Source organism: Serratia sp. NA_112.1, from assembly GCF_052691715.1.
The window spans coordinates 519,045-633,645 of record NZ_JBQZFO010000002.1 but is presented as its reverse complement, the minus strand read 5'-3'; the positions used below and the strand labels follow the sequence as shown (position 1 = coordinate 633,645).

General features: G+C 53.5%; 108 protein-coding genes, 2 tRNA genes, 2 other RNA genes and 4 pseudogenes (1 of these 116 running past the window's edge). 58 read left to right on the top strand and 58 right to left on the bottom strand.

Annotated elements, in window-relative coordinates; genetic code table 11:
• The first annotated feature begins 289 nt into the window (after window positions 1-289).
• Window positions 290-697, top strand: coding sequence for a histone-like nucleoid-structuring protein H-NS (gene hns / locus ACUTQ5_RS07380; RefSeq protein ID WP_006321188.1), 408 nt, complete (start codon window positions 290-292; stop codon window positions 695-697).
• Between the two features lie 217 nt (window positions 698-914).
• Here the strand turns inward: hns and ACUTQ5_RS07375 are convergent, their stop codons facing one another.
• The 5 genes from ACUTQ5_RS07375 to rssA form a co-directional block, all read right to left on the bottom strand.
• A complete protein-coding gene (locus ACUTQ5_RS07375) occupies window positions 915-1,925 on the bottom strand; it encodes an NAD-dependent epimerase (protein ID WP_445650702.1) in 1,011 nt (336 codons plus the stop codon).
• Window positions 1,926-1,934: 9 nt separating this feature from the next.
• The gene (locus ACUTQ5_RS07370; RefSeq protein ID WP_445650701.1) at window positions 1,935-3,278 is read right to left on the bottom strand and encodes a UDP-glucose dehydrogenase family protein; all 1,344 of its coding nucleotides are present in this window, start codon (window positions 3,276-3,278) and stop codon (window positions 1,935-1,937) included.
• Window positions 3,279-3,321: 43 nt separating this feature from the next.
• Entirely contained in the window at window positions 3,322-4,239 is a 918-nt protein-coding gene (galU, locus tag ACUTQ5_RS07365) for a UTP--glucose-1-phosphate uridylyltransferase GalU (RefSeq protein ID WP_445650700.1), read from the bottom strand.
• Between the two features lie 199 nt (window positions 4,240-4,438).
• Complete coding sequence (gene rssB, locus ACUTQ5_RS07360; RefSeq protein ID WP_445650699.1) at window positions 4,439-5,452, bottom strand: two-component system response regulator RssB; 1,014 nt, start codon at window positions 5,450-5,452, stop codon at window positions 4,439-4,441.
• Between the two features lie 105 nt (window positions 5,453-5,557).
• The gene (gene rssA, locus ACUTQ5_RS07355; protein WP_445650698.1) at window positions 5,558-6,463 is read right to left on the bottom strand and encodes a patatin-like phospholipase RssA; all 906 of its coding nucleotides are present in this window, start codon (window positions 6,461-6,463) and stop codon (window positions 5,558-5,560) included.
• A gap of 140 nt (window positions 6,464-6,603) precedes the next feature.
• On the opposite strand from rssA, the gene ACUTQ5_RS07350 reads away from it, so the two are divergent.
• The 9 genes from ACUTQ5_RS07350 to ACUTQ5_RS07310 all read left to right on the top strand — a co-directional run bounded on the left by ACUTQ5_RS07350 (window position 6,604) and on the right by ACUTQ5_RS07310 (window position 10,899).
• Window positions 6,604-7,068: a YchJ family protein gene (locus ACUTQ5_RS07350; protein WP_445650697.1), complete on the top strand. Its 465-nt coding sequence runs from the start codon at window positions 6,604-6,606 to the stop codon at window positions 7,066-7,068.
• 126 nt (window positions 7,069-7,194) lie between these two features.
• A complete protein-coding gene (gene purU, locus ACUTQ5_RS07345) occupies window positions 7,195-8,043 on the top strand; it encodes a formyltetrahydrofolate deformylase (RefSeq protein ID WP_012145438.1) in 849 nt (282 codons plus the stop codon).
• A gap of 158 nt (window positions 8,044-8,201) precedes the next feature.
• Window positions 8,202-8,286 (top strand) — tRNA-Tyr (locus ACUTQ5_RS07340).
• A gap of 41 nt (window positions 8,287-8,327) precedes the next feature.
• Window positions 8,328-8,454, top strand: a non-coding RNA gene (locus tag ACUTQ5_RS07335) — RtT sRNA.
• A gap of 96 nt (window positions 8,455-8,550) precedes the next feature.
• Window positions 8,551-8,635, top strand: a tRNA-Tyr gene (locus ACUTQ5_RS07330).
• Window positions 8,636-8,679: 44 nt separating this feature from the next.
• Window positions 8,680-8,806: non-coding RNA, RtT sRNA (locus ACUTQ5_RS07325), on the top strand.
• Window positions 8,807-8,969: 163 nt separating this feature from the next.
• Window positions 8,970-9,542, top strand: coding sequence for an LOG family protein (locus ACUTQ5_RS07320; protein ID WP_445650696.1), 573 nt, complete (start codon window positions 8,970-8,972; stop codon window positions 9,540-9,542).
• A 103-nt stretch (window positions 9,543-9,645) separates the two neighbouring features.
• Window positions 9,646-10,452 carry an exodeoxyribonuclease III gene (gene xthA / locus ACUTQ5_RS07315; RefSeq protein ID WP_445650695.1) on the top strand — a complete coding sequence of 269 codons (807 nt, stop codon included), beginning with the start codon at window positions 9,646-9,648 and terminating at the stop codon, window positions 10,450-10,452.
• A gap of 45 nt (window positions 10,453-10,497) precedes the next feature.
• On the top strand, window positions 10,498-10,899 hold the full coding sequence (locus ACUTQ5_RS07310; protein ID WP_445650694.1) for a pyrimidine (deoxy)nucleoside triphosphate diphosphatase: 402 nt from the start codon (window positions 10,498-10,500) through the stop codon (window positions 10,897-10,899).
• Window positions 10,900-10,908: 9 nt separating this feature from the next.
• On the opposite strand, the gene ACUTQ5_RS07305 is transcribed toward ACUTQ5_RS07310, so the two are convergent.
• The 5 genes from ACUTQ5_RS07305 to ACUTQ5_RS07285 all read right to left on the bottom strand — a co-directional run bounded on the left by ACUTQ5_RS07305 (window position 10,909) and on the right by ACUTQ5_RS07285 (window position 15,994).
• Complete coding sequence (locus ACUTQ5_RS07305; protein ID WP_445650693.1) at window positions 10,909-11,202, bottom strand: DUF1496 domain-containing protein; 294 nt, start codon at window positions 11,200-11,202, stop codon at window positions 10,909-10,911.
• Entirely contained in the window at window positions 11,199-13,124 is a 1,926-nt protein-coding gene (locus ACUTQ5_RS07300) for a DNA topoisomerase III (protein WP_445650692.1), read from the bottom strand. The genes ACUTQ5_RS07305 and ACUTQ5_RS07300 overlap by 4 nt, the downstream gene beginning before the upstream one ends.
• Entirely contained in the window at window positions 13,124-14,242 is a 1,119-nt protein-coding gene (mnmH, locus tag ACUTQ5_RS07295; RefSeq protein WP_445650691.1) for a tRNA 2-selenouridine(34) synthase MnmH, read from the bottom strand. Before mnmH ends, ACUTQ5_RS07300 begins: the two co-directional genes overlap by 1 nt.
• Complete coding sequence (selD, locus tag ACUTQ5_RS07290; RefSeq protein ID WP_445650690.1) at window positions 14,242-15,285, bottom strand: selenide, water dikinase SelD; 1,044 nt, start codon at window positions 15,283-15,285, stop codon at window positions 14,242-14,244. The genes mnmH and selD overlap by 1 nt, the downstream gene beginning before the upstream one ends.
• A 157-nt stretch (window positions 15,286-15,442) precedes the next feature.
• The gene (locus ACUTQ5_RS07285) at window positions 15,443-15,994 is read right to left on the bottom strand and encodes an NAD(P)H nitroreductase (RefSeq protein ID WP_445650689.1); all 552 of its coding nucleotides are present in this window, start codon (window positions 15,992-15,994) and stop codon (window positions 15,443-15,445) included.
• Window positions 15,995-16,154: 160 nt separating this feature from the next.
• Between ACUTQ5_RS07285 and sppA the strand changes: the two genes are divergently transcribed.
• The 4 genes from sppA (at window position 16,155) to ACUTQ5_RS07265 (ending at window position 21,286) form a co-directional block, all read left to right on the top strand.
• A complete protein-coding gene (sppA, locus tag ACUTQ5_RS07280; RefSeq protein ID WP_445650688.1) occupies window positions 16,155-18,011 on the top strand; it encodes a signal peptide peptidase SppA in 1,857 nt (618 codons plus the stop codon).
• Window positions 18,012-18,104: 93 nt separating this feature from the next.
• Window positions 18,105-19,121, top strand: a complete 1,017-nt coding sequence (gene ansA, locus ACUTQ5_RS07275) for an asparaginase (protein ID WP_445650687.1) — start codon at window positions 18,105-18,107, stop codon at window positions 19,119-19,121.
• A gap of 21 nt (window positions 19,122-19,142) precedes the next feature.
• A complete protein-coding gene (pncA, locus tag ACUTQ5_RS07270) occupies window positions 19,143-19,775 on the top strand; it encodes a bifunctional nicotinamidase/pyrazinamidase (RefSeq protein WP_445650686.1) in 633 nt (210 codons plus the stop codon).
• Between the two features lie 230 nt (window positions 19,776-20,005).
• Entirely contained in the window at window positions 20,006-21,286 is a 1,281-nt protein-coding gene (locus tag ACUTQ5_RS07265) for a glycoside hydrolase family 18 protein (RefSeq protein WP_445650685.1), read from the top strand.
• 37 nt (window positions 21,287-21,323) lie between these two features.
• On the opposite strand, the gene ACUTQ5_RS07260 is transcribed toward ACUTQ5_RS07265, so the two are convergent.
• Window positions 21,324-21,596 (bottom strand): YeaC family protein, encoded by a 273-nt coding sequence (locus ACUTQ5_RS07260; protein WP_012145451.1) that lies wholly within the window; start codon window positions 21,594-21,596, stop codon window positions 21,324-21,326.
• Window positions 21,597-21,660: 64 nt separating this feature from the next.
• Window positions 21,661-22,074 carry a peptide-methionine (R)-S-oxide reductase MsrB gene (gene msrB, locus ACUTQ5_RS07255; protein WP_445650684.1) on the bottom strand — a complete coding sequence of 138 codons (414 nt, stop codon included), beginning with the start codon at window positions 22,072-22,074 and terminating at the stop codon, window positions 21,661-21,663.
• 348 nt (window positions 22,075-22,422) lie between these two features.
• On the opposite strand from msrB, the gene gapA reads away from it, so the two are divergent.
• Window positions 22,423-23,418, top strand: coding sequence for a glyceraldehyde-3-phosphate dehydrogenase (gene gapA / locus ACUTQ5_RS07250; protein WP_012145453.1), 996 nt, complete (start codon window positions 22,423-22,425; stop codon window positions 23,416-23,418).
• Between the two features lie 80 nt (window positions 23,419-23,498).
• Window positions 23,499-24,374 carry a D-hexose-6-phosphate mutarotase gene (locus ACUTQ5_RS07245; protein ID WP_445650683.1) on the top strand — a complete coding sequence of 292 codons (876 nt, stop codon included), beginning with the start codon at window positions 23,499-23,501 and terminating at the stop codon, window positions 24,372-24,374.
• Between the two features lie 275 nt (window positions 24,375-24,649).
• Here the strand turns inward: ACUTQ5_RS07245 and ACUTQ5_RS07240 are convergent, their stop codons facing one another.
• Window positions 24,650-25,414 (bottom strand): MipA/OmpV family protein, encoded by a 765-nt coding sequence (locus ACUTQ5_RS07240; RefSeq protein WP_445650682.1) that lies wholly within the window; start codon window positions 25,412-25,414, stop codon window positions 24,650-24,652.
• Window positions 25,415-25,843: 429 nt separating this feature from the next.
• Here ACUTQ5_RS07240 and yeaG point away from each other — a divergent pair, with 429 nt between their 5' ends.
• From yeaG to ACUTQ5_RS07225, 3 genes are all read left to right on the top strand, one after another.
• Window positions 25,844-27,778, top strand: coding sequence for a protein kinase YeaG (yeaG, locus tag ACUTQ5_RS07235; RefSeq protein WP_012145456.1), 1,935 nt, complete (start codon window positions 25,844-25,846; stop codon window positions 27,776-27,778).
• Window positions 27,779-27,842: 64 nt separating this feature from the next.
• Window positions 27,843-29,111 (top strand): YeaH/YhbH family protein, encoded by a 1,269-nt coding sequence (locus tag ACUTQ5_RS07230; protein ID WP_261093650.1) that lies wholly within the window; start codon window positions 27,843-27,845, stop codon window positions 29,109-29,111.
• A gap of 832 nt (window positions 29,112-29,943) precedes the next feature.
• Window positions 29,944-30,516: a type 1 glutamine amidotransferase family protein gene (locus ACUTQ5_RS07225; RefSeq protein ID WP_445650681.1), complete on the top strand. Its 573-nt coding sequence runs from the start codon at window positions 29,944-29,946 to the stop codon at window positions 30,514-30,516.
• 12 nt (window positions 30,517-30,528) lie between these two features.
• Here ACUTQ5_RS07225 and ACUTQ5_RS07220 read toward each other — a convergent pair.
• Window positions 30,529-30,689 (bottom strand): annotated as a pseudogene (locus tag ACUTQ5_RS07220) (anti-sigma factor domain-containing protein); the annotation flags it as partial.
• A 790-nt stretch (window positions 30,690-31,479) separates the two neighbouring features.
• On the bottom strand, window positions 31,480-31,638 hold the full coding sequence (locus ACUTQ5_RS07215; protein WP_006322621.1) for a YqaE/Pmp3 family membrane protein: 159 nt from the start codon (window positions 31,636-31,638) through the stop codon (window positions 31,480-31,482).
• A gap of 222 nt (window positions 31,639-31,860) precedes the next feature.
• Between ACUTQ5_RS07215 and ACUTQ5_RS07210 the strand changes: the two genes are divergently transcribed.
• Window positions 31,861-32,037, top strand: a complete 177-nt coding sequence (locus tag ACUTQ5_RS07210) for a GhoT/OrtT family toxin (protein ID WP_012145459.1) — start codon at window positions 31,861-31,863, stop codon at window positions 32,035-32,037.
• Between the two features lie 52 nt (window positions 32,038-32,089).
• Here the strand turns inward: ACUTQ5_RS07210 and ACUTQ5_RS07205 are convergent.
• Together ACUTQ5_RS07205 and ACUTQ5_RS07200 are read right to left on the bottom strand one after the other, a co-directional pair.
• Window positions 32,090-34,207: pseudogene (locus tag ACUTQ5_RS07205) on the bottom strand (TonB-dependent siderophore receptor).
• Window positions 34,208-34,514: 307 nt separating this feature from the next.
• Window positions 34,515-34,808 (bottom strand): hypothetical protein, encoded by a 294-nt coding sequence (locus tag ACUTQ5_RS07200; RefSeq protein ID WP_445650680.1) that lies wholly within the window; start codon window positions 34,806-34,808, stop codon window positions 34,515-34,517.
• Window positions 34,809-34,979: 171 nt separating this feature from the next.
• On the opposite strand from ACUTQ5_RS07200, the gene ACUTQ5_RS07195 reads away from it, so the two are divergent.
• The 7 genes from ACUTQ5_RS07195 to ACUTQ5_RS07165 all read left to right on the top strand — a co-directional run bounded on the left by ACUTQ5_RS07195 (window position 34,980) and on the right by ACUTQ5_RS07165 (window position 42,550).
• Entirely contained in the window at window positions 34,980-35,462 is a 483-nt protein-coding gene (locus ACUTQ5_RS07195) for a hypothetical protein (RefSeq protein ID WP_445650679.1), read from the top strand.
• Window positions 35,463-35,773: 311 nt separating this feature from the next.
• Window positions 35,774-36,583 carry an ATP-binding cassette domain-containing protein gene (locus ACUTQ5_RS07190; RefSeq protein ID WP_445650678.1) on the top strand — a complete coding sequence of 270 codons (810 nt, stop codon included), beginning with the start codon at window positions 35,774-35,776 and terminating at the stop codon, window positions 36,581-36,583.
• Window positions 36,584-36,596: 13 nt separating this feature from the next.
• Window positions 36,597-37,379 (top strand): ABC transporter ATP-binding protein, encoded by a 783-nt coding sequence (locus tag ACUTQ5_RS07185; protein WP_445650677.1) that lies wholly within the window; start codon window positions 36,597-36,599, stop codon window positions 37,377-37,379.
• An 18-nt stretch (window positions 37,380-37,397) separates the two neighbouring features.
• Window positions 37,398-38,906, top strand: coding sequence for an ABC transporter substrate-binding protein (locus tag ACUTQ5_RS07180; protein WP_445650676.1), 1,509 nt, complete (start codon window positions 37,398-37,400; stop codon window positions 38,904-38,906).
• Window positions 38,906-40,624 carry an ABC transporter permease subunit gene (locus tag ACUTQ5_RS07175; protein WP_445650675.1) on the top strand — a complete coding sequence of 573 codons (1,719 nt, stop codon included), beginning with the start codon at window positions 38,906-38,908 and terminating at the stop codon, window positions 40,622-40,624. The genes ACUTQ5_RS07180 and ACUTQ5_RS07175 overlap by 1 nt, the downstream gene beginning before the upstream one ends.
• 62 nt (window positions 40,625-40,686) lie before the next feature.
• Window positions 40,687-41,247, top strand: coding sequence for a 3'-5' exonuclease (locus tag ACUTQ5_RS07170; protein ID WP_445650674.1), 561 nt, complete (start codon window positions 40,687-40,689; stop codon window positions 41,245-41,247).
• A gap of 109 nt (window positions 41,248-41,356) precedes the next feature.
• A complete protein-coding gene (locus tag ACUTQ5_RS07165) occupies window positions 41,357-42,550 on the top strand; it encodes a multidrug effflux MFS transporter (protein WP_445650673.1) in 1,194 nt (397 codons plus the stop codon).
• Window positions 42,551-42,553: 3 nt separating this feature from the next.
• Here the strand turns inward: ACUTQ5_RS07165 and dadX are convergent, their stop codons facing one another.
• Window positions 42,554-43,627, bottom strand: coding sequence for a catabolic alanine racemase DadX (gene dadX / locus ACUTQ5_RS07160; protein WP_445650672.1), 1,074 nt, complete (start codon window positions 43,625-43,627; stop codon window positions 42,554-42,556).
• A 72-nt stretch (window positions 43,628-43,699) separates the two neighbouring features.
• A complete protein-coding gene (locus ACUTQ5_RS07155) occupies window positions 43,700-45,004 on the bottom strand; it encodes a D-amino acid dehydrogenase (protein WP_445650671.1) in 1,305 nt (434 codons plus the stop codon).
• 528 nt (window positions 45,005-45,532) lie between these two features.
• On the opposite strand from ACUTQ5_RS07155, the gene ACUTQ5_RS07150 reads away from it, so the two are divergent.
• Window positions 45,533-47,068, top strand: a complete 1,536-nt coding sequence (locus ACUTQ5_RS07150; protein WP_153860174.1) for a SpoVR family protein — start codon at window positions 45,533-45,535, stop codon at window positions 47,066-47,068.
• 224 nt (window positions 47,069-47,292) lie between these two features.
• On the opposite strand, the gene fadR is transcribed toward ACUTQ5_RS07150, so the two are convergent.
• Window positions 47,293-48,012, bottom strand: a complete 720-nt coding sequence (fadR, locus tag ACUTQ5_RS07145) for a fatty acid metabolism transcriptional regulator FadR (RefSeq protein ID WP_012145472.1) — start codon at window positions 48,010-48,012, stop codon at window positions 47,293-47,295.
• A 242-nt stretch (window positions 48,013-48,254) separates the two neighbouring features.
• Between fadR and nhaB the strand changes: the two genes are divergently transcribed.
• Both nhaB and dsbB read left to right on the top strand, forming a co-directional pair.
• Window positions 48,255-49,826 carry a sodium/proton antiporter NhaB gene (gene nhaB / locus ACUTQ5_RS07140; protein WP_445650670.1) on the top strand — a complete coding sequence of 524 codons (1,572 nt, stop codon included), beginning with the start codon at window positions 48,255-48,257 and terminating at the stop codon, window positions 49,824-49,826.
• A gap of 124 nt (window positions 49,827-49,950) precedes the next feature.
• Complete coding sequence (dsbB, locus tag ACUTQ5_RS07135) at window positions 49,951-50,481, top strand: disulfide bond formation protein DsbB (RefSeq protein ID WP_445650669.1); 531 nt, start codon at window positions 49,951-49,953, stop codon at window positions 50,479-50,481.
• Between the two features lie 600 nt (window positions 50,482-51,081).
• On the opposite strand, the gene ACUTQ5_RS07130 is transcribed toward dsbB, so the two are convergent.
• The gene (locus tag ACUTQ5_RS07130; protein WP_445650668.1) at window positions 51,082-51,474 is read right to left on the bottom strand and encodes a hypothetical protein; all 393 of its coding nucleotides are present in this window, start codon (window positions 51,472-51,474) and stop codon (window positions 51,082-51,084) included.
• Between the two features lie 27 nt (window positions 51,475-51,501).
• A complete protein-coding gene (locus tag ACUTQ5_RS07125) occupies window positions 51,502-51,948 on the bottom strand; it encodes a YcgN family cysteine cluster protein (protein ID WP_261092079.1) in 447 nt (148 codons plus the stop codon).
• A gap of 410 nt (window positions 51,949-52,358) precedes the next feature.
• Here ACUTQ5_RS07125 and ACUTQ5_RS07120 point away from each other — a divergent pair, with 410 nt between their 5' ends.
• On the top strand, window positions 52,359-52,607 hold the full coding sequence (locus ACUTQ5_RS07120; RefSeq protein WP_445650667.1) for a glycine zipper domain-containing protein: 249 nt from the start codon (window positions 52,359-52,361) through the stop codon (window positions 52,605-52,607).
• 235 nt (window positions 52,608-52,842) lie between these two features.
• Here ACUTQ5_RS07120 and ACUTQ5_RS07115 read toward each other — a convergent pair whose 3' ends face one another.
• The 3 genes from ACUTQ5_RS07115 to ACUTQ5_RS07105 form a co-directional block, all read right to left on the bottom strand.
• Window positions 52,843-53,499: a fumarylacetoacetate hydrolase family protein gene (locus ACUTQ5_RS07115; protein ID WP_445650666.1), complete on the bottom strand. Its 657-nt coding sequence runs from the start codon at window positions 53,497-53,499 to the stop codon at window positions 52,843-52,845.
• An 83-nt stretch (window positions 53,500-53,582) separates the two neighbouring features.
• Entirely contained in the window at window positions 53,583-54,560 is a 978-nt protein-coding gene (locus tag ACUTQ5_RS07110; protein ID WP_445650745.1) for a lytic murein transglycosylase, read from the bottom strand.
• 132 nt (window positions 54,561-54,692) lie between these two features.
• A complete protein-coding gene (locus ACUTQ5_RS07105) occupies window positions 54,693-54,965 on the bottom strand; it encodes a YcgL domain-containing protein (protein ID WP_012145479.1) in 273 nt (90 codons plus the stop codon).
• 136 nt (window positions 54,966-55,101) lie between these two features.
• Here ACUTQ5_RS07105 and minC point away from each other — a divergent pair, with 136 nt between their 5' ends.
• The 3 genes from minC to minE are packed head-to-tail and all read left to right on the top strand — an operon-like array spanning window position 55,102 to window position 56,914.
• A complete protein-coding gene (minC, locus tag ACUTQ5_RS07100; protein ID WP_445650665.1) occupies window positions 55,102-55,803 on the top strand; it encodes a septum site-determining protein MinC in 702 nt (233 codons plus the stop codon).
• A gap of 25 nt (window positions 55,804-55,828) precedes the next feature.
• On the top strand, window positions 55,829-56,641 hold the full coding sequence (minD, locus tag ACUTQ5_RS07095) for a septum site-determining protein MinD (RefSeq protein ID WP_135316866.1): 813 nt from the start codon (window positions 55,829-55,831) through the stop codon (window positions 56,639-56,641).
• A gap of 3 nt (window positions 56,642-56,644) precedes the next feature.
• The gene (gene minE, locus ACUTQ5_RS07090; protein ID WP_012145482.1) at window positions 56,645-56,914 is read left to right on the top strand and encodes a cell division topological specificity factor MinE; all 270 of its coding nucleotides are present in this window, start codon (window positions 56,645-56,647) and stop codon (window positions 56,912-56,914) included.
• A gap of 237 nt (window positions 56,915-57,151) precedes the next feature.
• Here the strand turns inward: minE and rnd are convergent, their stop codons facing one another.
• From rnd to ACUTQ5_RS07065, 5 genes are all read right to left on the bottom strand, one after another.
• Window positions 57,152-58,273: a ribonuclease D gene (rnd, locus tag ACUTQ5_RS07085; protein ID WP_445650664.1), complete on the bottom strand. Its 1,122-nt coding sequence runs from the start codon at window positions 58,271-58,273 to the stop codon at window positions 57,152-57,154.
• An 89-nt stretch (window positions 58,274-58,362) separates the two neighbouring features.
• Window positions 58,363-60,051, bottom strand: coding sequence for a long-chain-fatty-acid--CoA ligase FadD (gene fadD / locus ACUTQ5_RS07080; RefSeq protein ID WP_445650663.1), 1,689 nt, complete (start codon window positions 60,049-60,051; stop codon window positions 58,363-58,365).
• A gap of 205 nt (window positions 60,052-60,256) precedes the next feature.
• A complete protein-coding gene (locus ACUTQ5_RS07075) occupies window positions 60,257-60,847 on the bottom strand; it encodes a Slp family lipoprotein (protein ID WP_445650662.1) in 591 nt (196 codons plus the stop codon).
• A gap of 100 nt (window positions 60,848-60,947) precedes the next feature.
• Window positions 60,948-61,649, bottom strand: coding sequence for a tRNA (adenosine(37)-N6)-threonylcarbamoyltransferase complex dimerization subunit type 1 TsaB (gene tsaB / locus ACUTQ5_RS07070; protein ID WP_445650661.1), 702 nt, complete (start codon window positions 61,647-61,649; stop codon window positions 60,948-60,950).
• Between the two features lie 80 nt (window positions 61,650-61,729).
• The gene (locus tag ACUTQ5_RS07065) at window positions 61,730-63,634 is read right to left on the bottom strand and encodes an ATP-dependent DNA helicase (protein WP_445650660.1); all 1,905 of its coding nucleotides are present in this window, start codon (window positions 63,632-63,634) and stop codon (window positions 61,730-61,732) included.
• A gap of 133 nt (window positions 63,635-63,767) precedes the next feature.
• Between ACUTQ5_RS07065 and ACUTQ5_RS07060 the strand changes: the two genes are divergently transcribed.
• Entirely contained in the window at window positions 63,768-64,112 is a 345-nt protein-coding gene (locus tag ACUTQ5_RS07060) for a RidA family protein (protein WP_445650659.1), read from the top strand.
• Window positions 64,113-64,169: 57 nt separating this feature from the next.
• Here the strand turns inward: ACUTQ5_RS07060 and mdtI are convergent, their stop codons facing one another.
• From mdtI to zwf, 4 genes are all read right to left on the bottom strand, one after another.
• On the bottom strand, window positions 64,170-64,499 hold the full coding sequence (mdtI, locus tag ACUTQ5_RS07055; protein WP_020827249.1) for a multidrug/spermidine efflux SMR transporter subunit MdtI: 330 nt from the start codon (window positions 64,497-64,499) through the stop codon (window positions 64,170-64,172).
• Window positions 64,486-64,854: a multidrug/spermidine efflux SMR transporter subunit MdtJ gene (gene mdtJ, locus ACUTQ5_RS07050; RefSeq protein WP_445650658.1), complete on the bottom strand. Its 369-nt coding sequence runs from the start codon at window positions 64,852-64,854 to the stop codon at window positions 64,486-64,488. The genes mdtI and mdtJ overlap by 14 nt, the downstream gene beginning before the upstream one ends.
• A gap of 563 nt (window positions 64,855-65,417) precedes the next feature.
• Window positions 65,418-66,059: a bifunctional 4-hydroxy-2-oxoglutarate aldolase/2-dehydro-3-deoxy-phosphogluconate aldolase gene (locus ACUTQ5_RS07045; RefSeq protein WP_445650657.1), complete on the bottom strand. Its 642-nt coding sequence runs from the start codon at window positions 66,057-66,059 to the stop codon at window positions 65,418-65,420.
• 151 nt (window positions 66,060-66,210) lie between these two features.
• The gene (gene zwf / locus ACUTQ5_RS07040) at window positions 66,211-67,686 is read right to left on the bottom strand and encodes a glucose-6-phosphate dehydrogenase (protein ID WP_445650656.1); all 1,476 of its coding nucleotides are present in this window, start codon (window positions 67,684-67,686) and stop codon (window positions 66,211-66,213) included.
• Window positions 67,687-68,039: 353 nt separating this feature from the next.
• Here zwf and ACUTQ5_RS07035 point away from each other — a divergent pair, with 353 nt between their 5' ends.
• The 3 genes from ACUTQ5_RS07035 to ACUTQ5_RS07025 all read left to right on the top strand — a co-directional run bounded on the left by ACUTQ5_RS07035 (window position 68,040) and on the right by ACUTQ5_RS07025 (window position 71,533).
• Window positions 68,040-68,912: a MurR/RpiR family transcriptional regulator gene (locus tag ACUTQ5_RS07035; protein WP_445650655.1), complete on the top strand. Its 873-nt coding sequence runs from the start codon at window positions 68,040-68,042 to the stop codon at window positions 68,910-68,912.
• A 187-nt stretch (window positions 68,913-69,099) separates the two neighbouring features.
• Window positions 69,100-70,542 (top strand): pyruvate kinase, encoded by a 1,443-nt coding sequence (gene pyk, locus ACUTQ5_RS07030; RefSeq protein ID WP_012145494.1) that lies wholly within the window; start codon window positions 69,100-69,102, stop codon window positions 70,540-70,542.
• A 106-nt stretch (window positions 70,543-70,648) separates the two neighbouring features.
• Window positions 70,649-71,533 carry a leucine-rich repeat domain-containing protein gene (locus ACUTQ5_RS07025; RefSeq protein ID WP_445650654.1) on the top strand — a complete coding sequence of 295 codons (885 nt, stop codon included), beginning with the start codon at window positions 70,649-70,651 and terminating at the stop codon, window positions 71,531-71,533.
• 61 nt (window positions 71,534-71,594) lie between these two features.
• Here the strand turns inward: ACUTQ5_RS07025 and lpxM are convergent, their stop codons facing one another.
• From lpxM to znuA, 3 genes are all read right to left on the bottom strand, one after another.
• Window positions 71,595-72,563, bottom strand: a complete 969-nt coding sequence (lpxM, locus tag ACUTQ5_RS07020; protein ID WP_445650653.1) for a lauroyl-Kdo(2)-lipid IV(A) myristoyltransferase — start codon at window positions 72,561-72,563, stop codon at window positions 71,595-71,597.
• 145 nt (window positions 72,564-72,708) lie between these two features.
• Window positions 72,709-74,031: a murein DD-endopeptidase MepM gene (gene mepM / locus ACUTQ5_RS07015; RefSeq protein WP_445650652.1), complete on the bottom strand. Its 1,323-nt coding sequence runs from the start codon at window positions 74,029-74,031 to the stop codon at window positions 72,709-72,711.
• A gap of 21 nt (window positions 74,032-74,052) precedes the next feature.
• A complete protein-coding gene (gene znuA / locus ACUTQ5_RS07010) occupies window positions 74,053-75,021 on the bottom strand; it encodes a zinc ABC transporter substrate-binding protein ZnuA (protein WP_445650651.1) in 969 nt (322 codons plus the stop codon).
• Window positions 75,022-75,098: 77 nt separating this feature from the next.
• On the opposite strand from znuA, the gene znuC reads away from it, so the two are divergent.
• Window positions 75,099-75,857, top strand: coding sequence for a zinc ABC transporter ATP-binding protein ZnuC (znuC, locus tag ACUTQ5_RS07005; protein WP_445650650.1), 759 nt, complete (start codon window positions 75,099-75,101; stop codon window positions 75,855-75,857).
• The gene (znuB, locus tag ACUTQ5_RS07000) at window positions 75,854-76,639 is read left to right on the top strand and encodes a zinc ABC transporter permease subunit ZnuB (protein WP_445650649.1); all 786 of its coding nucleotides are present in this window, start codon (window positions 75,854-75,856) and stop codon (window positions 76,637-76,639) included. Before znuC ends, znuB begins: the two co-directional genes overlap by 4 nt.
• A gap of 71 nt (window positions 76,640-76,710) precedes the next feature.
• Here the strand turns inward: znuB and ruvB are convergent, their stop codons facing one another.
• From ruvB to ACUTQ5_RS06965, 7 genes are all read right to left on the bottom strand, one after another.
• Entirely contained in the window at window positions 76,711-77,715 is a 1,005-nt protein-coding gene (ruvB, locus tag ACUTQ5_RS06995; RefSeq protein WP_445650648.1) for a Holliday junction branch migration DNA helicase RuvB, read from the bottom strand.
• Between the two features lie 20 nt (window positions 77,716-77,735).
• Window positions 77,736-78,350, bottom strand: a complete 615-nt coding sequence (gene ruvA, locus ACUTQ5_RS06990; RefSeq protein WP_445650647.1) for a Holliday junction branch migration protein RuvA — start codon at window positions 78,348-78,350, stop codon at window positions 77,736-77,738.
• 112 nt (window positions 78,351-78,462) lie between these two features.
• Entirely contained in the window at window positions 78,463-78,984 is a 522-nt protein-coding gene (ruvC, locus tag ACUTQ5_RS06985) for a crossover junction endodeoxyribonuclease RuvC (RefSeq protein WP_004945529.1), read from the bottom strand.
• A 73-nt stretch (window positions 78,985-79,057) separates the two neighbouring features.
• On the bottom strand, window positions 79,058-79,801 hold the full coding sequence (locus ACUTQ5_RS06980; protein ID WP_044551837.1) for a YebC/PmpR family DNA-binding transcriptional regulator: 744 nt from the start codon (window positions 79,799-79,801) through the stop codon (window positions 79,058-79,060).
• Between the two features lie 19 nt (window positions 79,802-79,820).
• The gene (gene nudB / locus ACUTQ5_RS06975; protein WP_020827265.1) at window positions 79,821-80,267 is read right to left on the bottom strand and encodes a dihydroneopterin triphosphate diphosphatase; all 447 of its coding nucleotides are present in this window, start codon (window positions 80,265-80,267) and stop codon (window positions 79,821-79,823) included.
• Window positions 80,267-82,057: an aspartate--tRNA ligase gene (gene aspS / locus ACUTQ5_RS06970; RefSeq protein ID WP_445650646.1), complete on the bottom strand. Its 1,791-nt coding sequence runs from the start codon at window positions 82,055-82,057 to the stop codon at window positions 80,267-80,269. The genes nudB and aspS overlap by 1 nt, the downstream gene beginning before the upstream one ends.
• 83 nt (window positions 82,058-82,140) lie before the next feature.
• Window positions 82,141-82,332 (bottom strand): FmdB family zinc ribbon protein, encoded by a 192-nt coding sequence (locus ACUTQ5_RS06965; RefSeq protein ID WP_012145506.1) that lies wholly within the window; start codon window positions 82,330-82,332, stop codon window positions 82,141-82,143.
• A 241-nt stretch (window positions 82,333-82,573) separates the two neighbouring features.
• Between ACUTQ5_RS06965 and ACUTQ5_RS06960 the strand changes: the two are divergent.
• From ACUTQ5_RS06960 to cmoB, 5 genes and pseudogenes are all read left to right on the top strand, one after another.
• A pseudogene (locus ACUTQ5_RS06960) lies at window positions 82,574-82,886 on the top strand (isochorismatase family protein).
• 74 nt (window positions 82,887-82,960) lie between these two features.
• Window positions 82,961-83,776: a DUF72 domain-containing protein gene (locus tag ACUTQ5_RS06955; RefSeq protein WP_445650645.1), complete on the top strand. Its 816-nt coding sequence runs from the start codon at window positions 82,961-82,963 to the stop codon at window positions 83,774-83,776.
• 102 nt (window positions 83,777-83,878) lie between these two features.
• A complete protein-coding gene (locus ACUTQ5_RS06950; protein WP_135316887.1) occupies window positions 83,879-84,274 on the top strand; it encodes an MAPEG family protein in 396 nt (131 codons plus the stop codon).
• A 102-nt stretch (window positions 84,275-84,376) separates the two neighbouring features.
• Window positions 84,377-85,120: a carboxy-S-adenosyl-L-methionine synthase CmoA gene (gene cmoA / locus ACUTQ5_RS06945; protein ID WP_445650644.1), complete on the top strand. Its 744-nt coding sequence runs from the start codon at window positions 84,377-84,379 to the stop codon at window positions 85,118-85,120.
• A complete protein-coding gene (cmoB, locus tag ACUTQ5_RS06940; protein WP_445650643.1) occupies window positions 85,117-86,088 on the top strand; it encodes a tRNA 5-methoxyuridine(34)/uridine 5-oxyacetic acid(34) synthase CmoB in 972 nt (323 codons plus the stop codon). The genes cmoA and cmoB overlap by 4 nt, the downstream gene beginning before the upstream one ends.
• A gap of 59 nt (window positions 86,089-86,147) precedes the next feature.
• Here cmoB and ACUTQ5_RS06935 read toward each other — a convergent pair whose 3' ends face one another.
• Both ACUTQ5_RS06935 and cutC read right to left on the bottom strand, forming a co-directional pair.
• The gene (locus tag ACUTQ5_RS06935; RefSeq protein WP_445650642.1) at window positions 86,148-86,270 is read right to left on the bottom strand and encodes a hypothetical protein; all 123 of its coding nucleotides are present in this window, start codon (window positions 86,268-86,270) and stop codon (window positions 86,148-86,150) included.
• Between the two features lie 175 nt (window positions 86,271-86,445).
• A complete protein-coding gene (gene cutC, locus ACUTQ5_RS06930; protein WP_445650641.1) occupies window positions 86,446-87,204 on the bottom strand; it encodes a copper homeostasis protein CutC in 759 nt (252 codons plus the stop codon).
• Between the two features lie 101 nt (window positions 87,205-87,305).
• Here cutC and ACUTQ5_RS06925 point away from each other — a divergent pair, with 101 nt between their 5' ends.
• Complete coding sequence (locus ACUTQ5_RS06925) at window positions 87,306-88,457, top strand: MalY/PatB family protein (protein WP_445650640.1); 1,152 nt, start codon at window positions 87,306-87,308, stop codon at window positions 88,455-88,457.
• On the opposite strand, the gene ACUTQ5_RS06920 is transcribed toward ACUTQ5_RS06925, so the two are convergent.
• Window positions 88,454-89,017 (bottom strand): VOC family protein, encoded by a 564-nt coding sequence (locus ACUTQ5_RS06920; RefSeq protein WP_261413644.1) that lies wholly within the window; start codon window positions 89,015-89,017, stop codon window positions 88,454-88,456. The genes ACUTQ5_RS06925 and ACUTQ5_RS06920 overlap by 4 nt on opposite strands.
• A 901-nt stretch (window positions 89,018-89,918) precedes the next feature.
• Between ACUTQ5_RS06920 and argS the strand changes: the two genes are divergently transcribed.
• Window positions 89,919-91,649 (top strand): arginine--tRNA ligase, encoded by a 1,731-nt coding sequence (gene argS, locus ACUTQ5_RS06915; RefSeq protein WP_445650639.1) that lies wholly within the window; start codon window positions 89,919-89,921, stop codon window positions 91,647-91,649.
• A gap of 239 nt (window positions 91,650-91,888) precedes the next feature.
• Here the strand turns inward: argS and murJ are convergent, their stop codons facing one another.
• The 4 genes from murJ to rimJ all read right to left on the bottom strand — a co-directional run bounded on the left by murJ (window position 91,889) and on the right by rimJ (window position 95,699).
• Window positions 91,889-93,424, bottom strand: a complete 1,536-nt coding sequence (gene murJ / locus ACUTQ5_RS06910; RefSeq protein ID WP_445650638.1) for a murein biosynthesis integral membrane protein MurJ — start codon at window positions 93,422-93,424, stop codon at window positions 91,889-91,891.
• A 122-nt stretch (window positions 93,425-93,546) separates the two neighbouring features.
• Window positions 93,547-94,467, bottom strand: coding sequence for a Gfo/Idh/MocA family protein (locus ACUTQ5_RS06905; RefSeq protein WP_445650637.1), 921 nt, complete (start codon window positions 94,465-94,467; stop codon window positions 93,547-93,549).
• On the bottom strand, window positions 94,464-95,105 hold the full coding sequence (locus ACUTQ5_RS06900) for a YceH family protein (protein ID WP_445650636.1): 642 nt from the start codon (window positions 95,103-95,105) through the stop codon (window positions 94,464-94,466). The genes ACUTQ5_RS06905 and ACUTQ5_RS06900 overlap by 4 nt, the downstream gene beginning before the upstream one ends.
• A 9-nt stretch (window positions 95,106-95,114) precedes the next feature.
• Window positions 95,115-95,699 carry a ribosomal protein S5-alanine N-acetyltransferase gene (gene rimJ, locus ACUTQ5_RS06895; RefSeq protein WP_174353424.1) on the bottom strand — a complete coding sequence of 195 codons (585 nt, stop codon included), beginning with the start codon at window positions 95,697-95,699 and terminating at the stop codon, window positions 95,115-95,117.
• Between the two features lie 344 nt (window positions 95,700-96,043).
• Here rimJ and mdtH point away from each other — a divergent pair, with 344 nt between their 5' ends.
• The 5 genes from mdtH to ACUTQ5_RS06870 all read left to right on the top strand — a co-directional run bounded on the left by mdtH (window position 96,044) and on the right by ACUTQ5_RS06870 (window position 100,732).
• Window positions 96,044-97,249, top strand: a complete 1,206-nt coding sequence (mdtH, locus tag ACUTQ5_RS06890) for a multidrug efflux MFS transporter MdtH (RefSeq protein WP_445650635.1) — start codon at window positions 96,044-96,046, stop codon at window positions 97,247-97,249.
• 86 nt (window positions 97,250-97,335) lie between these two features.
• Window positions 97,336-97,584, top strand: coding sequence for a hypothetical protein (locus tag ACUTQ5_RS06885; protein WP_445650634.1), 249 nt, complete (start codon window positions 97,336-97,338; stop codon window positions 97,582-97,584).
• A 129-nt stretch (window positions 97,585-97,713) separates the two neighbouring features.
• Window positions 97,714-98,361, top strand: coding sequence for a glutaredoxin 2 (grxB, locus tag ACUTQ5_RS06880; protein WP_445650633.1), 648 nt, complete (start codon window positions 97,714-97,716; stop codon window positions 98,359-98,361).
• A gap of 28 nt (window positions 98,362-98,389) precedes the next feature.
• Window positions 98,390-100,030: an ABC1 kinase family protein gene (locus ACUTQ5_RS06875; RefSeq protein WP_445650632.1), complete on the top strand. Its 1,641-nt coding sequence runs from the start codon at window positions 98,390-98,392 to the stop codon at window positions 100,028-100,030.
• Between the two features lie 138 nt (window positions 100,031-100,168).
• Window positions 100,169-100,732, top strand: coding sequence for a lipoprotein (locus ACUTQ5_RS06870; RefSeq protein WP_445650631.1), 564 nt, complete (start codon window positions 100,169-100,171; stop codon window positions 100,730-100,732).
• A 94-nt stretch (window positions 100,733-100,826) separates the two neighbouring features.
• Here ACUTQ5_RS06870 and yebF read toward each other — a convergent pair whose 3' ends face one another.
• The 4 genes from yebF to dbpA form a co-directional block, all read right to left on the bottom strand.
• Window positions 100,827-101,186, bottom strand: a complete 360-nt coding sequence (gene yebF, locus ACUTQ5_RS06865) for a protein YebF (RefSeq protein WP_445650630.1) — start codon at window positions 101,184-101,186, stop codon at window positions 100,827-100,829.
• A gap of 70 nt (window positions 101,187-101,256) precedes the next feature.
• The gene (gene yqfB, locus ACUTQ5_RS06860; protein ID WP_445650629.1) at window positions 101,257-101,565 is read right to left on the bottom strand and encodes a N(4)-acetylcytidine aminohydrolase; all 309 of its coding nucleotides are present in this window, start codon (window positions 101,563-101,565) and stop codon (window positions 101,257-101,259) included.
• A gap of 39 nt (window positions 101,566-101,604) precedes the next feature.
• Complete coding sequence (locus tag ACUTQ5_RS06855; RefSeq protein ID WP_445650628.1) at window positions 101,605-101,928, bottom strand: YebG family protein; 324 nt, start codon at window positions 101,926-101,928, stop codon at window positions 101,605-101,607.
• An 88-nt stretch (window positions 101,929-102,016) separates the two neighbouring features.
• Window positions 102,017-103,399: an ATP-dependent RNA helicase DbpA gene (gene dbpA / locus ACUTQ5_RS06850; protein WP_445650627.1), complete on the bottom strand. Its 1,383-nt coding sequence runs from the start codon at window positions 103,397-103,399 to the stop codon at window positions 102,017-102,019.
• Window positions 103,400-103,640: 241 nt separating this feature from the next.
• Here dbpA and purT point away from each other — a divergent pair, with 241 nt between their 5' ends.
• Window positions 103,641-104,819 (top strand): formate-dependent phosphoribosylglycinamide formyltransferase, encoded by a 1,179-nt coding sequence (purT, locus tag ACUTQ5_RS06845; protein WP_445650626.1) that lies wholly within the window; start codon window positions 103,641-103,643, stop codon window positions 104,817-104,819.
• 33 nt (window positions 104,820-104,852) lie between these two features.
• Here purT and ACUTQ5_RS06840 read toward each other — a convergent pair whose 3' ends face one another.
• Both ACUTQ5_RS06840 and ACUTQ5_RS06835 read right to left on the bottom strand, forming a co-directional pair.
• Window positions 104,853-105,098, bottom strand: a complete 246-nt coding sequence (locus ACUTQ5_RS06840; RefSeq protein ID WP_445650625.1) for a YoaH family protein — start codon at window positions 105,096-105,098, stop codon at window positions 104,853-104,855.
• A 63-nt stretch (window positions 105,099-105,161) separates the two neighbouring features.
• Window positions 105,162-105,835, bottom strand: a pseudogene (locus ACUTQ5_RS06835) (glycosyltransferase); the annotation flags it as partial.
• A gap of 486 nt (window positions 105,836-106,321) precedes the next feature.
• Here ACUTQ5_RS06835 and pabB point away from each other — a divergent pair.
• The 4 genes from pabB (at window position 106,322) to ACUTQ5_RS06815 (ending at window position 111,963) form a co-directional block, all read left to right on the top strand.
• Entirely contained in the window at window positions 106,322-107,695 is a 1,374-nt protein-coding gene (pabB, locus tag ACUTQ5_RS06830) for an aminodeoxychorismate synthase component 1 (RefSeq protein WP_445650624.1), read from the top strand.
• On the top strand, window positions 107,692-108,270 hold the full coding sequence (locus ACUTQ5_RS06825) for a CoA pyrophosphatase (protein ID WP_445650623.1): 579 nt from the start codon (window positions 107,692-107,694) through the stop codon (window positions 108,268-108,270). Before pabB ends, ACUTQ5_RS06825 begins: the two co-directional genes overlap by 4 nt.
• Window positions 108,271-108,713: 443 nt before the next feature.
• The gene (gene sdaA / locus ACUTQ5_RS06820; protein ID WP_445650622.1) at window positions 108,714-110,078 is read left to right on the top strand and encodes an L-serine ammonia-lyase; all 1,365 of its coding nucleotides are present in this window, start codon (window positions 108,714-108,716) and stop codon (window positions 110,076-110,078) included.
• A 268-nt stretch (window positions 110,079-110,346) separates the two neighbouring features.
• On the top strand, window positions 110,347-111,963 hold the full coding sequence (locus ACUTQ5_RS06815) for an EAL domain-containing protein (RefSeq protein ID WP_445650621.1): 1,617 nt from the start codon (window positions 110,347-110,349) through the stop codon (window positions 111,961-111,963).
• 17 nt (window positions 111,964-111,980) lie between these two features.
• Here ACUTQ5_RS06815 and ACUTQ5_RS06810 read toward each other — a convergent pair whose 3' ends face one another.
• Window positions 111,981-113,525 carry a TerC family protein gene (locus tag ACUTQ5_RS06810; RefSeq protein ID WP_445650620.1) on the bottom strand — a complete coding sequence of 515 codons (1,545 nt, stop codon included), beginning with the start codon at window positions 113,523-113,525 and terminating at the stop codon, window positions 111,981-111,983.
• 576 nt (window positions 113,526-114,101) lie between these two features.
• Between ACUTQ5_RS06810 and manX the strand changes: the two genes are divergently transcribed.
• Window positions 114,102-114,601, top strand: the 5' portion of a protein-coding gene (manX, locus tag ACUTQ5_RS06805; protein WP_445650619.1) for a PTS mannose transporter subunit IIAB. 472 nt of this gene lie beyond the right edge of the window; 500 of the gene's 972 nt are visible here — the first part of the coding sequence; it begins with the start codon at window positions 114,102-114,104; its stop codon lies beyond the right edge, outside the window.

Genomic DNA, 114,601 nt, shown 5'->3' with positions numbered 1-114,601 from the left:
TCGCGTGCTTTAACCCACATAATTCGACGTAATATTGATATAAAACACAATTATAACTTAACCATGAAAGCCATTTCGGCATAGCAAACATACCGTCACTGTTGAAAATTTGACTTAAAAATGACGGTTGTAATACTTATCTCCCCTGCCTATATTAGCCAGAGTGTTCTGGTTTTGTGTTTTAAAAGGTAAATTTGAGCCTTCCTTTTCAATTTGGCTATTGCAGAAAAGAAAAGAGCACTCTATTATTACCCCGACGCCCCCACCAATATAATTTGAGACTAGGACAATGAGCGAAGCATTAAAGATTTTGAACAACATCCGTACTCTACGCGCACAGGCAAGAGAATGCAGCCTGGAAACGCTGGAAGAAATGCTTGAAAAACTGGAAGTTGTTGTGAACGAACGTCGCGAAGAAGACAGCCAGGCTCAAGCAGAAGTTGAAGAACGCACCCGTAAACTGCAGCAATATCGTGAAATGCTGATTGCTGACGGTATTGATCCTAATGAACTGCTGCAAACTATGGCTGCAACTAAAGCCGCCGGTAAAGCTAAACGTGCAGCACGTCCGGCTAAATACCAATATAAAGACGAAAACGGCGAACTGAAAACCTGGACTGGCCAGGGCCGTACCCCAGCAGTGATTAAGAAAGCTATCGAAGAGCAAGGTAAATCTCTGGACGATTTCCTGCTGTAATAGCATTCCGCTGCAAGTTAAAAAGGCTCCCTTGGGAGCCTTTTTGTTACGCTTATTTTAAGAAGTAGTAGAACCCAAGTCAGGCTATGCGTAATTATCCTATGTAGGTAACCTTCTACCTCATTGGTCTTGCCTCTCGGCTATCTGACCTTTTCTGACTTTAGCAAAGCATAAAAAAAGGGGCCGTGGCCCCTTATAGCATTTACGTAAAGCTCAATTACTGAACTTTATAAAAAGACTTATACCATTCAACAAAGCGTTTTACACCTTCTTCCACGCCGGTTTCAGGCTTGAAGCCAATCACGCGATAAAGCTCCGCAGTATCGGAACTAGTATCCAACACGTCGCCAGGTTGCATCGGCAACATATTCTTATGCGCCTCAATCCCCAGAGCCTGCTCCAATGCGCTGATGTATTCCATCAACTTCACCGGATTGCTGTTGCCGATATTATAGACATGGTACGGCGCAGAGCTACTTGCCGGAGACCCCTGTTCCACCGTCCAGGCTGCATTCGGTTGCGGAATAACCGCCTGCAACCGCACAATAGCCTCTGCGATATCGTCAATGTAAGTAAAGTCACGGTGCATCTCCCCGTGGTTATATACATCGATGTTCTCACCTGCCAATATGGCCTTGGTAAATTTAAACAGCGCCATATCCGGACGCCCCCACGGGCCATAAACGGTAAAGAAACGCAGACCGGTGGTAGGCAGACCATATAAATGGGAGTAACTGTGCGACATCAGCTCATTGGCTTTCTTGGTTGCCGCATACAAAGATATCGGGTGATCAACAGAATCTTCGGTCGCAAAGGGTAACTTACGATTTAGACCATATACCGAACTGGAAGATGCATATAATAAATGCTCGACTTTATTATGTCGGCACCCTTCCAGCACATTCAAATGCCCGATAAGATTCGAGTCTGCATACGCCAGCGGGTTGTCCAATGAATAACGCACCCCGGCTTGCGCACCAAGATGAACCACCCGTTGAAACTTATGCTCGGCAAACAGCTGCGCCATGCCCTCACGGTCGGCCAAATCCAGCTTGATAAACCGGAAAGCAGGTTTATCCGCCAGCAGCTCAAGGCGCGCCATTTTCAGGCTCACATCGTAATAATCATTCAGGTTGTCGATACCGATAACCTGATGCCCAGCGGCCAACAGACGCTCAGCGGTGTAGTAACCAATAAACCCTGCCGCGCCTGTAACCAGGAATTTCATATTTATCCCTTAAATAACCGGCTGAATGGACGCACCGCGGCCAATAGCATAATAGGTAAAGCCACGACTTTCCAAACGTTCAGGATCAAACAGGTTACGACCATCAAAGATCACCGGTTGCTTTAACGAACCTTTAATCACGTCGAAATCTGGTGCGCGGAAGTTCTGCCATTCGGTACAGATAACCAGTGCGTCAGCACCCTGCAGCGCAGCTTCCTTGGTACCTACCAGCTTCAGATCGTCACGCTGACCGTAGATGCGCTGAACTTCGTTCATGGCTTCAGGGTCGTACGCCTGAACGGTAGCGCCCGCTTCCCACAGTTGCTCCATCAGCACCCGGCTGGAAGCCTCACGCATGTCGTCGGTATTCGGCTTGAATGCCAGCCCCCAAAGCGCAAAGGTTTTACCTTTCAGACCTTCACCAAAGTGATGTTTGATGAACTTGGTCAGCTTAAATTTTTGCTGATAGTTAACCTGCTCTACGGCTTGTAACAGTTTTGGCTGGTAGCCGATATGTTCAGCGGTGCGGATCAAAGCCTGAACGTCTTTCGGGAAACAGGAGCCACCATAACCACAGCCTGGGTAGATAAAGTGATAGCCAATACGGGAATCAGAACCGATCCCCTGACGCACTTTCTCAATGTCTGCACCCAGCATTTCGGCCAGATTAGACATTTCATTCATAAAGCTGATTTTGGTCGCCAGCATACAGTTGGCAGCATATTTGGTCAGTTCAGCACTACGAATATCCATCATGATCATGCGATCGTGGTTGCGGTTGAACGGCTCATACAGCTCGCGAATAGGTTCAACCACATCTTTGTTATCGGTACCGATAACAATGCGCTCAGGACGCATGCAGTCTGCTACTGCCGCGCCTTCCTTCAGGAATTCGGGGTTGGAAACCACATCGAAAGGAATCTGGCTGCCGCGTTTGCGCAGCGTTTCTTCCATAACCTGACGAACTTTATCTGCGGTGCCGACCGGCACAGTAGATTTATCGATCACTACTTTATGATCGGTCATATGTTCTGCGATGGTACGAGCTACGGCCGTCACATACTTCAGGTCGGCAGAGCCGTCTTCATCCGGTGGCGTCCCCACGGCGATGAACTGAATGGTGCCATGTTCAACGCCGGCTTTAGCATCGGTGGTGAACTGCAGGCGACCTGCTTCATAGTTTTGCTGTACCAACGGCGTCAGGCCTGGCTCAAAAATAGGGATATTTCCTTTCTTCAGGTTTTCGACTTTACGCTCGTCTATATCAATACACATAACGTCGTGGCCGACTTCAGCCAACACCGCAGCCTGCACCAGGCCAACATAGCCAATACCAAAAACTGTTACTTTCATGGGAAAATCCTAGTTTTTCAATTTAAGACGAAAGATGAATAAATTATTTCTTATCAACGGTCAGTAACTGTTTCAACCACTGAGTGAACTCTTGGCCCAGCCCGGCATGGCGCATGCCATATTCGACAAATGCCTGCATATAACCCAGCTTGTTGCCGCAATCATGGCTGATCCCTTTCAGGTGATACGCCTCTACCGTCTCTTGCTGCATCAGCATTTCAATGCTGTCGGTCAGTTGGATTTCACCACCCGCGCCCGGAGGGGTTTTCGAAAGCAGCGGCCAGATATCGGCAGAGAGTACATAGCGGCCAACAATGGCCAGGTTGGAAGGGGCTTCATCCGGCGAAGGTTTCTCGACTACGCTGACCATCGGGGCGCTTTCGCCCGGCTGCAGTTCATAACCTTTGCAATCGGCCACGCCATAGTTGCCAACATCTTTATGCGGCACAGGTTCAACCATAATCTGGCTGATACCCGTTTGTTCAAAACGCTGCAGCATTTCGTGCAAATTGTCTTTTTTCAGATCGGAGCTGTACTCATCGAGGATCACGTCCGGCAAAATCACCGCCACCGGTTCGTCCCCCACCAGTGGATAGGCACACATAATCGCGTGCCCCAGCCCTTTAGCCACCCCCTGACGCACCTGCATCACGGTAACGCCCTTGGGACAGATAGACTGCACTTCATCGAGCAACTGACGCTTAACGCGTTTTTCCAGCATCGCTTCCAGTTCAAAACTGGTATCGAAATGGTTTTCGATCGAATTCTTGGAGGAATGGGTAACCAACACAATTTCGTTAATCCCTGCCGCAATACACTCATTGACAACGTATTGGATCAAGGGTTTGTCAACCAACGGCAGCATTTCTTTAGGAATGGCTTTTGTCGCCGGTAACATCCGTGTTCCCAAGCCTGCAACCGGGATCACAGCCTTTCTGACTTTACGATTTACAGCAGGCATTATTTCCTCTCTTAATAGCGCTCAGTTTATGAGCTTCATCCGCCATACAAAAACCCTCGGAGTATACCAGCTTATGACTGACTGGCATTAACCGCGGCACAAATAGAAAAACTTTAGGACAATTACCCAATTGACTAACTGAGGTAAAAATAAGCATCTCAAATATATAAATTTCAAATACTATTTTGACCCAAGAGAATTATTCAGCACTGAGCATCAAGCGTAGCCTACCACCCGAGCCCCAAACCTGGCACTGCCAGGCAGCACAGTGCTGGCTGATTTGATTCATGTAGGTCGCCCCTAGCGTTCCCAGTGGCACACCGTTGCTCAGTTGAATTTGATTATCACCGGTATTTACATTGGCATGCAGGCCGGCGGAGACCAGGATCAGGTTTTTATATTCGGTGTGATAATAACCGACCAGCAGCGGAAATTGCCCTTCCAGCTTGCCTTGACGTAATAATTGATTAACCTGCTTTAACAATGCGGTCATTTGCGGTAGCCGATGACGCTGATTAGCTAAATGGTCTTGCAACAATCCATTAAATAATGCACGCAGCAGCAGGGCCGCCATTACGCCATTATCTCCTGCGCGGGTTACATCCAGACAATAGAACGCCAGGTCTTTATCCGACAGTGCCGCAATATCCAGCACCAATCCCGGGTTCTCGCTAGTGGTTAATTGCCGATAATTAATCCGGCAATTAGCCACGGTCTGCTGAACAGGGGGTTGTAACTGTTTGAGCAACTTCACCGCTTCGGAAGGATTTTTACTCAGCGCATCCCAGTCCTGGAACAGTTCCACCTCCTCAATGGCCGGAGAAGTGAACATATTGGGGTACAGACAGCCCAGCACCGCTTCACGTAAACGATTAAGGTCGGTCACCGGTTTTAGCAACACGTCCTGAACGCCTAACCGCAACATCTTGGCGATATCCGCCATTTTATCGGTAGCCGATATCACCAACACCGGAGTTTGCACACCTTGCAGCCGCAGATGTTCGACAAACTCAATCCCATCCATTTCCGGCATCGCTAGATCGCACAGGATTAAATCGGGATGCACATCATCCACCAGACTCAACGCCTGCAAACCATTAGGGGCCTCACTGGTTTCCGCCCCCAACGATTTCAAATAGCCAACAAGCACGGAACGAAAAACCAGTTCGTCCTCAACGACCAAAATGCGCTTGTGAGTCAATGGTAATGCCATCAGCCGAGCCTCTTCCCTTTTCATAGTGTAATAGTGGCTCAAAAAGACCTTTTATGCCTGTCGGAAATTGCTCCCATCGCAGGTTATACAGTCAAGAACCGTAAATTATTTGTTTTTTATCAAGGGCAACAGTTTATCCAGCTGTTTTTCAACTGCCAGCCTGCCGGCTTCAATCGCCTCTTCGGCGCGATGGAAATCCAACGTTGAAATCTGCGGACAATAGGGTTGTATCAGCACATCCGGCGGATCGCCTGCCATGCGGTTGCGTTTCAATCGATTTTCCAGTACCTGAATAGAGGTTCCCATAATTTCCATCGCCGTTGGCGTGAAATTAGGTTTTCTGGTGGTCATTTTGCTGATGCGTTCCCTTAATCGTCCTCGCCAGTTACGGGCAGGGAGATCTTTTGCCGCCTCCATATCAGGACTGCGTACCGAGAACAAATCCTGTTGCATCAGATGGGCATCGTGTTGCAAGTCAACGGCAATAACAATGTCGGCCCCCAACGCCCGTGTCAATGAGATAGGTACCGGATTCACCACGGCGCCGTCCACCAGCCAATAACCGTCAAACCACACCGGCGCCAACAGGCCGGGCATGCTGCACGACGCTCGCACCGCCTGATGAATGTCACCTTCGGTCAGCCACAGTTCCCGTCCGGTACTCAGATTGGTCGCCACGGCACCAAACTTCAATGAACACTCGGCGATGTCATCAATTTTCAACAACTGCCCTACTGCATTAAATACCCGCTCACCACGCAGCAGCCCACCGCGTTGCCAGGACAAATCCATCAAACGGATCACATCCCAATAACTGAATGAACGCACCCAGGTTTCCATGGCTGGCAGACGATGGCTGGCAAAAGCAGCCCCCACCAATGCGCCAACCGAACAACCGGCTACTATCTCGACTTCAACACCCAACCTCTTTAGTGCATTGATTACGCCAATATGTGCCCAGCCTTTAGCCGCCCCTGCCCCCAATGCCAATCCAACCTTGATTTTCCGCATAATTACCGCCTTTTCGGTGAATTGTTTCGATCCTGTCGTCAGCGTAGATTGTCAGGGTCGAATGATGTTAGGTAACATATGCGCTAAATCACTTTCGGCATCGGCCCGTTCATTTCGTTCCGGCCATTTTAGGAGTCACCTTGCCCGAATTATGCCCCTGCGGTAGCGGACTGGAGTATAGCGCATGCTGCGAACCCTACGTTAACGGCACTCAAACGCCGGCCACACCCGGACAATTAATGCGTTCACGCTTTAGCGCTTACGTAAAACACAATGTGGACTATCTGATTGCTACCTGGCATCCCGACTGTCATGCATCGGAATGGCGTAACGCGATCGTCGACAGTTTCAAGCATACCGAATGGCTGGGTCTGACGGTGGTTGAAGAAAAACAGGGCCATGAGGCCGGGGAAGGTTTTGTCGAGTTCATTGCCCGATTCGTCGACGGCAACACCGGTCAGCACCAGGCGATGCACGAGCGTTCACGCTTCCTTCAGCTTGACCAACGCTGGTATTATATTGACGGAACCAAACCCCAACCCGGCAGAAATGCAATTTGTCCCTGCGGCTCAGGGAAAAAATATAAAAAATGCTGCGGACGCTAGCCGAGGCTCAAAGTAACCAAAAGACTTCAAGCGGCTCACTATCGAGTCGCCGCTTGAAGATATAGATGATAAAAACTCTCGCCTGCAAAGACAGGACGTTCAGTATCAGACAGGATCCTCACTCCCATGCCACACCAAAATGTACAAAGAAAAGTTTTGCGCACCATTTGTCCTGATGCCAAAGGACTGATCGCCAAGATCACCAATATTTGTTACAAGCATGAACTCAACATTGTTCAGAACAATGAATTCGTTGATCACCGCACCGGCCGCTTCTTTATGCGTACCGAACTGGAAGGCATTTTTAACGATACTACCTTGCTGGCGGATCTCGACAGTGCACTGCCGGTGGGTTCCGTTCGCGAACTGCATAACTCTGGCCGTCGTCGTATTGTGGTGTTGGTGACCAAAGAAGCGCATTGCCTTGGCGACTTGCTGATGAAAAGCGCCTACGGCGGTCTTGATGTGGAGATTGCGGCAGTTATCGGTAACCACGATACGCTGCAAACGCTGGTAGAGCGTTTTGATATCCCGTTCCATCTGGTCAGCCATGAAGGCCTGACACGCGATCAACACGATCAGAAAATGATGGCCCAGATCGATCAGTATCAGCCGGATTACGTAGTGCTGGCCAAATACATGCGCGTGCTGACACCAGCATTCGTACAGCACTATCCAAACCAGGTGATCAATATCCACCACTCGTTCCTGCCGGCCTTTATCGGTGCACGCCCTTACCACCAGGCTTACGAACGTGGGGTGAAAATCATCGGCGCTACTGCCCATTACGTTAACGATAATCTGGACGAAGGCCCAATCATCATGCAGGACGTGATTCATGTTGATCACACCTATTCGGCTGAAGATATGATGCGTGCCGGGAGAGACGTCGAGAAAAATGCACTTAGCCGGGCGCTGTATCATGTGTTGGCACAACGGGTATTTGTCTACGGCAACCGGACGGTTATCCTGTAATTGCTCAATAAAGCGGTGCCTTTCGTTCAGGGATGCGCCGCCACGAGTAAAAAATCGGCAAACGATTCATTTTCTGCATTTCAATGCTTTACACGCTCGTTTCATTTGATATGATGCGCCCCGCTTACCGAGACAGACGTTTCGCAAGCAAGGCCAGTGGTGGGGTTCCCGAGCGGCCAAAGGGAGCAGACTGTAAATCTGCCGTCACAGACTTCGAAGGTTCGAATCCTTCCCCCACCACCATCTTCTCTCTGTTGATGAAAGCACAGCGAAAGCTGAAACTACATAAAACACTGAGGGGGAGGATGAGAAGCTTCGCCAAGGTTCGAGTCTCACGCAGTGAGACAACGCGCTTTAGCGCGGCCCGCAGGGTGAGGAGCGAAGTGACGAATAATCCTTCCCCCACCACCATCTTCTCTCTGCAACGAGTGAAGACGCAGTAAAGGAACCGGCCAGGTTTCTTCCGGATAAAACCGGAACTACAATTTGTAAAACCATGAATACCATGGTGGGGTTCCCGAGCGGCCAAAGGGAGCAGACTGTAAATCTGCCGTCACAGACTTCGAAGGTTCGAATCCTTCCCCCACCACCATCCTTGTATACCCCCCAGAATCAAAACAAACCTGACAGCATCAACATCACTCCTTACCGGGAGGGATGAGAAGCTTCGACAAGGTTCGAGTCTCACGCAGTGAGACAACGCGCTTCAGCGCGGCCCGCAGGGGGAGTCGCACAGCGACGAATAATCCTTCCCCCACCACCATCCTTGCATACTCCCGAGAATCAAAACAAACCTGACAGCATTCCATCACTCTCTCAGTTCATCATTTATCAATTGTCTTAACCATTCAGCGCATCCTCAACTTGAACTCCGGTCAACTATTCGCTATACCACTGACTTCTTTAATGCAGTAAGGAAGAAGTGCATGCGTAACAATATCTGCGTTTTTTGTGGTGCCAGCGAAGGCGTTAACCCTGCTTATGCCGAGAACGCGCGGCAATTGGGGCAAACGCTTGCTACTCAGGGCCGACGCCTCATCTATGGTGGCGGCAAAAAAGGGTTGATGGGCATCGTGGCTGATGCCGTGCTTGCCGCAGGTGGTGAGGCCGTGGGCATTATTCCCGAGCGGTTGGTAGAAGCAGAAACCGCACATCGTGGCCTGACTGAACTGGAAGTGGTTCCGGACATGCACACCCGTAAGGCGCGCATGGCGGCTCTGGCAGATGGTTTTATTGCGCTGCCCGGCGGCATAGGTACCCTTGAGGAACTGTTTGAAATCTGGACCTGGGGTCAGATCGGTTATCACAGTAAACCGGTTGGCTTGCTGGACGTGAACGGGTTCTATCGCCCGCTAAACAGCTTCCTGCTGCACGTCGCCGATCAGGGCTTTATGCGCCATGACTATCTGGGCACCATGCACATCAGTGAGTCTGCGCAAACCTTACTGCAACAATTTGACGACTATCAGCCCAAGACTTACGACCGCTGGGCAAAATAATTCAGCTTGCCGCCGGCGGCCTGATGCCGCTGGCCTGCGTTACATTTCTGGTCAAACTCTGCTACTATCTCAACTCATTTTTCTTGTAAAAACGGCACCGCTCATGAAGTTTGTCTCTTTTAATATCAATGGACTGCGTGCGCGTCCGCACCAACTGGCCGCGATCATCGAACAGCACCAGCCCGACGTGATCGGCCTGCAGGAAACGAAAGTTCACGATGACATGTTCCCGCTGGAAGAAGTCAGCCAGCATGGCTATCACGTGTTCTATCATGGTCAAAAAGGTCACTATGGCGTGGCGCTGCTAACCAAAGAAAAGCCGCTTGCCGTGCGCCGTGGTTTCCCTACCGATGATGAAGACGCACAGCGCCGCATCATTATGGCCGATCTGGCGACGCCACGAGGCACTTTGACGGTGATCAATGGCTACTTCCCGCAAGGGGAAAGCCGTGACCATCCGATCAAATTCCCCGCCAAGACACGCTTCTACCAGGATTTGCAAAACTACCTGGAGCAGCAAATGTCGGTGGACTCACCGGTACTGGTGATGGGTGACGTGAATATCAGTCCAACCGATTACGATATCGGCATCGGCGAGGAAAGCCGTAAACGCTGGCTACGTACCGGTAAGTGCTCCTTCCTGCCGGAGGAGCGCGAATGGATGGATCGCCTGATGAACTGGGGCCTGGTCGATACCTACCGCCAGGCTAACCCGGAACGTAACGATCAATTCTCATGGTTCGACTACCGTTCACGTGGTTTCGATGAAAACCGGGGTCTGCGTATCGATCTGCTATTGGCCAGCACGCCATTGGCCGCACGCTGCACCGCCACCGGCATCGATTATCAGATCCGCGGGATGGAAAAACCGTCGGATCACGCGCCAGTTTGGGCGGAATTCTCGCTGTAATTGCCCCAACCCCGGCCATTGCCGGGGTTTCGCTATGTGGTTCCTATGAAAATTATCGATGTCGTCGCCGCCATCATTGAAAGAAATGGCCAGATTCTTTTGGCACAGCGTAATGCTGACAGCGATCAGGCCGGACTGTGGGAGTTTCCCGGTGGCAAGGTTGAAGCAGGTGAGAGCCAGCCACAGGCACTGGCGCGTGAACTGGACGAAGAGTTGGGAATCGTGGCCAGGGTTGGCCGCTATGTCGCCAGCAACCAGTGGCAGCAAAGTGAGCGCGTCATCCGACTCCATGCCTGGCAGGTTGAAACCTTTAGCGGCGAATTACAAAACCGCTGCCATTCTGATTTTATCTGGTTGGCACCGGAGCAGGCATTTGACTACCCCCTGGCTCCGGCGGATGTACCACTATTAACCGCCTATATTAGCGCACTGCGGGCGCAAGGCTGAGTTACAGCGTCACTTCTTCAGACGCACCCAGACTAACGGATTAGTCCCCACCACATTGGGGTCGCGTACGCACTGCAACGCTTCCCCTTCCACCTTGAGTACCGCCCCTTCAGAATAGTTTTGATCCTGATAGATGCAACAACGACTGCAAGATTGTGCTATCGGTTGAGCCGCAGCGTTTTTTGCCGCACCCCAGATCTCCGGCGACACCGGCACCACCACATCGACATCGCCACGGTTGGCCATCGCCGTAGTGCAAAACAGCAGTGCGCTACCGGCCAGCAACAGTAAGCCGTGATTCATTCGCTCTTCTCCCGCGCCTTACCGGCGCTTTTCTTGCGTTTTTTCGTCCCGGCGGAAGGTGAAGGCGGCAACCCGCGAAATGCCATACTCGCCCGGCTCTGCTTGGCCTGATAGATCAGTTCCTGCAGAGTACCTACCAGAGGTTGCATAAAGTCCTGATAACGGCAGGATTTCTCACTGATTTGCGTCAGCGTGGCTTCCCAGTTGGCGGTCATATCAGGACGGGCAGCAATATCCGGCAGCGAATGGATCAACGCCCGGCCGGTTTCACTGGAGTGAATATAACGCCCTTTCTTATACAAAAATGCCCGCTTGAACAGCAACTCAATGATACCCGCGCGCGTGGCCTCGGTCCCTAAACCATCGGTCGCCCGCAGGATTTTCTTTAACGCTTTATCCTGAACAAAACGCGCAATCCCGGTCATGGCGGAAAGCAGGCTGGCATCAGTAAACGGACGTGGCGGTTGGGTCTGGCGTTCTACCACCTCACCACGTTCACAAAGTAGCTCGTCATCCTTCGCCACTACCGGCAACGGAGCGCCTTCGTTTTCTTCATCGCGCTCTTTACTGCCAAGCAGCGTTCGCCATCCTGCCTCAGCAAGAAAACGTGCCTTGGCGATAAACTTGCCGCCGGCGATATCCAGCTCAATCACGCATTTGCGGAACATGGCATCTGGGCAGAACTGCATCAGGTACTGCCGTGCAACCAAGCCATAAACGTTCAGTTCATCCTGGCTGAGGCTGACCTTACTGGCACGGGCAGTAGGAATAATGGCGTGGTGGGCATCCACCTTCTTGTCGTCCCAGCACCGGTTACGACGATCGCTGTCGATCACCGACTGCGGATACAGATCCGGCTGATGAACACTGATGGCGTTCAACACCGAATGCCGCCCGGCAAAATGCTCTTCCGGCAGGTAGCGGCAGTCGGAACGCGGATAGGTAATCAATTTATGGGTTTCGTACAGCCGCTGGCACACCTCCAGCACCTGCTGCGCACTCAGGTTAAAGCGCTTGGAAGCCTCAATCTGTAAGGTCGACAATGAAAACGGCAAGGGGGCGGTATCTGATTCCCGTTTATCATTATAAGAGGTGACCAGCGCCGGCTGACCCTCGATGCGCTTGAGCACGTGTTCTGCCAGCGATCGGTGCAGCAAGCGCCCTTCTTCGTCCTGATAAGGCTCGCAGGAGTCACTCGGTTGCCACAGGGCGACAAAACGCTCGTCTTTGGGCGTCACTATGTGCGCTTTGACTTCGAAGAAGTCCTTCGAGACAAAATTTTCAATATCTTCGTCACGCCTGACTACCAACCCCAACACCGGCGTTTGCACCCGGCCCACCGACAACACACCATCATAACCGGCATTACGCCCCAGAATGGTGTAGGCGCGGGTCATGTTGATACCATACAGCCAGTCTGCGCGGGAACGCGCCAGGGCGGAGACACAAAGTGGGATAAAGTCGCGGTTGTCACGCAGCCTTTCGATAGCGCGCTCCACCGCCTGCGGGTTGAGATCGTTGATCAGGCAACGGCGGACGCTATGACGTTTTTCCGGCGATAAGGCCAAATAGTCCAGCACCTCGTCCACCAGCAATTGGCCTTCCCTGTCCGGGTCACCGGCATGCACCACTTCATCGGCCTCATGCAACAGCTTTTTAATGGCATTAAGCTGTTTGCTGACAGAAGGCCGTGGCTGCAACTGCCACTTTTCAGGGATGATCGGCAAATCCGCCAGCGACCAGCGCGCATAACGACTGTCGTAGGCATCCGGCTGCGCCTGTTCTAACAAGTGGCCCACACACCAGGTCACCACATCATTGTTACCGCAGGCGATAAACCCGTCGCCGCGGCGATGCGGCTTGGGAAGTACGTCGGCAATGGCGCGAGCCAAACTCGGTTTCTCGGCAATAAACAGTCGCATTATTCACCGTTATTCTGGCTGTACGTCATCAGGAATTCTCTTACTTCAGCATAATTCCCGCGGAACACAATCCGCTGGGATTTCTTTTCCAATTGATAGTGATACATCGGATCGTAGTAGTGCTGCAACAACGGCACCAGCCACTGCTGATGCTCGTCACTATTTCCACTGGCCTGCTGATACTGCAGTGCCCGTTCCAGGTGCTGCGTCAGCAGTTGGAAACGCTCCAGCCCCAGGCGGCGGCGAATGGCAAACAGACCGTGATGCAGATATTCATCGTACTTTTGCCAGCCAAGCTGCGCACCGTAGGCGTGTTCAAACTCAATACGCATCCGATCGATATATTCGTGCTGCAGCCGTGCCAGACGCACCTCAAAAGGATCGTCTATCACCGCCACCGGTGCCTGCTGCATTCGGTTGAAGATCGGTAATGGCAGATTGTTGCTGCCGATAATGCGCCCTTCATCTTCCAGCACCCAGCGGCGGCAGCCACCATGCTGTTTTTTCAGCAATAACACAGCCAGACGATTCTCAAAATCAATCTGGCCGCTTTGACTCACCAACGTTCGGCCAAAAGATGACCCGCGGTGGTGCGCCGCACCTTCCAGATCAACGCCGTCGGCCAGCTCATTGACCAGCAGAGTTTTACCGCTGCCGGTATTGCCGCCAATCAGCACCATCGGCAGTTCGGCGCTCTGCTCCAGCGTGATGAGCAGAAAATTGCGCAGGGCCTTGTAACCGCCGGTGATGCGCGGATAGGCGACGCCGGCCTCACGCAGCCACTGTTGCACCAGTTGCGAACGCAAACCGCCGCGGAAACAGTAAATATAGCCTTCCGGCCATTGGGCACATTGCGCCAGCCAGGCCGCCGTGCGTTGCTCACGCAATCGGCCATTGACCAGACTATGCCCGAGCGCAATCGCTGCTTGCTGCCCTTGCTGTTTGTAACAGGTGCCAACCGCCTGCCGCTCATCGTCGTTCATTAACGGCAGATTGATGGCATTGGCGAAAGCCCCCTGCTGAAACTCAACCGGTGCACGCACGTCAATCAGCGGGATATCCTGCAAAAAAATACGGCGATAGTCCTGGCTGTCTTCCCGTTCCCTGGTAGCTAACACTAGACAACCTCGATCAACGGCTTGCCCGGCACGACCGCATGCAGTTCACCGATAGCCTGGAGTTGAATGCCGTGGCGCTCGGCAATCGCCTGCACCTGCTGCTCCGCTTCAGGCAGTACTGCCAGTAGCAAGCCGCCGGAGGTCTGCGGATCGCACAGCAATTGGCGCTGCAGGTCGGTCATTTCACCAACCAGATGGCCGTAACTCTCAAAGTTGCGCCCGGTACCGCCGGGTACGCAGCCTTCGGCAATATAACGCTCGATGTCAGGCAGTTTAGGGACCTGATCAAACCATAGCGTCGCCTGCAGCCCTGAACCCTGGCAAACTTCGCTCAGATGGCCCAGCAGACCGAAGCCGGTGACATCGGTCATCGCCGTCACACCTTCGACTTCGGCAAAATCCGTGCCCGGTTTATTCAGTTGGCACATCACTTCGGTCGCCAGGCCTTCATGCTCTGGCAACAATTTGCTTTTCTTCTCGGCGGTGGTCAGCACGCCAATGCCCAACGGCTTGGTCAGGTACAATTTGGCACCGGCCTGTGCCGCGCTGTTTTTCTTTACCCGTTCGGTATTGACGATGCCAGTCACTGCCAGGCCAAAAATAGGTTCCGGCGCATCAATAGAATGGCCCCCCGCCAGGGCGATACCCGCCTGCTGGCAAGCATAACGCCCACCGTCGATCACCTGCTGCGCCACTTCCGCCGGCAGCGTGGCAATCGGCCAGCCCAGAATGGCAATCGCCATGATTGGTTTCCCCCCCATGGCATACACGTCGCTGATGGCGTTGGTGGCGGCGATGCGACCGAAATCGAACGGGTTATCGACGATCGGCATAAAGAAGTCGGTGGTACTGATAATGCCCACGCCGTTGCCGATATCATACACCGCCGCATCGTCACGGGTTTCATTACCGACCAGCAAGCGCGGATCGACAAATTTCTCCCGCTCGCTGTGCAGAATAGTTTCGAGAACTTTCGGTGAGATTTTACAACCGCAGCCGGCGCCATGGCTGTACTGGGTTAAACGGATCGCTGGCGATGTCATATACCACTCCCTTCGGTTAACGGCATTCAAGATATCATAGGGTAGCGCTTGCCGACGGGATTGGTAAGAGCGGGCTGCCGATAACCGAACAGCCTGCTCATAAACAACACAGAATGGTGGGATTTAGCACATTTTTGCCGCAATCCCGCCGGTGGGATCAGAAATAGCTGACGAAAGGCGTGCTGTCTGGGGCGATCACTTTGGTAGAAGCTTTTAACTGTGGGGTACCCAAATACAGGAAACCGACAATTTCGTCCTGCTCGCGACAGCCAAAGGCTTCACGAACCAGTGGGTGCTCGGTCCAAGCGCCGGTGCGCCAAATACCGTTGAAGCCCTGCGCCAGTGCAGCCATCTGCATCGCCTGAACCGCACAACCGGCAGAAACCACCTGTTCCCAGCGCGGAACCTTGGTTTCTTCGGTGCAATGGGCTACCACGGTGATAATCAGCGGGGCGCGGAATGGCGCTTTTGTCGCCTTTTCTAACGCGGCTTCATCCATTTCGTCCTGCTTTGCAGCAGCTTGTAACAATTGGCTAAAACGCTCCAGACCCTGGTTTTCGATCATCACAAAACGCCATGGCTGCAAGGCACCATGATCGGGCGCTCGCAGGCCCGCGCTGATGATATTCTGACGCGCCTCACCCGTCGGCGCAGGGGCCACGAGGCGTGACGCAGAGCGGCGATTCAGTAAAAGTTCCAGTGCATCCATCGTAAACTCCTGATAACAATTTTCATTCAAATCACGGTAACATAGCTAAACGGCGAGTGACAGCCTCGGCATTAGCCTCTGTGACCCACTATTTAAAGCTGACATTTCTTTGGCCGCTCATTAGGATAGCGGAACATTCTCGACTCTTGCTGGAGAGCACATGCGCACATTGTGGCAAATCATTGCCGGCGTTTTCAGGTGGACATGGCGTCTGCTGAACTTTATCAGGGAACTGATCCTCAATTTGTTCCTGGTGTTGTTGATCCTGGTTGGGGTTGGCATCTATCTTTCATTCCAGAGTGCTACCACCCCTGCCGTCCCTACCCGCGGTGCGTTGCTGGTTGACCTGAGCGGCGTGGTGGTTGACCAACCGTCGATGAACAACAAGGTTCGCCAATGGGGTCGTGAACTGTTGGGCGCTTCCAGCAACCGCCTGCAGGAAAACTCCCTGTTTGACTTGGTTGACAGCATCCGCAAAGCCAAAGACGACAAAAACATTACCGGCATGGTATTGCAGTTGAATGACTTTGCCGGTGCCGATCAGCCTTCGCTGCAGTACATCGGCAAGGCGCTGCGTGAATTCCGTGACAGTGGCAAACCGATCTTTGCCATTGGCGACAGCTATAACCAGACACAATATTATCTGGCCAGCTACGCCAACAAGGTTTACCTGTCACCTCAGGGTGCGGTCGACCTGCACGGTTTCGCCACCAACAACCTTTACTACAAATCTTTGTTGGAAAAACTCAAGGTCACCACCAACATCTTCCGCGTCGGTACCTATAAATCCGCCGTGGAACCCTTGATCCGTGACGATATGTCACCGGCCGCCCGTGAGGCAGACAGCCGCTGGATTGGCGGATTGTGGCAGAACTATCTGGATACCATAGCGGCTAACCGCCAGATCACGGCGCAACAGCTGTTCCCAGGGGCCGCAGGCGTGCTGAGCGGTATGCAGGCTGCTGGGGGGGATACGGCGAAGTATGCGCTGGATAACAAACTGGTCGATGAACTAGCGTCGCGCACCGTTATCGAAAACCAACTGATCAAGACTTTCGGTTGGGACAAACAGGCCAATGATTTCAACGCTACCAGTATCTACGACTACCAGCCGAAGCCGACGACGGATCAAGGCGGTAAAATCGCCGTGATCTTCGCTAACGGCGCGATCATGGACGGCCCGCAAACACCAGGCACCGTTGGCGGCGATACCACTGCCGCAGAACTGCGTCAGGCGCGACTGGATCCGGCTATCAAGGCGGTGATTTTCCGGGTCAACAGCCCAGGGGGCAGCGTCAGTGCCTCGGAAGTGATCCGCTCCGAGTTGGCCGCGGTACGTGCCGCCGGCAAACCTGTGGTGGTTTCCATGGGTAGCATGGCGGCCTCAGGCGGCTATTGGGTCTCTACACCGGCGGATTACATCATCGCCAGCCCAAGCACCCTCACCGGTTCCATTGGCATCTTCGGGGTGATTAACACCTACGAGCAGACGCTGGACAGCATCGGCGTACATACCGACGGTGTGGCAACCTCGCCGCTGGCGGATCTGGCGGTCACCAAGGCACTGCCACCTGAGTTCTCGCAGATGATGCAGTTGAACATCGAGAAAGGTTATCAAAACTTTATCGACCTGGTCGCCAAGTCGCGCAAAATGACACCGCAGCAGGTTGATCAGATTGCTCAGGGTCACGTATGGCTGGGCAGCGACGCCAAGACCAATGGTCTGGTCGATCAGTTGGGTGACTTCGACGACGCGGTGAAGAAAGCCGCCGAACTGGCGCAATTGAAACAGTGGCAGCTTAACTGGTTTGTCGATACGCCAAGCCTGACCGACATGGTGCTCAGCCAATTTGGCGTTTCCATTCACGCCATGCTGCCAGCAGCCATCCAGTCGATGCTGCCTGCACCCTTGGCATCAGTGGCCATGGCGGTCAAAGAGCAGCCAGGTTTGTTCAATAACCTGAACGACCCGCAAAACCGCTATGCCATCTGTTTGACCTGCGGAGAAGTCCGCTAACAAATTAATCCTCAGCCCGGCACCCGTCGGGCTTTTTTTCTGCGTTTATCCCCCTATAATTCAGCCCATCTTATTTCTGTTAAAACAATCACTATGAAAAAGAAATCGATTTACGTCGCCTACACTGGCGGGACCATCGGTATGCAGCGTTCTGAGCACGGCTATATTCCAGTCTCTGGCCACCTGCAACGACAACTGGCCCTGATGCCGGAATTCCACCGGCCGGAAATGCCGGACTTCACCATTCATGAATATGCGCCGCTGATCGACTCCTCTGACATGACGCCGGAAGACTGGCAGCATATCGCCGACGATATCAAACTGAACTATGACCGCTATGACGGCTTCGTGATCCTGCACGGTACCGACACCATGGCGTTCACCGCCTCGGCGCTTTCGTTCATGCTGGAAAACCTGGCCAAGCCGGTGATTGTTACCGGTTCTCAGATCCCACTGGCGGAACTGCGCTCCGATGGCCAGACCAACCTGCTGAACGCGCTATATCTGGCGGCCAACCATCCAGTGAATGAAGTCAGCCTGTTCTTCAATAACAAACTGTTCCGCGGCAACCGTACCACCAAGGCGCATGCTGACGGTTTCGACGCCTTTGCTTCACCCAATCTGCCGCCGTTGCTGGAGGCCGGTATTCATATTCGCCGCCAGAACGGCATCGACAGCCCGGTTTGCACTGGCGAACTCAAGGTGCATGACATTACGCCGCAACCGATCGGTGTGGTGACCATTTACCCAGGTATCTCCGGCGCGGTAGTGCGCAATTTCCTGCTGCAGCCGGTGAAAGCCTTGATCCTGCGCTCTTACGGCGTAGGCAACGCACCGCAAAAAGCAGAGCTGGTGGATGAATTGCGCGATGCCTCTGAACGCGGCATTGTGGTGGTAAACCTTACGCAGTGCATCTCCGGGCGTGTCAATATGGAAGGCTACGCCACCGGTAATGCGCTGGCCCATGCCGGCGTCATCAGTGGGTTTGATATGACGGTCGAGGCCGCATTGACCAAGCTGCATTACCTGCTGAGCCAACCTCTGACGCCAGAACAAATCCGCAGCCAGATGCAACAGGATCTGCGCGGCGAGTTAAGCATTAACGGTTAACCCATACACCACGGAGTCGCAATGAAAACAGCCCTGTTGCTTATCGATTTGCAAAACGACTTTTGCCCCGGCGGCGCATTGGCGGTGACCGAAGGTGATGCCGTTATTAGCGTTGCCAATCAGGCCATAGCGGCCTGCAACGCACGCGGTGAACCGGTGGTCGCCAGCCAGGACTGGCACCCCGCCAATCACCGCAGCTTTGCGGTAAACGCCAACGCGCCGGTGGGCACCCTGGGTGAGCTGGAAGGGTTGCCGCAGGTTTGGTGGCCGGTGCACTGCGTACAGGAAAGCCAGGGCGCTGAGTTTCATCGGCAATTGCACCAACGGGAGATTATCGCAGTGTTCCGTAAAGGGCAAAATACGGCTATCGACAGCTACAGCGCCTTCTTCGACAACGGTCACCGCTCGCACACTGAGTTAGACAGCTGGCTGAAAGCGCAGAACATTAGCCATCTGGCGATTATGGGGTTAGCAACCGACTACTGCGTAAAATTCAGCGTTCTGGATGCGCTGGAGCTTGGCTACAAAACTACGGTGATTACCGACGGCTGCCGCGGGGTTAATTTGCAGCCTGGCGACAGTCAGGAAGCCCTTCGGGTAATGCAACAGGCCGGGGCACAATTAGTTACCCTGTCACAGTTCATCGACCGCTGATGCCATTGGGCGCTTTTTGCGCCCTTTCCTTCCTCTGGCCCAAATCTCGACATCGCTCACATTCCAACCATTCTCCTGTGATTACATCTTGTTCGCGTGCGGTACTTTTGCTGTTATGACCGCTGATGCATTGGCATCAGTAAGTTATACGCATCCGGGGCCCATTGAGCCCGGCTTTATGTTACCGCCTCAGGCGGTTTCGGTCGGCTTTGCCGACCAAAGGAGATGACATGGTATTAACACGTAAACTGCTGCCTTTACTGGTAGCGGTGCAGCTTGGTATGGCTGGTGCCGGCATGGCTCATGCCGCCTCTTACCTTTCCGTCGGTTATTTCAACGGCGGCGGTGATGTTACCGCCGGTCCTGGCGGCGATATCAACAAGCTCGACGTCACACAAATTACCCACCTCAATTATTCTTTCGGTCTTATCTACAACGACGAGAAACAGGAAACCAACCCGGCGTTAAAAGATCCGTCCCGCCTGCACCAAATTTATCTGTCACCCAAGGTGAAGGCAGATTTGCAACTGTTGCCGATACTGCGTAAACAGAACCCGGAGCTGAGAGTATTGCTGTCCGTCGGTGGTTGGGGCGCGCGCGGGTTCTCCGGCGCGGCCGCCACAGCGGAAAGCCGGGCGGTGTTTATCCGCTCGGTGCAGCAGGTCATCAAGCAATATCATTTGGACGGCATCGATCTCGACTGGGAATACCCGGTTAATGGTGCCTGGGGGCTGGTTGAAAGCCAACCGGCGGATCGTGCCAACTTCACGCTGTTGCTGGCGGAACTGCATAAAGCGCTGGATAAAGGCAAGTTGCTGACCATCGCCGTCGGGGCCAACGTGAAAAGCCCGCAGGAATGGGTTGATGTTAAAGGCATTGCGCCCTATCTCGACTACATCAACCTGATGACTTACGACATGGCGTACGGCACCCAATACTTCAACTCCAATCTGTATGACTCCAAACAGTGGCCAACCGTCGCCGCTGCCGATCGTTACAGCGCCAATTTTGTGGTGGATAACTATCTGGCCGCCGGGTTAAAGCCGGCTCAGTTGAACCTGGGGATTGGTTTCTATGGCCGGGTGCCAAAACGGGCGACCGAGCCGGGCATCGATTGGGACAAAGCGGACGCGGCCAAAAACCCGGTCTCCCAGCCCTACTTCACCGCACGCGAAACGGCCGTGTTCAAGGCTATGGGGTTGGATCTGACCAAGGACAGCTATTTCAAATACAACGATATCGTCAGCAAGCTGCTAAACGATCCACAACAGCGTTTCACCGCCCATTGGGACAATGACGCCCAGGTGCCCTACCTGACTATGAAATCCGCCGAGGGCAAACCGCTGTTCGCTATTTCCTACGAAAATCCGCGTTCGGTTGAACTCAAGGCTGACTACATCAAAAGCAAGGGATTGGGCGGTGCGATGTTCTGGGAATATGGCGCTGACGACAATAACCGCCTGGCGCATCAACTGGCGGAATCACTGGGGATTAACGGCGCGAAACGGTAATTCAACGGGCGATGCGAGCATCGCCCAGCTGTCAAATTTACTGTGGCTTTAACTTGACCAGCGGTTCAGCAATGAACTGCTGTTTCAGCTCCTGCTTACTCTTCATCACTATCTGCCCGTCAGTGCCAATACTCATGTGCTGCGGGTCAGCGTTGTGTAATGACTGCCACAGCATCACCGCTTGCAGACTGTTTTCTTTCTGCTCCGGCGTCAGCGCCACACCGTCCGGCCACTTGCCCAACTCAACGGCCAGTACCAGTCGCTGATAGATTTCCGGCGTCATGGCGGCAATCAGATCTTTTACGTCCATCAGAGCATCTCCTCACTCGTGGAAGAATAATTAGCTGAATCGATTTTTCTCACTGAATAATCCGTCAGCCGGCCGTTTTTTCGCCATTCTCACCGTCGGTAAAGCTCAGCGACGCGGAGTTAACGCAAAAACGCTCGCCGGTAGGCTGTGGCCCATCGGGGAAGACATGCCCCAGGTGGGCGTCGCAATGCCCACAGCGGATCTCAACGCGATGCATATTATGCGTATTATCATCAAGATAACGAATAGCATCGTCGGAAACCGGCTGATAGAAACTTGGCCAGCCGCAACCGGAGTCATACTTGCTGTCGGAGTAAAACAGCGGATGGTTGCAGCACAGGCAATGGTACACGCCCTCACGTTTGTTGTGCAGCAATTTGCCGGAATACGGCGCTTCGGTACCACGTTCCTGAGTCACATAACGTTGGATTTCATTCAGTTCCGTGGCCGGATGCTCAGGGGGTGTCTTTTTAGCCATTTGTGCGTTTCTCTGAATGTGGATAATGTCAACGAAAACAATGAGTAATAATAACAAAAAATTAACAACACTGCAGCGCTTTTTGGCCTAAACTGTAGCCCATAAAGGTCACGCCACGATGATATGTGATGCCGATCACATATCTTGCACGGGCTGACTTTATACTTAGCGGTTTGACCCCATATAACGGATGAGGCCGAACGCAAACGGAATGTGCAATAAGCACTCAAACCCGGCTTCCAGGTTTGATTTGCAGCAAGAATTGACACGATTCCGCTTGACGCTTGGTAAGGTTTTTGTAATTTTACAGGCAACCTTTTATTCACTAACAAATAGCTGGTGGAATATATGACTATCAAAGTAGGTATCAACGGTTTTGGCCGTATCGGTCGCATTGTTTTTCGTGCTGCTCAAGAACGTTCTGACATCGAAATCGTTGCAATCAACGACCTGTTAGACGCAGAGTACATGGCTTACATGCTGAAATATGACTCTACTCACGGCCGCTTCAACGGCACTGTAGAAGTTAAAGACGGCCACCTGGTTGTTAACGGTAAAACCATCCGTTGTACCTCAGAAAGAGATCCGGCTAACCTGAAGTGGAACGAAGTCAACGTTGACGTCGTTGCTGAAGCAACTGGCTTGTTCCTGACTGACGAAACTGCACGTAAACACATTGCTGCAGGCGCTAAGAAAGTTGTTCTGACTGGCCCATCCAAAGACGACACCCCAATGTTCGTTATGGGTGTTAACCACAAATCTTACGCTGGTCAGGAAATCGTTTCTAACGCTTCTTGTACTACCAACTGCTTGGCACCACTGGCTAAAGTTATCAACGACAAGTTCGGTATCGTTGAAGCTCTGATGACCACTGTGCATGCAACTACCGCAACTCAGAAAACTGTTGATGGCCCGTCTCACAAAGACTGGCGCGGCGGCCGCGGCGCATCCCAGAACATCATCCCTTCTTCTACCGGTGCTGCGAAAGCAGTAGGTAAAGTTATCCCAGAACTGAACGGCAAACTGACCGGTATGGCGTTCCGCGTTCCAACTCCGAACGTGTCTGTGGTTGACCTGACTGCTCGCTTGGCAAAACCAGCTTCTTACAAAGAAATCTGTGCTGCTATCAAAGCGGCTTCTGAAGGCGAGCTGAAAGGCGTTCTGGGCTACACCGAAGACGAAGTAGTTTCTACCGATTTCAACGGCGAAACTCTGACTTCCGTATTCGATGCCAAAGCCGGTATCGCTCTGAGCGACACCTTCGTGAAACTGGTTTCTTGGTACGACAACGAAACTGGCTATTCCAACAAGGTTCTGGATCTGATCGCTCACATCTCCAAATAATGGATTGATGTTAAGCTGATGATGAGGGTGACATTTTTGTCGCCCTTTTTTTGTTTCTACGGCGTACAAAAGGCAACCCGATGAACGAAAAGATTTTCACCCTACCCGTTACCGAACAAATTTCCCCTTTTATCAGTCAGCGCAAGCTCGACGAACTGCCTGTCGTAGTGGTTTCCCATCCGAAAGTACGCGCAGCTATCTCACTTCAAGGTGCGCATCTGTTGGCCTGGCAACCTAGCGGTGAAAAACCGGTTATTTGGCTGAGCAACAATACACCGTTTAAAAAAGGCAATGCCATCCGTGGCGGCGTGCCTGTCTGCTGGCCCTGGTTTGGCCCAGTGGCAAAACCTTCTCACGGTTTCGCACGCAATCAGCCGTGGACTCTGACGGCGCATGATGAAGACGACAACGGCGTTATTCTGACCTTCACGCTGAAAGACAACGAGCAGACCCGCAGCCTGTGGCCACATGCCTTCACGCTGATCGCCCGTTTCAAACTGGGTGAGGAATGTGAAATCGAGCTGGAATCCCACGGTGACTATCAAGCGACCGCAGCCCTGCACACTTACTTCCAGATTGGTGATATTGCGCAGGTCAAGGTAGCGGGTCTCGGCGAACCTTACATTGATAAAGTGGCCGCCGGCGCACAGGCTCGTCAGGTGGGTGACGTGACCTTCGTCGGTCAGACCGACCGGGTTTATACCCAACCGGACGCCTTCAGCCTGATCAAGGATGCATCATTAAAGCGCACCATTGAGGTTCATCACCATCATATGAGTGACGTTATTGCCTGGAACCCCGGCGTGGAGCTTTCTTGCAGCATGGCGGATATGCCGAATGACGGTTATAAAACCATGGTTTGTGTGGAAACCGGTCGCGTAAGTAAGCCCCTGGTGGCAGCCGGTGAACAGCCGGCTCGACTGGCCGTGTCCTTCCGTATTCGTAACAACGCCTGATCCCGTTAAGGGCGGCAAACATCGCCGCCCAGTAACTGCGCACTACAGATGTGCAAAAGGGGCGCTAGCGCCCCTTCAGACTGATGACAAACCTCATTCCTGCCCAGAGCGAGTAGAGGCCGATAAATAAAAATCAGGAAAATCAATTCATTGATTTTCGGCTGCTCACCACAAAGCAGGAAAAACCACGCTTTTTCCTGCTTTGTCAGCAACATAAAGGGGCGCTAGCGCCCCTTTATGATACATACATTGCCCGATACTGGTGCAACCCTCGATTAGAAGGTGTATTTCACACCCGTCATCAACACCCCGGTGTAAGATTTATCCACCATTGGGCTGTCTTTTACTTCGCTGGACAGGCTGATATAACGCCCGAGGAAGAATGCGTCCCAGTCTTTGTTAATCTTATAGTTGGCACTCAGCTCAACATAAGGTGCCCAGCTATCGCTCGGCGTGTAGCTGTCCAGGCCGCTGCGGCGGGACTCGTTTTCGCTGATGCCATAGTAGTATTTGTTCTGGTTCTTGCTGCTCCACGTCACACCCGCACCAGGTACCAGGGTGATATCGCCCAGATCAAATTTGTACAGATAGGCGAAATCACCCACCATACCGTTGCTGTAGTCTAACGTATCACCGGTAAAGGTGGTACGCAGAATGCCCCACTCAGCAAAATGCGAATAGGCCAGACCGGCCATCAGCGTACCGCGACGCTTGTTCAACTGCTTCATACGGTCGTCGTCGCTGTCACCCGGACGATAGCCCAGCGGTGAAAAGTAGCCCATCAGACTCAGTTGGTTTTGCTGATCTTTCCACAGGTAATAACCAGCGGTCAACGTACGGAAGTAGAAGTCGTCACCTTCATAGTTAATGACGGGTACCGGATACACGCGCTCCTGATAGCCACGATACGGATCCGGGCTAACCAGCGCGGAAGCACCGAGTGACCAAGTTCCTGCCTGAGCACTTTGCGCACAAACCATTGCGGAAGCGATAATTGCTAGCGTTTTGAGTTTAAAAATCTTCACTGGTTCTTTTTCCATAAATAACAGAGTTAATTGCGTGCTTAGTTTATGTGAGAATTTCGTGACGCGCTGAATCTTTACAATAGAAAACGGCCAAGATCGAATAACTTAGAACCTAAATATGAATTAATCATGGCAGAACCATGACGTTTTTTGCCGCAGGCCGCGCCAGACAAGGCATTTGGTTATCCCTGTAATAACTGAGTCATTGATATGACTTAAAAAAAGCTTTTTACCACACAGGAAATTTTCTGGTATGCAAACTAAGCTTAAATCAGAAGATGAGTAAATCCTGAGCCAGTGGCAATACAGCGCAACTCGCGATAATAAGCGCACCAAGTTGGCATACGAGTTGCTGTACTCAGGGATAACGTCTTCTTTCGGGAGCCAAAACACTATCACCAGCTCCCTTTAACCTGTGCTAATAACGAAAGGACGGGCATCGCCATGAACATATTTGACCACTATCGCCAGCGCTACGAAGCTGCCAAGGACGAAGAGTTCACACTGCAGGACTTTCTTACCATTTGCCGGCAAGATCGCAGTGCATATGCCAATGCGGCCGAACGTCTGCTGATGGCTATCGGTGAACCAGTAATGGTCGACACTGCGCTTGAGTCACGCATGTCTCGCCTGTTCTCCAACCGCGTGATCGCACGCTATCCGGCATTCGAAGAGTTCTACGGCATGGAGGAAGCTATCGAGCAGATAGTCTCTTACCTGAAACATGCCGCGCAGGGCCTCGAAGAGAAGAAACAAATCCTTTACCTGTTGGGCCCGGTGGGCGGCGGGAAATCATCGCTGGCGGAACGCCTGAAAGCGCTGATGCAGCTGGTGCCGATTTACACCCTGAGCGCCAACGGTGAACGCAGCCCGGTTAACGACCACCCGCTGTGCCTGTTCAACCCGCAGGAAGATGCCAATATTCTGGAAAAAGAATATAACATCCCGAATCGCTACCTCGGTACTATCATGTCGCCGTGGGCGGCCAAACGCCTGCATGAGTTTGGCGGCGATATCACCAAATTCAAAGTAGTCAAAGTACGCCCTTCTATTCTGGAACAGATTGCCATCGCCAAAACCGAACCGGGCGATGAGAACAACCAGGATATCTCTGCGCTGGTCGGTAAGGTCGATATCCGCAAGCTGGAGAATCACGCGCAAAACGATCCGGACGCCTATGGTTATTCCGGTGCGCTGTGCCGCGCCAACCAGGGGATAATGGAGTTCGTAGAGATGTTTAAAGCGCCAATCAAGGTGCTGCACCCTCTGCTGACCGCCACCCAGGAAGGTAACTACAACGGGACAGAGGGGATTTCCGCTCTGCCGTTCAGCGGCATTATCCTGGCTCACTCCAACGAATCAGAATGGGTGACTTTCCGTAACAACAAAAACAACGAGGCTTTCCTCGACCGTGTTTACATTGTCAAAGTGCCTTACTGCCTGCGGGTTTCGGAAGAGATAAAAATCTACGACAAGCTGCTGGATCACAGTGAGCTGACCCATGCGCCATGCGCCCCTGGTACTCTGGAAACGCTGGCCCGCTTTACCGTGCTCTCTCGCATGAAAGAGCCGGAAAACTCGAGCATTTACTCGAAAATGCGCGTTTATGACGGTGAAAGCCTGAAGGACACCGATCCCAAAGCCAAGTCGTATCAGGAATACCGTGACTATGCCGGGGTCGATGAAGGCATGAACGGCCTGTCTACCCGTTTCGCGTTTAAAATTCTCTCAAGGGTGTTCAACTTCGATCACGCAGAGGTCGCCGCTAACCCGGTACACCTGTTCTACGTGCTGGAACAGCAGATCGAACGTGAGCAGTTCCCTCAGGATCAATCAGAGAAATATCTGGAACACCTGAAAGGCTACCTGATCCCGAAATACGCCGAGTTTATCGGCAAAGAGATCCAGACGGCTTATCTGGAATCTTACTCAGAATACGGGCAGAACATTTTTGACCGCTACGTGACCTATGCAGATTTCTGGATCCAGGATCAAGAGTACCGTGATCCAGACACCGGCCAACTGTTCGATCGCGAATCTCTGAACGCCGAACTGGAAAAAATCGAGAAGCCGGCCGGCATCAGCAACCCGAAAGATTTCCGCAACGAAATAGTCAACTTCGTGCTGCGCGCGCGGGCTAATAACAGTGGCCGCAACCCTAACTGGACCAGCTATGAGAAGCTGCGTACCGTGATCGAGAAGAAAATGTTCTCGAACACCGAAGAGTTGCTGCCGGTCATTTCGTTTAACGCTAAAACCTCAACGGACGAGCAGAAGAAACACGACGACTTCGTCGATCGCATGATGGAAAAAGGCTACACCCGCAAACAAGTTCGCTTGCTGTGTGAATGGTATCTGCGGGTCAGAAAGTCTTCATAACGTCTAATGAGAATTAGCGTCATGGAGATGGCGTAGAAAGTTGGCAGCGTCGTTTGGGGGAAGTATGGCTTATTTTATTGACCGACGGCTGAACGGTAAAAACAAGAGCATGGTGAACCGCCAGCGCTTCTTGCGTCGTTACAAGTCGCAAATCAAACAGTCGATTGCCGAAGCCATCAACAAGCGTTCGGTCACCGACGTAGACAGCGGGGAGTCAGTCTCGATCCCTACTGGCGATATCAACGAACCGATGTTCCATCAGGGTCGCGGTGGCACACGCCACCGCGTTCATCCCGGTAATGACCACTTTGTCCAGAATGACCGCGTTGAACGCCCACAGGGCGGCGGCGGCGGTGGTGGCGGCCAGGGTAACGCCAGCCAGGACGGCGAAGGCGAGGACGAATTCGTTTTCCAGATCTCCAAGGACGAATATCTCGACCTGCTGTTTGAGGATCTGGCGCTGCCAAACCTGAAAAAGAATCAGTACAAGCAGCTCACCGAGTACAAGACCCATAGAGCCGGTTACACTGCCAACGGCGTGCCGGCTAACATCAGCGTAGTACGTTCGCTGCAAAATTCACTGGCGAGACGAACCGCCATGACCGCCGGTAAACGGCGCGCCTTGCATGAGTTGGAAGACGAACTCACCCAGATGGAAAACACCGAACCGGTGCAACTGCTGGAAGAGGAACGGCTGCGGAAGGAAATTGCCGAGCTGCGCAAAAAAATCGAAAGCGTGCCTTTTATCGACACCTTCGACTTACGTTACAAGAACTATGAGCGTCGGCCCGAACCCTCCAGCCAGGCGGTGATGTTCTGCCTGATGGACGTTTCCGGCTCGATGGATCAGGCCACCAAAGACATGGCCAAACGTTTCTATATTCTGCTCTATCTGTTCCTAAGCAGAACCTATAAAAACGTCGACGTGGTGTACATCCGTCACCATACCCAGGCGAAGGAAGTGGATGAACAGGAGTTCTTCTACTCGCAGGAAACTGGCGGCACCATAGTTTCCAGCGCGCTGAAACTGATGAATGAAGTGGTTGAAGAGCGTTACGACCCGGCACAATGGAATATCTACGCCGCACAGGCGTCGGATGGCGACAACTGGGCCGATGACTCACCGCTGTGTCACGAACTGCTGGCGAAGAAGCTGCTGCCGATGGTGCGTTACTATAGCTACATTGAAATCACCCGCCGTGCCCATCAAACACTGTGGCGTGAGTATGAAGATCTGCAGGCGAAATTCGAAAATTTTGCCATGCAACATATCCGCGAGCCGGACGATATCTATCCGGTGTTCCGCGAGCTTTTTCACAAGCAGACAGCATAAATAACATCTTTACCCACGGCCGGTTAATCAGACTAATCGGCCGTTTTCTTTTATAAAGATGATCAAAACTGCCACTGGAAAGTTTTAACTCAGATTTACCTAACGCCGCTCTCAATTAAATCCCCCTCCAGCCTTCCCTGCCGCTCAGATAAAGCCGTAAGTTACTGTTCGTTTAATGGTTTTTTTCTCCTTAAGAGAACCTGAGGGGCAACAACTAAGGTAATTCCTAATTACGCTTCCCTAACGCAATGCTTATTGCGCGAATTAGGAAAATTCCTATTTAATGGGATGCCGAATTGCCATATCAGGTGAGTGCTATGGAATTACTTCCCGTTGCAATCATCGTCGTTTTGATCGCAGTTGTCGTATTTTCCTTTGTCACGTATTTGCGGCAAAAAAGGGGAACTACTTTCAACACCAAGCGGAAACGACGCTAGGACGCCTCTCCACAAGGAAGTGGCTCAATAATCGCTATCAGGCTATGCCCCTTTCCATTGAGTTAACCATTTAACAAACAATTTCAGTTTCTTATGAGGATATTCTGATACCTGCGCTATTGCAGTTTTTCGTCTTGTCGTCGAAATTCAGGTGCGCTACTGTCGTGGTCTGGAAACACACAACACCGCATAATCAGAACAACATCCAGTTTGTCGCTATCATCCCTTAATCCCGCCGCTGTGCGGGATTTTTTTGATATCAACCGTGCTATTGAACACAATGATTGGTCGCAAACTCTACTGACAGAAATTGGCAGTGCTCACCCTTAAACTGGGTATTCCTGCGGGAGAAAATCTCCACGCCCATGACCAAATGCACAAGGAAATACGCGCCAATGACACGAGTTATCACCATTCTTACCGAGAATTTCTCCGACTGGGAAACCGCACTGATCAACTCCACCGGCCGTGGTTATTATGACTTCGACGCCCGTTTTGCCTCACCCAAGGGGCTTCAGGTTACCTCTTCCAGCGGCATGCTGGTGACTCCGCAGTTGTCAATTGAGTCCATCCAACTGGATAAAATCGACCTGCTGATCGTTTGTGGCGGCACCGCATGGCAAACAGAACAAGCACCCAATATCATCGAGCTGGTTGCACAGGCATATGAGAAAAACATCGTTGTCGCCGGTATTTGCGATGGAACCCGCGTATTGGCACAAGCGGGTGTACTAGATAACCTCCGCCATACTTCCAATTCGCCGGAAAACCTGTCGCAACTTAATTATCGTGGGGCTGCGTACTATCAGGATGTGCCTTACGCCGTGGCCGATCGGCGCGTGATCACCGCCCCCGGTAGCGCTCCAGTCAGCTTTATGGCCGAGATTTTATCGACTCTGGGGATTAGTGACGATAATCTCAAAACCTATCTGGCGATGCATGCGGCCGAACATCGTAAGTCGGTTTAACGCTATAGGCCATTACAACGAGGCTAACAGCCCACTGTACAGTACCGGTCCCGTCGGTTGTCCGGTTGGCGAGCCGCCAGCCGGTTCCAGGCTAATAGCGATGGTCCCCCCCTGGACAACTGGATCTGCTCCAGTGGCAATCTGGTAGCCTGCTGGGTCGCAATCAGCCCCAACTTAGCTTTCAACCGCTCCGACATATATCGTTGATTTTCCGGTGCAATCATTCGGTCATTGCTGGAAATTTGATACCAGGAAGGTTTGTGTTTCCAGGCCGGTTCTTTATCTCATTGCCGAAGGTGCTGGCCAGCGATGTCAGCGGCATCTCTACGGCATGAATCGAGTGATATCCTTTATGCGACAATTCGGTAATGACTTTGCCCAGTGGGCGGCACCACCCCAAAATCCATGAACCAGGACTACTGTAGGTTTTGCATTCATCACAAATTCCCTCTTTAACCACGCGGAGCCGTTACGCCAGACCCGATAGTCAACATAGCCATGCTTCCAGCGCCATCCGCACCAAGCCAAAACGCCTTATATGCTCCGTTGCATATAGTTCACATCAACAGCTTTCAGCAATAGCTACGAATATAACCCTCCGCCATATCCCTTCTGACGTTCCATTCGGCCCAGCTGCTCTGCCAGATTTCCGTGTACATAAGTCTACGAATCAGTAACACCACCACATTAAAACTAGGATTTTTACCTATTACGATCTAAAATCCAACGTAAAAACAAAGAGAAGTAATTTCGACGAAATCAAAAGGGAATTATTCAGTGAAGGAAATGATCTCCATTCTTTGTATCGCAGGCCTGCTGGCGATGCTTTTTTCATGGTTGTTTGTCTACGGCCTCAATATTCATTAGCCTCTTCAAAGATAAAAACCCCGGCATGTGCCCATACCAGGGTTGATAGCGTTAGGTTGAACATACCGCTTCCCTGGGCGATATGCCCGTAAACCATTACTGTTTGGTCTGGATCCAGAATGCGTGGATCAGACCGGGGAAGTAGCCGAGCAGAGTCAGGATAATGTTGAGGATAAACGCCCCGCCGATCCCTTTATCCAGCAGTACACCCAAAGGGGGCAAGATGATGGTAAATACGATTCTCCAAAAGCTCATAATAACGCCTAATTTTGCTTTATAAGACACCAATATATTACATATCCTTAACATTTTCAAATCATGCTCGCTCCAGTCAATCTGATAAAACCGGTAAATTGGTATATATCTACAAATACTGTGGTTATATACCGTTAATAAAAGAAAGAATTAATAAGCGTTGATTATGTGAGGTTGAGCCCTTAAAATTTAAGGCTTAAAAATACAACTGGGATTGGTTTCATGTCGTCGCTGTGGGTAGCAACACAATACTTTTATTTAATTGGCCTGTTAGTTTCTATGATTTTTACCTATCTGGTCAGCCGGGACACCATTAAAATTCGTTTTATCAGTGCATTAACCATTGGCCTGACCTGGCCATTGAGCCTACCGGTAGTGTTGATGTTCTCCTTATTCTAACGCTTGAGAAACCGCCCCGCCAAAAACCAACGGGGCAGTCATGAACCTTCCCTTAAAAATCGTACCCTACTATCGCCACCACGGAGCGTTCTGCCCCCCAATAGCAATAACCGGTGCCATAACAAGCCGCGACATATTTTCGGTCGGTCAGGTTACTTACATTTAACTGCACATAAGCCCCTTTCAACGATGGATTAACCCGATCCAGATTCATTCGCATCGAAGTATCCACCAGCGTCACCGCAGGAATACGTAGCGTATTTTCGTTATCCGCCCACTGCTTGCCGATATAACGCACCCCAGCCCCCAGATCCACGCCGTAGGAGGTAGCGTATTTGCCCCACAGGGAAGCGATTTTCTCCGGCGCCAGATACGGCGTATTGCCGTTGTTGCCGTCAATTGCATCTTTAAACTTCACCTTGTTATAGGTGTAACCCGCTATCAGATCGAGATGTTCGGTTAACTTGCTGCGAGCCTCCAGTTCAATCCCCTGAGAATGTACTTTTCCGGCAGGCAGATAATAACTTTGCTGCACCACGCGGTTGGCAACGTCATTCTGCGTCAGGTCATACAGTGCCATGCTGTAGATTGATGAACTGCCCGGCGGCTGATATTTCAGGCCCACCTCGTACTGCTCGCTGGTGCTCGGCTTCAGCAAATGGCCGTTTTGATCGGACAGCGTTTCCGGCGTCACCGCCGTGCTATAACTGGCGTAAGGTGAGAAACCGCTGTCAAAGCGGTACAGCAACGAGGCGCGGCCGCTAAAGTTGTCGTCTCGACGTTCATCACTGGTGCCGGTGTTGAGTCCCGCATTTTTGGCCTCCATACGGTCAAAACGGCCAGACAGATTCAGATACCAGTTCTGCAGGCTGATTTCATCCTGCAGATAAACGCCCATCTGTTCATAGTGGCGTCGGGAATCGGTATGCGTCAGGTTGGTCAACCCCGCGCCACCCGACATGCCGGTATAAGGGTTCAATTGAGAGGCGCCGGCAGACTCATCCCACAGGTTATTACGAAAACGCTGGTAATCCAGGCCCAGCATCACTCGGTGATCCAGCGGCCCGGTAGCAAAATCGGCTTCCAGTTGGTTGTCGACGGCGAATGCGTCCAGTGAGGTTGCCGAGCCACTGTAATAGCGGTTCAGTAACTGGTGATCCTGATCCCAACCAATCTGATAAACCTGCTACAGTTCAACGTTAGAATGGGTATAGCTGGCATTCTGGCGGAATGACCAAACGTCGTTAAAACTGTGTGAGAAGGCGTAGCTGTAAATCTGCTCCCAACGTTTGAAGACGTTACGGCTGCTCTCACCATCAAAAAATCCACGCCCCAGTTTGTCACCCGAGCGGGAATAGAGACTGCCATCTGCCGGTACAGCACTGTGATAACCGCCGGAGGGATCCTTTTGCAGGTAAGCTTTCAGTAACAGTGAGGTATTTTCATCTGGTTGCCACAGCAATGACGGCGAAATTGCATAGCGTTCTTCGCGCTGATGGTCATACATGGTATCGCTGCTGCGCGTCATTCCGGTCAGCCGATAAGCCCACTGCTCCGACAAAGGACCGGTCACATCGAAAGCCGCGCCCTTGGTGCTGTTATTACCCGCAGAAAGATTAACCTTTCCCTGTGTAGCAAACTGCGGACGCTTGGAGGTCAAGGCCACCAGCCCGCCCGGAATGCTCTGCCCATACATCACGGAAGAAGGCCCCTTGATGACGTCAATACGCTCCAGGAACCAGGGATCAACCTGCAAGGCATTATAGCTGCCACCGTCACTTAACAGGCGCAAACCGTCGAGAAAAGTGTTATTGACATCCCCACCGTGGAAACCGCGCAATGCAATGGTGTCATAGCGTGTCGCGCCGCCGGCGAAGTTGGTGAAAACGCCCGGAGTATATTTCAGTGCATCATTAATCGTTTGGGTACTCTGGTCGCTCATTTGTTGGCGTGTCACCACGGAAACAGACTGCGCCGTCAGGATCAGCGGCTGGTCGGTTTTGGTCGCCCCTTGGCTGGTGGTCGCCTGGTAACCCTGAGTCGCAGACTCGGCGGTATCCGCAGGTCTGGCGCTAACCACCAGGGTATCTTCGGCAAGCGAGGTCAACGGCAGGAACATCGCGAGCGCACACAAAACACGCGACCGTTTGACAGGAAAAATCATCTGCATATTGGTAATCCCCGGAAAGTATCATTAAGTCAGCCCCGACCCGCCCCCCATCAGCAGCGCTGGCTGACAAAAGCGCAAAAGTTCTATCGGTGTGCTGTATGTAAAGAAAGGAAATATTAATGATAATTATTATCTTTATCGATAAGGGATTACAAGCATGAGGATACTTTTTCAGCAGGCGAACTAACTGGCCGTAGGCAGAAACCCTGGGCTGATTGCGGAAACTTCGGGTGTTGGTCATCAAACTAATGCCAGCATTTGGCTGGCATACCAACTGGAAGCAATTTGATCTACCTGGTGCCCGTGCTCAACAAGTTCTTCTGACTAACCGGGCATAGAGACGCCGAGCCAACAGCAAAATAAGCACCAGCAGGATATTCGCTATAACCCATAAGGTTAATATGTATATAAAGGTTTGATAGAGGGGGATACCGCGATCGGCGGAAAACGGATTAAAATGCCAGAAACGAATAATGCTAAAGGGGTTGAGGTTTAACCAATCAAAGAAGAAAGCGACCAGCGCCGGTGGCAGGAAAAAATAGAGTCCCAGAGTGATAATCAGCAGATACATTGCGGAGTTATCGCTTTTATAATCTTTCATATCAATGAATTACTATTATTAACCACATAAAAACACCTTGCATGTTGCCGTGTTCAACAAACCTGGCGAATGCGGCTTAGTTCCAGGTCAGGGGTAAAATAAAGTCTGTTTGGCGTTTAAATTTCATTTAGTTTTTAGGTGGTATAACGCTAGCCAGCTCTGGAGGCTCCAATGATAACGGATTATTGCCCAACCCCGCCAACCCCCAAAAAACTCAAAATCATCTATGGCTGGTATATCTATACTATCTATGCCCAGTTGGTGTTTAATATTTATCTGGCGGTCTATAACGGTTGCGTCAGGCGCCCAATTGAAGCGCCGCTGATCTCCGTGTGCCACAGCATTTTCATCGCATTTCTACTTTATCAGGTGCTGAAAAAACGCCCCCATTTCGCCTGGGTGATGCTGGCCTATTATATTCTAATGCGGCTGTACTACGCCAATGTGCTGCACATCGAATTCAATGCATGGAGCCGTGGGTTGGTATTCATTTTTCTGACGCTGCTGCTGGCCGGTACTGTTGCGGTGGGTCAGCTTGCGACACCGCCACTGCGCCAGGATTGGCTGGCACGCCTTGGGTGGCGGCAGTGGGCAACGCTGGCGGCATTATCAGGGCTGTTGACGCCACTTATCACCGCTGATTATTTGAGCTGACAGCCGATTACTTTGGAATATACGGCTCCGAAATATCGACCAGGTGGCACACCTTGGTGTAGTTATTGGATTTCTCACATATTTTATCCGTGACGAAAACACCAAGGTAACTCAACACCAGCAGATAACCCGCCATACACAAAATAAAAATAAGCGTTCTCACCGATAAGACCAACCTGACAACAAAACCCTCAGCATCATACCTTGCTTACCCCGCTTTAGACTATTTCAAAGTATTTCCAAAATCCGCTGGTTATTTCGAGTCCACAAGTGTTACGTTATCACATAACAAAATCCCAAAAGATGCCTCAATGGATAACCAAACCTCGCCGTTACTCACCGTAGAACACCTGACGCTGTCGCTTGACGGAGACGTCAAAATTCACGATTTGAATTTTACGCTGTATGCCGGCGAACGTCTGTGTCTGTTGGGTGCATCGGGTTCAGGTAAATCACTCACTGCCGCCGCCATTTTGGGAACGCTGCCGACTGACGCGACAGTCAATGGCTCAATTAGGCTGCAAGGACAAGAACTCGCTGGCCGGCGTTTGCAACGGCACAAACGCCCTGCACTGGCGGCCATCTTTCAGGATCCCTTTACTAGCCTCAATCCCCTGACCCGCGTGGGCGAGCAGTTAATCCTGGCACTACGCGGTCAGAACAACATGAAAAAACAACCGGCACAGCGCTGCGCTGCCGAGTTGCTGGCGGCATTAGGCTTGCCACCAGAGATCATCATGTCACGCTATCCGGGCCAACTGTCTGGCGGACAATGCCAGCGAGTCTGCGCAGCGCTGGCATTGGTGGGTGAGAAAAGCCTGCTAATCGCCGATGAGCCCACCACTGCGTTGGACATGGTCAGCCAACATCAACTGCTCGCTATCCTGAAAGGTTACACCGAACGTCCTCACGCACCGGCATTGCTGTTTATTACTCACGATCTCACCGTTGCCGCCAACCTGTGTCAGCGTGCCATCGTCATGGTGGATGGCAAAATAGTCGAGCAGGGATCGTTCGCACAATTATTGAATCACCCTGCTCACCCCTATACCCGGCAGTTGGTTGCCACAGCGCAGCGTCCAACCTTCAAACAGACATCGCCGTTGAGTCTGGCAGGTTAACGGAGTGAATGGCATGTCAATCAGTGAAACGCTGCCCTTCATCAGCCTGCAGCAAGTCTGCCTCCGATATTCATCACCATCTGACGGACTGAAACCTACCGACCTGAATCTGTACCCTGGGGAGCGCGTCGGGCTGGTAGGTTGCTCCGGCGCGGGGAAATCGACGCTACTCAGGCTGTTGCTGGCATTGGATACAGCAGATGCCGGTCATATCCTGTGCCAGGGCAACGCCGTCCGCCCAACCCCCATGAGCCAGTTGCGCTGGTATCGACGTTTGGTGCAATACGTACCACAAGATGCCCATGCTTCACTTAACCCGCGCCACACCGTGGCCGAGTTGATTATTGCTCCTCTGCGTCAACTGGCACCCTGGCAGGATTTGAGCATTGCCGCTGAACGGGCATTGCGGCAGGTCGAATTGGATGAGCATCTGCTACACGCCCGCCCCGGCCAGCTCTCCGGTGGGCAGGCACAACGGGTGGCGTTGGCGCGTGCTATAGCGTTACAACCCCGTTTTTTAATCGCCGATGAACCGGTCAGCGGTCTGGATCTGCCGCTGCGTCAGCAGATCATCGGCCTGCTCGACAAGCTTACTGGTCAACAAAATATGGGCATGTTGCTTGTCTCTCATGATATTTCACTGGTCGCCGCCCTATGCCAACGAACGTTGGTGATGGCCTGCGGCGCCATCGTGGAAGATCGCCCAACCGATGAACTACTGCGCAGCCCGAGGCATACCGCCACCTGCAAACTGCTGGCTGCAATTCCATCGTTACCCGCCCTTTATCAGCCCTGACATTCTGAGGACCTTTTCATGTTGAATCTGCGCTTTATTGGCCCCACCGGCTGCCTGCTCGCCAGCAGTTTGCTGCTTGGCGGCTGTTTTGATCCTGCCGAACCGAAAGCCAGTGCCGGCGAAGAACGGCGCATCCGGCTGGCCATGCTGCAACCGCCTCGTTCTGGGCTCACGCCGCTCAGCGATGACGCGTTTAAACTTTCGCGCTGGAGCAATACCGAAACGCTGGTGCTGCTGAATGCCAATGGTGATGCCGAACCGGCCTTGGCCACCGAATGGCAGCAAATAGATCAACACCGCTGGCGCTTTGTGTTGCGGCCGGGTGTTAGCTTCCACGACGGCAGTGTGATGACGGCACAGAGCGTCGTGCGCTCACTTTCGGCGGCAATCAACGCCGCGCCAAAACCGCGTATCCTGGACGGCATTGAATTATCAGTCAGCACAGAAGGCGATCGCGCCGTGATTATCTCCACCGTGGTCCCCGACCCTTTACTTCCGCAACGGCTGTCCAGCCCACAACTGGCTATCCTTGCCGAACGGGCTTACGGTGCTAACGGCGTGGTTAATCCTTTGCTGGCCGGGACCGGCGCTTTTGTACTGACGGAAATCAACGGGACCAGCAGCGCACGATTAAAGCGTTTTGAAGGTTATTGGGGCCAAAAAGCCGCAGCGCCGGGCATCGATGTCAGCTTTGTACCGGACGGCTCCGCCCGTGCTGCTGCCTTGCGCACCGGCAGTGCCGATCTGGTTGAGGCCGTGCCGGTATCACAATTGCCACTGATTGCAGCAGAACTGATCCATGAAGTGCCGATGCCGCGCACCAACACCCTGTACCTGAACACCCGAGTGGGTGCCTTTCGCGATCCGCAGATGCGTGCCGCCGCAGCAGCGGCTATTGAGCGTCAGCCTCTGGTGGACAATGTCTACGAAGGCCGTGCCGATGTCGCCAGCGGGCTGCTTGGACCGGCACTGCCCTGGGCCGCACCATTGCGGCAGCCTCACCCCTTGCGGCCAACCACGACGGTGAAGGGACAAGTAATCACTCTGGCCACCTTCAGCGATCGCGCCGAGTTGCCGGAAGTCGCCGTCTATCTGGCTCAACAGCTCAGCGCGGCAGGCTTTGTGGTGAAACAGGAAGTGCGGGAATATGCGCATATTGAAGCCGATGCGCTGGCGGGTAAATTCGACGCATTTATTCTGTCGCGAGCCACGGTGTTGGACTCTGGCGATCCGCTGGCTTATATGTTCAGCGATTTCGCCTGTCAGGGCTCGTTCAATATCGCCCAGTTGTGCGACCCGCAGGTGGATGCAGCTTTGACCCAGGCTGCCGCCATTGCGGCCGGTGCACAGCGGCGTCAGGCGATCATGGCGGCGGAAAACCGCATACTGGCCACCAATGCCGCGATCCCGCTACTGCATGAACGAGTGATCCAGGGTGAAGCCGCAGGCATGAAGAACGCAGAGCGCGATCCGCGAGAACGCCAACTGGTGACAGTGCGCAGCATGATCGCCAGCGGACAGCCCTGATGCGACTAGCGCAACGGCTATTGCCTCTGGCCTCGCGCCTGTTTGCCCTGCTGGCAATGATATCCCTGATCGGTCTGATGCCCTGGCTATCCGGTCGCGACCCGGCAATTAGCCTGCTGCGTGCTCGTTCGGCCGAACAGGAAGCGACGCCCGAAGCCCTGAATGCCATTCGCCAACGCTTTGGTCTGGACGATGGACCGCTGCTGCTGCTTGGCCGCTGGCTTAATGGCGTATTGCATGGCGACGCCGGTCACTCATGGATCTCCGGTCGTCCGGTACTGGAGGGGCTGTTACAGGCTACCGGGGTTTCTCTGACGTTAATGGGCTATGCGCTGGCGATAGCGCTGTTGGTCGCATTGTTGCTGGCGTTACCAACCCTTTGGCGCGGCTTGCATGGCGAATACCGCCGCCCTGCAGGCGTGTTGGCGGTGGCGCTGACCGCCCTGCCCGAGTTTCTACTGGCCGCGCTGTTACTGATCCTCGGCGCCGTCTGGCTAAACTGGTTTCCCCCCTACGGCTGGCAAAGTTTGCGTCATGTGGTGCTGCCGGCTCTGGCATTGGGTTTACCTGCCGGTGGCCTGCTGGGCCTGTTGTTCAGTGACGGCCTGGCTGCGACCTTATCCGAGCGCTGGTTAATCACCTGGAGCCTGGCCGGTATCCCCCGGTGGCCTTGTCTGCTGGCGGTGTTGCACCGCACGCTACCCGCCTTGTTACCGCAAATCGGTTTGGTGCTGGTTGGGCTTACCGGCGGCGCCATCGCCGTCGAGAAAGTGTTCGCCATTCCCGGTCTGGGCAGAGCGACATTAGGCGCCGCCATCGCACAAGATCTGCCAACGCTGCAGTGCGGCGTTCTGATCTTGTTGCTGATCGCCTTCAGCACCGGTTTTTTGGCACAGGGCGCGCATTATCTGTTGCTGGGTCGGGTAGCGCCAAGTCTGGCCAATTCGACGCCGCCACAGCACAGCGGCAAAGGCAGTTATGTTTTCGCCGCCTTGGCCGCGCTGTTGTTGTGCTGGTTGGTACTGAGCGGGATCATTCGCGATCCACTTTCGTCACTGCATATTCGCCTCCAGCCGCCCAGCCTTGACCTGCCCTTCGGCGCGGATGCCACCGGTCGGGACATTTTGGCACGCGTTGCTTACGGTGCGCTGAATACCAGCCTGCTGGCATTGGCGGTCAGCTTCGCTTCGCTGTTCCTCGGGATCATGTTCGGGCTGATGCCCCGTCTGATGTGCGGAATGATTGAACTGGCCAACGCCACACCACCGATTATCGCAGGCCTGTTAGTGGTTGCCATTAGTGGCCCTTCGGCCCACGGTGCCGCCTGCGCGGTGATGTTGATCAGTTGGGCTCCGCTGGCCGCCCATTGCGCTTCGTTGCTGATGGAAGCCCGCACTCAGCCCTATATCGGCATGCTGCCGGTATTGGGGGTGGGTCGACTGCGTACGTTGACGCATTACCTGCTGCCTGTCTTATGGGGGCCACTTCTGCGCCATGCCATGCTGCGCCTGCCGGGCATTGCGCTGGCGCTGGCCGCCCTGGGTTTCCTTGGCCTGGGTCCACAGCCACCCAGCGCAGAATGGGGGCTGGTGCTGGCGGAAGGCATGCCCTATATCGAACGGGCGCCGTGGGGAGTGCTGGCACCGGCCATGGCCCTGATATTACTGGCGGTGCTCGCGGTAACACTGGCCAATACCGCCGGCAACCGTCGGGGCTGACGGCGCATCCTGGCCCGGTTTGTAGTAATATTATGTGGTACCTCAACCGGCCGGGAGAGCCAATGCACCATCTGATGTTAGATATTGAAACGCTGGATATAAAACCCAGCGCGGTTATCCTGGTGGTCGCTGCGGTATTTTTCGATCCCCAAACCGGGCAGCTCGGCGCGGAGTTTGAAAACGCCGTCAGCAGCCAAAAAGATCAGCCCGGCAGAACCATCAGCCTGGATACCGTCGCCTGGTGGGCGAAACAGTCCGACGAAGCGCGCAAGCTGGCTTTCGGCGGCACAGAAAGCCTCAAACGCGCGCTGACCAACCTGAGCCGATTTATCCATATGAACAGCACCGATAAGGTCAAGGTCTGGGGCAACGGCAAGGAGTTCGATTGCGCCATTCTCGAGCATGCCTTCCAGCAGCTTGAGATGCCCTGTCCGTGGAAGTTTTGGGACACGCAAGATGTGCGCACGGTGATCACCCTCGCAGAAATGCTGGGCTTTAACCCGAAGAAAGAACGGGCATTTGAAGGCACGCCCCATCGGGCCTTGGATGACGCCAAACATCAGGCGCGTTACGTGGCGGATACGGTATCGGCACTTTACTATCGCAAAGCCACTGCGTCATAAATAGAACAGGACTGGCGTACCGGCGGCGAGCCTGGACTTTGCCTCTTTCCATTTAGCGCCAGAATCTCTACTCTAGCCCTCTTTGTCACTCGGATGTGCTGTTTTTGTTATGCAAAAATTTCTGTTTCTGCTTCTTAGCCTGGTGCTGCTCGGCCCATTGGGTATCGATCTCTATCTGCCGACCATTCCCGCCATCGCCGCTGGCCTTAACAGCAGTGAAGCGCTGATTCAGTCCACCATTTCTCTGTTTATTCTGGTGTTGGGCCTCGGCCAGGTTATTGCCGGCCCGCTGGTGGATAACTACGGCCGCAAGCCGGTGGCTCTGGCCGGTATTGTGATTTACATGATTGGCGCGGCAATGGCGGCGCTGGCCACCACGCCAACGATGTTTGTCGCCTCACGCCTGTTGCAGGGTGTGGCGGTCTGCTGTACCGCCGTGGTGGCATTCAGCGGCGTGCGCGATCGGATGAACGGCGACGATGCGGCCCGTGCCTTCGGTTTTCTCAACGGTACGCTGAATATTATTCCTGCTCTGGCCCCCTTGCTGGGTGGGCTGCTGGCAGAAGCCTATGGCTGGCGCGCACCATTCTGGTTCCTGGTGTGTTACTCGCTGGCGGTACTGGTACTGATCGCCCTCCGCCTGCCGGAAACCCGTCCGGCGGACACGGTGCACGTCAAAGGATTGCCGGTGCGACAATATGCCCGCATCGCCTGCGACCGCCGCTTTCTGTCCTTCGCCGTGGTCAACTCCGGTGCCATGGGCATGGCGCTGACCTACGTCTCGCTAGCCCCTAACGTGCTAATGGGAACCGCCGGGCTGACGCCGTTGCAATTCTCGTTGGTGTTTGGCGCCAACGGCTTTTGGATCATGCTGGTGAGTTTTTTCGCCAACCGCATCATTCACAAGGTCGGGCGTCCCGTCTGTCTGGCAACCGGCGGTATCTTGATGGGTATCGGGGCTATTGGGCTACTGCTGGGCGTTTCATTACTGTCTGGTACGGCGCAAAGTCACTGGCTGGCCTATATGCTGCCGGTCGCTTTTGCCTGCGCTGGGCTGGCTTTTGTGATGGGTCCGGCAACCAGTTACGCGCTGGAGCCATATTCCAATGAAGCCGGGGTAGCTTCTGCCTTGGTCGGTTTTGTGCAGATGGCCGGCGGTGCCGCTCTGGGCTTGTTGGCGATGGCGCTGCCGTTGCCGCCCAAGCTGTCACTGGCACTGGTAATGCTGGTGGGTTGCCTGCTGGCGCTGCACGCACGACAGCGCAGCAAGCAAATAAAGGGTCAGTTGAAGAAAATTGCCTGAGGCTTAGGCCTCGGTGATAATTGGCACTCTGGCGGCCAACGCCGTCAGTAATTCATAACCCAGCGTGCCTGCCGCGGCGGCGACATCGTCAACCGGCAGGCGTCGTCCCCACAGCTCCACCTCTGCCCCAATACCCGCATGCGGACAAGGCGTCAGATCGACCACCAGCATATCCATTGAAACCGTGCCTAGCGTTCGTGTCAGCACACCGTCCACCCAGACTGGCGTGCCGGTTTGCGCATGACGCGGATAGCCATCGGCATAACCACAGGCCACCACGCCGATGCGTTGTGCTCCCTCGGCTCGGTAACGCCAGCCATAACCCACCTGATCACCGGATTTCAGCGTTTGAATACCGATAATTTCGCTACTCAGCGTCATGGTAGGTTGCAGACCGCTATCTGCAATATCGCTCCACTGGCCGCTGGGCGAAGCACCATAGAGCACGATGCCCGGCCGCACCCAACTGCCGTGGGTTTGCGGATGCCACAAGGTGGCGGCAGAGTTGGCCAGGCAGCGCGGTGAAGTGATACCCGTCGCCGCCTGCTCAATGGCGGCCATTTGCGCATCGACGCCCTGTGCGCCGTCAGCGGTGGCGAAATGACTCATCAGCGTCAGGCTGGCTATGTTGCCGATCTCCTGGGCCTTCATCCAGGCTGCGTGAAAACGTTCCGGCGTAAACCCCAGACGATTCATGCCGCTGTTCACTTTCAGATAAACATCCAGCGGTGCCGACAGTTTGGCCTCGGCTATCGCCGCCAGTTGCCAGTCGCTGTGTACCGAGGTCGTCAAACGATAGCGGTCCAGCAGGGCCAAATCCTGTGGTTTGAAAAAACCTTCCAGCAGCAAAATCGGTCCTTGCCAGCCGGACTCACGCAGCAAAATGGCTTCGGCAAGATCCAGCAAGGCAAAACCATCGGTCTGCGCCATACTGCGCCAGACATGTTTGATACCGTGACCATAGGCATTGGCCTTGACCACCGACCAGACTTTGGCGGTGGGGGCGAAACGACGGACCACCTGCAGATTATTATCAAAAGCGCCAAGGTGTAACGTAGCGGAAATCGGGCGAGGCATGGGCACTCCTAGGGGCCGGCAAATGCGGTCACGGGCCAACGCCCGTGACAATAACATTATAAATTAGGGTTTTTAACGCGCAGGATGCACATCGTTCAAGGGGCCGGTGTAAAGGCTGCGAAATCCGGCGCTGTAACGTGCCACCCCCAGATCGTCTGAAGGAATGGCCGGAGTGATACCGGAAATCAAATCGGAAAGCAGTTGGCCGGAACCACAGGCCATTGTCCAGCCCAAGGTACCGTGGCCGGTATTCAGGAACAGATTTTTCAGCGAGGTCTTGCCGACAATCGGCGTGCCGTCCGGCGTCATCGGCCGCAAACCGGTCCAGAAGGTCGCGTCTTCTACCCGTCCACCGTTAGGGTAAAGATCGCGAACCACCATCTCCAACGTCTCTCTACGCTTTTGTTCAAGCTGAGTATTGAAACCCACGATTTCCGCCATGCCGCCGACGCGAATACGCTGATCAAAACGGGTAATGGCAATTTTGTAGGTTTCATCCAGCACGGTTGAGAACGGCGCGGCGGACTCATCGGTAATAGGAATGGTCAGCGAGTAGCCTTTCAGCGGATAGACAGGGATCGACACCAGATCGCGCAACAGCGCGGTGGAATAAGAACCAAAGGCCACCACATAGCTGTCGGCTTTGAAAATCTCCCCACCACACTGCACACCGCTGATCTTGTCCCCTTCCACCAACAGACGGTCGACGCTGCGGTTATACAGGAAGGTCACCCCGGCCTGCTGTGCCAGTTTGGCCAGTTGCTGGGTAAAGAGTTGGCAATCGCCGGTTTCATCGTTAGGCAGTTGCAGCCCACCGGTCAGCTTATGCGCCACCTGCGCCAGCGCAGGTTCAACGCTGGCCAACTGACTGGCTTCCAGCAGTTTGTAGGGCACGCCGGCATCTTCCAGCACCGCAATATCTTTGGACGCACTTTCAAACTGTTGCTGGGTACGGAACAGTTGCAGCGTCCCGCCCTGACGGCCTTCGTATTGGATGCCGGTTTCCTGGCGCAGCGCCTTGATACAGTCACGACTGTATTCCGCCAGCCGCACCATACGCCCTTTATTGGTCATGTAGTGTTCGGTATTGCAGTTTTTGAGCATCTGCCACATCCAGCTCAGTTGGAAGCTGCTGCCGTCCAGACGAACCGCCAAAGGTGCATGGCGCTGGAACATCCATTTGACCGCCTTCAAAGGCACACCAGGCGCAGCCCACGGAGCCGCATAGCCCGGAGAGATCTGACCTGCGTTCGCCGCGCTGGTTTCCATAGCCGGGCCGGGTTGACGATCGACAACCGTCACCTCATGCCCCGCTTTCGCCAAATACCAGGCGCTGGCAACACCCACCACTCCACTACCTAAAATTACCACTCGCATCGCTGACTCCAGCTTAAGGCTTCACAAAGCATAATCTTCTGCTCACAGGAAATTAACTCAGTGGAAAAATCCTTCCAACATCTTCGTCATCAAACGTGACAACATTCACAACTAATTTATCGTTCATGGCCGTCTCTTTTGCAATAGCTACCTATAAATAGCGATAAGATGCGGTGAAAGAAGGATTTCAGAGCGAAACACGGGCCGTTATGCAATCAATGATTGCATCAAGGCAAAGCCAAGAAAGCAACAAGGATTTAACAGAAGATAAAAATGAAACAGCGCCAGTGCAACAGAATAATAAACTAATAAATTACAACCTTACTGATATAACGCTTTGCCGGCGTGAGATTCTGTTCCAGCAGAAAAAACTCAGGGTTAAAGCTCCCCGGTAGCTATCCAGGGGGATCCCGGTGACAGATCGTTGAATTTTTAAGCTTTATATGATTATTACCTCTGCGCAGATTGAGCTACGATTGATACAGGGTCTGCCGTTCGAGCAAGGTCCGTAATAACGAGGGTGCGCTGATGACTACTTCAACACATGATAAGGTCAAGGAAGATAAACGTCTGAGCGATGGACCGGACTGGACGTTCGAGTTGCTACAGGTGTATCTGGAGCATATCGATCGCGTAGCCAAACATTACAAGCTCGACACCTACCCGCATCAGATCGAGGTCATTACCTCAGAGCAGATGATGGACGCTTATTCCAGCGTCGGCATGCCGATTAACTACACCCATTGGTCATTCGGTAAAAAGTTCATCGAGACCGAGCAGCGCTATAAGCATGGGCAGCAGGGCCTGGCCTATGAGATTGTGATCAACTCCAATCCCTGTATCGCCTACCTGATGGAAGAAAACACCATCACCATGCAGGCTTTGGTGATGGCGCACGCCTGCTATGGGCACAATTCCTTCTTCAAGAATAACTACCTGTTCCGCAGTTGGACCGACGCCAGTTCGATTGTCGATTACCTGCTATTCGCCCGCCACTACATCAGTCAGTGCGAAGAGCGCTACGGCGTTGAAGAAGTGGAGAAGCTACTCGACTCTTGCCATGCGTTGATGAACTACGGTGTGGACCGTTACAAACGGCCGCAGAAAATTTCACTGATCGAAGAAACAGCCCGGCAAAAAAGCCGCGAAGAGTACCTGCAAAGCCAGGTAAACACGCTGTGGAAGACCCTGCCACGGGTTGAACGTGAAGAGGCACCGGAGCAGGCGCGCCGCTATCCAAGCGAACCGCAGGAAAACATTCTCTACTTTATGGAAAAAAATGCGCCGCTGCTGGAACCCTGGCAGCGTGAGATTCTGCGTATTGTGCGCAAAGTGAGCCAGTATTTTTATCCGCAGAAACAAACCCAGGTAATGAACGAAGGCTGGGCGACATTCTGGCACTACACCATCCTCAATCATCTGTACGACGAGGGTCGGGTCACCGAACGTTTTATGCTGGAGTTTTTGCACAGCCATACCAACGTGGTGTATCAACCGCCTTACAACAGTCCTTATTACAACGGCATTAACCCTTACGCTCTGGGTTTTGCCATGTTCCAGGACATCAAGCGCATCTGCCAATCGCCGACGGAAGAAGATCGTTACTGGTTCCCGGACATCGCCGGTAAAGACTGGCTGGAAACACTTCACTTCGCCATGCGTGACTTCAAGGATGAAAGCTTTATCAGTCAGTTCCTGTCGCCGAAGATCATGCGTGATTTCCGGCTGTTCACCGTGCTGGACGACGATCGCAATAACTACCTGGAAATAGCCGCGATCCATGATGAAGCCGGTTACCGCGCAATCCGTCAGGAGCTGTCGGCGCAATATAATCTGAGCGATCACGAGCCGAACATACAGATCTGGAATGTAGATTTACGCGGCGACCGTTCATTAACATTGCGTTATATCCCGCAGGATCGCGCGCCGCTGGATAAAAGTCGGCGTGAAGTGCTGAAACACCTGCACCGTCTGTGGGGCTTCGATATTATTTTGGAGCAACAGAACGAAGACGGCAGCGTCGAGCTGCTGGAGCGTTGCCCACCGCGCCCAACACCGCTGTAAGACTCTACAATAACTAAAGGGGTGCCAAATGGCGCCCCTTCAGACTGATGACAAACCTCATTCCTGCCCAGAGCAAGTAGATGCCGATAAATAAAAATCAGGAAAATCAATTTATTGATTTTCGGCTGCTCACCATAAAACAGGAAAAACCACGCTTTTTCCTGTTTTGTCAGCAACCTAAAGGGGCGCCAAATGGCGCCCCTTTAGGTAATGTGGTGTTGAGATTAGCGACGGGCTTCGGTCAGATCGCTTGGCATAGTGCCTTGCATGCTTTGCCAAATGGCGCCGCTATCTTTACCGTAGTTACGCACGCAGTCCATTACCTGATCGTACGACTTCTCATGGCACAGCGTCGACAGCTTGCTATAGAAAGTCAGCGCCAGCTTGCGAGACTCCGGGTTTGAGAAGTAGTAACGGCCAACGCGGGTGTACAAGCCTTTCAGACCGTTAAAGATCAGGCCGTAAATCGGGTTGCCGGAAGCAAACGCCAGACCACGGAAAATTTCGTAGTCCAACAGGTTGAAAGCATCCGCCTGATCTTCCACCTGAGTGGCTTTCGCCAGCACTTCCTGAGCGGCCTCTGGATGGTTACGCACCGCTGCGCGAATAAAGATCGCCGCAATATTGGTGCGCACAGACAGCAGGTTGTCGATCAATTGTGGAACGCTCTGATGGTCGAGGCGTGCCACTGTCTCAAGAATATTGAGGCCTGATGTTTCCCAGAAATTATTTACTTTGGTCGGTTTGCCATGCTGAATGGTCAACCAGCCATCTCGGGCCAGGCGTTGTAAAACTTCACGTAACGTGGTGCGCGTAACACCAATCAGTTCTGAAAGCTCACGCTCCGCGGGCAAAATAGTGCCAGGAGGGAAGCGATTATTCCAGATACTCTCGATAATGTATTCTTCCGCGAAACCGGCAGGACTCTGCGCCTTTATGACCATGTGTTTGACGTTCCGTAGCGACGATAATCAGTAATAGTAGTCGGCTGATCATACCAGATCGCTATTGCATGACCTAGCGTGAGCGAAAAACATTGAACGAAACTGTGCATAAAGTGGCAAAAAACCTGCAAAAACACCGCTTAGAGAAATTTCTCATCGTAAAGTAAGCCCTTATTGCATCTGCCCCGGCGGCATTGTTAGGCTAGTATGAGACAACTTATTTTCAGGACGTGTAACACACAATGGAAACGACCTTACGCAGTGCCTTGGTGAAAAACTTCCTTGGGCAATCACCGGACTGGTACAAACTGGCCATTCTGATTTTCCTGGTGGTCAACCCACTGGTTTTCTTCCTGGTCGATCCGTTCATCGCGGGTTGGCTGTTTGTGGTTGAATTTATCTTTACCCTGGCAATGGCGCTAAAGTGTTACCCACTGCTGCCAGGCGGTCTGCTGGCCATTGAGTCGGTGCTGATTGGCATGACCAGTCCCGATAGAGTGGGTGAAGAAATTGCCCATAATCTGGAAGTACTGCTGTTGCTGATCTTTATGGTGGCGGGCATCTACTTTATGAAGCAGTTGCTGCTGTTCGTCTTCACCAAGCTACTGCTCAATATCCGCTCGAAAATGCTGCTTTCGTTGGCGTTCTGCTTTGCAGCGGCGCTATTGTCAGCCTTCCTCGATGCACTGACGGTAGTGGCGGTGGTCATCAGCGTCGCAACCGGCTTTTACTCTATCTATCACAACGTGGCTTCAAACCGTTCTGACGATAATGTCGACGTCGGTGATGACAGCAGCCTGGCCAGTGACGATCATAAACAGACGCTCGAGCAGTTCCGAGCCTTCCTGCGCAGCCTGCTGATGCATGCTGGCGTCGGTACCGCACTGGGCGGCGTAATGACCATGGTGGGTGAACCGCAGAACCTGATTATCGCCAAAAGCGCCGACTGGGGATTTGTTGACTTCTTCCTGCGTATGGCGCCGGTGACCCTGCCGGTGTTTGTGTGCGGTCTGCTGGTTTGCTTACTGCTCGAACGCTTCAGCGTCTTTGGCTACGGAGCAAAACTGCCGAAGCGCGTACGTGATGTGCTGACCGAATTTGACCGCCAGGCTACCGCCGGACGCAGTAAACAAGAACAGGTCAGATTGGTCATTCAGGCACTGATCGGCATTTGGCTTGTGGTGGCGCTGGCCTTTCATCTGGCGGAAGTGGGCCTGATTGGTCTGTCGGTCATTATCCTCGCCACTTCTCTGTGCGGCGTCACCGATGAACACGCCATCGGCAAGGCATTTCAGGAAGCGCTGCCTTTTACCGCGCTGCTGACGGTATTTTTCACCGTGGTGGCGGTGATTATTGAGCAACACCTGTTTACCCCGATTATTCAGTTTGTTCTGCAAGCGCAACCCTCTTCACAACTGGCGCTGTTTTATCTGTTTAATGGCCTGCTGTCTTCGGTATCTGACAACGTGTTCGTCGGTACGGTATACATCAATGAAGCGCGTGCTGCGTTTGAAAACGGTGCGATTTCCCTGAAGCAGTTCGAAATGCTGGCGGTCGCCATTAATACCGGCACCAATCTGCCGTCGGTCGCCACGCCGAATGGCCAGGCGGCTTTCCTGTTCCTGCTGACCTCTGCGCTGGCACCGCTGGTGCGTTTGTCTTACGGGCGGATGGTATGGATGGCTTTACCCTATACTGTGGTATTAACCCTTGTGGGTCTGCTGTGCGTCCAGTTTACCTTGGCACCCATGACTGACCTGCTGACCCAGTGGCATTGGCTGACGCTGCCATCGATTGAAGCCGCGGCTCACTGATCCTGTTAACCCACTCCGCTGTCAGCGACTATTTTTGTGCTGAATCAGGCTCAGGTAGCTGGCAGCAGAGTTGAATTGGTTTACACTGCCAGTTCAATTGCTTACTGCATGGAAGAATAAATATATGTTGCAATTCTTTAACCGCTGCTCGCAGGGGCGCGGTGCTTGGCTGCTGATGGCCCTGACTGCGCTGGTGCTGGAATTGGTTGCTCTCTATTTTCAGCACGTAATGCTGCTGCAACCCTGTGTGATGTGCATTTACGAACGCTGCGCGCTGTTTGGTATTCTTGGCGCCTCGCTGCTCGGTGCCATAGCACCGAAAACACCACTACGTTATGCCGCGATCCTGCTATGGATTTACAGCGCCTGGGAAGGCCTGCAATTGGCCTGGAAGCACACCATGATCCAACTGCATCCTTCACCGTTTAATACCTGTGATTTCTTTGTCAGTTTCCCATCCTGGCTGCCGCTGGATAAGTGGCTGCCAGCCGTGTTTCACGCATCAGGTGACTGTTCCGTGCGCCAATGGGAGTTCCTGACTCTGGAAATGCCACAGTGGTTGGTTGGGATCTTCACGGCCTATCTGATGTTCGCCATCATCGTATTGGCTGCGCAGTTTGTTCGTCCGCGTCGCCGTGACCTGTTTGGTCGTTAAGCATGCCCGAATAAAAAACGGCGCCTTAGGGCGCCATTTTTTATGGATTTGCGAATATTTTTCAGAGATATAGTTATATTAGGTGTGCGTAAGGTAGTAAACGAGCACTATCAGCGCCCCAGCCACGGCAAACAAACGTATCATTTTCATTATTTTACTCTCGTAACTTAGCGTGAGAACGGTCAAATTACCTAACCTTTTGTATAAAAAGAAGCATCCGGGCAACATTTGGCATGTAATTTACATAACATTAAGTTAGAGAGGAAAAAAGCCTTATTCGCGCGATGACAACCTCACTTTTCCAGTTTGGAATCGTACTATAGCCGAACGACTTATCTGCTCTCACTCGCCTTATACAAAAAAACTCATCATAGTGATGCATTATTGCATCGATATTTTGATGAAGTTTTACCGCGAAAACCTTATAGTATCCGCAAGTTAGTATTAACGATTTCCCTGGTGTTGTTGTGTGTCTTGCCCCTCTTCTTTGCAGGGGCTTTTTTCATTTAGCGTCCCTACCAGTGCTTGTTCAAACTAACAAGGGCCGGAAACTGCCACTACAAGTCTGATGGGGTTAAGACTATCACCTCAACCCAGCCACTAAAAACCCGCCGAAGCGGGTTCATTTTTTAGCTGTTCCAGCTTCAATTTCAAATCTGGAAGGTCGATGATCTCTTGTGATGACTTGGTTTTATACCTGTCGTCATATCTTGCAACTGCTGTTTGCGCTGAAAGCAGGTGTTTGATTATCCTGTCACCATAAATGCCGCTAAAACCATTGGGCTCATTCACATACAAGATATCACCATCAACTACAATGCTCCCTGTTCTAAGAATAGACTGGTCAGGGAATGTAATTTTATAGTGACCGTCAATCTGTCTGATTGTCAGTATACCATTGTGAATAAATTCCCTACTGTCATCTACTTTCCAATCTGCGGCACTTACCGTGTTGGCTAATAAAAGCAAAAAAAACAATGCAGGCTTCCTCATTCTTATCTCCCTATAAGAAGTTAACTCCTATCGCGCCCAATCTGGCTTATTCATTATGTGGTCCTGCCAGTCCACCACTTCACTTTCACGTACCGCAATATGCCGCACCGTAATGCGCTCACCGTGCATTGCCGCTTTGGAACCGCTAACCAGTGGGTGCCAGGAAAACAACGGTTTGCCTTCGCCAATCAGGCGATATGCGCAGGTCGGTGGCAGCCAGTCAAATGTCGTGAGGTTCTCACGTGTCAACTTGATGCAGTCCTCTTCCAGCTCAAATCGACGTTCATAGTTGCGGCACTGGCACGATTTAATATTCAGCTGGTCACAGGCTACGTTGGTGAAATAAATCTCGTCGGTATCTTCGTCGATCAGCTTATTCAGACAGCATTGCCCACAACCGTCGCACAAAGATTCCCACTCTTGTTCTGACATTTCTGCCAGCGTTTTTTGTTGCCAAAAAGGGGTTTGTGACATGTTCGCGTCCGGTATAGGTAAATGAATAGATAACCTGCGTACAGGTTTTGAGGGTGCACTATATAGATATCCCAGCCAAATGGAAAGGCTGAAAACACAATATAATCATAGCGATAACAACATATGCGCTTAAAAAAAATGCCATTTAAAACAACGGCATTCAACCTTCAGCACCGTAACTATAAGCCGACGGTGGTTTGCTTCCTGCGGATAAAAACACGGCTTTTATCGCTTAATTATACGTACAAATCACAAGCCTATCACCTTTTCGTTTTGCACCAGGATTATTGCCTGGCAACTCTGCAACTTACCGCTAAGATTCATCTTATAACGCACGATTTGCCGCCAAACACGACATAATCCTGCTATGTTTAATGTTCGCCTTTGATAACCGAGATAGGGAGCCGAGTATGTTTGGAAAAGCAGAAGACAAGGTCAATGAAGCTGCCGGTGCCGTTGAAGAAGCCTTTGGTAAGGCAACGGACGCACCGGATCATCAGGTTAAAGGCGCAGCCCGCAAATATGCCTCTCAGGCCAGCTACGCGGCTCGCGATGCGGCTGATACGGTGCGAACTCAGGTTGAATCCAACCCACTTGCCGGTGTGGCTATCGCCGCTGCCGTCGGGATTGTTTTCGGTTTCTTGCTGGGCCGTAAATAAGTACTTTGCCCACCCCTGACCGAAGAAAAAGACAAAAGGCCCCGAGGGGCCTTTCAGACTGATGACAAACCTCATTCCTGCCCAAAGCGAGTAGAGGCCGATAAATAAAAATCAGGAAAATCAATTTATTGATTTTCGGCTGCTCACCACAAAGCAGGAAAAACCACGCTTTTTCCTGCTTTGTCAGCAACCTAAAAGGCCCCGAGGGGCCTTTTTTAGTGGGTCTTGCCTGGCATTAAATCACGCGAGTCGTTAATGATTTACCGTTGAGCGTGATTTTCAGCATGTCGCCTGAGCTCATCGGGCCAACGCCTTGCGGAGTACCGGTAAGAATAATGTCTCCAGCGCGCAGCGTGAAGAAGCGGCTCATATAGCTGATCAGCGGCAGGATCGGGGTAATCATATCGCGAGTATTGCCCTGCTGACGCACCTGGTCATTGACCGTCAGTGTCAGCTCGGCATTTTGCGGATCGCCAAACTCTGCCACCGGAATAAAACCGGAGATAGGGCAGGAGCCGTCAAAACCCTTGGCTTTTTCCCAGGGCTGCCCCGCCTTCTTGAAACCCGCCTGCAGCTCACGCAGCGTCAAATCAAGCGCAACACCGTAACCGGCGATGGCTCGAGCTACCCGATCTTCATTAGCCTGTTTTAACGGCGTGCCGATCAACACCGCCAGTTCAACTTCATGATGTACCGAACCGAACTCTTTGGGGATCGCCACCGGCTGGCGGATATCGCACAGCGCCGTTTCAGGCTTGATAAACACTACCGGCTCTGCCGAGGTCGCACTCCCCATTTCCTTTATATGATCGGCGTAGTTACTGCCTACACAAACCACTTTGTTTACCGGAAAATCAAGTAATGAACCCTGCCAGTCTCTATGTTGATACATACCGCTTCTCCCTACAATCATGTCGGGGCTTAGCTTGCTAAACCCGTTATCCCACGCGCGGGTGGAGGTACTCTGGCCCTGACTTATTGCCCGATACCGTCAGCCATCATACCCACACCGATGGCAAAATAGTAAGAGCGATTCCAGTGCATGATCGTGCGAAAATTGTCATAAACCATGAACGCCCGGCCCTGCATGCCATCCGGCGTAATCACCCAACTGCGCAGGGTAGAATGCGGCAAAGGTGAACCATTTGCACGGCGCACGCCACGCTTTTGCCATTCATTGACGCTGTGGGCCTGGCTAACTTTCAGCCCCAGGTTCTCGCTGCTGAAACCGGCAGGCAGTATAACTTCCCTGCCCCAGCCCACGCCCGGTTGCCAACCTTCACGCGACAGATAACGGGCCGTAGAGGCAAACACATCGTCAACGTTGTTCCAGATATCAATACGGCCATCGCCATCACCATCCGCCGCATAGTTCAGGAATGAAGTCGGCATAAACTGGCACTGGCCCATCGCACCGGCCCAGGAGCCTTTCAATTGTTCGCGACTGACATGCCCCTGTTCGAGGATCTGCAGTGCTGCCATGAGCTGTTGGCTGAAGAAGGCTTCACGACGACCTTCAAACGCCAGTGTAGCCAGCGCAGATATCACATCCTCACGCCCCTGGATTTTGCCGAAGGCGCTTTCCATCCCCCACAGCGCCACCACATAACGCCCAGGAACACCGTAGTGAGCGGTAACGCGAGACAGCTGGGGTTGATATTGCCGGTAAAGAGCACGGCCCTGCGCGATTTTGGCCGGTGGCAATACGCGTTTTAGATAATCATCCAGAGTTATTTTCTTTTCCGGCTGATTGCGGTCTGCCTTGATCACTCGATCGACAAAATGCACGTTGGCAAAAGCACTGTCGACGATAGCCGGGCTAATGCCCTGCGCCAGCGCCTGACGTTTCAGTTGTTCAATATAGGCTGGGAACTGTGCCGGATCGCGACCGGTTTCAGCCAACGTGCTTTGTGCTGGCGCAGCAGTTGTGACTGGTGAAGCGACCTGTGCCATCAGTTGCGGACAGACGCCAGTTCCCAGTGCCAGCAGAGCCACTATCGCTGTCTTCGCCGACTCTCTCATCACCCAGCTCCTTTGTCAGTTTGGGGTTACTGATCCAGAGTAGCCCCTGCACACCAACGACGGTTATTTTTTGTCGTCAGACAAGTGCTGTTTTAATAAATTTTCCAGAGGCGGTGGAACCTGCAGATAAAACCCTTCTTCTTTCAGGGCCTCTTTCACTTTCTCAATATCTGCCGAGGCTAATTTCTCCCGTCCCTCAAGAGAAAGCACCATTGCCAATTGCGGCGTGCCGAAACTTTTCAGCAGATCTTCCGGTACTCGGGAGAAATCGTCTTTTTTTTCGACATAAAGATAAGTTTGATCGCGTTTCGAGCTTCTATAGATCACACAAAGCATGTTTTTAACTCTATTTAATTGGGGCAGCGTCTTGCCTGGATATAACTCTGACTATAACATGCTTATAGTACTTCGGAATATCGCACCCCGATTGGTATTCCGGGGATTTAAAGTTGCTGAGACTGAGTCAGGATAGATGTCACAATCGCCAATTGAGCTAAAAGGCAGCAGTTTTACCCTATCGGTTGTTCATTTGTATAATTCGGAACCCGAGGTAATACGTCAGGCGTTACAAGAAAAAGTCGAGCAAGCGCCCGCTTTTTTGAAAAATGCCCCTGTTGTTATCAACGTTGCAACGCTGAACGGCGACGCAAACTGGAAAGAACTTCAACAGGCTGTCACGGCAGCAGGGCTGCGCGTTGTGGGCATCAGCGGTTGCAGAGATGAGCGGCAAAAACGTGCAATAGCCCGTGCCGGGCTGCCGTTATTGAACGAAGGCAAAGGCCAGAAGATGGCTACCCCGGAATCGGCGCCCGCGTCAGCTCCGGCGGTGGATCCCAACGCCCCCGCCAAGACGCGCATCATTAGTACCCCTGTTCGTTCCGGCCAACAGATTTATGCCCGCAACAGCGATCTGATCGTGACCAGCAGCGTCAGCGCCGGCGCTGAATTAATTGCCGACGGCAATATTCACGTTTACGGCATGATGCGCGGTCGTGCGCTGGCTGGTGCTTCAGGTGATACACAGTGCCAGATTTTTTGCACGCACCTGGGTGCTGAGCTAGTCTCTATCGCAGGGCAGTACTGGTTGAGCGACCAAATCCCGTCCGACTATGTCGGGCAGGCAGTACGACTCAGCCTGTTGGATAACGCTTTAACCATACAACCTTTAAATTAAGCCCTTTTGACAAGGAATCCATTTCATGGCACGCATTATTGTTGTTACATCGGGTAAAGGGGGCGTTGGCAAGACCACTTCAAGCGCGGCCATCGCTACCGGCCTGGCCCAAAAAGGTAAGAAAACCGTGGTGATCGATTTTGATATCGGTCTGCGGAATCTTGACCTGATCATGGGCTGTGAACGCCGGGTTGTTTATGATTTCGTTAACGTCATTCAGGGTGACGCCACGCTGAACCAGGCGTTGATCAAAGACAAGCGCACCGATAACCTGTTTATCCTGCCAGCTTCGCAAACGCGCGATAAAGACGCGCTGACCCGTGAAGGCGTTGAAAAGATCCTCAACGATTTGGGCGAGATGGATTTTGACTTCGTGGTCTGTGACTCTCCTGCAGGTATCGAAACCGGCGCGCTGATGGCCCTGTACTTCGCAGATGAAGCCATCATCACCACCAACCCGGAAGTTTCCTCAGTACGTGACTCCGACCGTATCCTGGGCATTTTGTCGTCCAAATCCCGTCGCGCTGAAAGAGGCGAGTCGGCGATTAAGGAACACCTGCTACTGACTCGCTATAACCCGGGCCGCGTGAGCCGTGGCGATATGCTGAGCATGGAAGACGTCCTGGAAATCCTGCGCATTCCACTGGTCGGCGTTATCCCGGAAGACCAGTCCGTGCTGCGGGCCTCCAACCAGGGTGAACCGGTGATCCTTGATGCCGAATCAGACGCCGGCAAGGCCTATGATGACACCGTTAGCCGCTTGTTAGGGGAAGAACGCCCCTTCCGCTTCATTGAAGAAGAGAAGAAGGGTTTCCTGAAACGCCTTTTTGGGGGATAAACCATGGCATTACTAGACTTCTTTCTGTCCCGCAAAAAGCAGACAGCCAATATAGCCAAGGAACGGCTGCAGATTATCGTCGCGGAGCGTCGTCGGGGGGACAGTGAGCCCCCGTATCTGCCTGATTTGAAACGCGATATTCTGGCGGTAATTTGCAAATACATTCAAATCGACCCTGAAATGCTGCACGTGCAGTTTGAGCAGAAAGGGGACGATATTTCGGTGCTTGAACTCAACGTGACATTACCGGAATCGGAAGAAGTAACTAAATGAGTGTGACGCATTAATTACCCCCTGTGTATTTTATACAGGGGGTGACTGTATGCATAACCAGTTATTGAGATAAAAAAGACTTAATAAACGTTTTTATCCTTTGGGATTAATCTCAATTAATCTTGCGTCACGGTTGTTTAAAGTAAATGCTGCCGGTAAGAGTCTCTACTTCGATTATTTCTAATACATTATCAGAGCAGGGTTTCCTTACCCTACCCCAACGTTTTCACAGTCCGATTAATAATCCTTCAAAATATCCTGAAGTGGCGCCGCTAATAAATCACCGCGCCATCCGCTGACTAATTCTGGCAAATTGTCGCCAACCTTCAATTTCCAATGCCAGTTCAACAACTGGTTAATCTGCCGACGTGATGCCAGCAATTCGCTGCTCAACCCGCTTTTCTCACTGGCAATGACGATCGCCGCTTTGATTTCCTTAAACACTTTCTTATAACCCGGCTGGTCGATCAGGTTCGGTAACGGCTCCGGCAATGCCGATTCTTCCAGCTCGGCGGCCTCTGCCACCAGCGCCACCAGCGTTTTACCGTGATAACGAATTTCCGGGCCGCTCAGCCCCAGCGAATCCAGTTCACCCAACGAGGTTGGCATATGACGTGCTACCTGCCAGAGATTCTCCTCACGAACCACGAAGTTCACCGCCAGATCACGCTCACGTGCCTGACGCAGTCGCCATTCAGCCAGTTTCTGCAAGCAACCCAACTGGCGGGGGCGTAATTGCCAGGCGTTGGTAATTTCGCGGTAGGCCAACTCTGGCGCCAGCGTCTCGCTACGGCGTTGACACAACAGCAGGCATTCATTGCCGGCAGCCGCCGTCCAACCGGCCTCTTCCGTCTCCTGCACCAGCCGTTTGGCCATTGGCAACAGATAGAACACATCAGCAGCGGCGTAGACACACTGTTTTTCCGTCAGCGGACGCGCCAGCCAGTCGGTCCGGGCTTCGCTTTTGTCCAGCTCCACCTGCATGTACTCTGCCACCAGGGTTGCGAAGCCACAAGACATTGGTCGACCGGTAAAGGCCGCCAGGATCTGGGTGTCCACCATTGGCGTCGGTAGCGTTTTGAACGCGTTGAGGAATACTTCCAGATCCTCACTGCCGGCGTGCAGGAATTTCACCACCTGGGTGTTGCTTAGCAGCTCGATAAACGGCTGCCACTGCTTGATTGGCAAGGGGTCAATCAGGGAGAGTTGTTCACCATCGTATAACTGAATCAGGCCTAACTGCGGATAGTAAGTGCGCGTTCTGACAAATTCGGTGTCCAGCGCAATCTGGGCATGCTTTTTCGCCTGCTCGCAGACCTGCTGCAATCCGGCATCGGTAGTGATCAACTGATAGTTCAAAACGTCATTCTCTTGGTCGCTTTCATGATTCAAACACAACAACGCCGGCATTCACCGGCGTTGTTGATCTGTAAGGCGTAGATGATAGCCTAGGCGGCATCGGCCGCCACAGGTTTTTTCTGCTCATCACGCAGTTCTCGCCGCAAAATTTTACCGACGTTAGACTTCGGCAACTCGTCGCGGAACTCAACAATTTTAGGCACTTTATACCCGGTAAGCTGCCGACGACAATGGGTCAACAGCTCTTCTTTGGTCAAGGATTCGTCTTTCTTCACCACGCAGATCTTGACCGCTTCACCGGAGACGTCACTTGGCACGCCAATCGCCGCGCATTCCAACACTTTAGGGTGCTGACTGACCACATCTTCAATCTCGTTCGGATATACGTTGAAACCGGAAACCAGGATCATGTCTTTCTTACGATCGACGACGCGCACAAAGCCCATCTCGTCCACTGTAACTATATCGCCTGTCGCGAGCCAGCCATCTTTTAACACTTCATCAGTGGCATCCGGCCGCTGCCAGTAGCCTAACATAACTTGCGGCCCTTTAACCCACAGTTCACCCGGCTCGCCGACCGGCACATCATTACCATTATCATCCACCAGACGAATATCCGTCGACGGCACCGGCAAACCGATGCTGCCGCTGTAGTGTTTCAGATCATAAGGGTTGCCCGACACTAACGGTGCGCATTCCGTTAGGCCATATCCTTCCAGCAGGTGTTTACCGGTAGTTTTCTCCCACTTGTCCGCCACCGATTTCTGTACGGACATGCCACCGCCGACGGAAAAACGCAGCGTGGAGAAATCCAGCTTGTGGAAGTCCTCATTGTTCAATAACGCATTGAACAGGGTGTTCACCCCACTCATGGCGGTGAACGGGTATTTACCCAGTTCTTTGACCATTCCCGGAATATCACGCGGGTTGGTGATCAGCAAATTGCGCCCCCCCAGATCGATAAACAGCAGGCAGTTCACCGTCAACGCGAAAATGTGATACAGCGGCAACGCCGTCACCACCAGTTCCTGCCCTTCACGAAACAGCGGCAAATAGGCTGCTTTGGCTTGCTCCAGATTAGCCTGCATGTTGCGGTGCGTCAGCATCGCGCCTTTCGCCACACCGGTAGTGCCACCGGTATATTGCAGGAATGCCAGGTCAGAGTTGATGATATCGGGTTTGACATACTGCAACCGGCGTCCGCGTTGCAGTGCACTGCGGAAAGAAATAGCAGTCGGCAAATGGTATTTCGGCACCAACCGCTTAATGTATTTCACCACAAAGTTAACCAGCGTGCCTTTGGCGGCGGAGAGCTGGTCGCCCATTCGCGTCAGGATCACGTGCTTTACCTGGGTGTTGAACACCACTTTCTCTAAGGTGTGGGCGAAGTTGGAGACGATCACGATGGCGCTGGCACCGCTATCGTTCAATTGGTGCTCCAGTTCACGCGGCGTATACAGCGGGTTGACGTTGACCACCACCATACCGGCTCGCAAAATGCCAAACAACGCGATCGGATACTGCAACAGATTCGGCATCATCAGGGCAACGCGGTCACCCTTCTGCAGACCCAATTCATTTTGCAGGTAAGCGGCAAAAGCTCGACTGCGCTCTTCCAGCTTACGGTAGGTCATGACCTCACCCATGTTCATGAAAGCAGGTTGATCCGCGTAACGCTGAACCGCATTTTCAAACATTTCGACCAAAGATGAATAACGATCGGCGTCGATCTCTGCCGGAACATCTGCCGGGTAACGTTTTAACCAAACCTTATCCAAGGTATTACTCCTGAAATCATTATTCATTATCATCGCAGCCTCTAAACATGCAGCCAAACCATAACAATATTTTAACTCAGCAGACCAGTCTGAGTTTTAAACAATATTAAGGTTGCGATGTACGTCACTAATTGGCGCCGTTTCCCTGCGCCAAAAGAAAAGGCAGCCGTAGCCGCCCTATCAAAATTCTTAACTCTCGCGAACACTACTCGGTAACTATGGTTTGCACCTGCACCGGACCTGGATTGTACCACCCGTAGCCCACGCCCCAGCCAGGGCCCCAGGTACCGCTACGCCAGCCCCATGGGCCCATCGGTGCTGGTGGCATCATCACCTGTTGGCTAAGGTGCCAGCGTTTATAACCGGTGGCGTTCATGGTGACAAACTTGTACGCCGTCATGCCAATCTTGCCGTCTCTGACGCCGGTAATTGGCCCTACCACGGTAACCAACTGACCTTTGAAATCAACCGGCTCCAGGAAACCGTTAACCGAGGCCAGCAAACGTCCTCGTGAAGGCTCGCCCAAAATCGGTCGGGCACCGGAATCAAGCGGCACGGCGGCAATTTCCAGCACCGTACGCCCCTGTTCATTGGCAACATTCACCACGGTGCCGCCAAAACGGGCTTCTGCCCCCACAAACAGGTTCGGTGCATTTTGCACCGAGGACAACTGCTGCACCGGCGTTTCCGTGCTGCCTTTAATTGCATCGGGCACGGTAACACAGCCCGACAACGCAAACGCGCCACCGGCAATAGCCAGCAGCGCCATTTTTTTACTTACAGTGCGGGTTAGCATCGTCGCAATCTCCTGAAATAGCTGTAACTTTGACATCATTTCACCGAGCAAGTTGCAGTTCATTCATATGCCGATCGCCAGCAAAGCACAATAGGCCGCGCTATTCACGCCCCGGCAATTTTTTCCAGGTGACTTCGTTACGCAGGTAGGTCGGCTCGGCATTTTCTACCGCTACCGCCAGCCCCTGTTGCCAGGCATGCAACGCCAACGGCAGCATATCTTCCGCCTGCGGCAACAGCATTTGGCCATCGCTCAAGCTTAACGAGGAACCGGTGACCAGATCCGGATAGGTTTGCCAGCCGGTGCCAACATGCACCCAGTGCCCCTGCAGACCTTGCGCACGCGCCAGCGCCTGCGGGGGTGAAAGTACCGCTTCACCTTCGCTTTCCAGCCAATGCCCGTCTTGCTGACGCTCAAATTGGCCCCAGTAAACTTCACCCATGCGCGCATCTATCGCCGCCAGCACTCGATCTGCCCCGGTGACGCGCCAGGCACCTTGCGCCATAGTCTGCAACGTGGATATGCCCAATAACGGCAGGCCGGCTCCCAGTGCCAGACCCTGCGCGATACCTATGCCAATACGCACGCCGGTAAAACTCCCTGGCCCACGGCCAAAGGCCAGAGCATCGAGTTGATTAAGAATGACGCCGGATTCCGCCAACACTTGCTGCACCATAGGTAAAATGCGCTGCGTATGCTCACGTGGGCACAGTTCAAACAGGGCGTGGATTTCGCCTTGATTCCAGATGGCAACGGAACAGGCTTCCGTCGCTGTATCGATCGCTAAAATTCGCGTGGACATGCCAACCTCAGGCGGGAAAAAAACAGGGTTTTTCATACAGGGCGCGCATTGTAGCATAGCCCTGTGGTCACGCCTATCCGCTAGCGCTCCGCCTGCAGGAAGGCAATCGCCTGGGCGATATCACGGGTACGTGGCGTCGGCGGCAGGCTGTTGAGGAATACTTCGCCATAGGGCCGCATCACCAGGCGGTTATCACAGATCACCAACACACCGCGATCGTCGGTATCGCGGATCAAGCGCCCAACGCCCTGTTTCAGAGTGATGACCGCATCCGGCAATTGCACATCGTTAAAAGGATCACCACCGCGCAGCCGGCAATCTTCAATCCTCGCTTTCAACAAAGGATCGTCGGGCGAAGTAAACGGCAGCTTGTCGATAATCACGCACGACAGGGCGTCGCCGCGCACGTCAACCCCTTCCCAGAAACTGCTGGTCGCCACCAGCAGCGCGTTACCGGACTCAACAAATTGCGCCAACAGTAGGCCCTTACTGGTTTCCCCCTGCAACAACACCGGCAAGGTCATGGTTGCACGGAATTCTTCCGCCAATTCACGCATCATCTGGTGCGAGGTACAGAGGAAGAAACAGCGGCCATTATTGGCCTCAATCAATGGCCGCAGCATACGCGCCAATTGCCGGGCACCACCCGGCTGGTTCGGTGACGGCAAAAAGCGCGGCACGCACAGCAATGCCTGTTTCGCATAGTCGAACGGGCTGGCCAGCAGCAAGGTTTTGGCCTTGTTCAGGCCCAGACGATCGGTAAAATGCCCCATTTGCTCATTAACCGATAAGGTTGCCGAGGTAAAAATCCAACTGCCTGGTTTCTCATCCAACAGCTCACGGAAACGATCGGCCACCGTCAACGGCGTCAGCGCCAAAACAAAATGGCGTGAGTTGCACTCATACCAGTAACTGAAACCCGGTTCCGTCACCTCTTTCAAACGTTTGAGGCGCGCACGATAAAGCGTGGCGCGTTCGAAGGCGGCATCCAGCAAGGCTGAACGGCCGAGGGACAGCTTGACTACGTCGTAGCAGAGTTCGAGCGCATCATCGAGCAACAGCAAGGCGCGCTGCACATTAGGCTGGCTTAGTACCTCGCGCAGATTACCGCGAAAGCCTGGCTCTCCCAGCATTAAGCGGAAATCCTGGGTACTTTGACTGAGACGGTCGGCGCTTTTTTGAAGCTGCGCCGCGTCGCGCACTTCGGTGCGGTAAGCAATGGAAATGTCTTTGGCCAGATCCAGCAACTGGCGGCTGGTTAGCTGTTTGCCAAAATACTGGCTGGCGATGTCCGGGATCTGATGTGCTTCATCGAAGATCATCACATCGGCCTCGGGGATCAGTTCGGCAAAGCCGCCCTCTTTCACGACCATGTCGGCCAGGAACAGATGGTGGTTCACTACCACCACATCCGCATCCATAGCACGGCGACGGGCTTTGACCACAAAGCAATCTTTATACAGCGGGCAGTCGCTGCCCAGGCAGTTATCGTTGGTGCTGGTCACCAGCGGCCAGACGAAGCTGTCTTCTGCCACGTCGCTGCAGCTGCTGATGTCACCCTCTTTGGTCATTGATGACCATTTGCGCAGATGGACCAGGTCGATCAGCGCCTGTCCGGCCAGTTCACCACCGGCCATCGACTGCTGTTCCAGACGTTCCAGACACAGGTAGTTGGATCGCCCCTTCAACAGCGCCATCTTGCCTTTGTAGTTCAGCGCCTTGGCAACGGTGGGCAGATCGCGTGCATAAAGCTGATCCTGCAGCGCTTTAGAACCGGTGGAAATAATCACTTTGCGATCGGCCCGCAGTGCCGGTGCCAGGTAGGCGAAGGTTTTACCGGTGCCGGTGCCCGCTTCGACCACCAACTCCTGCTTGAAGTTAATGGCTTCGGTGACCGCTTCCGCCATCTGCCGCTGTGCTTCACGCGGTTTGAAACCCTTGATTGCCTGCGCCAGGGCGCCGTCTGTTGCGAAATCGTCTGTCACGCTATCTCTCTGCAGGAATTATTCAGCGTTGATTATGCCAATCCTGCCGCGCGGCTACCACCGACTTTAACGTCGAGTATTTCTGCCGATGGCTGTGATACCCTACACGTGACTATGATATGGAGATAACCGAATGAATATTGAACGAATTGATCCTGCCGATCGCTGGTCTGAAGCCGTAGTTCATAACGACACTGTTTATTACACCAGCGTGCCGGAAAATCTGGATGATGATGCGACCGCGCAGACTGCTAACGCCCTGGCAGCAATTGACGTGATCCTGGCACGCGTTGGGTCAGATAAAAGCCGGGTGCTGGACGCCACCATTTTTCTGGCCGACGGTGCCGATTTTGCTGCGATGAACGCCGCCTGGGATGCCTGGGTAGTTGCGGGTAGCGCCCCAGTGCGCTGCACCGTGCAAGCCAAATTGATGAACCCGAAGTACAAGGTTGAAATCAAAATCATTGCCGCGCTGTAACGCAAAAAACCGCAGACGATAACGCCTGCGGTTTTATTTGGTCGTATTTGCTGCTGATTAAGCCAGTTTGATGATCACCATCCCCGCCAGTAACAACACCAGACCAATCCATCCTTTGGCATTCAACCGCTGGCCAAACAGGATCCAGCCAGCGGCGATTGTCGCGGCAATACCGAAACCGCCCCACAATGCATAAGCCACCGACAGGTCTATCCCCTTCACCGCCTGTGCCAGAGCACTGAACGCCCCCAGCACCGACAGCAATGAAAGCAGGCCTAACCAGATTTTACGGAAACCGTCCGACATTTTCAGGAAGATGTTGGCGACAATTTCCAACACAATCGCCAGTCCCAAGAACCCAATGTGGTACAACTCAAGCTGTTGCATGGTTGTCACCTCGCGGGCTGGCCTGTTTTCGTGGTTTGCGGGTACCGGACTTCACCAACAAGATCCCGGCGATCAACGTCACCAGACCCAGCACCTTCAAGGCCGAGATCGGCTCATCGAACCACAATACGCTGAACAAGGTAATAAACAGGATACCGATCCCTTCCCACAGCGCGTAAGCAACGCCAAGGGCAACGCGTTTAATCGCCAATGACAACATGACGTATGATGCAGTGATCATCACATACATCACAATATGACCGGTCATGCCGCCGCTGACGCTGGCGTATTTCATTGACAGGGTACCGATAATTTCGGTCACGATAGCCAAACCTAAAAAGATCCAATAAATCATGATTTCTCTCCCAAACGGCGAATAACGCACGCTAAGGCATATTTATCCCGATTTATCTCGTCAGACAGGCGCAAACAGGCGCTGAAGACGCAGAGATCCCTGGGGATAAACTGACCCAAACGTAATAAGAATGTTTGCCCGGTTACGCCTAATGACGGAGGACTGAGCCTGTCATCAGCACCGGTTAAGGGAGAAAGACGCTATAGCTCGCTGCACCAGTGATGCTCACTGGCAAGGATGGCAGACAGGAAAAGCTGGCAAGTAGAGGTTCTGAGGGTAATTCCATTAGTTGTCATCATAAGTATTCTCTATTCTCAGTCGCACATAATCTTGTTACACGGGTGCGATTTGCCCAATATCCTCATCAAGTAAAATTTCAACTGCAATAGTTGTACCATAGCAACAATCATAAAGCAAACCGCCATTTTCACAAAAACAGCAAAAAAATAGTCTATAAATAAGAAAGTTAAGGAATTTAAAAATAAAAAAAGGCCCAACGAGCCGTTGAACCTCCGTTTAAGTTTTTCCGAACAAATAATCGTCAAAACCAGCCCCGGCGCGGGTTATGCCGTGGCGCCACTCACCGCAGTACGTGCCAGTTCAGTAATGCGCTCGTAGTCGCCATTTTCCAACGCGTCGGCCGGCACCAGCCAGGAGCCACCAATACACAACACGCTTTTCAACGCCAGGTAATCACGGTAGTTGTTTGGGGTGATACCACCGGTCGGGCAGAAACGTACCTGCGGGAATGGGCCGCCGATCGCCTGTAGTGCCTTAACGCCGCCGTTGGCTTCAGCCGGGAAAAACTTGAACTCACACAGGCCGTGATCCAAGCCCTGCATCAGTTCTGAAACAGTGCTGATACCCGGAATCAATGGAATGCTGCCTGCGGTAGCGGCTTTCAGCAGCGCCTCTGTCAGGCCCGGACTGATAGCGAATTGCGCACCGGCTTCGCTCACCGCCTGCAACTGCTGCGGGTTAAGCACTGTACCGGCACCGATAATCGCTTCCGGCACCTCTGCCGCGATAGCGCGGATCGCGTCCATCGCGCAGGCAGTGCGCAAAGTGACTTCCAATACGCGCACGCCACCGGCGACCAGCGCCCTGGCCAGCGGCACCGCATGTTCCAGCTTATTAATCACAATCACCGGAACTACCGGACCGGCGGTCAGGATCTGTTCTGCGCTGGTTTTCCAGTTTTTCATCGTTACTTCTCCATTACTTACAGGTTATCAATGGCACGCCCCTGCCACAGGGGCCCACGGAGTCTCGCGGGCGTCCGGCCGTACCCCAAGTGATGTTGCGCCCAGACGTGCGGGCAAAAAAATGCCGGCAGATAAACTGCCGGCCGGGTCGTTATTCGAACTCGTTCCAGGAACGGCCATCGCGGGTGATCATCGCCACCGAGGCTACCGGGCCCCAGGTACCGGACTGATACGGCTTCGGCGCTTCATTATCCGCTTTCCAGGCGTCCATGATGGAGTCTACCCACTTCCAGGCTTCCTCCACTTCGTCACGGCGCACAAACAGCGCCTGGATACCACGCATAGTCTCCAGCAACAGGCGCTCGTAGGCGTCTGCCACGTGCTCCTGGTTGAAGGTCTCCGAGAAACTCAGATCCAGCTTGGTGGTTTGCAGGCGGTGCTTGTGATCCAGACCAGGAACCTTGTTCAACACCTGGATCTCGATGCCTTCATCCGGCTGCAGACGAATGGTCAATTTGTTCTGCGGCAGTTGCTGGTAAGAATCGCTGAACAGGTTCAGCGGTGGGTTCTTGAAGTAGACCACCACTTCTGAGCATTTGGTCGGCAAACGCTTACCGGTACGCAGGTAAAACGGCACGCCGGCCCACTGCCAGTTGTCGATATCGACACGGATAGAGACGAAGGTTTCGGTGTTGCTGCTTTTGTTCGCCCCTTCCTCTTCCAGGTAACCAGGGACCTTTTTGCCCTGCACAAAACCGGCAGTATATTGGCCACGCACCGTGGTTTCGCGCACATTGGTCTGATTGATGCGACGCAGTGAGCGCAGCACCTTTACTTTCTCATCACGAATACGGTCAGTGGTCAGATCCGCCGGAGGTGACATGGCGATCATGGTCAGAATTTGCAACAGGTGGTTCTGGATCATGTCGCGCATCTGGCCAGCCTGGTCAAAGTAACCCCAACGACCTTCAATACCCACCTCTTCCGCTACGGTAATTTGCACCGAGTCGATGGTACGATTGTCCCAGTTGGAGGCAAACAGTGAGTTGGCAAAACGCAGTGCCAGCAGGTTCAATACCGTCTCTTTGCCAAGATAGTGGTCAATACGGTAAACCTGAGATTCGTTGAAATATTCCGCCACCTGATCGTTGATCACGCACGAAGACGCCAGATCGGTACCGAGTGGTTTTTCCATCACTACGCGTGCCGGCTCGTGGTTCAGCTTGGCTTCGCCCAACCCTTTGCAGATCGCGCCGAAAGTGCTGGGTGGCATCGCAAAGTAGTTGATAGTGGTGCGATGTTTCTGGTCCAGCATTTTGCCCAATTTGGCAAAATTTTTGCTGTCGTTCACATCCAAATTGCAAAAATCCAGGCGCGCACTCAGCGTGGCCCAAAGTTCGTCATCGAGTTTTTCTTTCATAAAGGTGCCAAGCGCTTCCTTGACCACCTTGATGTAGGCTTCTTTATCCCACTCGGCACGGCCGACGCCAATAATGCGGGTATCCGGGTGGATATGACCGGCTTTCTCTAACTGGTACAGGGAAGGCAACAGCTTACGACGCGCCAAATCGCCTTTCGCGCCGAAAATAACCAGGTCACACGCCTGGGCTGTAGAGGTTACCGCCATGTTCATCTCCTCGTTGCAGGATATTTGTAATTTTCTTACATTACTAATGTACTCTCTTTGACTACGGCCAGTAAACCCGGATCAAAAGTAGAAAAAAAGCCCCAAAAATTGCAGTGTTATGCGCTATCGGTAGTAAACGTCGCTGGCTGAACTAAAAACTGTAATTTTCAGTCTTTTTTGATGCTCTTTTACCATTATGAAAGTTAGACACAGGTCATGTTCTGATGAAAAAACTCTGCATACCCTCTGTCGACACTGCCAACGGTTACCAGCACGTAGTATATTTTCACTAAACCGGCATTGATTTCTCCTTTGATTGAAATCGACAAAACCCATGAGTGGACTCTCGTTATATGAATACGCTGGAAAAAATCCAGAGCCATCTGGAACTGCTGAGCAAATCTGAACGAAAAGTCGCCGAGGTGATCATCGCCTCCCCGCAGACCGCCATTCACTCCAGTATCGCTACGCTGGCCCGGATGGCGGATGTTAGCGAGCCCACCGTCAACCGCTTTTGTCGCCGTCTCGATACCAAGGGTTTTCCCGATTTTAAACTGCATCTTGCCCAAAGCCTGGCCAACGGCACCCCGTACGTAAACCGTAACGTGGAGGAAGATGACAGCGTTGCTTCCTATACCGGTAAAATTTTCGAATCCGTGATGGCCAGTCTTGATACAGTAAAGGCAAATTTGGATATTGCAGCAATCAATCGTGCGGTTGACTTGCTTACCCAGGCAAAAAAAATCTCTTTCTTCGGTTTGGGTGCCTCGGCAGCCGTGGCTCACGACGCGATGAACAAATTTTTCCGCTTCAATATTCCGGTGGTCTATTTCGACGACATCGTCATGCAACGCATGGGATGCATGAATTCCAGCGAGGGGGATGTGGTGGTACTCATCTCCCATACCGGCCGCACCAAGAACCTGGTGGAAATGGCGCAACTGGCGCGTGAAAACGATGCCACGGTCATAGCCATTACCTCACACGACACCCCACTGGCTCATGAAGCCACGCTGGCATTATTGCTCGATGTCCCGGAAGACACCGACGTTTATATGCCGATGGTATCGCGAATTGCACAATTAACGCTCATCGACGTGCTAGCCACCGGATTTACCTTGCGTAGAGGGGCCAAATTCAGAGATAACTTGAAGCGGGTCAAGGAAGCGTTGAAAGAATCGCGCTTTGATAAGGGTGTGGTTATCCCCAACAGTTTCGACTCGTAACCGATGTGAAAAAAACTGTCGTTCAAAGTCATCTGAACGGCAGCATTAGAGGCAGTACCCTAAAAAACGCTCATGCGGGTAACCCGGGTGAAATATCAGTGTAGTAAAATTACATTTCGCTCCTGGTTTCGTTATCCGACGTTATCGCAACACCAATAATTTGCTTCACCAGTCAACGGAGTAATACATGTCCAGACGGCTCAGAAGAACCAAAATTGTTACCACCCTGGGTCCGGCTACAGACCGCGACAATAATCTGGAAAAGATCATTGCTGCCGGCGCTAACGTAGTTCGGCTTAACTTTTCCCACGGCACTGCAGAAGACCACCAGATCCGCGCTGACAAAGTGCGCGAAATTGCTGCCAAGTTGGGACGCCACGTCGCTATTCTGGGTGACCTGCAAGGGCCGAAAATTCGTGTTTCCACCTTTAAGGAAGGCAAAATCTTCCTTAACATCGGTGATAAATTCCTGCTTGATGCCAACATGTCCAAGGGCGAAGGCGATAAAGAAAAAGTCGGTATCGACTATAAAGGCCTGCCTGCCGACGTGGTACCCGGCGACGTACTGCTGCTTGATGACGGCCGCGTACAACTGAAAGTGCTCGAAGTTCAGGGTATGAAAGTGTTTACCGAAGTCACCGTTGGCGGCCCTCTGTCCAACAACAAAGGCATCAACAAACTCGGTGGCGGCCTGTCCGCTGAAGCCCTGACCGAGAAAGACAAGGCCGATATCGTCACCGCGGCAAAAATCGGCGTCGACTACCTGGCGGTTTCCTTCCCGCGTACCGGCGAAGATTTGAACTACGCACGTCGACTGGCGCGTGATGCAGGCTGCAACGCCAAGATCGTATCCAAGGTTGAACGTGCCGAAGCCGTTTGCAGCGACGAAGCCATGGATGACATTATCCTGGCCTCAGACGTAGTGATGGTGGCTCGTGGCGATCTGGGCGTCGAAATCGGCGATCCGGAACTGGTAGGCATCCAGAAAAAACTGATCCGCCGTGCCCGTACCCTGAACCGCGCCGTGATTACCGCGACCCAGATGATGGAGTCGATGATCACCAACCCGATGCCTACCCGTGCCGAAGTGATGGACGTGGCGAACGCCGTGCTGGATGGTACCGACGCCGTAATGCTGTCTGCTGAAACTGCCGCTGGTCAGTACCCGGCAGAAACCGTGGCGGCTATGGCACGCGTTTGTCTGGGTGCAGAGAAAATCCCAAGCATCAACGTCTCCAAACACCGTCTGGACGTGCAGTTCGACAACATTGAAGAAGCCATTGCCATGTCTTCAATGTACGCTGCCAACCACCTGAAAGGCGTTACCGCACTGATCGCCATGACCGAGTCAGGCCGCACCGCGCTGATGATGTCACGTATCAGCTCCGGCCTGCCGATCTTCGCCATGTCACGCCATGAACACACCTTGAACCTGACTGCGCTGTACCGCGGCGTTACGCCAGTATACTTCGACAGCCATAATGACGGCGTTATCGCGGCCAATGACGCGGTTAACCGCCTGCGTGATAAAGGCTTCCTGGTCTCAGGCGATCTGGTGATCGTCACCCAGGGTGACGTGATGGAAACCGTGGGTACCACCAATACCAGTCGTATCCTGCGCGTCGAGTAAAATATACTGCTGCCGGCCGTTAACGCGGTCGGCATTTTTTTACGCTCCACCCTCCCCCCTGATAAACTCAGCTCCAGTCGCCGTTACGGCAAATGGAGAGCCACCGATGCTTCATCAACACCCACAGCAAAACCCCAATGCGCAAGCACTGGATCTCGACGGCCAGGGATTGGAGAATCTGGAGGATGCCAGCCTACGGGGCAACTCTCTGCTGAAAATCAGTCTGTACGACAATCAACTTCACCAGTTCCCAATGCAAATTTTGCAACATCGCAACCTGCAGGTATTGAATATCTCCTGCAACCAGCTCAATGAGTTACCGAGCGAAATTGGTCAACTTAAACGGCTGGCCATGCTGGATTGCGGCCACAATAAAGCCACCAGTATCCCTGCAAGCATGGGTGAACTGCGTGAGCTGACCTATTTGTATTTGAGCGACAACGCCTTTTGCGACCTGCCCATTGAGCTGGGGAAGCTGCACAAGCTGCGCTATCTGAACGTGACGGATAACCAGATCAGTGAGCTGCCGGCGGCTATTGCGCAGCTCAGTAATCTGCAAGAACTGCGGCTTTACAACAATCAGATTAGTGCGTTGCCTGCCACCATCGGTCGGTTGACCGCACTGCGGGAACTGCATCTGATGAAAAACCGTCTGACCACGCTGCCGGATGAAATAGCTCAGTTGTCTGAACTGGCCGTACTGGATCTGGAAAACAACGCCATCAATCAGCTACCGGCTGCATTCTGCCAGTTAGCCAACCTGACTCAGCTCAACCTGCGTACGAATCAGCTACAGCAGTTACCGGCGGACTTTGGCCAGTTGGCAGCCCTGAGCACGCTAGACCTGCGCGCTAACCGTCTGACTACCCTGCCTGACAGCATGGCGGCATTGACCCGTTTGCGACGGTTAGACCTGCGCTGGAACAACTTTGCCCAGATACCCGCCGTACTGGAGCCGCTCATAGCTCAGGGTTGCATGGTACATATTTAAAACAAAGGGCCAGTCACCCTGAGATGACTGGCCCCTGACGCCAGGCAAACGAAACGCTCGCTTAACGGTATAAATCATCGCGTGAATAAGGTTCAATTTCACCTTCTTTACGCGTTTTCAATAGTTTGAGGATCCAAGTGTACTGTTCCGGGTTCGGCCCCACCAGGTTCTCCACCTCTTCATTCATCCGACGCGCAATAGTGTGGTCATCAGCGGTGGCCAAATCGTCCATCGGCGGACGAATGTAAACATCCAGCATACTGGTTTTGCCGTCATACACCGGGAACAAAGGTACAATGGCCGCACGGCAGACTTTCATCAGACGGCCCACCGCCGGCAGCGTCGCCTTATAGGTACCGAAGAAGTCGACGAATTCACTGTGTTCGGCACCATGATCCTGATCGGGCAGATAATAGCCCCAATAGTCCTGGCGCACCGAGCTGATAAATGGCTTGATGCCGTCATTGCGCGCATGCATCCGGCCACCAAATTTACGGCGCACCGTATTCCACAGGTAGTCGACCAACGGATTGCTCTGGTTGTGGAACATCGCCGCCATCGGCTGACCGCGAGCCGCCATTAACATCGCCGGAACATCCACCGCCCAGCCATGCGGCACCAGGAAAATCACGTTACGGCCTTCCTCACGGATTTTATCCAGCACCTCTTCACCGTGCCAGCGAACGCGCTTCAACACTTTTTCCGGTTTGGTGCAGGCCAGTTCGGCCATCAGGATCATCGACTGCGGCGCGGTGGCAAACATCTCATCAATGATGTGCTCACGCTCGTTTTCCAGCACTTCCGGCAGGCAATACAACAGGTTGATGCGCGCACGACGTCGTGCGCCTTTAGCCACCTTGCCGGCCAGCTTGCCAACGGCACCCAGCACCGGATCGCGCAAGCGCGCAGGCACCAATGAAATACCGGCCATCAGCCCGGTTCCCAGCCAAACGCCCCAGTAGCGCGGGTGGAAAAAGGCTTTCTGAAATTGCGGGATGAACTCTGAGTTAGATTTTTTTTCGTTTTGCATGCACAAACTCTTAACTTAGCGGTTCGGCTAATCATAATTGCAATGGTTGATTTTGCAATTAACCACGGCGAAGCGCCAATATAAAACAACATCGGCCCGAAATCAGGCCGATGGTATCACTGGCGCACAGCGCCCGAACAAAGGATTAATCCAACTGCAGCTGCGGGGTGACTTCCTTCACCTGCGCCAGATAATCACTGCGATCTTTACCGGTCAGCCCTTCAGAACGCGGCAGTTTCGCCGTCAATGGGTTCACGGCCTGTTGGTTTGTCCACATTTCAAAGTGCAGATGTGGGCCGGTAGAGCGGCCGGTATTACCGGACAACGCAATACGATCGCCACGCTTCACTTTCTGACCTGGCTTAACCAACAGTTTTTTCAGATGCATATAACGGGTGGTGTACTGGCGACCATGACGAATGGCCACATAGTTACCCGCAGCGCCACTACGTTTGGCGATCAGTACTTCACCGTCACCCACGGCCAGCACCGGGGTGCCAACCGGCATCGCGAAGTCGACGCCTTTATGCGGCGCAATGCGCCCGGTGACCGGGTTAACCCGGCGTGGGTTGAAGTTTGAGGAAATACGGAATTGCTTCATGGTTGGGAAACGCATAAAGCCTTTCGCCAGACCGGAACCCTGACGATCGTAGAATTTACCGTCTTCGGCACGAATAGCGTAGTAGTCCTTACCGCCGGTGCGCATGCGCACCCCCAGCAACTGGCTCTGCGCCCTCTTGCCATCAAAGTGTTCACGGGACATTAATACCGAGAATTGATCGCCTTTGCGCAGTTTGCGGAAATCCAACTGCCACTGCAGCGCTTTGCTCACCGCATTAATTTCAGCACGGCTCAGACCGGCGTTGGCGGCGCTGGTGACAAAGCTGCCGTTGAGTCGGCCGCTGATCACATTATTACGCCATTCACCCTGTTGAGATTCCTGGCTTTCTTTGAAGCTGTTGCCCGTACGCTCGTAAGTGCGGGTTTCACGCCGGGATACTTCCCAAGTTAAACGCTGTAGATCGCCAGCTTCGTTCACTGTCCATGACAGCTGTTGACCAATTTTCAGATTACGCAAATCGCGGTTCTGCGATGCCAACAGGGCGACGTCCGACATATCGATGCCATATTGGGTCAGGATACTGCCCAGAGTGTCGCCAGTGGAAACCACATATTCATGCACTCCATCCTCGCCAGCGACCTTCTGGTCCAGCTCATCCTGTGGGATGTCATCATCGGGGGTGGCTTGGTCAAGATCGAGCGGCTCACTGGCTTCTGGCAGCAAGGAGCGTAACTGGCTGGATTCTAATTCGATACTCTTAACGATGGGGTTATGTTCTGGGTGATAAACAAAAGGCCGCCAAACGGCAACGGCCAATGTAACCACTGTCAACGACCCCAGCATAACGCGGTGGGGCCGTGGCAGGTTGTTATACGCCAGAGCGATAGTTTTGACTATCTGCTGCACTCGATTTTATCCTCGTAATCTTTACTTCAGGCAGCTCACGTACTGGTTTGACAGCTGTGTCAGGAAGTTCCCGTAGCTGTCTTTCCCCAGTGCGATGCCGGTGCCCAGCGGATCCAGCGTTCCAGAACGCACTTTGGTCCCCTTTGCAACCGCATTGATTACGGCTGGCCTGAATTGTGGCTCAGCAAAAACGCATACTGCTTTCTGCTCAACCAACTGTGTTCGAATTTGGTGTAAGTGCTGTGCCCCAGGCTGGATTTCGGGATTAACGGTAAAATGGCCCAGCGGGCTCAAACCGAAGTGTTTCTCAAAATAGCCGTAAGCATCATGAAAAACAAAATATCCCTTGCCTTGCACAGGCTTGAGCATGTTACCAACATTTTTGTCAGTTTGCGTCAGTAGATTCTCGAACTGGCGCAGGTTTGCGTCTAATTTGTCTTTATTTTGCGGCATAAGTTCCAATAACCTGTCGTGAATCGCGATCGCGGTCACTTTTGCCACTTCTGGAGACAGCCAAACGTGCATATTATATTCGCCGTGGTGGTGTCCATCCCCCTCATCACTTCCAGCATGATTATGCGCATCCGCTGCATGTTCATCACCATGCTCATGGTCGTGATCGTCGTCTTCACCCTTCATCAGCAGCGGTTTGACCCCACTCAATCCACTGATGGCAACCTGGCGGTTAGTCGACACCGAGCTTAAGGGCTTGGCCAGAAAAGCTTCCATATCCGGCCCCACCCACACCACCAGATCGGCGGCACGCAGGCGCTGGATATCGGAAGGCCGCAGCGCGAAATCGTGCGGTGATGCGCCATCCGGCAATAGCACTTCGGTCGGCGTCACGCCATCGGCTATCGCCGCAGCGATAAAACCCACTGGCCGTATAGAAGTCACCACCGCCGCAGACGCGCTGCTCAGCGCCCCGGCCATCATCAATGCGCTGGCCAGCAACGTGCGGCGCTGCAGCCATTTATTTTTCTGTGCCATTATCTGTAATCCCGTCGTTTTCATTAGCGAGGCGTGATATTATAACATTCGGTTAGTTCTGCAAATGTAATCATGAGATGTCCACACTGACAACGCTAAAAAATATCTCCGTCTCCTTTGGTAACCGCAAGGTGCTGTCGAATATTTCGCTCAGCCTGCAGCCGGGCCGTATTCTGACGCTGCTCGGCCCCAATGGCGCGGGCAAATCCACGCTGGTGCGAGTAGTGCTGGGGCTGATTGCGCCCACCGAAGGAACACTGGAGCGCGAGCCTGGCCTGCGCATTGGCTATGTGCCGCAAAAACTGCACCTCGATGCCACCCTGCCGCTGACCGTCAGCCGCTTTATGCGCCTGAAGCCCGGCGTCAAAAAGGCCGATATTCTGCCAGCGCTTAAACGCGTACAGGCGGCCCACCTGCTCAATCAACCGATGCAGAAACTTTCCGGGGGTGAAAACCAGCGCGTATTGCTGGCTCGGGCGCTGCTGAACAAGCCACAGCTGCTGGTGCTGGATGAACCGACCCAGGGGGTTGATGTTAACGGCCAACTGGCGCTGTATGACCTGATCGATCAGTTGCGTAAAGAGTTGGGCTGCGCGGTATTAATGGTGTCCCATGACCTGCACCTGGTGATGGCGAAAACCGATGACGTGCTGTGCCTCAACCAACACATCTGCTGTTCCGGCGCGCCGGAGGTGGTTTCGATGCATCCTGAATTTATCGCCATGTTCGGCAATCGCGGTGCGGAGCAACTGGCGGTCTATCGCCACCACCATAACCACCGTCACGACCTGCAAGGACGAATTGTGTTGAAGAAAACCGGGGGCCGTGAGGCATGATCGAACTGTTATTACCCGGCTGGCTGGCCGGCGTCCTGTTGGCCTGCGCCGCCGGTCCGCTCGGCTCATTTGTGGTCTGGCGGCGGATGTCCTATTTCGGCGATACCCTGGCGCATGCCTCGTTACTTGGCGTGGCTTTTGGTCTGCTGCTGGACATCAATCCCTTCTATGCGGTGATTGCCGTGACGCTGGTGTTGGCTCTGGTGCTGGTGTGGCTGGAACGTCGCCCGCAGCTTTCCGTTGATACCCTGCTCGGCATTATGGCGCACAGCGCACTTTCATTGGGGCTGGTTGTAGTGGCGCTAATGTCGAACGTGCGGGTCGATCTGATGGCCTATCTGTTTGGCGACCTGCTGTCGGTCACCCTCACAGATATCTGGATGATTGGCATTGGCGTGACCGTCGTGCTGCTGATCCTGTGGTGGCAGTGGCGTAACCTGCTGTCGATGACCGTCAGCCCGGAACTGGCGCATGTCGACGGTGTTAATCTGGTGCGTGCGCGCACCGTGTTGATGCTGGTGACGGCCCTGACCATCGGCCTGGCGATGAAATTCGTTGGTGCGCTGATCATCACTTCACTGTTGATTATTCCTGCGGCAACTGCACGTCGCTTCGCTCGCACGCCGGAGCAAATGGCCGGATTCGCGGTGCTGGTTGGGGTGCTTGCCGTAACCGGCGGGCTGACCTTTTCAGCCTTCTACGACACCCCGGCCGGTCCGTCGGTCGTCTTGAGCGCTGCGGTACTGTTTGTTTTAAGCCTGTGCAGGAAGCAGCAAGCCTGACCCCGGCAGCTACAGATATCAAAAGGGCCGCAATTGATTCAATTGCGGCCCTTTTTAATGCACGAGTTCTCTTACTCTTCTCGCACCATGCCAAAGTGTTTATAGGCATGATTGGTCGCCATGCGCCCACGCGGAGTACGCTGGATAAACCCTTGCTGAATCAGGAAGGGTTCGATAACGTCTTCGATAGTTTCCCGCTCCTCGCCAATCGCCGCCGCCAGGTTATCCAGGCCGACTGGCCCGCCAGTGAACTTGTCGATAATCGCCAGCAACAGCTTGCGATCCATGTAGTCAAAACCTTCGGCGTCGACGTTCAACATATCCAGCGCCTGCATCGCCACTTCGCCATTGATTACGCCATTGGCGCGAACTTCGGCAAAATCACGCACCCGACGCAGTAAACGGTTGGCAATACGTGGAGTGCCGCGCGCGCGACGAGCTACCTGATGGGCGCCCTCTTCCGACAGCTCCAGTCCCAGACAATTGGCGCTGCGTGAAACGATGTGCTGTAAATCGGCGATCTGATAAAACTCCAGACGCTGCACAATACCGAAGCGGTCACGCAATGGCGATGTCAGTGAACCAGCACGTGTGGTTGCCCCCACCAGCGTGAACGGCGGCAAATCGAGTTTGATCGAGCGAGCGGCTGGGCCTTCGCCGATCATGATATCCAGTTGGTAATCTTCCATCGCCGGGTACAGCACTTCTTCTACTACCGGAGAGAGACGGTGGATTTCATCGATGAACAGCACGTCATGTGGCTCGAGGTTGGTCAGCATCGCCGCCAAATCGCCCGCCTTCTCCAAAACCGGTCCGGAAGTGGTACGCAGGTTAACGCCCATTTCATTGGCAACGATGTTGGCCAGTGTGGTTTTACCCAGCCCCGGAGGACCGAAAATCAGCAGGTGGTCCAGCGCGTCGCCACGCTGCCTGGCCGCCTGAATAAAGATTTCCATCTGCTCGCGGACATGTGGCTGACCGACGTACTCCGTCAGCAGCTTCGGCCGGATGGCGCGATCAAGAATTTCTTCTTCATTGATCGGTTCGGCAGAAATCAGGCGATCGGCTTCAATCATTCTCTATCCCTTATCGGCGCTTACAGCGCGGCGCGCAACGCGTCGCGGATCAGGGTTTCGCAATCGGCGCCAGGCTTGGCGATTTTGCTGACCATACGACTGGCTTCCTGCGGTTTATAGCCCAATGCCACCAGCGCAGAAGCTGCTTCTGCTTCCGCGTCCAGCTCGGCGGCCTGCGTTGCCGTGGCGGGAAGCGCGATTTCGCTGCTGTTATTGAACAGATCGCCATTAAGCCCTTTAAAGCGGTCTTTCATTTCGACCACCAGGCGCTCAGCGGTTTTCTTGCCAACCCCCGGCAATTTTACCAGCGAGGTGATCTCTTCGCGTTCTACCGCGCTGACAAACTGCTGCGCGGACATCCCGGACAGGATCGCCAGCGCCAGTTTTGGCCCTACGCCGTTGACTTTGATCAACTCGCGAAACAGCGCACGCTCTTGTTTATCATTAAAACCGTACAGCAACTGTGCATCTTCGCGCACCACGAATTGGGTAAACACGATAGCCTCTTGCCCCAGATCCGGCAGCTCATAAAAGCAGGTCATGGGCATATGCACTTCATACCCCACGCCATTTGCCTCCAGTAACACCAGCGGCGGCTGCTTTTCCAGAATAACTCCTCTGAGACGACCTATCATTTACCCTCCTGCAGAATTCTTGAGCATGACCGACTGCCATGCCGTGCTGGTAAAGCTTATAACATAAAAAAGGCTGGATGAATATCCAGCCTGAGTTGCCACTGTTCACACGCTACTTTAAACGGCCACGAGCCAGGTTTAACCGCCCTTCGCTCATCCGCAGCACGTTTTGGCTGAGATGACAGTGAGTGATGGCGATAGCCAGCGCATCGGCGGCGTCCGCCTGGGGATTGGCCGACAGCTTAAGCAGCGAGCGTACCATGTGCTGCACCTGCGCCTTCTCTGCCGCGCCGGTGCCGACCACCGTTTGTTTCACCTGACGCGCCGCATATTCAAACACTTCCAGATCCTGGTTCACGGCAGCAACAATCGCCACGCCGCGCGCCTGCCCGAGTTTGAGCGCAGAATCCGGGTTCTTCGCCATAAACACCTGTTCGATGGCGAAGAAATCCGGTTTAAACTGGGTGATGATTTCACTGACACCTGCGTAGATCAATTTCAGCCGCGTCGGCATGTCATCCACCACGGTGCGAATGCAACCACTGGCGATATAGCTCAATTGACGGCCCTGCTGGCGAATAAGGCCATAACCGGTGACGCGCGATCCGGGATCGATACCCAGTATGATCGTCATCCCTACACCCACCTTGCGTTAAGCATTAACATCGCCAGGCGCTGCCATAGAGCAGCGCCGTACTTCAAGCCGATTACAGCGTTGCTGCAACTTCGTCGGAGATCTCACCGTTGTGATAAACCTCCTGCACGTCGTCACAGTCTTCCAGCATGTCGATCAGGCGCAACAGCTTGGGCGCAGTTTCCTCATCCATATCGGCCTTGGTCGATGGGATCATGGAAACTTCTGCCGAGTCGGCAGTGAAACCGGCAGCAGTCAGAGCATCTTTCACTTCGCCGAGGTTTTCCCAGGCTGTGAATACGTCGATCACACCGTCGTCGTAGCTAACGATATCTTCGGCACCGGCTTCCAGCGCCGCTTCCATCACCACGTCTTCATCCAGGCCAGGTGCGTAAGTGATGACGCCCTTCTTGGTGAACAGGTAAGCCACGGAGCCATCGGTACCCAGGTTACCGCCACACTTGGTGAAGGCATGACGCACTTCCGCCACGGTACGGTTGCGGTTGTCACTCAGGCACTCGATCATGACGGCAGTGCCGCCAGGGCCGTAGCCTTCATAAATGATGGTTTCCATATTGGTATCATCATCACCGCCTACCCCACGCGCGATGGCACGGTTCAGGGTGTCGCGCGTCATGTTGTTGGACAGCGCCTTGTCGATCGCCGCACGCAGACGCGGGTTAGCCCCCGGATCGCCACCGCCCAGTTTCGCGGCGGTCACCAGCTCGCGAATAATTTTGGTGAAAATTTTACCGCGCTTGGAATCCTGCGCTGCTTTACGGTGCTTTGTGTTGGCCCACTTACTATGACCTGCCATAAAAAATCTCCGAAAAAAATTACTGGACTGAATTAATCACAAACTCTTCAATCGCCTGCTGATTGCTCCAGGACTTGGTCAACTTCACGGCTTCCGCCGCCTCAAGCCACTGGTAGGCGTGATGCTCGGTAATCACCGGATCGCGCTCTTCAGGCAAAGCCAGACAGAACCAGTGCTCTTTATTACGCGTGGTTCCCGGGGCATAGCGATGTCGCAAATGGACAAAGAGTTCAAACTCCACACAGCGCTGGCAATCGAACAACGGCAGTTTCTCTGCTTCGATATCGATGCCGACTTCTTCCATGACCTCACGCCGTGCGGCATGCGGCGGCGACTCATCTTCCTCCAGGCTGCCGGTCACCGACTGCCAGAATTCGGTATCATCGCGCCGCTGTAACATCAGCACCCGACCACTGGATTTGGCATAAATCACTACCAGAATAGACTCGGGACGCTTGTAGTTCATTACTGGTTCTCTACATTTGAATCGTCAGTCGCTTTCTTTACCACGCTGATTGCCAGCTCCTGCAACGAAGCCGGGTTCGCGAAGCTTGGTGCTTCGGTCATCAAGCAGGCCGCAGCGGTGGTTTTCGGGAAGGCGATCACGTCACGAATGTTGTCGGTGCCGGTCAGCAGCATCACCAGACGATCCAGGCCGAAAGCCAGGCCGGCGTGTGGCGGCGTCCCGTACTTCAGCGCGTCCAGCAGGAAGCCAAACTTCTCACGCTGTTCGTGCTCGTTAATGCCGAGGATGCTAAATACCGTCTGCTGCATTTCGCTACGGTGAATACGCACCGAACCGCCACCCACTTCATAGCCATTGATAACCATGTCGTAAGCGTTGGCGATGGCATTGATTGGCGTGTTGGCCAGTTCTTCCGGGCTCATGTCGCGCGGTGCGGTGAACGGGTGGTGCATCGCCGCCAGACCACCTTCGTCGTCTTCTTCGAACATCGGGAAGTCCACGACCCACAGCGGTGCCCAGCTGTCCAGCTTGGTCAGTTCCAAATCACGGCCCAGCTTCAGACGCAGCGCGCCCATCGCGTCGGTGACAATCTTGAAGCTGTCGGCGCCGAAGAACAGAATGTCGCCGCTCTGCGCGTTGGTACGCGCCAGAATTGCTTCCAGCACTTCTGCGCTGAGGAATTTAGCAATCGGGCTCTGTACGCCTTCCATGCCGGCGGCGCGGTCATTGACCTTCAGCCAGGCCAGGCCTTTAGCACCATAGATGTTAACGAAAGCGCCGTATTCATCGATCAGCTTACGGGTCAGTTGCGCACCACCTGGTACACAGATAGCGGCAACGCGGCCTTTGGCATCGTTAGCCGGGCCGGAGAAGACCTTGAACTCCACGTCCTTCACCAGATCGGCAACGTCCACCAGCTCCAGTGGGTTACGCAGGTCCGGCTTGTCTGAGCCATAGCGACGCATGGCTTCTTCGAAGGTCATGACCGGGAAATCACCCAGATCTACGCCCTTCACGTCCAGCCACAGTTCACGCGCCAGTTTCTCCATCACTTCACGCACCTGATCGGCGGTCATGAAAGAGGTTTCCACGTCGATCTGGGTAAATTCAGGCTGACGGTCGGCACGCAGGTCTTCGTCGCGGAAGCATTTGACGATTTGGTAGTAGCGGTCGAAACCGGACATCATCAACAACTGTTTGAACAGCTGCGGCGACTGTGGCAACGCATAGAACTTGCCTTTATGTACGCGGCTCGGAACCAGATAGTCACGGGCGCCTTCCGGCGTGGCCTTGGTCAGCATCGGGGTTTCGATGTCGAGGAAACCGTGGCTGTCCATAAAGCGACGCACAAAGCTGGTGATTTTGGCGCGGGTTTTCAGGCGATCGGCCATTTCCGGGCGACGCAGATCCAGGTAGCGGTATTTCAGGCGAGCTTCTTCGGTGTTGACCTGGTTGGAGTCCAGCGGCAGAGGCTCGGAACGGTTGATGATCTCCAGTGCATGGGCGAACACTTCTACTTCACCGGTAGCCATATCTTTATTGATCTGGCTGTCCGGACGGGCACGCACGGTGCCGACGATCTGGATGCAGAATTCATTGCGCAGGTCGTACGCCTTGTCGAACGCGGCCTTCTGGTCGGGATCGAAGAACACCTGCACGATGCCTTCGCGGTCGCGCATATCAATAAAGATCAGGCCGCCCAGATCGCGACGACGGTTGACCCAACCACACAAAGTGACTTCCTGGCCCACATGAGACAGATTCAACTGCCCGCAATATTCAGTACGCATACGCTATCCTTTTGGCTTAAGCCGATGCCGCGCGGGCTTTAGCGCCTGCCACGCGGCTGTTTTCTGATAATTTCTGATGAACTCTACTTATTACCCGGTTTGAAGTCTGTTGCATACCAACCCGTACCCTTTAACTGGAAACCGGTGGACGAAATCAGCTTGGTTAATGCGGGCTGCCCACACGCCGGACAATCTGTCAGCGGCGCATCGGAAAATTTTTGCAGTTTCTCTAACCGAAGGCTGCAAGCACCACATGCATATTCATAAATCGGCATAGGTCGTCGGAGTAAAATGTGTTGAAAAAAGGGGATCATTATAAAGGAAATTCATGCGCCAGATAAGTGCGAACACAGCTTTGTTGCAGCACTAAATGACGTGTTTTTGCCCGAAGTAACACATTGATTAACAAATTTCCCATTAACCCGTGACGCTTTTTACACGTAGCCTGAATCGACGCCTGTTTAGCGCGCCAGCTCACCTGCGCGTATTTTATCCACCTCGTGACGAGATATCCCCATATTAAAGCTTGATGCTAAAATCACGGCCCTGGTATTGATTGATTTGCAAAACGCTATTCTGCCTTATGCCGGCGGGCCGCACAGCGCCGAGAGCGTGGTTGCACATGGTGCCCAGTTGACAACACACTTTCGTTCGCTGGGTGCGCCGGTTGTTCTGTGACGCTTGGAAACACGGCTATGAATTGGTGATCGCCGAAGACCTGTGCAGCGCACCCAACGCTGAAATGCACCAGTTTGCTTTCAACAACATCTTCCCGCGTCCGGCGCGCGTTCGCAGCACCTGTGAAATTCTTGCCGCCATCGACGAGTAACGTTAAGTTGTAGGGGCACCACCTACTGCGCCCACGTTTGACTGACAGGGATAATTAAGGAAGATGCCAGCTTGATGTATATCGGACTCCCACAGTGGCAACACCCGGCCTGGAACCGTATCGGGCTGCGCGATCTGGCAGATTACAGCCGTTACTTTAACTGCGTGGAAGGCAATACCACCTTCTACGCGTTACCGCAAATGGAAATAGTCCAGCGCTGGCGCGACATGACCACCGATGATTTTCGCTTCTGTTTCAAATTTCCCGCCACCATCAGTCATCAGGCCGCACTGCGCAACTGTGACGCCGAGCTACAAGCCTTTTACCAGTGCCTGAGCCCGGTGCATCAACGTATCGGCCAACTTTGGCTGCAGTTGCCCGCCGCGTTCGGCCCGGCGGAATTACCGGCAATGTGGCAATTTTTTGACGCCTTACCCAAAGAGTTTACCTACGGGGTGGAAGTCCGCCACCCGGCATTCTTTGGCAAGGGCGAAGACGAACGACTGCTGAATCAGGGGTTACATCAACGTGGTATCAACCGGGTGATCCTCGACAGCCGGCCGATACATCACGCCGAGCCCAACAGCGCGGCTGTGCGCGATGCACAGCAGAAAAAACCCAAATTGCCGGTACACGCACTGGTCACCGCCAACAATCCACTGGTGCGTTTTATCGGTGGCGATGTTCTGCAGGATAACCTGCGCTGGTTCGACGCGTGGCAACAGAAACTGCCCAGTTGGCAATCTCAACATCAGCCCTTCTTGTTTATCCATACGCCGGATAACGGCGATTCCCCGCAACAGGCCCAGAAAATCTGGCAACAGCTTTATCAGGCTATTCCGAATTTACCGCCCCCACCTGACTGGCCCGAGCAGGATGCACTGTTTTGACCTATTAATCTGACCAATAACATCAGATTTTTTCTCGCGACAGTGAATGCAATGGCGGCTATGATGCAGGCTGCCAGTTTTGGTTAGGGAATGGAGTTAAAAATGGTAAGCGCGCTTTATGTCGTGCTCGGCGCACTGTTGTTGATCAAACTCTCTTATGACGTGGTTAGGTTAAGGATGCAATACCGTGTCGCTTACGGAGACGGCGGGTTTTATGAGCTACAGACCGCCATCCGCGTTCACGGCAACGCCGTAGAATACATTCCTATCGCCGCCGTTTTGCTGGTGATCATGGAGATGAACGGCGCTGAAGTATGGATGATCCATATTTGTGGCCTGATGTTGATGGCCGGCCGACTGGTGCATTATTACGGTTTACGTAATCGTGAAGTCCGCTGGCGTCGTTCCGGCATGGCTGCCACCTACCTTTCGTTGGTGTTGATGGTGCTGGCCAATATTTTCTATCTGCCGTGGGATATTATTTTCAGCCTTCATTAAACCCCGCACGACCTCAGGCGGTTACGCCGCCTGCTTCCGCTGCTCTTTCTTGCCATTTTCTGTTAGCATATGCGCCTTCGAATTCTGAACTGATTTGCCGCCATGCCAAACCGCGATACTCTTTTTTCTGCCCCAATCGCCAAACTGGGCGACTGGACCTTCGACGAACGCGTCGCTGAAGTGTTCCCTGACATGATCCAGCGTTCCGTTCCCGGCTATTCCAATATCATTTCGATGATTGGTATGCTGGCCGAACGTTTCGTTCAGCCCGACAGCCAGGTGTATGACCTCGGCTGTTCACTGGGCGCAGCAACGCTGTCGATGCGAAGGAATATCAAGGTGGCGGGCTGTAACATCATTGCCGTCGACAATTCCCCGGCGATGGTGGAACGCTGCCGTCGCCATATTGACGCCTTCCGCGCCGACACCCCGGTAGAAGTGATTGAGGCGGATATTCTCGATATCAAAATCGAAAATGCCTCTATGGTGGTGTTGAACTTCACCCTGCAATTCCTGGAGCCGGCTGACCGACTGCGCCTGCTGGAACAGGTTTATCGCGGGCTGCGTCCGGGCGGCGCACTGGTGCTGTCGGAGAAATTCAGTTTTGAAGATGCCGACGTCGGCGAGTTGTTGTTCAACATGCACCACGATTTCAAACGCGCCAACGGCTACAGCGAACTGGAGATCAGCCAGAAGCGCAGCATGCTGGAAAACGTCATGCTGACCGACTCCGTAGACGCCCACAAGACGCGTTTGAAGCAGGCCGGTTTTGAACATGCGGAAGTCTGGTTCCAGTGCTTTAACTTCGGTTCACTGATCGCCCTGAAATCGGGGGTGGCAGCATGATTGAGTTTGGTGATTTTTATCAACGCATCGCAAAAAGCAACCTCAGCCACTGGCTCGATACCTTGCCCGCGCAGCTTAGCGCCTGGCAGCGTGAGTCGCTGCACGGCAAGTTCAAACAGTGGTTTAATTCGGTTGAACACCTGCCGGCACTGACGCCGACCCGTCTGGATTTACTCGATGGCGTGCATGCGGAGATGGACACCCCTCTGTCACCAGGTCAGTTGGAAGGCATCGAAAAGATGCTGCGCACCATGATGCCGTGGCGTAAAGGGCCGTTCTCGCTGTATGGCATCGATATTGACACCGAATGGCATTCCGACTGGAAATGGGATCGCGTTTTACCGCACATTTCACCGCTGACCGGTCGCACTATTCTTGATGTCGGCTGCGGCAGCGGTTATCACCTGTGGCGCATGCTTGGTGCCGGCGCCCAGTTGGCGGTCGGCATCGATCCGATGCAGCTGTTTCTGTGTCAGTTTGAAGCGGTGCGTAAACTGCTGGGCGGCGATCAGCGCGTTCATCTGTTGCCGCTCGGCATTGAACAACTGCCGGAACTGGCCGCCTTCGATACGGTATTTTCGATGGGTGTGCTGTACCACCGCCGCTCGCCGTTGGATCACCTCTACCAGTTGAAAAACCAATTGGTCAGCGAAGGTGAACTGGTGTTGGAAACGCTGGTAATAGAAGGCGACCACAATCAGGTCTTGGTACCCGGCGATCGCTATGCGCAAATGCGTAACGTCTATTTTATTCCGTCTGCCGAAGCGCTGAAGTGCTGGCTGGAGAAGTGCGGTTTCGTCGACGTAAAAATCGCCGACATGTGTGTGACCAGCACTGAAGAACAACGCCGTACCGACTGGATGACCAGCGAATCACTGGCCGAATTCCTCGATCCTGAAGATCCTGCTAAGACCATCGAGGGCTACCCCGCCCCGCTGCGCGCCGTGCTGGTGGCAAAAAAACCTTAAGCCAAAATGAAAACAGCGTCATCCCCCTCGATGTTAGCGGGGGATGACGTCATCCTCTCTTACTTTCGCAAGGCTTCCAGTAAATCCTTTTCCAACACACCGCTGGATTTGCATTCCAATGGTTTAACCTTGTCATTACCGTCCGGCGTGGCCAGCCCTGCCACACCGTTAACCTGCACCATGACATGGCTACCTTACCCGGCAGAATAAACCTGTATCAGAATTCGGTACTCCTGCGTCAGATTTGAAGGGGTCGTTTGAACGGCACAATCCAAATAAAGCGCTGCCAGTTCGGTTTTGCCGGGTTCTGATGTGCACTTACTGATCCATCGACCTTTCGGTTTGAAAACAGCTTAGCTAGGCACTTTGCACCAGTGGATCGACCAGCGCCAACGAGTTTTTCATGGCTTCTACCATTTCGCCATCCACGCAATAATGGCTAAATTCATCAAACTCACTGTCTGAACACATGGTCACGCCGGCTTTGCGATAACGCATGGTCGAAGGCACCGCATGACCGGATGAACTGTGCAGCTCCTGAATACCGATATCGACAAATTTATGCAGATTGCTCAAGCGCACGCCGGCACCGGCCATAATTATCGGCCCCTGACTGGCCTGCAACAGATCACGCAGCAAGGGTAAACCCAGCTCCGCATTTTGCTGCTGGCCGGAAGTCAGTATCCGCGTAACGCCCAACTGGGTTAGTTGATTGAGCGCGACCATCGGGTTCTGGCACATATCAAACGCGCGGTGAAAGGTCACCGCCATATTGCCACTCAAGCGCATCACTTCGCGCATGCGCGGCAGGTCGATATGCCCTTCTTCATCCAGCATGCCGACCACCACGCCGGCAAAACCCATATCGCGGATCTGTGCGATATCATGCTTGATCACATCAAAATCCACCGCCCCGTAGCAAAAGTCCCCACCGCGCGGACGAATAATAGGATGCACCGGCACGCTGACTTTGTCGCGCGCCAGGCGCAATGAGCCGTAGCTGGGTGTCAAACCGCCCTCACTCGGGCTGGAGCACAATTCTATGCGATCGGCACCTGCCCGCTCAGCCGTCAGCGCGCAATCGACGCTATAGCAACAAACTTCCAATTTTATCATTGTCACCCCCAGATGACGGCTAACCTGCGACGGCAATTGTTAATTTTTCAATTTATCTCTTAGGCTGATAAAAAGGTATCAACCTATACAGGGTAGTAACTATGGCATTCAATTTTGATCAATGGGTAGACCGTAGTCACAGTGACAGTGTTAAGTGGGATAAATATCGCGACCGCGACATTATTCCACTCTGGGTCGCTGATACCGACTTCCTGTCACCGCCGGCCATCATCGACGCATTACAGCAGCGTGTAGCACATGCGGTATTCGGCTACAGCCATCCCTCATCAGAACTTATTGAGGTCTTTACCCGCCGCATGCTGGAACGTTACGGCTGGCGTATCAAACCCGAATGGCTGATTTTCCTGCCTGGCCTGGTTTGCGGCCTTAATTTATGCGTGCGTGCCTTTACCGCAGAAGGAGAAGGCACTCTGGCACCGTCACCAATTTATCCCCCGTTTCGCAAAGCTGCGAAATTCGCCGGACGCCCCCAGTTGCCCGTGCCGTTGACGCTGCACGACCGTCGCTGGCTGTTGGATTTCAGCACCATTACCGGACAGCTCAGTGGCAAAGATAAATTACTGTTGTTGTGCAATCCGCAAAATCCGGGCGGTACGGTTTATCGTCGACAGGAGTTACTGCAGCATCATGAGTTTGCCCTTGCCCATGATCTGACAGTTTGTTCGGACGAAATTCATTGCGACCTGCTGCTGGAGCCCAGCTGCGAGCACATCCCCTTTGCCACCTTGAATGAAGATGCGGCCCAGCGCAGCATCACACTGATGTCGCCGTCGAAAACCTTCAACATTGCCGGGCTGGGGGCTTCGATGGCGATTGTCCCCAACCCGCAGTTACGCCAGAAGCTGACCCGTGCTCGCAGCGGCATCGTGCCAGAGGTGGACGTACTGGCGCTGGTTGCCGCCCAAGCCGCCTACCAGCATGGCCAAGACTGGCTGGACGCGCTGCTGATTTATCTGCGCGCCAATCGTGATTTGGTGACCGAGCGTATTAATGCCATGCCCGGACTGTTGCTGCAACCCATCGAAGCCACTTACCTGGCCTGGATCGACTGCAGCCAACTGAAGGTCGATAACCCGCACGCCTTTTTTGAACAGGCTGGCGTCGGGTTAAGTCCGGGGCTGGATTTTGGCAGCCGCCATTTTGTGCGTTTGAATTTTGGTTGCCGGCGCGAACTGCTGAGTCAGGCGCTGGATCGCATGATGCTGGCGACCCAGGCGCTGATGCCAAATTAGGCTTGCTCGCTGGCGACGATTTCCCGGATGGAATAAGGATGAAATTTGATAGTCACAGTCCCATCGGTGATCGCCAGTGTCGGGTTAGGTAAACGTTCGCCCTCACCCTGTGGTGAACTCTGCTTCAATTTAATCCCAGGAGCCAGCAACGCTTCATCGGGCAGATGGCTTAACGCCCGCGCATACAAAGTGGCCGGTTCGCCACTCAGCACCAGCTCCACATGTTCCCAGCCCTCGTGCGGATAACGTTTATCGCCGGGATAGGGCAGCTCCACGCAGTCGATCAACCATGGCCCGACCTTGAGCGGTTGCTGGAGATCAAACAAGCATATAGGACGGCCATTAATCATCGATTCTGACAACAGTGAGCCACAGTGTTCAAACCCCTGCCGCCAGCGATCGGCCGTGGTGTTTTGATGGCAACGTACCGAGATATGATCCGCAGTAAACTGGGACAAATCTAAATGCAGTTTTTCGGCGAACCGGCTCAACGCCAGTTCAAAGCGGGGTAAATCCAGCGCTAAATCGTTAAGTTCGGCCATCGCCGGGAAAGTGGTCATAGCGTCCTCGATACTACGGAAAGCGATTTTCAGGAGGTGTAATTTACACGGCTGAGGCGCTGCTAGCCACCCGGCTGACGCGGCAAGTTAATATTTTTTGCTCTCAACTAGAACGCCAAGATAAAGTGGCTATTTGTTGAACATAAAAAGCACAAAAGAATAATTTTTCGCGTTTTTATTACACTGCAGATTTTACTTTTTCAACCTTTAATTCCCGAAAAAGGCTATGGCATAAGTTTATAGTTTTTTCTTATGACCAGAGCACTGAAAATATTGCTAACTTATTAAGCAAAATAATTCACCACTGCCAACATTCATAAATGCTTAAGAAATAGTTAATTCATACGTAGCAAAAACACCCAGGAATGAACATCCATTAAAAAATAAAAACCAACCACCTGTTAACTAAAGACTTTGCAATAAAACCAGCATGAGATTCTTCCTAAACAAGATTACGGTAATTGCTTGGAAATATCAATTGAGCTACTTTAGTGAAAATTGAGTCAGAGATAATCATTTATGTTCCTTTTAATAGTTTCTTTGCTATTGGTAGTTATTGCTGCCTATGCGATATATCGTCATTTTAAATCACGTCGCAATAACACGCTGGATGCCGGCCGCCGAAACAAAAAACACTAGTTCTGCTGATTCCATTTTATCCCATCCATGTTTTTCTCGTATGCCGTTCACTCTGCCTCCGTCACTCATTGTAGACGGGCATTAATGAACCAAGACTTTCCCCCAATCCTCCCACGCCAACTGCTGACGTAACCCATCAAATCAGTTACAATTACAGGCTGTTTTGTGGTGGGCCGCCGTGTTGACGCGCAGCCAAAAAAACCACCTTTGAATCCCGCAGGGGCATGGCATACGGCCCCTCGTTCGTCATTAAGGTAACCCGGTGAATATTCAGGTTCTTCTTTCAGATAAAGTCAGCCAGGCGCTGATTGCCGCAGGCGCTCCAGCCGATTGCGAAGCGCAGGTCCGTCAATCAGCAAAAGCACAGTTCGGTGATTATCAGGCCAATGGCGTGATGTCAGTCGCCAAAAAACTCGGCATGCCGCCGCGCCAGTTGGCGGAAAAAGTGGTGCAACTGCTTGACCTCGGCGACGTCGCCAGCAAAGTGGAAATCGCCGGTCCCGGCTTTATCAATATTTTCCTGAACAGCCAATGGGTTGCCCAGCAAGCCGATCGCGTGCTGAGTGCGCCAAAACTGGATATTGCACCGGTCAAGCAACAGACTATCGTTATTGACTACTCTGCCCCCAACGTGGCGAAAGAAATGCACGTTGGCCACTTGCGCTCCACCATTATCGGTGACGCCGCCGCACGTACCCAGGAGTTCCTGGGCCATAAGGTGATCCGCGCTAACCACGTTGGCGACTGGGGCACCCAGTTCGGCATGTTAATCGCCTATCTGGAAAAAATGCAGAACGAGAACGCCAGCGATATGGCTCTGTCCGACCTGGAACAGTTCTACCGTGAAGCAAAGAAACACTACGATGAAGACGCCGATTTTGCCGAACGCGCTCGCGCCTATGTGGTGAAACTACAAGGCGGCGATCAGTACTGCCTGAAGATGTGGCGCAAGCTGGTCGACATTACCATGGCGCAAAATCAGCTGACCTATAACCGTCTGAACGTCACCCTGACCGAAGACGACGTGATGGGTGAAAGTCTGTACAACTCGATGCTGCCGGGGATTGTTGCCGATCTCAAGGCCAAGGGGCTGGCGGTGGAAAGCGAAGGCGCCACCGTGGTATTCCTCGATGAATACAAGAATAAAGACGGCGAGCCAATGGGTGTCATCATCCAGAAAAAGGATGGTGGCTACCTGTACACCACTACGGATATCGCCTGTGCCAAATACCGTTATGAAACGCTGGGTGCCGATCGTGTGCTGTATTACATCGACTCGCGTCAGCACCAACATCTGATGCAGGCCTGGACCATCGTGCGCAAAGCCGGCTATATACCGGACTCGCTGTCGTTGGAACACCACATGTTCGGCATGATGCTGGGTAAAGACGGCAAGCCGTTCAAAACCCGCTCAGGTGGCACGGTGAAACTGTCCGATCTGCTGGATGAAGCGGTGGATCGCGCCGGTAAACTGATCGCCGAGAAAAACCCGGATATGCCGGCAGAAGAAATGCAAAGCCTGGCCAATGCCGTTGGCATCGGTGCGGTAAAATACGCCGACCTGTCGAAAAGCCGGACTACCGATTACATCTTCGACTGGGACAACATGCTGGCGTTTGAAGGCAATACCGCACCTTATATGCAGTATGCCTATACCCGCGTTGCCTCGGTGTTCAAACGCGCCGGTGTCGATGAAAGCAATCTGACCCTGCCACTGGTGATGACCGAAGAGCGTGAAATCACGCTGGCAACCCGTCTGCTGCAGTTTGAAGAAGTGATCACCACAGTAGCGCGCGAAGGCACCCCACACGTGATGTGTAGCTACCTGTATGACCTCGCGGGCCTGTTCTCCGGCTTCTACGAGCACTGCCAGATCCTCAATGCGGACAGCGAAGAAGCGCGTCAGAGCCGCCTGAAACTGGCCTTGTTGACCGCCAAAACGCTGAAAGCCGGTCTGGATACGCTGGGCATCGAAACCGTCGAACGTATGTAACCTCTCGGGGTTGAATACGAAAAAGGGTCGCCGAGAGGCGACCCTTCAGACTGATGACAAACCTCATTCCTGCCCAGAGCGAGTAGAGGCCGATAAACAAAAATCAGGAAAATCAATTTATTGATTTTCGGCTGCTCACCACAAAGCAGGAAAAACCACGCTTTTTCCTGCTTTGTCAGCAACCTAAAGGGTCGCCGAAAGGCGACCCTTTTTTATGCTTTGGCAACGGCAATATCCGTTTATGCCACCCGGCGGGCGAAGTCGCGTGGCCGGAAGCCCAATCCAGCCAATACGCCAAAGTAAGCCACCACGCCGGTGACTACCACGACCGCCAGACGCAGCAAGCGCTCCAGCATATTGCCCTGATCCCAGGCCGGCATTAGCCACATCACACCGACTAGCACCACCGACATCACCATTACCGCAATCATCAGCTTGGTCAGGAACATCGCCCAACCCGGCTGGGGATGGAAAATCTTCTGCTTACGCAACTGCCAGTACAGCAGCGAAGCGTTAAGGCAGGCCCCGAGACCAATCGACAGCGAAAGCCCGGCATGTTTCAGTGGACCGATAAACATCAGGTTCATCACCTGGGTTAAAATCAGCGTGATAATGGCGATTTTAACCGGCGTTTTAATGTCCTGGCGTGAATAGAATCCTGGCGCCAACACCTTAACCACGATTAACCCCATCAGCCCGACCGAATAGGCCACCAGCGCACGCTGAGTCATGGCGGCATCAAAGGCACTGAACTTGCCGTACTGGAACAACGAAACGGTCAACGGCTTGGCCAAAATACCCAGCGCGATAGCACTCGGCAGCGCCAGCAGGAAGCACAGACGCAGCCCCCAGTCCATCAGTCGGGAATATTCGTCGTGGTTACCGCTGGAGAAGCTTTTTGCCAGCGACGGCAACAAAATAGTGCCCAATGCCACACCCAACACCCCGGAAGGAAACTCCATCAGACGGTCGGCATAATACATCCAGGAAACCGAGCCCGAGACCAGGAACGAGGCAAAAATGGTGTTGATGATCAGTGAAATCTGGCTAACCGAAACGCCAAAAATTGCCGGCCCCATCTGACGCATCACACGCCATACCCCGGCATCACCAAGTTTGATACGCGGCAGTACCAACATGCCGATTTTCTTCAGGTGCGGCAGTTGATAACCCAGCTGCAGTACCCCACCGACCACCACCGCCCAGGCCAGCGCCATCACCGGTGGATTGAAGTATGGCGCGGCAAACAGCGCGAAACCGATCATGCTGATGTTCAACAAGGTTGGCGCAAACGCCGGGATCGAGAAACGGTTCCAGGTATTGAGGATCGAGCCGACCAGCGAAGCCAGCGAAATCAGCAAAATATAGGGGAAGGTAACGCGCAGCAATGATGACGTCAGAGCAAATTTGTCCGGTGAATCGACAAAACCCGGAGCGGTAATGTAGATAACCCAGGGGGCGGCCAGCATACCCAACACCGTGACCAACGCCAGTATCAGCGTCAACAGACCAGAAACGTAGGAAATAAAGGTACGTGTCGCCTCGTCACCCTGCTGGTTTTTATATTCGGCCAGGATCGGTACAAAGGCTTGAGAAAATGCGCCCTCGGCAAAAATACGCCGCAGAAGGTTAGGCAGCTTGAACGCCACGAAGAAGGCATCTGTTGCCATTCCGGCGCCAAATACCCGCGCCACGATAGCGTCACGAGCAAAGCCCAGCACCCGCGAAAACATCGTCATAGAGCTGACGGCGGCCAACGATTTTAGTAGGTTCATGTGGTTTTTCTGATGTGCCCTGTAAATGTCGACGCCTGCATCAGCAGGCGTCAGTAAAACTATCGGCTAAGTTTACTCATCCCCGGCAGAATAGCTACCGCCATATGTTACATGGAGTTACCTTATAAGCCGGTATCGCACAACAGTTTTTCAATCACCCTTTGAGCTGCAATCGCCTGTTCTCCGGCGGTTTCCGGCTGCGTCTGGTTGCTGACAGAAGTAATAAAATGACGAACTGCACCGTCAAAGCCGCGCTGTGCCAAAGTGGTCTGCCAGCCTGGCGCCGGTTGCTCCAGCACACCTTGTGAGTCTTCCCGCAGCCACTGACGCATATCGCTCAACTGATAGACTGCGCCATCGGTTACTGCCTGCACGCTTTCGCGCTGGCTGCCAGCGCGGCGATGCATACTGGTGGTCACCAACGTTTCACCGCACTCAAAATGATGCTCGGCATACATCAACTCACCGGCCGCCGTGGCTCGCAAGCTACCGCTGAGTAATTTTCCCCCATCGCCACCCAGCCACAGCGCGGTATCCACCACGTGCAGATAATCGTCCAGCAGGGTCAAGCGCAGGCTATTTGGCCCGACGCTGTCGGCACGGTGTTTATCCATGCGAACCGAGGCCGGTTGCTGCATCTGTTGCTTCAACTGACGATATAACGGCGCAAAACGACGGTTAAAACCCACCATCAGCGTTTTGCCCTGCTTTTCAGCCAGGGCGATCAACTGCTCGCCTTGTTCAACCGTCTCCGCCAGCGGCTTGTCGACATAGACATGAACGCCGTAACGCAGTAATTCGCTAATAACCTGAAAATGACTGGCGGTACTGCTGTGCACGAAAACGGCATCGCATTGCTGAGCCAAAGTGTCCAGCCCGGAAAAACAGGCCATCCGATAGCTGTCGCAGAGCGGTTGCGCCTTTTGCTGGTTGGGGGAGAAACCGCCGACCAGCGTCCAGTCCGCTGCCTGACTCAGGATCGGCAAATAGGCTTTTTGCGCAATACCGCCCAACCCCACGACGCCAACACGTAATTTAGTCATTCGCTCTCCCGCAGCAAAAGCGCATGCACTTGCTGTTTTAACTGTGCCACTTCGTTTTCCAATACGCTGACGCGCTGGCTCAATTCAGTGTCATTGGCCGGAGCTGCTTCTGCCGGTTCCTCGTCAATCTGGCCGCAGAACAAATGCATAAACCGGCTTTCACGCTTGCCCGGCTCGCGCGCCAGACGCACCACAAAGGGGCCATCCTCTCGGGCGCTCAGATTCGTCAGCACCTGCTCCACTTCAGTAACGTCATTAAACTCATGCATACGGTTAGTGCGAGTGCGCAGTTCACCGGGAGTTTGCGCGCCACGAAGCAACAAGGTGGCAACCACCGCCACCTCGGCGGCAGACAGTTTTAGCTGACCAAACTCCGAATTACAGAAACGGTGCTCATATTTGACCACTCGATTGCCGAAGCCGCTGAGGGTGCGCAGAAAATGTTTCTTTAGCAACAGGTCGAGAATTTGCTGCACTTCGCTTTCCGTCAGCTCCATCACCGGTTCGCGGTTGGTTTTCTGGTTGCAGGCAAGCTGGATGCCATTGAGAGAAAGGGGATACTGGTCCGGGGTAGTCACCTGCTTTTCCAGCAGGCAACCAATTACCCTGGCTTCTTTAGCGCTTAATTCATATTTCATTTTCTGGCCTCAGCGTGGCGGTAGCCATTCTTTATTGGTTAATGCCGTCAGTACGTGATCCTGCCACTGCCCGTCGATCAGCAGATAATCCTTGGCATAGCCTTCACGTTCAAATCCCAGGCGGGTCAACAACGCGCCGCTGCGCTGATTGTGCGGCATGTAGTTGGCCATAATGCGATGCATTCGCTGCTGACGCAGCATATAGCGGATTGCGGACTGCAGCGCTTCATACATCAGTCCTTGCCCCTGCCATTTTTCGGCCAATGAATAACCGAGGAAACAGGCATGGAAAGAACCACGCAGCACATTGCTGAAGTTCGCCACGCCCTGCACTTCATGTTCTTCCTGATCGAGCAGGATAAAATAGTAGGCGCTGCCCTGTTTTTGCATTTCGGTGATCATCCCAAGCCGTGCCTGCCAGCCGGAAGGATAACAATGGCTTTCATCCCGAACCGGTTCCCAAGGCTTAAGAAAGGCTCGATTTTCGGCATAGTATTCCGCCAGCCGGTAGGCATCGCGTTCATGAACTAAACGGACAACCAGCCGGTCGGTGGTGAGGCGTACTTTTGGTGATGCAGAGCGATAGCCAAACATCATTTCCCCCGCGGTCAGAACGGTTCGATAAGAAGTATTTATTGGGCGCATGTCTGGATATTCATCCTGCGACGAACCTATCCTGGGCCATTATTTTTTAAACAGCGGCGCAGAACCGCACTTACCCTCATTTAATATAACCGTAGCCTGCCCCGGAGGTAAAATCCCGACAGCTCAGTAAATAAGCGATTGGCCATTTTACGGCTATTTTCGTGCTGTTTTGCCGTGCAGGTAACGTATTGACGATAAAAAAATATTATCTTCCTCGCCCCTATCGGCAATCCGGGAATGGGTACAAACTAGGGCGGTCGCACTCCTCTCCCCTTAATTGCCCGTGGTGAAGCATGTCTCTGGTATCGCAAGCTCGGAGCTTGGGTAAGTATTTTCTATTACTCGATAACCTGTTAGTGGTTTTAGGTTTTTTTGTTGTCTTTCCACTTATTTCGATTCGCTTTGTCGATCAGCTTGGCTGGGCGGCCGTGGTGGTCGGTGCCGCACTGGGTTTACGGCAATTAATCCAACAGGGATTGGGCATTTTTGGCGGAGCAATCGCCGACCGATTTGGTGCCAAACCGATGATCGTCACTGGCATGCTGATGCGCGCGGCCGGTTTCGCCACCATGGCAATGGCCGATCAACCCTGGTTGCTGTGGTTCTCCTGCGCCCTTTCCGCCCTCGGTGGCACCTTGTTTGACCCACCACGCACCGCGCTGGTGATTAAGCTCACTCGTCCGCATGAGCGTGGCCGTTTTTACTCCCTGTTAATGATGCAGGACAGTGCCGGGGCGGTGATTGGCGCCCTGATCGGCAGTTGGCTGCTGCAATATGATTTCCACTTCGTTTGCTGGGTCGGCGCGGGCATTTTCGTGTTGGCCGCGTGCTGGAACGCCTGGCTGCTGCCGGCATACCGTATTTCTACGGTCCGCACCCCGATGAAGGAAGGCATGATGCGCGTACTGCGTGACCGCCGTTTCCTGACCTACGTGCTGACGTTGACCGGCTACTATATGCTGTCGGTGCAGGTGATGTTGATGCTGCCGATCGTGGTCAATGAAATCGCCGGTTCACCCACGGCGGTAAAATGGATGTATGCCATCGAAGCCGCGCTGTCGCTTTCGCTGCTGTACCCACTGGCTCGCTGGAGCGAAAAACGTTTTCGGCTGGAACAGCGATTGATGGCCGGTCTGCTGCTCATGACCCTCAGCCTGATACCGGTTGGGCTGGCAACCAGCCTGCAGGGCGTCTTTACCCTGATCTGCTGTTTCTATCTCGGTTCCATCATCGCCGAGCCAGCGCGTGAAACCCTCAGTGCCTCGCTGGCCGATCCACGCGCACGCGGCAGCTACATGGGGTTCAGCCGCCTGGGGCTGGCGTTGGGCGGCGCACTGGGTTACACCGGCGGCGGCTGGATGTACGACACCGGCCACTCGCTGAACATGCCGGAACTGCCGTGGCTACTGCTGGGTATCACAGGCTTTATTACCCTGTTCGCACTTTACTGGCAGTTCAACCCGCGCAGCAGCGCACCGGTGATTGCCTCGGGGGGCTAAGGATTTTCTCTAAGTTGCCAGAAAATCAGCCAAATTTTCCATAGCTGCTATCCTGATAGTAAAAGCATAAACAGGAGAAGTTGGCGATGACCGATGAATCAAAATTACCGCAGTTACTGGAGCACATGGTACTGAACCTGCGCATGCTGTACGCGCGCTCAACCCTGGTAGAAAAAGCGCTGGCCCATATCATTGCGGGAAATGCCGACCTGAAGAGCGACATCATCAAGCAGTTGCAGATAGTCCACGCCAGCAACGAACGGGATAAAATCGATCTGGAAGAGGCGCGTATCCATCTGATAGAAGTGATCAACTCCGTTCCAACCAAAAAATAACGCCTGCTTTGGCCCCCGTACTTTGCGCGGGCCATTCAACAATAACGCACCTTCCAACAAGAACTCTTCGCGACAACCTCAGTATGCTGTGATAACTATTGCTGTTAAAACCTGACAACCGGAGCAAGCATGAGACTGTTTATCTACGATCATTGCCCATTCTGCGTTAAAGCCCGCATGATTTTTGGCCTGAAAAATCTGCCCGTCCGCCTGGTCACCCTACTCAACGATGATGAAGCGACGCCGATCGGCATGATTGGCAAGAAAATGGCCCCCATTCTGCAAAAAGACGACGACAGTTACCTGCCGGAAAGCATGGATATCGTGCATTACGTCGATCAACTCGACGGTAAACCCCTGCTGACCGGTAAAATCAACCCGGCGATCGCCGACTGGCTACAGCGGGTCGGTAGCTACAGCCTCAACTTGCTGCTGCCACGCTTTGCCAACGCGGATTTCGAAGAGTTCGCCACAGCAAGCGCACGCCAGTATTTTACCGACAAAAAACAGGCTTCAATCGGTGACTTCTCCCCGCACCTTGCCGACAGCGCCGATCTAATCGCTCAACTGGAAGCCGATCTCCAGATGCTTTCCGGGCTGATAGACTCCCCTGATGCCGTGAACGGTACCCTGTCGGAAGACGATATTCACCTATTCCCACTGCTGCGTTCGCTGTCGATCGTCGCCGGGCTTACGCTGCCGGATAACGTAGAAGCCTATCGTAACCGTATGGCGCAGCGCAGTGATATTCCGCTGCTGTTCGATATGGAACAGTGATCCCCCGCAATTAGGATATAGCGCGCAAATGTTGAAAATGGTGCTGGTTACCGCCCGCGATCGGGCGAGGCTGAAAGAAATCTCTGCGGTACTGATCCGCTACGGCCTGCAGGATGTAATTCGCCTGCTGGGCCTGAGCACCCTGCTAAGCGGCGGTGAAGGCGGCGGTGAGCCACAGGATAACCAAACCTTACCACAACGCTTGCGCGCCGCACTGGAAGCGCTGGGGCCAACCTTCGTCAAGTTCGGCCAGATCCTGGCGACCCGCTCAGACCTGTTGGACTCAAGCTGGACCGACGAACTGGATCGCCTGCACAGCCAGGCGACACCCCTGGCCTGGAGCGAACTGGCACCGCAAATTACCGCCGATTTGGGTGGTGACCCACGCCAGCTGTTCGCCGAGTTTGATGAAGCCCCACTAGCCGCCGCATCGATGGCACAGATTTATCGCGCCCGTTTGCACAGCGGTGAAGCCGTGGTGATCAAGGTATTGCGCCCTGGTCTGGCAAAAACCATTCACGCCGATTTGCGCCTGCTTGCCTATCTGGCGGAAACCGTGGAACAGCAAAGTCCGGCACTGGCCCGCTACCGGCCGCGCCAAATGGTACGAGCGCTGGCAACCGCGCTTAATCACGAACTGGACCTGACTCACGAAGGTAATAACTGTGAACGGGTGGCTCAGCAATTTGCTCAACAGCCCGAGGTAGTGATACCGAAAATTTACTGGCAATGGTCGTCAAAACGTCTGCTGGTACAGGAGTTTCTGCCCGGCATCGCGCCGGAAAATCCACAGCAATTGGCAACCGCCGGCTTTGATGGCCCGCTTCTGGCACAGCGCGGCGCTAAAGCCTTTATGAAAATGGTGCTGGAGCACCGGCTTTATCACGCCGATCCGCACCCGGGCAACGTGATGGCGCTGGCGGATAACCGCGTCGGCTTTATCGATTTCGGTATGGTCGGCCAACTTTCCGAACGGCGGCGTAATCAGTTGCTGCTGTTGCTGCAGGCGATTGCCGAACGAGAGTCCGGCGGTATCGTCAATACCTTGATCGCTTGGTCGGACAGCGATCCTCTGGATCTGCTGGATTTGGAACTGGCGGCGCAAAACTTTCTCGATAAGCAGGCTTCGGCAACCCTGACGCTGGGTAAGGCATTGACCGATCTGCTGGTGATGGCGCGTGAACATCAGTTGGCGCTGCCACCGGATCTGGTATTGCTGTTCAAGGCGTTAATCACCGCAGATGGCGTGTTGCACCGGCTGGATCCCAATTTCGACATCATCGCCACCCTAAAACCGATGCTGCAACAGGTGATGCTGCAGCGTTACACCCCTGAAGCTGTGCGTCGAAGGATGCTGGCCCTGGGCGGTGAAGCACTGGACGCAAGCGAAGAACTTCCACAAACCCTGCGTCTGCTGATGCGCCGACTAAAGCGCGGGCAAATCAGCGCCGATATCAACCTCAAGAACATCAGCCAGTTAAGCCAGGCACTGGAGCGGGCAGCAGTCACCCTGGCCATTGCCATAGTGACCGCTGCCTTCACGCTGGGCCTGGCGCCCTACCTGATGCAATCCTCGGTGCGGCTTTGGGGCATCCCGCTGTTTCCGACATTGGGTGCGTTAGCCTGTCTGGGGGGCGTATTGTTGCTGGCATTGCGTTTACGCCGCTGAGCAGTTTCGGCGTTATCCGATAGGTCGTGACAAATTTCCCGCGCATTATCAATATTATCCCAAGTTCCGAAAGGGCCGAGGTATACTGCGCCCATATCAATCAGGGCGGATAGATAGGCCCCCTACACGTGAGTACTTATGAAAAAAATTATGATGGGTGTTGCAGCCCTGGCATTTGTTGGCGCATTGGTCGGCTGCAACCAGCTGACCCAATACACACTTAGCGAGCAGGAAGTGAACGACTACCTGCAAAAGCATAATGATTATCAGAAGCAGATCGGCGTGCCGGGATTAGTGAACGCCAATATCGTGCTGACGCAGTTACAGAGCCAAATTGGCCGTAGCGAACCGGGCAAAGTCACCCTTTCCGGCGATGCTAAAGTGAATATTACCTCGATCCTCGGCCCGCAGACTGCGGATCTGAAGCTGACGCTGAAGGCACAGCCGGTCTATGACCGTGAGCAAGGCGCGGTATTCCTGAAGGACATGGAGTTGACCGACTATAGCGTGCAGCCGGAGAAAATGCAGACGGTAATGAAAGCGCTGACGCCTTACCTGAACCAGTCGCTGAAATCCTACTTCGACCAAAAACCGGCCTACGTGCTGAACCCGGATAACAGTAAAACCGAGGCGATGGCCAAGAAACTGGCGAAAGGACTGGAAGTGAAACCGGGCGAACTAGTGATCCCGTTCACCGACTAAGCCCCACAGTTTGCAACAAAAAGCCCGCTGATAAGGCGGGCTGAGTATTTCCAGTCAGGTAACCAATACAGGCCTCCCTCTGAAACTTGCGCTATTACTGTGGTTCGCTGTAGGTAATCTTGCCGGCGTTACAGTCCAGGACCACGTTATAGGTTTTATCCTGTTTGGTGCCGCGAACCGTTAAAGGAACCTGCCAGACGGCATCTTTACCGGTAATGGCTTCCGGGCTGATCCAGGCTATCGGGGTAGCCGTGCCCAGCAGCTTTTTATCTGCTTCCCAGCGCGTGATGCGGTTTTGCAGAAAATCGCTTTTCACCTGAGCGGCAACGTCCGTTGGTTGCAGACCCGCGCATTGCGCGACTTTGGCGCTACGTTGCTCCTGTGCCTGCACCGGGGTAGTTAGCCCCGCCATGGCCAACAGTGCTACCGCCAAACTTAGTCCCGTTGTTTTCATATTCCCTCCAGTTGTGATTAACGCTATCCGCAGGCGCTGGCCCTTGGCTCACAACTGGTCTGGCTAAAGATCAGCGTTTGGCGAAGGTGATGACAAACAGCTCATCCAGCCCCGGATAGATTTCCTTGATCACCTGCTTCAGTTCGCTGAGCGACATATTCTCCTGCCGGGCATGCTGCTCGGTTAACCCGTCCAGACGCACCGGGGTGACTGACAGCACTTCAATCTGGCAGAAAAACACGTTGTCTTCATTACGGCTAACGCGCAATACCTCACCGGGTTGAAAGTGAGATTCACCGGCATCCCGAATGGTAATGGTCTTGCGGCCAGCCAAAATATCTGGCTCGAAGCGACTGAAGAAAGTTATTCCACGGCTCATTCTAGACCCTTTTTCATCACATTACCGCAACATAAGTCATTATGCTGCCTGCTTTTCTGACGCAGCCCCCTCTTTAGTGGTAGCGACAGATTTTTCCGTTTTCACTTTGACGGGTTTCTTAGGCGCTTCTGTCGGCGCAGCGCCACGCAGAATTTGCCCCAGTACGTCTTTATTCTCCGCCAGGAAGAAGCTCAACCCTTCACGCTGCTCATCATCCAGAGTCAGGGGTGACTGCTGCAGCCATTCACCGAGGTTATCCGCCAGATCCAGCATTTTGTCGTAAGCGTCGGCTTCTTTCTTGGTTGCGAAAGTCATCTTTTCCTCACCGTTTCTCACCACCACATATTTAACTTCAACGGCCATGTGTGCATTCCTCAAAGGTTAGAATACTGTATTTTTATACAGTATAAGGTGATTTTACGCAGGTATGCAAGTACACCCCTGACGCGACTTATTTCAACAATCGCACCTTGCAGTTCTTACCCTTGATTTTACCCTGCTGAAGCTGTTGCAGTGCCTTTCGGGCGCTTTCCTTGCGGATCGCCACATAGGCATGCACCGGGAACATGTCGATCTTGCCCACTTCCGCCGCTGTCAGCCCAGCATCGCCGGTCAATGCGCCAAGAATGTCGCCTGGACGGATTTTGGCCTTGCGACCACCATCGATGCACAGGGTGACCATTTCGGCTTCCAGCGTGGTATTCCCTGCCCCACTCAGCTCAGATACCGGCGCCCACTTAACCTTGGTTTGCAAATAGTCTTCAATGGCGTGTGCGCGCGTCATTTCCTGCGGTGTACACAGACTGATCGCCATGCCGCTCAAACCGGCACGGCCGGTACGACCGATGCGGTGTACGTGCACTTCCGGATCAAATGCCAACTCGTAGTTGACTACCAGCTCCAGCTCTTTGATATCCAGGCCACGCGCGGCGACGTCGGTTGCCACCAATACCCGGCAACTGCGGTTGGCAAAACGCACCAGTACCTGGTCACGATCGCGCTGTTCCAGATCGCCATGCAGCGCCAGCACGTTGATGCCGCGAGCTTCCAGCGCTTCATACACGCTTTGACAATCACGCTTGGTGTTGCAGAACACCACGCAGGAAGAAGGCTGGTAATGGCGGATTGCCGACACCAGCACCGCCGGACGCTGATCGCGGGTAGTTTCATAGAAGCGTTGTTCGATGGTGGTTTGTTCTTCACCGTCGTCCACTTCCACATTTAACGGGCTGCGCTGGACGCGTGCGCTGATACGTTCGATACCGCTCGGATAGGTTGCCGAGAACAACAACGTTTGGCGCTGTGACGGCGTATAGCTGATCACGTCATCGATGTCATCGGCGAACCCCATGTCCAACATGCGGTCAGCTTCGTCCAGCACCAGCACTTTCAGTTCATTCAGTACCAGCGTTTTCTTGCGCAGGTGTTCCTGAATGCGCCCCGGCGTCCCCACCACAATATGCGGGGCATGCACCAGCGAGTCGAGCTGCGGCCCCATCGGCTGGCCGCCGCACAGGGTCAAAATTTTAATGTTCTGGGTGAAGCGCGCCAAACGGCGCAATTCTTTGCTCACCTGGTCAGCCAGCTCACGCGTCGGGCACAGGATCAACGCCTGCGCGGCCACCTGAGCTACGTTAATTTTGTCCAGCAAACCGATGCCGAACGCCGCCGTTTTACCGCTGCCGGTTTTTGCTTTGGCACGTACGTCCTGCCCATTCAGGATGGCGGGCAGTGCGGCGGCCTGCACCGGTGTCATTTCGGCATACCCCAGTTCGTTGAGGTTGGCCAACTGTTCGGCTGGCAGCGGCAGGGAAGAAAAAGATACTGTGCTCACGGCGATAACTCTTTATGGCAAATGGAATGGCGGCGCGCTCAAGGCAGCACCGAATCAGCCGCAGATGATAACAGAGATAGGGTGAATTACGGATTTCAGGCATAAAAAAAGCCGGTAAGGGTGGCTTTTGACCATCATAACGACAGTCCCATAGCCCCCGGCTGCACACGCAAACGTTTTCGTATATACTGCTGGGCCATTATCAGTCCGCATTACACTCCACAGATCCAGGTACGAGACTATGTTAACTATTGGAACCGCCCTGCGCCCATCCGCCACCCGCGTTATGTTGCTCGGCTCCGGCGAGCTGGGTAAAGAAGTGGCTATCGAATGCCAGCGTTTAGGCCTCGAAGTCATCGCCGTTGATCGCTATGCTGACGCCCCTGCCATGCATGTGGCACACCGCAGCCACGTGATTAACATGCTGGACGGCAACGCGCTGAAAGCCGTGATCGAGCAGGAACGTCCTGACTATATCGTGCCGGAGATCGAGGCTATCGCCACCAGCATGCTGGTTGAACTGGAACAGCAAGGACACCGCGTGGTGCCCTGTGCCGAGGCAACGCGCCTGACGATGAACCGCGAAGGCATCCGCCGACTGGCTGCCGAAACCCTCGGGCTGCCCACCTCCAGCTATCGCTTTGCCGATGGCGAGCAGGCTTTCCGACAAGCGGTCGAGCAAATCGGCTACCCGTGCATCATTAAGCCGGTGATGAGCTCTTCCGGCAAAGGCCAAAGCCTGATCCGCAACCCGGAACAGCTGAAAACCGCCTGGGATTACGCCCAGCAAGGCGGTCGTGCTGGCGGTGGCCGGGTGATTGTTGAAGGGCTGGTGAAATTTGATTTTGAAATAACCCTGCTGACCATCAGCGCAGTCGATGGCGTGCATTTCTGCGCGCCGATCGGCCATCGTCAGGAGGACGGCGATTACCGCGAATCCTGGCAACCTCAGCAGATGAGTGACCTGGCGCTGAGTCGTGCACAGGCGATTGCAGAAAATGTGGTGAAGGCGCTGGGCGGTTTTGGCCTGTTCGGCGTTGAATTATTTGTCTGTGGCGATGAAGTTATCTTCAGTGAGGTATCACCGCGCCCGCACGATACCGGCATGGTGACCCTGATTTCACAAGACCTGTCCGAATTTGCGCTACACGTTCGCGCCTTCCTCGGTCTGCCGATTGGCACCATTCGCCAGTTTGGCCCTTCTGCTTCGGCGGTGATCCTGCCACAGCTAATCAGCAGTGACTTACGTTTTAGCGGTCTGGATCGCGCGCTGGTCGGTCACAATCAACTGCGTTTGTTCGGCAAGCCGGAAATTAACGGTCAACGTCGGATGGGGGTTGCACTGGCAACGGCAGAAAATGTAGAGCTGGCGGTGGAATCGGCCAAACGGGCCGCCGCTGCGGTGGTGATTGAAGGGTAATGCTTTGGGGCCGGTTTGCCGGCCCCGACAACATCAATAGTTTTCGTCTTCTTCCGAGTCATCATCAGCCTGGTCATCCGGCCGTTCCTGATACTCTTCATTGTCGTCTTCGTCATCGAACATGACGCTAACCTGGTCACCCTGATGTTGTTCGCGGATTTCCTGCGCGACGCGCGCGATGGCTTCACCACTGCTCATGCCTTGTTCCATCAACAGATGGATACGATCTGCAGCTTCCTGCTGCTCTAGATGACTCAGTGACGGCATACCTGCAAGCATGTGTTTCTCTCCGGCAAAATGGAGGCTGAGTATACGCCTTAAAGCGGCGGATCCCAACGCCTGTTATTCAGTAGCCTGCAGTGAACAAGGATCGTCATGTCGCCACTGCTTCAGGCGTTGAAGCCAGAGAATAACGTGCCATCCCTGTTTAAGGCCGCGCGCGTTATCAACCATCGCCCGATCGATGCCAAGCTGAAAGAACTCATCGGTGATGCGACACTAGGCCGCCAGCTCGGGCTCACGACGAATGCTGTGGCAAATGTCCAGGGCTTCACGGGTAATCTGCCAGTGGAAAGCCGGGCGGATGGCAATTTTATCGGCATAACGCCGATTCAATGCCACCAGCATGGCGACTATTTTTATGTAATGGCGTTGATACTCAACGTTTGCCTTGCCCGTACGGCGGCGGTTACTGCTCGACTGGCCGTGCACCCGCTGGCGATACAGCGCTTTGCTAAGGTATTTTACCGCTGTGCATTAAACATCACTTCAGTAGTCCAGGGAATATCCTGATGATGCAAACCCGGTTCGAAATACAACCGGTGCTGCTTAATAAAATCAAGGCGATATACCGCCAACCAGACCACATGAATAAACTTTCTTGATTTTAACGCACGCTCCAGCCATTGCACGCCGCTAATAACAACGGTATCCCCTAATCGCTTTAGCGGAATAATCGGCTGCAGTTCATCCTGGTCGGTGAAATACCGTTCACCGTTACACTGCATGACATCAACAGTTCACCCACATTGTGCCACGGGACTATGACACTCAGCATTAGGGGCATAGGCAGCTCTTCGCAAAAAGTAACGAATGAATATTTCTATTTTTTTTAAAGTATCAGGGTGCAATTAAATTAAATAAGGCACTGCCCCTTGGACTTCGCAGGGGCAAAAATACGTCTTGTTACCATTTATATTTTAAGATCTGCGCATGCACAGACGAGTGATAACAAGCAAAAAAAAATAACTGGATGAAACTAATAATGAAATTTAGAATTAGAAACCATCCAATCCAAGAATTATCTCAACCGTTCGCTGGTGTCGTTTTAACCTATTGGATTATAGCCAAATTCGCAAAAAATGCTTCATTTGCAAAATTGTTTACTCATCGTTTATACGAACTGTGCTTATACGCCTGATGCCAGAGCATGCGTCAACCGGTTGAATATGGCAGAATAGCCGTCAGAAACCGCCGCCCCGTCAGTTAGGTTTATGAGGCCCATGAGCGCAACCGCACCGAATCTTAAGTCTTTACCCTACACCCGCACCGCCCTGCTGGAGCTGTTTGCCCCGCTGGCCTCACAGCCCTGGGCGATGTTGCTACATTCCGGTTTTGCCGAACACTCACATAACCGTTTCGATATTCTGGTGGCGCAACCCTGTGCCACCCTGACCACTCGCGGCCCCATTACCGATATCCGTTGCGGTGAAGAGCATTGGCAGTCGCCGGAAGACCCTTTCAGCCTGATACAACAGCAGTTGGAACAGCTGAACCTGCATCCGGATGTGAATGCCTGCCTGCCGTTCCAGGGCGGTGCCCTCGGATTGTTCGGTTACGATTTGGGCCGCCGGGTTGAAAAACTGCCGCAACGGGCACAGGCAGATATCAAGCTGCCCGATATGGCGGTCGGTATTTACGACTGGGCGGTGATAGCCGATCACCACCGACAGACGCTGACGTTACTCAGCTATGATAATGGGGAACAGCGCTGGCAGTGGCTCCGCAATCAGCAGTCTGCGCCCCGGTCGGCATTTACCCTGACCAGCTCCTGGCAGGCCAATATGACGCGGCGGCAATACGGGGAAAAGTTCCAGCGTATTCAGCATTACCTTCGCAGTGGCGACTGTTATCAAATCAATCTGGCGCAACGTTTTGCTGCCGATTATCAGGGCGATGAATGGCAAGCCTTTCAGCAATTGAGCGCCAGCAACCGCGCGCCCTTCTCTGCCTTCCTGCGCCTGCCGGATAACGCCGTGCTGAGCGTTTCACCCGAGCGCTTTTTGTGGCTGGAGAACCAACATATTCAAACCCGCCCGATCAAAGGCACCCTGCCGCGACTGGCCGATGCCGGGCAGGATGCGCAACAGGCACAACGCCTGGCAAACTCCAGCAAAGACCGTGCGGAGAACCTGATGATTGTCGATCTACTACGCAATGATATCGGCCGCGTCGCCGAACCGGGCAGCGTGCAGGTTCCCGAACTGTTTGTGGTCGAACCCTTCCCGGCAGTACATCACCTGGTCAGCACCATCACCGCCACCCTGCCGCAACACACTCCGGCGACCGAACTGTTGCGCGCCTGTTTCCCTGGCGGATCCATTACCGGGGCGCCCAAGGTACGAGCTATGGAGATTATTGAAGAGCTGGAGCCACAGCGACGAAACGCCTACTGCGGCAGCATCGGCTATATCAGCGCCTGCGGCACCATGGACACCAACATCACTATCCGCACCTTGATCACCGAAAACGGCCGTATTTACTGTTCCGCCGGCGGTGGTATCGTTACCGATAGCCAGGAACAGGCGGAATATCAGGAAACCTTTGATAAGGTCGGTCGCATTCTGCCGCAACTGGGGGAGTTTATCGCTTCGTGAACCAACCCACTTATCCAGCCTCGCTGGAAGCCTTTATCAGCCGCTTTCAGCTGCAACTGCCACAGGCATCGCAGATTTCACATAACGTTCGGCCCGCAGCGGTGCTGATCCCGATTATCTGCCGCCCCGAACCTACCCTGTTACTGACCCGCCGCGCCGACTCGCTGCGCAAGCATCCGGGCCAGGTGGCGTTTCCGGGCGGCAAAACCGATGCTGAAGACACCTCGGCGATTATCACCGCCCTGCGTGAAGCTCAGGAAGAAGTGGCTATCCCACCTCAGGCCGTGACCATTCTGGGTCAACTGGCCCCTCTCGACAGCAGCACCGGTTTTCAGGTGACCCCGGTGGTTGGCTTGATTTCACCCGATGTGCAATTTTTCGCCAATGAAGACGAAGTGGCCGAGGTTTTTGAAATGCCGCTGCACGAAGCGCTGACGCTTTCGCGCTATTATCCGTTGGATATTCACCGCGCCGGTCATTCACACCGCATTTACCTGTCCTGGTATCAGAGCCAATTTGTCTGGGGATTGACCGCCGCCATCATTCGACGACTGGCACAACAGGTCAGCATTTAACGCCAATACTGTGATGCCCATCACAAGCCAAACGGTTACCTGCTCAACAGGCGTGGGTAAAGCGATCGGCATCACTTCATTGGTTTGCTTTTTAAACTACCTTTCTGGCTATCAGATTTTTAAAAAATCTGTAAACCCTCTCTTCAACCTTACGAAATACCTGTAAAATACCGCAGTCCGGAATAAACCACTATTTCAGCAGGGTTTAAGCTGGCCGCGTTCAGCAGCGGAAGCTGGCGCGATTGCCATTAACCGAGTTTAGGCAACGGATGTTCTACGAACGGCCAAATGCCTGCGGCAATCAGTAAAAACTAACACCAAGGATTATTTTATTTCATGCGAAAAAGGCAGCCAAACCCGTGCGGCCCTTTTACAATATCGCTGTTCCCTGCTCGGTTTTTAACCGCTGCAGCCATAACAATATGCCTCTAAGGAGTTTTAGCGTGATTAGCGTTTTCGACATGTTTAAGATCGGCATCGGCCCGTCCAGCTCTCATACGGTTGGACCGATGAAAGCCGGCAAACAGTTTGTCGACGATCTGGTAAATCAAGGCCTGATGCCTTCTATCACGCGTGTTGCCGTAGATGTTTACGGCTCACTCTCATTGACCGGTAAAGGTCACCATACCGATATCGCTATCATTCTCGGCCTGGCGGGCAATATGCCCGACACCGTTGATATCGATAGTATCCCGGGCTTTATTCGCGATGTAGAACAACGTCAACGCCTGATGCTGGCCAACGGCTTGCATGAGGTTGATTTCCCGCGTGACGGCGGCATGGTTTTCCGCAGCGACAATTTGCCGCTGCATGAGAACGGCATGCAGATCCACGCCTTCGCCGGGGATAAACAAGTTTACAGCAAGACTTACTACTCACTCGGCGGCGGTTTTATCGTCGACGAAGAGAACTTCGGCAAAGCCGACGCGCACGAGTTGAGCGTCCCTTATCCGTTCAGTTTTGCTCGTGATATTCTCGCCCACTGCCGTGATACCGGGCTGTCCTTTTCTGGTCTGGTAATGCAGAACGAACTGGCGCTGCACAGCAAGCAGGATATCGAAACCTACTTCGGCAACATTTGGCAGACCATGCGCGCCTGTATCGATCGCGGGTTGAACACCGAGGGCGTCCTGCCGGGGCCACTGCGTGTGCCACGTCGTGCCTCCGCACTGCGTCGCATGCTGGTGTCTTCCGACAAGCTGTCCAACGATCCGATGAACGTGATTGACTGGGTCAACATGTTCGCATTGGCGGTCAACGAAGAGAACGCGGCCGGCGGGCGAGTCGTCACCGCGCCGACCAACGGTGCCTGTGGCATCGTCCCTGCCGTACTGGCTTACTATGACCACTTTATTGAATCCGTCAGCCCGGATATTTATATCCGTTACTTTATGGCCGCGGGCGCAGTAGGCGCATTGTACAAAATGAACGCCTCTATCTCCGGTGCCGAAGTGGGCTGCCAGGGTGAAGTGGGCGTGGCCTGCTCAATGGCCTCAGCCGGTCTGGCCGAACTGCTGGGTGCCAGCCCGGAGCAGGTTTGCATCGCGGCTGAGATCGGCATGGAGCACAACCTGGGGCTGACCTGTGACCCGGTTGCCGGCCAGGTTCAGGTTCCTTGCATTGAACGTAATGCCATTGCTTCGGTGAAAGCGATCAACTCGGCGCGTATGGCGCTGCGTCGTACCAGTGAGCCACGTGTCTCGCTGGATAAGGTGATCGAAACGATGTATGAAACCGGTAAAGACATGAACGCCAAATACCGCGAAACTTCTCGCGGCGGTCTGGCGATCAAAGTGCAGTGTGACTGACCCTCTAACCCCGCCTTTCCGGCGGGGTTTTTCTTTCTGCCCTTGAGTCAGTCAAATCATTGCCCCTTTTAGTGACAACGTCACATTGAGATTCAAAACCCTATCCCACAGTTAACCGGCAATTTAGCCCTCTGTTTCACTAAATTTAAATAATTTATTGGGTTAACATCACTCTTGTATAACGACAGGCTAGAATTAGCCAAGTATCATTTAGGGCAGTTTGGCCTGACGGTGATTCTGGACTGGCTTACCGAACAAGGATTTAGCGATGTTGATGACCCAACTTGCCGTGACCAAATACCGCTATTACCGTTGGCTACTGGCCGGTGCGGTCGGGTTGGCTATTCTGCTGTTATCGCTCTACACCCGTTATTATCAAGAAATTGGCACTATTGAACAAAACCGGCAGGTGCTCGCCACCCGTACCGTCGCCAAGATTAACGATCTGCTGACACCGGCAAAACAACAGGCCGAGCGCTCTATGCCCCTGCTGGGCTCCACCTGTGAAGAGGTGATGCCAACGCTGCGTTTTCGCGCCGCACAAAACCAGGCCCTGAGGGCAATGCTGCTGGTTAAGGACGGAGTTATTTACTGTTCCAGCCTGTTTGGCACCCGTCAGTACGTTTTCAGCGCTATTTTGCCCAGCGTAGCAAACGCTGGCACGAAGCTGGTGTTACGACCTTCACTCGCTGTCACCAAAGGCGTGCCGACCCTGATCATGTGGACTCCCGCGCAGCCTGATAACCACAGTAACGGCGTGTTGCACGTGTTCAATATTGAGCTATTGGCGAACTTCCTGTTAGAACCTCAAGAACCCTACGCGCAGCGGGTGGTGCTGAACGTCGGCAACTACAGCCTGGAATACGGTCGCCGGGAAATCTTGCGTAGCGATACCCTGACCACTGACCTGCGCTATACCGCAAAATCTACCAAGTATCCGTTCTCTATTTCACTGTTCGGCCCGCAGGCCAGCATGCTGGCGCTGGCGGCGCTGCCACGTCATATCCCTCTCTCGTTGCTGATCAGCCTGCTGGCGGCCTATGTGGTGTATCTGCTCACCGCTAATCGCATGAGCCTGTCGTATCACATTGGCCACGCCATTTCCCACCGCGAATTCCGCGTTTACTGTCAGCCCATCATCAATGCTGAAACCGGCCGCTGTGTCGGGGTCGAGATTCTGCTGCGCTGGAAAAACAAGCGCCAGGGCTGGATCTCCCCCGACGTGTTTATCCCGCTGGCGGAACAGCATGGCTTGATCATCGCCCTGACCCGATACCTGATGAATACCGTGGTGGAAAACCTGCAGTTGTTCCCACCACGCCCGTCGTTTTATATCAGCATCAACGTCGCGGCTGAGCATTTCAACGAGGTGGCCATTATCGATGATATCCGCCGCCTGTGGCTTCCCGCCCATCCGATGCCTTCGCTGATGCTCGAGTTGACCGAGCGCACCGCCCTGTCGGAAATTCACTACGAGCAGATCAAAACGCTGAAGGAAATGGGCATCATGCTGGCGATTGACGACTTTGGCACCGGGCACAGTTCACTCAGCTACCTGAAAAAACTCAGCCCTGACGTATTGAAAATCGACCGGGGTTTCACCGCCGCCATAGGTACCGATGCGATTAACGCCACCGTCACCGATACCATCATTACTCTGGCACAACGGCTTAAGCTGAAACTGGTGGCTGAAGGGGTAGAAACCGCTGAGCAGGCCGATTATCTGCGCTCGCGCGAGGTCAATTCATTGCAGGGATTCTATTTCGCCAAGCCAATGCCCATCAATGTCTTTCCATTGTGGTTACAGCAGTATGAGTCTCGGTTGCGGGCGGCAAATCAGCGGGAAGAACAGCAGAAGGAGCAGGAAAGCAAGCCGGAGGCGTGATGCCTCCGGCCCGTAGGTTACTGATGCTCCTCGTCGTGAGGTTCAACTTTGGTAATACGCACCAGTTCAATGCGGTACTCGGACAGGGCAACGACTTCGAAACGCAGGTGGTTAAGCTCCACCGTTTCGCCCACAGCCGGCATTTGGCCGTAGTGGGACAGCAGGAGGCCCGCCAAAGTGGCGAAGTCCGCCGTCGGACTGACCAGATCGTCGCAGTTCAGCGCCTGCTCCAGTGAGTGCAGATCGGCGCCGCCCTTCACCAGCCAACTGGCGTCTTCCACCACGATATCCGGCGTTTCATCCTCGTCCGGGAATTCACCGGCAATGGCTTCCAGCACGTCCAGTGGCGTGACCAGCCCCTGCACAACACCAAATTCATTGGTGACCACCACCAGGCGTCCCTTGGCACGGCGCAATACCGCCAGCAGGTTAATCACGTCCATGGTGTCCGGCACCACAATCGGTGGCGTACGCGCAGCAAACTCGGCGATATCTTCGCCCCGCTCGACTGCCACCAGCAGATCCTTGGCACGCACCACGCCGATAATGTCATCCAGCGAGTCGCGGCACACCGGGAACAGGCTATGCGGCGTATCCAGCAGTTGTTCACGCACCTCTTCACGGGAACGATCGCAATCCACCCATGAAATATCGGTACGTGGCGTCATCACGCTACGCAGTGAACGCGAGGCCAGTGTCAACACGCCACTGATCATATAACGTTCTTCCTCGGCGAAGGTTTCATTCACCGGTAACGGTGCCGCTTCGTCCATTTGCTGCGCGCGCTGCTGCCCCATCAGGCGCATGATCGCCTCTGCGGTGCGTTCACGCATCGGGCGATGAGCCTGATGTTTGATAAAGTTACGGCGGGCAATTTGGTTAAACAGCTCGATCAAAATCGAGAAACCAATCGCGGCATACAGGTAACCTTTAGGAATATGCAAACCAAAGCCTTCGGCGATCAGGCTAAGGCCGATCATCAACAGGAAGCTCAGGCACAGCACCACAATAGTAGGATGCGCATTAACGAAGTTGGTCAGCGGTTTGGAAGCCACCAGCATCACTACCATGGCTATGACAACGGCGGTCATCATGACCGGCAGGTCGTTCACCATGCCCACCGCGGTAATTACCGCGTCGAGTGAGAACACGGCGTCAAGGATCACAATCTGTACCACCACCGCCCAGAATTTGGCATAGCCTCGGTTGGCACCATCCTGATGCGTTTGCCCTTCCAGCCGTTCGTGCAGCTCCATGGTGGCTTTGAACAACAGGAACACACCGCCGAACAGCAGGATCAAGTCACGGCCGGAGAAGCTGAACTCCCCAACGCTAAACAGCGGCGTGGTCAGCGTCACCATCCAGGAAATCACCGACAACAGGCCCAAACGCATAAACAGCGCCAGCGACAGACCGAGTATGCGTGCTTTATCACGCTGCTTCGGCGGCAGTTTATCGGCCAGAATGGCGATAAACACCAGGTTGTCGATACCCAGTACGATTTCCAATACCACCAGTGTCAGTAACCCAGCCCAAATTGAGGGGTCCATTAAAAATTCCATATCAGACTCCGAAAAAAAGACAGGATGGCCGAGCGGTGCTCAGGCGTGACGATGCCGACGCAGCAAAGGCGCGGACAGAAATAGCAAGATATCGGGATTGCAGTACCGGGGAGTGGCCGAGCGGCCGTATGATTTGTACTACGCCAGCAGGTGGCGGGTGGAACCTTGAAAAACAGTAACTTCGGTGACAGTCCATAGGGTGGGCTGAGGCCCTTCACTCCTGAATATGAAAGAAGAAATACTCTAGCAGGAATTTTTGGGCCGGCAAAGAAGCTTTTTTACCTTCTGCACCGTCTTGTAACAGCTCTGTTGTTTAATTCCGCAAACACCGGGCTAGGAGTAATCCTAGCGATCAATAGCAGAGCAATGTCACAAAATTTATTTTTTCACTCACTAAAATAAATGGCGCTGACGTGGACTCACGCACACAGGCTTTTGAAACTGCGCGAGAAATGTTAACGGCGGGTTTCCAAATTTCTACCATAATTTATCTGATACCACGGAAGTGACCGCCAGCAATAAAATGAACTGAACCTACACACCATCCGTGCATGAAGTTCAATGAGGAGGTAGCGAGTGGCAATAGCTATTATCATCGGCACACACGGGACCGCAGCAGAACAATTGCTGAAGACTACGGAAATGCTATTAGGCGAACAGGATAACGTCGCTTTTATAGATTTCGTCCCCGGTGAAAATGCCGAAACGTTAATCGAGAAATACAAGGGTAAAATCAGCGGACTAGACACCAGTGGTGGCGTCCTGTTCCTGGTGGATACCTGGGGCGGCAGCCCGTTCAACGCGGCCAGCCGCATCGCCGTCGATAAAGAAAACTATGAGGTCGTCACCGGGGTTAACATTCCGATGCTGGTTGAAACCTTCATGGCACGAGACGATAACCCTGGCTTTGACGAACTGGTCGCGCTGGCGTTGGAAACCGGCCGTGAAGGCGTGAAAGCGCTGAAAAAACCGGCCGAAGAGAGTGTTAAGCCCGCGGCACCACAAAGTACTCCCACCGCAAAACCCACCGCCCCTCAGGTGCCGCTGGGTCCCAATGATCATATGAAAATCGGTCT

Coding starts and splice junctions, on each gene's coding strand:
- hns (WP_006321188.1), top strand. CDS start 290: ATGAGCGAAGCATTAAAGATTTTGAACAACATCCGTACTCTACGCGCA.
- ACUTQ5_RS07375 (WP_445650702.1), bottom strand. CDS start 1,925: ATGAAATTCCTGGTTACAGGCGCGGCAGGGTTTATTGGTTACTACACC.
- ACUTQ5_RS07370 (WP_445650701.1), bottom strand. CDS start 3,278: ATGAAAGTAACAGTTTTTGGTATTGGCTATGTTGGCCTGGTGCAGGCT.
- galU (WP_445650700.1), bottom strand. CDS start 4,239: ATGCCTGCTGTAAATCGTAAAGTCAGAAAGGCTGTGATCCCGGTTGCA.
- rssB (WP_445650699.1), bottom strand. CDS start 5,452: ATGGCATTACCATTGACTCACAAGCGCATTTTGGTCGTTGAGGACGAA.
- rssA (WP_445650698.1), bottom strand. CDS start 6,463: ATGCGGAAAATCAAGGTTGGATTGGCATTGGGGGCAGGGGCGGCTAAA.
- purU (WP_012145438.1), top strand. CDS start 7,195: ATGCCACACCAAAATGTACAAAGAAAAGTTTTGCGCACCATTTGTCCT.
- ACUTQ5_RS07320 (WP_445650696.1), top strand. CDS start 8,970: ATGCGTAACAATATCTGCGTTTTTTGTGGTGCCAGCGAAGGCGTTAAC.
- xthA (WP_445650695.1), top strand. CDS start 9,646: ATGAAGTTTGTCTCTTTTAATATCAATGGACTGCGTGCGCGTCCGCAC.
- ACUTQ5_RS07310 (WP_445650694.1), top strand. CDS start 10,498: ATGAAAATTATCGATGTCGTCGCCGCCATCATTGAAAGAAATGGCCAG.
- ACUTQ5_RS07305 (WP_445650693.1), bottom strand. CDS start 11,202: ATGAATCACGGCTTACTGTTGCTGGCCGGTAGCGCACTGCTGTTTTGC.
- ACUTQ5_RS07300 (WP_445650692.1), bottom strand. CDS start 13,124: ATGCGACTGTTTATTGCCGAGAAACCGAGTTTGGCTCGCGCCATTGCC.
- selD (WP_445650690.1), bottom strand. CDS start 15,285: ATGACATCGCCAGCGATCCGTTTAACCCAGTACAGCCATGGCGCCGGC.
- ACUTQ5_RS07285 (WP_445650689.1), bottom strand. CDS start 15,994: ATGGATGCACTGGAACTTTTACTGAATCGCCGCTCTGCGTCACGCCTC.
- sppA (WP_445650688.1), top strand. CDS start 16,155: ATGCGCACATTGTGGCAAATCATTGCCGGCGTTTTCAGGTGGACATGG.
- ansA (WP_445650687.1), top strand. CDS start 18,105: ATGAAAAAGAAATCGATTTACGTCGCCTACACTGGCGGGACCATCGGT.
- pncA (WP_445650686.1), top strand. CDS start 19,143: ATGAAAACAGCCCTGTTGCTTATCGATTTGCAAAACGACTTTTGCCCC.
- ACUTQ5_RS07265 (WP_445650685.1), top strand. CDS start 20,006: ATGGTATTAACACGTAAACTGCTGCCTTTACTGGTAGCGGTGCAGCTT.
- ACUTQ5_RS07260 (WP_012145451.1), bottom strand. CDS start 21,596: ATGGACGTAAAAGATCTGATTGCCGCCATGACGCCGGAAATCTATCAG.
- msrB (WP_445650684.1), bottom strand. CDS start 22,074: ATGGCTAAAAAGACACCCCCTGAGCATCCGGCCACGGAACTGAATGAA.
- gapA (WP_012145453.1), top strand. CDS start 22,423: ATGACTATCAAAGTAGGTATCAACGGTTTTGGCCGTATCGGTCGCATT.
- ACUTQ5_RS07245 (WP_445650683.1), top strand. CDS start 23,499: ATGAACGAAAAGATTTTCACCCTACCCGTTACCGAACAAATTTCCCCT.
- ACUTQ5_RS07240 (WP_445650682.1), bottom strand. CDS start 25,414: ATGGAAAAAGAACCAGTGAAGATTTTTAAACTCAAAACGCTAGCAATT.
- yeaG (WP_012145456.1), top strand. CDS start 25,844: ATGAACATATTTGACCACTATCGCCAGCGCTACGAAGCTGCCAAGGAC.
- ACUTQ5_RS07230 (WP_261093650.1), top strand. CDS start 27,843: ATGGCTTATTTTATTGACCGACGGCTGAACGGTAAAAACAAGAGCATG.
- ACUTQ5_RS07225 (WP_445650681.1), top strand. CDS start 29,944: ATGACACGAGTTATCACCATTCTTACCGAGAATTTCTCCGACTGGGAA.
- ACUTQ5_RS07215 (WP_006322621.1), bottom strand. CDS start 31,638: ATGAGCTTTTGGAGAATCGTATTTACCATCATCTTGCCCCCTTTGGGT.
- ACUTQ5_RS07210 (WP_012145459.1), top strand. CDS start 31,861: ATGTCGTCGCTGTGGGTAGCAACACAATACTTTTATTTAATTGGCCTG.
- ACUTQ5_RS07200 (WP_445650680.1), bottom strand. CDS start 34,808: ATGAAAGATTATAAAAGCGATAACTCCGCAATGTATCTGCTGATTATC.
- ACUTQ5_RS07195 (WP_445650679.1), top strand. CDS start 34,980: ATGATAACGGATTATTGCCCAACCCCGCCAACCCCCAAAAAACTCAAA.
- ACUTQ5_RS07190 (WP_445650678.1), top strand. CDS start 35,774: ATGGATAACCAAACCTCGCCGTTACTCACCGTAGAACACCTGACGCTG.
- ACUTQ5_RS07185 (WP_445650677.1), top strand. CDS start 36,597: ATGTCAATCAGTGAAACGCTGCCCTTCATCAGCCTGCAGCAAGTCTGC.
- ACUTQ5_RS07180 (WP_445650676.1), top strand. CDS start 37,398: ATGTTGAATCTGCGCTTTATTGGCCCCACCGGCTGCCTGCTCGCCAGC.
- ACUTQ5_RS07175 (WP_445650675.1), top strand. CDS start 38,906: ATGCGACTAGCGCAACGGCTATTGCCTCTGGCCTCGCGCCTGTTTGCC.
- ACUTQ5_RS07170 (WP_445650674.1), top strand. CDS start 40,687: ATGCACCATCTGATGTTAGATATTGAAACGCTGGATATAAAACCCAGC.
- ACUTQ5_RS07165 (WP_445650673.1), top strand. CDS start 41,357: ATGCAAAAATTTCTGTTTCTGCTTCTTAGCCTGGTGCTGCTCGGCCCA.
- dadX (WP_445650672.1), bottom strand. CDS start 43,627: ATGCCTCGCCCGATTTCCGCTACGTTACACCTTGGCGCTTTTGATAAT.
- ACUTQ5_RS07155 (WP_445650671.1), bottom strand. CDS start 45,004: ATGCGAGTGGTAATTTTAGGTAGTGGAGTGGTGGGTGTTGCCAGCGCC.
- ACUTQ5_RS07150 (WP_153860174.1), top strand. CDS start 45,533: ATGACTACTTCAACACATGATAAGGTCAAGGAAGATAAACGTCTGAGC.
- fadR (WP_012145472.1), bottom strand. CDS start 48,012: ATGGTCATAAAGGCGCAGAGTCCTGCCGGTTTCGCGGAAGAATACATT.
- nhaB (WP_445650670.1), top strand. CDS start 48,255: ATGGAAACGACCTTACGCAGTGCCTTGGTGAAAAACTTCCTTGGGCAA.
- dsbB (WP_445650669.1), top strand. CDS start 49,951: ATGTTGCAATTCTTTAACCGCTGCTCGCAGGGGCGCGGTGCTTGGCTG.
- ACUTQ5_RS07130 (WP_445650668.1), bottom strand. CDS start 51,474: ATGAGGAAGCCTGCATTGTTTTTTTTGCTTTTATTAGCCAACACGGTA.
- ACUTQ5_RS07125 (WP_261092079.1), bottom strand. CDS start 51,948: ATGTCACAAACCCCTTTTTGGCAACAAAAAACGCTGGCAGAAATGTCA.
- ACUTQ5_RS07120 (WP_445650667.1), top strand. CDS start 52,359: ATGTTTGGAAAAGCAGAAGACAAGGTCAATGAAGCTGCCGGTGCCGTT.
- ACUTQ5_RS07115 (WP_445650666.1), bottom strand. CDS start 53,499: ATGTATCAACATAGAGACTGGCAGGGTTCATTACTTGATTTTCCGGTA.
- ACUTQ5_RS07110 (WP_445650745.1), bottom strand. CDS start 54,560: ATGGCACAGGTCGCTTCACCAGTCACAACTGCTGCGCCAGCACAAAGC.
- ACUTQ5_RS07105 (WP_012145479.1), bottom strand. CDS start 54,965: ATGCTTTGTGTGATCTATAGAAGCTCGAAACGCGATCAAACTTATCTT.
- minC (WP_445650665.1), top strand. CDS start 55,102: ATGTCACAATCGCCAATTGAGCTAAAAGGCAGCAGTTTTACCCTATCG.
- minD (WP_135316866.1), top strand. CDS start 55,829: ATGGCACGCATTATTGTTGTTACATCGGGTAAAGGGGGCGTTGGCAAG.
- minE (WP_012145482.1), top strand. CDS start 56,645: ATGGCATTACTAGACTTCTTTCTGTCCCGCAAAAAGCAGACAGCCAAT.
- ACUTQ5_RS07075 (WP_445650662.1), bottom strand. CDS start 60,847: ATGCTAACCCGCACTGTAAGTAAAAAAATGGCGCTGCTGGCTATTGCC.
- tsaB (WP_445650661.1), bottom strand. CDS start 61,649: ATGTCCACGCGAATTTTAGCGATCGATACAGCGACGGAAGCCTGTTCC.
- ACUTQ5_RS07060 (WP_445650659.1), top strand. CDS start 63,768: ATGAATATTGAACGAATTGATCCTGCCGATCGCTGGTCTGAAGCCGTA.
- mdtI (WP_020827249.1), bottom strand. CDS start 64,499: ATGCAACAGCTTGAGTTGTACCACATTGGGTTCTTGGGACTGGCGATT.
- mdtJ (WP_445650658.1), bottom strand. CDS start 64,854: ATGATTTATTGGATCTTTTTAGGTTTGGCTATCGTGACCGAAATTATC.
- ACUTQ5_RS07045 (WP_445650657.1), bottom strand. CDS start 66,059: ATGAAAAACTGGAAAACCAGCGCAGAACAGATCCTGACCGCCGGTCCG.
- zwf (WP_445650656.1), bottom strand. CDS start 67,686: ATGGCGGTAACCTCTACAGCCCAGGCGTGTGACCTGGTTATTTTCGGC.
- ACUTQ5_RS07035 (WP_445650655.1), top strand. CDS start 68,040: ATGAATACGCTGGAAAAAATCCAGAGCCATCTGGAACTGCTGAGCAAA.
- pyk (WP_012145494.1), top strand. CDS start 69,100: ATGTCCAGACGGCTCAGAAGAACCAAAATTGTTACCACCCTGGGTCCG.
- ACUTQ5_RS07025 (WP_445650654.1), top strand. CDS start 70,649: ATGCTTCATCAACACCCACAGCAAAACCCCAATGCGCAAGCACTGGAT.
- lpxM (WP_445650653.1), bottom strand. CDS start 72,563: ATGCAAAACGAAAAAAAATCTAACTCAGAGTTCATCCCGCAATTTCAG.
- znuA (WP_445650651.1), bottom strand. CDS start 75,021: ATGGCACAGAAAAATAAATGGCTGCAGCGCCGCACGTTGCTGGCCAGC.
- znuC (WP_445650650.1), top strand. CDS start 75,099: ATGTCCACACTGACAACGCTAAAAAATATCTCCGTCTCCTTTGGTAAC.
- znuB (WP_445650649.1), top strand. CDS start 75,854: ATGATCGAACTGTTATTACCCGGCTGGCTGGCCGGCGTCCTGTTGGCC.
- ruvB (WP_445650648.1), bottom strand. CDS start 77,715: ATGATTGAAGCCGATCGCCTGATTTCTGCCGAACCGATCAATGAAGAA.
- ruvA (WP_445650647.1), bottom strand. CDS start 78,350: ATGATAGGTCGTCTCAGAGGAGTTATTCTGGAAAAGCAGCCGCCGCTG.
- ruvC (WP_004945529.1), bottom strand. CDS start 78,984: ATGACGATCATACTGGGTATCGATCCCGGATCGCGCGTCACCGGTTAT.
- ACUTQ5_RS06980 (WP_044551837.1), bottom strand. CDS start 79,801: ATGGCAGGTCATAGTAAGTGGGCCAACACAAAGCACCGTAAAGCAGCG.
- nudB (WP_020827265.1), bottom strand. CDS start 80,267: ATGAACTACAAGCGTCCCGAGTCTATTCTGGTAGTGATTTATGCCAAA.
- aspS (WP_445650646.1), bottom strand. CDS start 82,057: ATGCGTACTGAATATTGCGGGCAGTTGAATCTGTCTCATGTGGGCCAG.
- ACUTQ5_RS06965 (WP_012145506.1), bottom strand. CDS start 82,332: ATGCCGATTTATGAATATGCATGTGGTGCTTGCAGCCTTCGGTTAGAG.
- ACUTQ5_RS06955 (WP_445650645.1), top strand. CDS start 82,961: ATGTATATCGGACTCCCACAGTGGCAACACCCGGCCTGGAACCGTATC.
- ACUTQ5_RS06950 (WP_135316887.1), top strand. CDS start 83,879: ATGGTAAGCGCGCTTTATGTCGTGCTCGGCGCACTGTTGTTGATCAAA.
- cmoA (WP_445650644.1), top strand. CDS start 84,377: ATGCCAAACCGCGATACTCTTTTTTCTGCCCCAATCGCCAAACTGGGC.
- cmoB (WP_445650643.1), top strand. CDS start 85,117: ATGATTGAGTTTGGTGATTTTTATCAACGCATCGCAAAAAGCAACCTC.
- ACUTQ5_RS06935 (WP_445650642.1), bottom strand. CDS start 86,270: ATGGTGCAGGTTAACGGTGTGGCAGGGCTGGCCACGCCGGACGGTAAT.
- cutC (WP_445650641.1), bottom strand. CDS start 87,204: ATGATAAAATTGGAAGTTTGTTGCTATAGCGTCGATTGCGCGCTGACG.
- ACUTQ5_RS06925 (WP_445650640.1), top strand. CDS start 87,306: ATGGCATTCAATTTTGATCAATGGGTAGACCGTAGTCACAGTGACAGT.
- ACUTQ5_RS06920 (WP_261413644.1), bottom strand. CDS start 89,017: ATGACCACTTTCCCGGCGATGGCCGAACTTAACGATTTAGCGCTGGAT.
- murJ (WP_445650638.1), bottom strand. CDS start 93,424: ATGAACCTACTAAAATCGTTGGCCGCCGTCAGCTCTATGACGATGTTT.
- ACUTQ5_RS06905 (WP_445650637.1), bottom strand. CDS start 94,467: ATGACTAAATTACGTGTTGGCGTCGTGGGGTTGGGCGGTATTGCGCAA.
- ACUTQ5_RS06900 (WP_445650636.1), bottom strand. CDS start 95,105: ATGAAATATGAATTAAGCGCTAAAGAAGCCAGGGTAATTGGTTGCCTG.
- rimJ (WP_174353424.1), bottom strand. CDS start 95,699: ATGTTTGGCTATCGCTCTGCATCACCAAAAGTACGCCTCACCACCGAC.
- mdtH (WP_445650635.1), top strand. CDS start 96,044: ATGTCTCTGGTATCGCAAGCTCGGAGCTTGGGTAAGTATTTTCTATTA.
- ACUTQ5_RS06885 (WP_445650634.1), top strand. CDS start 97,336: ATGACCGATGAATCAAAATTACCGCAGTTACTGGAGCACATGGTACTG.
- grxB (WP_445650633.1), top strand. CDS start 97,714: ATGAGACTGTTTATCTACGATCATTGCCCATTCTGCGTTAAAGCCCGC.
- ACUTQ5_RS06875 (WP_445650632.1), top strand. CDS start 98,390: ATGTTGAAAATGGTGCTGGTTACCGCCCGCGATCGGGCGAGGCTGAAA.
- ACUTQ5_RS06870 (WP_445650631.1), top strand. CDS start 100,169: ATGAAAAAAATTATGATGGGTGTTGCAGCCCTGGCATTTGTTGGCGCA.
- yebF (WP_445650630.1), bottom strand. CDS start 101,186: ATGAAAACAACGGGACTAAGTTTGGCGGTAGCACTGTTGGCCATGGCG.
- yqfB (WP_445650629.1), bottom strand. CDS start 101,565: ATGAGCCGTGGAATAACTTTCTTCAGTCGCTTCGAGCCAGATATTTTG.
- ACUTQ5_RS06855 (WP_445650628.1), bottom strand. CDS start 101,928: ATGGCCGTTGAAGTTAAATATGTGGTGGTGAGAAACGGTGAGGAAAAG.
- purT (WP_445650626.1), top strand. CDS start 103,641: ATGTTAACTATTGGAACCGCCCTGCGCCCATCCGCCACCCGCGTTATG.
- ACUTQ5_RS06840 (WP_445650625.1), bottom strand. CDS start 105,098: ATGCTTGCAGGTATGCCGTCACTGAGTCATCTAGAGCAGCAGGAAGCT.
- pabB (WP_445650624.1), top strand. CDS start 106,322: ATGAGCGCAACCGCACCGAATCTTAAGTCTTTACCCTACACCCGCACC.
- ACUTQ5_RS06815 (WP_445650621.1), top strand. CDS start 110,347: ATGTTGATGACCCAACTTGCCGTGACCAAATACCGCTATTACCGTTGG.
- ACUTQ5_RS06810 (WP_445650620.1), bottom strand. CDS start 113,525: ATGGAATTTTTAATGGACCCCTCAATTTGGGCTGGGTTACTGACACTG.